Source organism: Hufsiella ginkgonis (genome assembly GCF_009834915.1).
Classification (GTDB): Bacteria; Bacteroidota; Bacteroidia; order Sphingobacteriales; family Sphingobacteriaceae; genus Hufsiella; species Hufsiella ginkgonis.
In genome coordinates this window covers 57,672-173,014 of sequence record NZ_WVHS01000002.1, presented here as the reverse complement: position 1 = coordinate 173,014, position 115,343 = coordinate 57,672, and the positions used below count along the sequence as shown (strand labels likewise).

The 115,343-nt window shown below is 51.0% G+C and carries 108 protein-coding genes (2 of these 108 cut by a window edge); 52 read left to right on the top strand and 56 right to left on the bottom strand.

Annotation, left to right across the window (positions count from 1 at the left end):
• Positions 1-1,496, bottom strand: partial view of a DUF7133 domain-containing protein gene (locus GS398_RS07560; protein WP_160906167.1) — the 5' portion only. The gene continues 1,147 nt to the left of window position 1, outside the view; only the first 1,496 of its 2,643 coding nucleotides appear in the window; it begins with the start codon at positions 1,494-1,496; its stop codon lies beyond the left edge, outside the window.
• 519 nt (positions 1,497-2,015) lie between these two features.
• Here GS398_RS07560 and GS398_RS07555 point away from each other — a divergent pair.
• Entirely contained in the window at positions 2,016-2,285 is a 270-nt protein-coding gene (locus tag GS398_RS07555; RefSeq protein WP_160906166.1) for an SWIM zinc finger family protein, read from the top strand.
• Here the strand turns inward: GS398_RS07555 and GS398_RS07550 are convergent.
• The gene (locus tag GS398_RS07550) at positions 2,282-2,731 is read right to left on the bottom strand and encodes a KTSC domain-containing protein (RefSeq protein WP_160906165.1); all 450 of its coding nucleotides are present in this window, start codon (positions 2,729-2,731) and stop codon (positions 2,282-2,284) included. The genes GS398_RS07555 and GS398_RS07550 overlap by 4 nt on opposite strands.
• A gap of 178 nt (positions 2,732-2,909) precedes the next feature.
• Here GS398_RS07550 and GS398_RS07545 point away from each other — a divergent pair, with 178 nt between their 5' ends.
• Positions 2,910-3,755: an oxidoreductase gene (locus GS398_RS07545; RefSeq protein ID WP_160906164.1), complete on the top strand. Its 846-nt coding sequence runs from the start codon at positions 2,910-2,912 to the stop codon at positions 3,753-3,755.
• A 27-nt stretch (positions 3,756-3,782) separates the two neighbouring features.
• Here the strand turns inward: GS398_RS07545 and GS398_RS07540 are convergent, their stop codons facing one another.
• From GS398_RS07540 to dinB, 3 genes are read right to left on the bottom strand one after another with little or no spacing between them, the layout of a single operon-like run.
• Positions 3,783-4,868: an alginate lyase family protein gene (locus GS398_RS07540; RefSeq protein ID WP_160906163.1), complete on the bottom strand. Its 1,086-nt coding sequence runs from the start codon at positions 4,866-4,868 to the stop codon at positions 3,783-3,785.
• Positions 4,869-4,897: 29 nt separating this feature from the next.
• Positions 4,898-7,828: a DNA polymerase III subunit alpha gene (locus tag GS398_RS07535; protein ID WP_160906162.1), complete on the bottom strand. Its 2,931-nt coding sequence runs from the start codon at positions 7,826-7,828 to the stop codon at positions 4,898-4,900.
• Positions 7,818-9,005, bottom strand: a complete 1,188-nt coding sequence (gene dinB, locus GS398_RS07530) for a DNA polymerase IV (protein WP_160906161.1) — start codon at positions 9,003-9,005, stop codon at positions 7,818-7,820. Before dinB ends, GS398_RS07535 begins: the two co-directional genes overlap by 11 nt.
• Positions 9,006-9,107: 102 nt before the next feature.
• Between dinB and GS398_RS07525 the strand changes: the two genes are divergently transcribed.
• Both GS398_RS07525 and GS398_RS07520 read left to right on the top strand, forming a co-directional pair.
• On the top strand, positions 9,108-10,448 hold the full coding sequence (locus GS398_RS07525; protein WP_160906160.1) for a Gfo/Idh/MocA family protein: 1,341 nt from the start codon (positions 9,108-9,110) through the stop codon (positions 10,446-10,448).
• A gap of 108 nt (positions 10,449-10,556) precedes the next feature.
• The gene (locus GS398_RS07520) at positions 10,557-11,408 is read left to right on the top strand and encodes a sugar phosphate isomerase/epimerase family protein (protein ID WP_160906159.1); all 852 of its coding nucleotides are present in this window, start codon (positions 10,557-10,559) and stop codon (positions 11,406-11,408) included.
• Between the two features lie 50 nt (positions 11,409-11,458).
• Here the strand turns inward: GS398_RS07520 and GS398_RS07515 are convergent, their stop codons facing one another.
• Positions 11,459-12,976 (bottom strand): L,D-transpeptidase family protein, encoded by a 1,518-nt coding sequence (locus GS398_RS07515; protein ID WP_160906158.1) that lies wholly within the window; start codon positions 12,974-12,976, stop codon positions 11,459-11,461.
• Positions 12,977-13,238: 262 nt separating this feature from the next.
• Between GS398_RS07515 and hisG the strand changes: the two genes are divergently transcribed.
• The 10 genes from hisG to GS398_RS07465 all read left to right on the top strand — a co-directional run bounded on the left by hisG (position 13,239) and on the right by GS398_RS07465 (position 22,224).
• Positions 13,239-14,090 (top strand): ATP phosphoribosyltransferase, encoded by an 852-nt coding sequence (gene hisG, locus GS398_RS07510; RefSeq protein WP_160906157.1) that lies wholly within the window; start codon positions 13,239-13,241, stop codon positions 14,088-14,090.
• 80 nt (positions 14,091-14,170) lie between these two features.
• Positions 14,171-15,463 carry a histidinol dehydrogenase gene (gene hisD / locus GS398_RS07505; protein ID WP_160906156.1) on the top strand — a complete coding sequence of 431 codons (1,293 nt, stop codon included), beginning with the start codon at positions 14,171-14,173 and terminating at the stop codon, positions 15,461-15,463.
• Position 15,464: 1 nt separating this feature from the next.
• Positions 15,465-16,151: a hypothetical protein gene (locus GS398_RS07500; protein WP_160906155.1), complete on the top strand. Its 687-nt coding sequence runs from the start codon at positions 15,465-15,467 to the stop codon at positions 16,149-16,151.
• A gap of 10 nt (positions 16,152-16,161) precedes the next feature.
• Positions 16,162-17,217: a histidinol-phosphate transaminase gene (gene hisC, locus GS398_RS07495; protein WP_160906154.1), complete on the top strand. Its 1,056-nt coding sequence runs from the start codon at positions 16,162-16,164 to the stop codon at positions 17,215-17,217.
• Positions 17,210-18,376, top strand: a complete 1,167-nt coding sequence (hisB, locus tag GS398_RS07490; RefSeq protein ID WP_160906153.1) for a bifunctional histidinol-phosphatase/imidazoleglycerol-phosphate dehydratase HisB — start codon at positions 17,210-17,212, stop codon at positions 18,374-18,376. The genes hisC and hisB overlap by 8 nt, the downstream gene beginning before the upstream one ends.
• A gap of 148 nt (positions 18,377-18,524) precedes the next feature.
• A complete protein-coding gene (gene hisH / locus GS398_RS07485) occupies positions 18,525-19,121 on the top strand; it encodes an imidazole glycerol phosphate synthase subunit HisH (RefSeq protein ID WP_160906152.1) in 597 nt (198 codons plus the stop codon).
• Positions 19,122-19,124: 3 nt separating this feature from the next.
• Complete coding sequence (locus GS398_RS07480) at positions 19,125-19,874, top strand: 1-(5-phosphoribosyl)-5-[(5-phosphoribosylamino)methylideneamino]imidazole-4-carboxamide isomerase (RefSeq protein WP_160906151.1); 750 nt, start codon at positions 19,125-19,127, stop codon at positions 19,872-19,874.
• 5 nt (positions 19,875-19,879) lie between these two features.
• A complete protein-coding gene (gene hisF, locus GS398_RS07475; protein WP_160906150.1) occupies positions 19,880-20,635 on the top strand; it encodes an imidazole glycerol phosphate synthase subunit HisF in 756 nt (251 codons plus the stop codon).
• Positions 20,635-21,222: a bifunctional phosphoribosyl-AMP cyclohydrolase/phosphoribosyl-ATP diphosphatase HisIE gene (hisIE, locus tag GS398_RS07470; protein ID WP_160906149.1), complete on the top strand. Its 588-nt coding sequence runs from the start codon at positions 20,635-20,637 to the stop codon at positions 21,220-21,222. Before hisF ends, hisIE begins: the two co-directional genes overlap by 1 nt.
• A gap of 87 nt (positions 21,223-21,309) precedes the next feature.
• Positions 21,310-22,224: a WD40 repeat domain-containing protein gene (locus GS398_RS07465; protein ID WP_160906148.1), complete on the top strand. Its 915-nt coding sequence runs from the start codon at positions 21,310-21,312 to the stop codon at positions 22,222-22,224.
• Positions 22,225-22,354: 130 nt separating this feature from the next.
• Here GS398_RS07465 and GS398_RS07460 read toward each other — a convergent pair whose 3' ends face one another.
• On the bottom strand, positions 22,355-23,143 hold the full coding sequence (locus tag GS398_RS07460; protein WP_160906147.1) for a C40 family peptidase: 789 nt from the start codon (positions 23,141-23,143) through the stop codon (positions 22,355-22,357).
• Positions 23,144-23,204: 61 nt separating this feature from the next.
• Here GS398_RS07460 and GS398_RS07455 point away from each other — a divergent pair, with 61 nt between their 5' ends.
• Positions 23,205-23,672: a universal stress protein gene (locus GS398_RS07455; RefSeq protein WP_160906146.1), complete on the top strand. Its 468-nt coding sequence runs from the start codon at positions 23,205-23,207 to the stop codon at positions 23,670-23,672.
• Between the two features lie 121 nt (positions 23,673-23,793).
• Here GS398_RS07455 and GS398_RS07450 read toward each other — a convergent pair whose 3' ends face one another.
• Positions 23,794-24,144: a 4Fe-4S dicluster domain-containing protein gene (locus GS398_RS07450; protein ID WP_160906145.1), complete on the bottom strand. Its 351-nt coding sequence runs from the start codon at positions 24,142-24,144 to the stop codon at positions 23,794-23,796.
• A 109-nt stretch (positions 24,145-24,253) separates the two neighbouring features.
• On the opposite strand from GS398_RS07450, the gene GS398_RS07445 reads away from it, so the two are divergent.
• From GS398_RS07445 to dnaJ, 5 genes are all read left to right on the top strand, one after another.
• The gene (locus GS398_RS07445) at positions 24,254-25,315 is read left to right on the top strand and encodes an aldehyde dehydrogenase family protein (RefSeq protein WP_202405989.1); all 1,062 of its coding nucleotides are present in this window, start codon (positions 24,254-24,256) and stop codon (positions 25,313-25,315) included.
• A 51-nt stretch (positions 25,316-25,366) separates the two neighbouring features.
• Positions 25,367-25,570, top strand: coding sequence for a fructose-6-phosphate aldolase (locus GS398_RS07440; RefSeq protein ID WP_160906144.1), 204 nt, complete (start codon positions 25,367-25,369; stop codon positions 25,568-25,570).
• A gap of 2 nt (positions 25,571-25,572) precedes the next feature.
• Complete coding sequence (locus GS398_RS07435; protein ID WP_160906143.1) at positions 25,573-26,256, top strand: cell division ATP-binding protein FtsE; 684 nt, start codon at positions 25,573-25,575, stop codon at positions 26,254-26,256.
• 135 nt (positions 26,257-26,391) lie between these two features.
• The gene (locus GS398_RS07430) at positions 26,392-26,940 is read left to right on the top strand and encodes a nucleotide exchange factor GrpE (RefSeq protein WP_160906142.1); all 549 of its coding nucleotides are present in this window, start codon (positions 26,392-26,394) and stop codon (positions 26,938-26,940) included.
• 2 nt (positions 26,941-26,942) lie between these two features.
• Positions 26,943-28,100, top strand: a complete 1,158-nt coding sequence (dnaJ, locus tag GS398_RS07425; protein ID WP_160906141.1) for a molecular chaperone DnaJ — start codon at positions 26,943-26,945, stop codon at positions 28,098-28,100.
• A 32-nt stretch (positions 28,101-28,132) separates the two neighbouring features.
• Here the strand turns inward: dnaJ and GS398_RS07420 are convergent, their stop codons facing one another.
• From GS398_RS07420 to GS398_RS07405, 4 genes are read right to left on the bottom strand one after another with little or no spacing between them, the layout of a single operon-like run.
• Positions 28,133-29,116 carry a long-chain-fatty-acid--protein ligase gene (locus GS398_RS07420; protein ID WP_369410240.1) on the bottom strand — a complete coding sequence of 328 codons (984 nt, stop codon included), beginning with the start codon at positions 29,114-29,116 and terminating at the stop codon, positions 28,133-28,135.
• A 20-nt stretch (positions 29,117-29,136) separates the two neighbouring features.
• Positions 29,137-29,487 carry a hypothetical protein gene (locus tag GS398_RS07415; RefSeq protein WP_160906140.1) on the bottom strand — a complete coding sequence of 117 codons (351 nt, stop codon included), beginning with the start codon at positions 29,485-29,487 and terminating at the stop codon, positions 29,137-29,139.
• A 12-nt stretch (positions 29,488-29,499) separates the two neighbouring features.
• Positions 29,500-31,938, bottom strand: coding sequence for a penicillin acylase family protein (locus GS398_RS07410; RefSeq protein WP_160906139.1), 2,439 nt, complete (start codon positions 31,936-31,938; stop codon positions 29,500-29,502).
• A gap of 58 nt (positions 31,939-31,996) precedes the next feature.
• On the bottom strand, positions 31,997-34,450 hold the full coding sequence (locus GS398_RS07405; RefSeq protein ID WP_160906138.1) for a hypothetical protein: 2,454 nt from the start codon (positions 34,448-34,450) through the stop codon (positions 31,997-31,999).
• A gap of 152 nt (positions 34,451-34,602) precedes the next feature.
• On the opposite strand from GS398_RS07405, the gene GS398_RS07400 reads away from it, so the two are divergent.
• On the top strand, positions 34,603-34,977 hold the full coding sequence (locus GS398_RS07400) for a response regulator (protein ID WP_160906137.1): 375 nt from the start codon (positions 34,603-34,605) through the stop codon (positions 34,975-34,977).
• On the opposite strand, the gene lysA is transcribed toward GS398_RS07400, so the two are convergent.
• Together lysA and GS398_RS07390 are read right to left on the bottom strand one after the other, a co-directional pair.
• Positions 34,974-36,143 (bottom strand): diaminopimelate decarboxylase, encoded by a 1,170-nt coding sequence (gene lysA / locus GS398_RS07395; protein ID WP_160906136.1) that lies wholly within the window; start codon positions 36,141-36,143, stop codon positions 34,974-34,976. The genes GS398_RS07400 and lysA overlap by 4 nt on opposite strands.
• A gap of 99 nt (positions 36,144-36,242) precedes the next feature.
• A complete protein-coding gene (locus GS398_RS07390) occupies positions 36,243-37,553 on the bottom strand; it encodes an aspartate kinase (RefSeq protein ID WP_160906135.1) in 1,311 nt (436 codons plus the stop codon).
• 152 nt (positions 37,554-37,705) lie between these two features.
• Here GS398_RS07390 and GS398_RS07385 point away from each other — a divergent pair, with 152 nt between their 5' ends.
• Positions 37,706-39,451, top strand: a complete 1,746-nt coding sequence (locus GS398_RS07385) for a phospho-sugar mutase (RefSeq protein ID WP_160906134.1) — start codon at positions 37,706-37,708, stop codon at positions 39,449-39,451.
• A 41-nt stretch (positions 39,452-39,492) separates the two neighbouring features.
• Here GS398_RS07385 and GS398_RS07380 read toward each other — a convergent pair whose 3' ends face one another.
• Both GS398_RS07380 and GS398_RS07375 read right to left on the bottom strand, forming a co-directional pair.
• Positions 39,493-40,446 (bottom strand): SGNH/GDSL hydrolase family protein, encoded by a 954-nt coding sequence (locus GS398_RS07380; protein WP_160906133.1) that lies wholly within the window; start codon positions 40,444-40,446, stop codon positions 39,493-39,495.
• Positions 40,428-41,483, bottom strand: coding sequence for an acyltransferase family protein (locus GS398_RS07375; RefSeq protein WP_160906132.1), 1,056 nt, complete (start codon positions 41,481-41,483; stop codon positions 40,428-40,430). Before GS398_RS07375 ends, GS398_RS07380 begins: the two co-directional genes overlap by 19 nt.
• 166 nt (positions 41,484-41,649) lie before the next feature.
• Between GS398_RS07375 and GS398_RS07370 the strand changes: the two genes are divergently transcribed.
• The gene (locus GS398_RS07370) at positions 41,650-41,916 is read left to right on the top strand and encodes a YtxH domain-containing protein (protein WP_160906131.1); all 267 of its coding nucleotides are present in this window, start codon (positions 41,650-41,652) and stop codon (positions 41,914-41,916) included.
• Positions 41,917-41,964: 48 nt separating this feature from the next.
• Here the strand turns inward: GS398_RS07370 and GS398_RS07365 are convergent, their stop codons facing one another.
• The 5 genes from GS398_RS07365 to recQ all read right to left on the bottom strand — a co-directional run bounded on the left by GS398_RS07365 (position 41,965) and on the right by recQ (position 48,472).
• Positions 41,965-42,651, bottom strand: coding sequence for a response regulator transcription factor (locus GS398_RS07365; protein WP_160907066.1), 687 nt, complete (start codon positions 42,649-42,651; stop codon positions 41,965-41,967).
• 108 nt (positions 42,652-42,759) lie between these two features.
• Positions 42,760-43,854: a redoxin domain-containing protein gene (locus GS398_RS07360; protein ID WP_369410239.1), complete on the bottom strand. Its 1,095-nt coding sequence runs from the start codon at positions 43,852-43,854 to the stop codon at positions 42,760-42,762.
• Positions 43,851-45,320: an Asp-tRNA(Asn)/Glu-tRNA(Gln) amidotransferase subunit GatB gene (gatB, locus tag GS398_RS07355; RefSeq protein ID WP_160906130.1), complete on the bottom strand. Its 1,470-nt coding sequence runs from the start codon at positions 45,318-45,320 to the stop codon at positions 43,851-43,853. Before gatB ends, GS398_RS07360 begins: the two co-directional genes overlap by 4 nt.
• A 49-nt stretch (positions 45,321-45,369) precedes the next feature.
• Positions 45,370-46,188 carry a 3-deoxy-8-phosphooctulonate synthase gene (gene kdsA, locus GS398_RS07350; protein WP_160906129.1) on the bottom strand — a complete coding sequence of 273 codons (819 nt, stop codon included), beginning with the start codon at positions 46,186-46,188 and terminating at the stop codon, positions 45,370-45,372.
• Between the two features lie 94 nt (positions 46,189-46,282).
• Complete coding sequence (gene recQ, locus GS398_RS07345; RefSeq protein ID WP_160906128.1) at positions 46,283-48,472, bottom strand: DNA helicase RecQ; 2,190 nt, start codon at positions 48,470-48,472, stop codon at positions 46,283-46,285.
• Between the two features lie 95 nt (positions 48,473-48,567).
• On the opposite strand from recQ, the gene GS398_RS07340 reads away from it, so the two are divergent.
• Both GS398_RS07340 and GS398_RS07335 read left to right on the top strand, forming a co-directional pair.
• On the top strand, positions 48,568-49,533 hold the full coding sequence (locus GS398_RS07340) for a KpsF/GutQ family sugar-phosphate isomerase (protein WP_160906127.1): 966 nt from the start codon (positions 48,568-48,570) through the stop codon (positions 49,531-49,533).
• 29 nt (positions 49,534-49,562) lie between these two features.
• Positions 49,563-50,645, top strand: a complete 1,083-nt coding sequence (locus GS398_RS07335) for a mannose-1-phosphate guanylyltransferase (protein ID WP_160906126.1) — start codon at positions 49,563-49,565, stop codon at positions 50,643-50,645.
• A gap of 59 nt (positions 50,646-50,704) precedes the next feature.
• Here the strand turns inward: GS398_RS07335 and rlmB are convergent, their stop codons facing one another.
• Positions 50,705-51,466 (bottom strand): 23S rRNA (guanosine(2251)-2'-O)-methyltransferase RlmB, encoded by a 762-nt coding sequence (gene rlmB, locus GS398_RS07330; protein ID WP_237488128.1) that lies wholly within the window; start codon positions 51,464-51,466, stop codon positions 50,705-50,707.
• Positions 51,467-51,757: 291 nt separating this feature from the next.
• On the opposite strand from rlmB, the gene dnaB reads away from it, so the two are divergent.
• Complete coding sequence (gene dnaB / locus GS398_RS07325) at positions 51,758-53,323, top strand: replicative DNA helicase (RefSeq protein WP_160906125.1); 1,566 nt, start codon at positions 51,758-51,760, stop codon at positions 53,321-53,323.
• A gap of 9 nt (positions 53,324-53,332) precedes the next feature.
• On the opposite strand, the gene chrA is transcribed toward dnaB, so the two are convergent.
• Genes chrA through GS398_RS07310 form a run of 3 tightly spaced genes read right to left on the bottom strand, consistent with a single transcriptional unit; the run spans position 53,333 to position 55,386 of the window.
• A complete protein-coding gene (gene chrA / locus GS398_RS07320) occupies positions 53,333-54,538 on the bottom strand; it encodes a chromate efflux transporter (RefSeq protein WP_369410238.1) in 1,206 nt (401 codons plus the stop codon).
• The gene (locus tag GS398_RS07315) at positions 54,535-54,870 is read right to left on the bottom strand and encodes a tetratricopeptide repeat protein (protein WP_160906124.1); all 336 of its coding nucleotides are present in this window, start codon (positions 54,868-54,870) and stop codon (positions 54,535-54,537) included. Before GS398_RS07315 ends, chrA begins: the two co-directional genes overlap by 4 nt.
• A 15-nt stretch (positions 54,871-54,885) precedes the next feature.
• Positions 54,886-55,386, bottom strand: coding sequence for a GtrA family protein (locus tag GS398_RS07310; RefSeq protein ID WP_160906123.1), 501 nt, complete (start codon positions 55,384-55,386; stop codon positions 54,886-54,888).
• Positions 55,387-55,459: 73 nt separating this feature from the next.
• Here GS398_RS07310 and GS398_RS07305 point away from each other — a divergent pair, with 73 nt between their 5' ends.
• The 4 genes from GS398_RS07305 to GS398_RS07290 all read left to right on the top strand — a co-directional run bounded on the left by GS398_RS07305 (position 55,460) and on the right by GS398_RS07290 (position 59,125).
• Entirely contained in the window at positions 55,460-56,197 is a 738-nt protein-coding gene (locus GS398_RS07305; RefSeq protein ID WP_160906122.1) for an electron transfer flavoprotein subunit beta/FixA family protein, read from the top strand.
• A 12-nt stretch (positions 56,198-56,209) separates the two neighbouring features.
• Positions 56,210-57,184, top strand: coding sequence for an electron transfer flavoprotein subunit alpha/FixB family protein (locus GS398_RS07300; RefSeq protein WP_160906121.1), 975 nt, complete (start codon positions 56,210-56,212; stop codon positions 57,182-57,184).
• Positions 57,185-57,194: 10 nt separating this feature from the next.
• Positions 57,195-57,803 (top strand): bifunctional nuclease family protein, encoded by a 609-nt coding sequence (locus tag GS398_RS07295; RefSeq protein WP_160906120.1) that lies wholly within the window; start codon positions 57,195-57,197, stop codon positions 57,801-57,803.
• 74 nt (positions 57,804-57,877) lie between these two features.
• Positions 57,878-59,125, top strand: a complete 1,248-nt coding sequence (locus tag GS398_RS07290) for a nucleoside permease (protein ID WP_160906119.1) — start codon at positions 57,878-57,880, stop codon at positions 59,123-59,125.
• 94 nt (positions 59,126-59,219) lie between these two features.
• Here the strand turns inward: GS398_RS07290 and GS398_RS07285 are convergent, their stop codons facing one another.
• From GS398_RS07285 to GS398_RS07265, 5 genes are all read right to left on the bottom strand, one after another.
• Complete coding sequence (locus GS398_RS07285) at positions 59,220-60,506, bottom strand: citrate synthase (RefSeq protein ID WP_160906118.1); 1,287 nt, start codon at positions 60,504-60,506, stop codon at positions 59,220-59,222.
• 183 nt (positions 60,507-60,689) lie between these two features.
• A complete protein-coding gene (locus GS398_RS07280) occupies positions 60,690-62,285 on the bottom strand; it encodes a hybrid sensor histidine kinase/response regulator (RefSeq protein ID WP_160906117.1) in 1,596 nt (531 codons plus the stop codon).
• A complete protein-coding gene (locus GS398_RS07275) occupies positions 62,285-62,896 on the bottom strand; it encodes a chemotaxis protein CheB (RefSeq protein WP_160906116.1) in 612 nt (203 codons plus the stop codon). Before GS398_RS07275 ends, GS398_RS07280 begins: the two co-directional genes overlap by 1 nt.
• Entirely contained in the window at positions 62,889-63,713 is an 825-nt protein-coding gene (locus tag GS398_RS07270; protein WP_160906115.1) for a CheR family methyltransferase, read from the bottom strand. Before GS398_RS07270 ends, GS398_RS07275 begins: the two co-directional genes overlap by 8 nt.
• Before the next feature lies 1 nt (position 63,714).
• Positions 63,715-67,236, bottom strand: coding sequence for a response regulator (locus GS398_RS07265; protein WP_160906114.1), 3,522 nt, complete (start codon positions 67,234-67,236; stop codon positions 63,715-63,717).
• Positions 67,237-67,461: 225 nt separating this feature from the next.
• On the opposite strand from GS398_RS07265, the gene GS398_RS07260 reads away from it, so the two are divergent.
• On the top strand, positions 67,462-67,914 hold the full coding sequence (locus GS398_RS07260) for a ferritin-like domain-containing protein (RefSeq protein WP_160906113.1): 453 nt from the start codon (positions 67,462-67,464) through the stop codon (positions 67,912-67,914).
• Positions 67,915-67,950: 36 nt separating this feature from the next.
• On the opposite strand, the gene GS398_RS07255 is transcribed toward GS398_RS07260, so the two are convergent.
• The 9 genes from GS398_RS07255 to GS398_RS07215 all read right to left on the bottom strand — a co-directional run bounded on the left by GS398_RS07255 (position 67,951) and on the right by GS398_RS07215 (position 75,368).
• The gene (locus GS398_RS07255) at positions 67,951-68,826 is read right to left on the bottom strand and encodes a sugar phosphate isomerase/epimerase family protein (RefSeq protein WP_160906112.1); all 876 of its coding nucleotides are present in this window, start codon (positions 68,824-68,826) and stop codon (positions 67,951-67,953) included.
• A gap of 19 nt (positions 68,827-68,845) precedes the next feature.
• On the bottom strand, positions 68,846-69,046 hold the full coding sequence (locus tag GS398_RS07250; RefSeq protein ID WP_160906111.1) for a hypothetical protein: 201 nt from the start codon (positions 69,044-69,046) through the stop codon (positions 68,846-68,848).
• Positions 69,043-70,095, bottom strand: a complete 1,053-nt coding sequence (locus GS398_RS07245) for a sugar phosphate isomerase/epimerase family protein (protein ID WP_160906110.1) — start codon at positions 70,093-70,095, stop codon at positions 69,043-69,045. The genes GS398_RS07250 and GS398_RS07245 overlap by 4 nt, the downstream gene beginning before the upstream one ends.
• Positions 70,096-70,100: 5 nt before the next feature.
• Complete coding sequence (locus GS398_RS07240; RefSeq protein WP_202405988.1) at positions 70,101-71,261, bottom strand: Gfo/Idh/MocA family protein; 1,161 nt, start codon at positions 71,259-71,261, stop codon at positions 70,101-70,103.
• A gap of 94 nt (positions 71,262-71,355) precedes the next feature.
• Positions 71,356-72,237, bottom strand: a complete 882-nt coding sequence (locus tag GS398_RS07235; RefSeq protein WP_160906109.1) for a hydroxypyruvate isomerase family protein — start codon at positions 72,235-72,237, stop codon at positions 71,356-71,358.
• A 34-nt stretch (positions 72,238-72,271) separates the two neighbouring features.
• Positions 72,272-73,972 carry a GMC oxidoreductase gene (locus GS398_RS07230; protein WP_160906108.1) on the bottom strand — a complete coding sequence of 567 codons (1,701 nt, stop codon included), beginning with the start codon at positions 73,970-73,972 and terminating at the stop codon, positions 72,272-72,274.
• A 31-nt stretch (positions 73,973-74,003) separates the two neighbouring features.
• On the bottom strand, positions 74,004-74,594 hold the full coding sequence (locus GS398_RS07225) for a gluconate 2-dehydrogenase subunit 3 family protein (RefSeq protein WP_160906107.1): 591 nt from the start codon (positions 74,592-74,594) through the stop codon (positions 74,004-74,006).
• Between the two features lie 139 nt (positions 74,595-74,733).
• On the bottom strand, positions 74,734-75,129 hold the full coding sequence (locus GS398_RS07220; protein ID WP_160906106.1) for a VOC family protein: 396 nt from the start codon (positions 75,127-75,129) through the stop codon (positions 74,734-74,736).
• Positions 75,130-75,149: 20 nt separating this feature from the next.
• Positions 75,150-75,368, bottom strand: a complete 219-nt coding sequence (locus GS398_RS07215; RefSeq protein ID WP_160906105.1) for a hypothetical protein — start codon at positions 75,366-75,368, stop codon at positions 75,150-75,152.
• Between the two features lie 250 nt (positions 75,369-75,618).
• Here GS398_RS07215 and GS398_RS07210 point away from each other — a divergent pair, with 250 nt between their 5' ends.
• The 4 genes from GS398_RS07210 to GS398_RS07195 all read left to right on the top strand — a co-directional run bounded on the left by GS398_RS07210 (position 75,619) and on the right by GS398_RS07195 (position 79,941).
• Positions 75,619-76,608, top strand: a complete 990-nt coding sequence (locus tag GS398_RS07210; RefSeq protein ID WP_160906104.1) for a GlxA family transcriptional regulator — start codon at positions 75,619-75,621, stop codon at positions 76,606-76,608.
• 16 nt (positions 76,609-76,624) lie between these two features.
• Positions 76,625-78,091 (top strand): M28 family metallopeptidase, encoded by a 1,467-nt coding sequence (locus tag GS398_RS07205; RefSeq protein ID WP_160906103.1) that lies wholly within the window; start codon positions 76,625-76,627, stop codon positions 78,089-78,091.
• 86 nt (positions 78,092-78,177) lie between these two features.
• Positions 78,178-78,636: a DUF1569 domain-containing protein gene (locus tag GS398_RS07200; RefSeq protein WP_160906102.1), complete on the top strand. Its 459-nt coding sequence runs from the start codon at positions 78,178-78,180 to the stop codon at positions 78,634-78,636.
• A gap of 129 nt (positions 78,637-78,765) precedes the next feature.
• A complete protein-coding gene (locus tag GS398_RS07195; RefSeq protein WP_160906101.1) occupies positions 78,766-79,941 on the top strand; it encodes a chondroitinase-B domain-containing protein in 1,176 nt (391 codons plus the stop codon).
• Between the two features lie 126 nt (positions 79,942-80,067).
• On the opposite strand, the gene GS398_RS07190 is transcribed toward GS398_RS07195, so the two are convergent.
• Positions 80,068-80,619, bottom strand: coding sequence for a hypothetical protein (locus tag GS398_RS07190; RefSeq protein WP_202405987.1), 552 nt, complete (start codon positions 80,617-80,619; stop codon positions 80,068-80,070).
• Positions 80,620-80,818: 199 nt separating this feature from the next.
• Between GS398_RS07190 and GS398_RS07185 the strand changes: the two genes are divergently transcribed.
• Positions 80,819-81,391, top strand: a complete 573-nt coding sequence (locus GS398_RS07185) for a hypothetical protein (protein WP_160906100.1) — start codon at positions 80,819-80,821, stop codon at positions 81,389-81,391.
• A gap of 72 nt (positions 81,392-81,463) precedes the next feature.
• Here the strand turns inward: GS398_RS07185 and GS398_RS07180 are convergent, their stop codons facing one another.
• From GS398_RS07180 to GS398_RS07170, 3 genes are all read right to left on the bottom strand, one after another.
• Entirely contained in the window at positions 81,464-81,694 is a 231-nt protein-coding gene (locus tag GS398_RS07180; protein WP_160906099.1) for a hypothetical protein, read from the bottom strand.
• Between the two features lie 272 nt (positions 81,695-81,966).
• Positions 81,967-82,464, bottom strand: coding sequence for a molybdopterin-dependent oxidoreductase (locus GS398_RS07175; protein WP_160906098.1), 498 nt, complete (start codon positions 82,462-82,464; stop codon positions 81,967-81,969).
• A complete protein-coding gene (locus tag GS398_RS07170) occupies positions 82,464-83,582 on the bottom strand; it encodes a cytochrome-c peroxidase (protein ID WP_160906097.1) in 1,119 nt (372 codons plus the stop codon). The genes GS398_RS07175 and GS398_RS07170 overlap by 1 nt, the downstream gene beginning before the upstream one ends.
• A gap of 53 nt (positions 83,583-83,635) precedes the next feature.
• Between GS398_RS07170 and modA the strand changes: the two genes are divergently transcribed.
• From modA to GS398_RS07110, 12 genes are all read left to right on the top strand, one after another.
• Positions 83,636-84,382, top strand: a complete 747-nt coding sequence (modA, locus tag GS398_RS07165) for a molybdate ABC transporter substrate-binding protein (RefSeq protein ID WP_160906096.1) — start codon at positions 83,636-83,638, stop codon at positions 84,380-84,382.
• An 18-nt stretch (positions 84,383-84,400) separates the two neighbouring features.
• Positions 84,401-85,072 (top strand): molybdate ABC transporter permease subunit, encoded by a 672-nt coding sequence (gene modB / locus GS398_RS07160; protein ID WP_160906095.1) that lies wholly within the window; start codon positions 84,401-84,403, stop codon positions 85,070-85,072.
• Entirely contained in the window at positions 85,069-85,686 is a 618-nt protein-coding gene (locus GS398_RS07155; RefSeq protein ID WP_160906094.1) for an ATP-binding cassette domain-containing protein, read from the top strand. The genes modB and GS398_RS07155 overlap by 4 nt, the downstream gene beginning before the upstream one ends.
• A gap of 100 nt (positions 85,687-85,786) precedes the next feature.
• Entirely contained in the window at positions 85,787-86,332 is a 546-nt protein-coding gene (locus tag GS398_RS07150) for a Crp/Fnr family transcriptional regulator (RefSeq protein ID WP_160906093.1), read from the top strand.
• 60 nt (positions 86,333-86,392) lie between these two features.
• Positions 86,393-87,037 carry a hypothetical protein gene (locus GS398_RS07145; RefSeq protein ID WP_160906092.1) on the top strand — a complete coding sequence of 215 codons (645 nt, stop codon included), beginning with the start codon at positions 86,393-86,395 and terminating at the stop codon, positions 87,035-87,037.
• Between the two features lie 100 nt (positions 87,038-87,137).
• A complete protein-coding gene (locus tag GS398_RS07140; RefSeq protein WP_160906091.1) occupies positions 87,138-88,385 on the top strand; it encodes an efflux RND transporter periplasmic adaptor subunit in 1,248 nt (415 codons plus the stop codon).
• A gap of 4 nt (positions 88,386-88,389) precedes the next feature.
• Entirely contained in the window at positions 88,390-89,844 is a 1,455-nt protein-coding gene (locus GS398_RS07135) for a TolC family protein (RefSeq protein WP_160906090.1), read from the top strand.
• Between the two features lie 18 nt (positions 89,845-89,862).
• Positions 89,863-90,528 (top strand): ABC transporter ATP-binding protein, encoded by a 666-nt coding sequence (locus GS398_RS07130; protein ID WP_160906089.1) that lies wholly within the window; start codon positions 89,863-89,865, stop codon positions 90,526-90,528.
• 22 nt (positions 90,529-90,550) lie between these two features.
• Positions 90,551-91,789 carry an ABC transporter permease gene (locus tag GS398_RS07125; protein ID WP_160906088.1) on the top strand — a complete coding sequence of 413 codons (1,239 nt, stop codon included), beginning with the start codon at positions 90,551-90,553 and terminating at the stop codon, positions 91,787-91,789.
• A gap of 25 nt (positions 91,790-91,814) precedes the next feature.
• Positions 91,815-92,990 carry an ABC transporter permease gene (locus GS398_RS07120; RefSeq protein ID WP_160906087.1) on the top strand — a complete coding sequence of 392 codons (1,176 nt, stop codon included), beginning with the start codon at positions 91,815-91,817 and terminating at the stop codon, positions 92,988-92,990.
• A gap of 20 nt (positions 92,991-93,010) precedes the next feature.
• On the top strand, positions 93,011-94,372 hold the full coding sequence (locus GS398_RS07115; protein WP_160906086.1) for a sigma-54-dependent transcriptional regulator: 1,362 nt from the start codon (positions 93,011-93,013) through the stop codon (positions 94,370-94,372).
• Complete coding sequence (locus GS398_RS07110; RefSeq protein ID WP_160906085.1) at positions 94,356-95,666, top strand: sensor histidine kinase; 1,311 nt, start codon at positions 94,356-94,358, stop codon at positions 95,664-95,666. The genes GS398_RS07115 and GS398_RS07110 overlap by 17 nt, the downstream gene beginning before the upstream one ends.
• Here GS398_RS07110 and GS398_RS07105 read toward each other — a convergent pair.
• On the bottom strand, positions 95,650-97,788 hold the full coding sequence (locus tag GS398_RS07105; protein ID WP_160906084.1) for a hypothetical protein: 2,139 nt from the start codon (positions 97,786-97,788) through the stop codon (positions 95,650-95,652). The two genes, GS398_RS07110 and GS398_RS07105, sit on opposite strands and share 17 nt — an antisense overlap.
• Before the next feature lie 316 nt (positions 97,789-98,104).
• Here GS398_RS07105 and GS398_RS07100 point away from each other — a divergent pair, with 316 nt between their 5' ends.
• A complete protein-coding gene (locus GS398_RS07100; RefSeq protein WP_160906083.1) occupies positions 98,105-99,832 on the top strand; it encodes an FAD/NAD(P)-binding protein in 1,728 nt (575 codons plus the stop codon).
• Here the strand turns inward: GS398_RS07100 and GS398_RS07095 are convergent, their stop codons facing one another.
• The 11 genes from GS398_RS07095 to metE form a co-directional block, all read right to left on the bottom strand.
• Positions 99,833-101,461 (bottom strand): alpha-amylase family protein, encoded by a 1,629-nt coding sequence (locus GS398_RS07095; protein ID WP_160906082.1) that lies wholly within the window; start codon positions 101,459-101,461, stop codon positions 99,833-99,835.
• 65 nt (positions 101,462-101,526) lie between these two features.
• Complete coding sequence (locus tag GS398_RS07090) at positions 101,527-102,741, bottom strand: sensor histidine kinase (protein ID WP_160906081.1); 1,215 nt, start codon at positions 102,739-102,741, stop codon at positions 101,527-101,529.
• 1 nt (position 102,742) lies between these two features.
• Positions 102,743-103,753, bottom strand: coding sequence for an ATP-binding protein (locus GS398_RS07085; protein ID WP_160906080.1), 1,011 nt, complete (start codon positions 103,751-103,753; stop codon positions 102,743-102,745).
• Entirely contained in the window at positions 103,746-104,159 is a 414-nt protein-coding gene (locus GS398_RS07080; RefSeq protein ID WP_160906079.1) for an anti-sigma regulatory factor, read from the bottom strand. The genes GS398_RS07085 and GS398_RS07080 overlap by 8 nt, the downstream gene beginning before the upstream one ends.
• Positions 104,140-104,547: an STAS domain-containing protein gene (locus GS398_RS07075; protein ID WP_160906078.1), complete on the bottom strand. Its 408-nt coding sequence runs from the start codon at positions 104,545-104,547 to the stop codon at positions 104,140-104,142. Before GS398_RS07075 ends, GS398_RS07080 begins: the two co-directional genes overlap by 20 nt.
• Before the next feature lie 8 nt (positions 104,548-104,555).
• A complete protein-coding gene (locus tag GS398_RS07070) occupies positions 104,556-105,419 on the bottom strand; it encodes an STAS domain-containing protein (RefSeq protein ID WP_160906077.1) in 864 nt (287 codons plus the stop codon).
• A gap of 174 nt (positions 105,420-105,593) precedes the next feature.
• Positions 105,594-106,100, bottom strand: coding sequence for a putative periplasmic lipoprotein (locus tag GS398_RS07065; RefSeq protein ID WP_160906076.1), 507 nt, complete (start codon positions 106,098-106,100; stop codon positions 105,594-105,596).
• A 94-nt stretch (positions 106,101-106,194) separates the two neighbouring features.
• Positions 106,195-106,944 carry a hypothetical protein gene (locus GS398_RS07060; RefSeq protein ID WP_160906075.1) on the bottom strand — a complete coding sequence of 250 codons (750 nt, stop codon included), beginning with the start codon at positions 106,942-106,944 and terminating at the stop codon, positions 106,195-106,197.
• An 81-nt stretch (positions 106,945-107,025) separates the two neighbouring features.
• On the bottom strand, positions 107,026-109,401 hold the full coding sequence (locus GS398_RS07055; protein ID WP_160906074.1) for an ABC transporter permease: 2,376 nt from the start codon (positions 109,399-109,401) through the stop codon (positions 107,026-107,028).
• A gap of 91 nt (positions 109,402-109,492) precedes the next feature.
• Complete coding sequence (locus GS398_RS07050) at positions 109,493-110,425, bottom strand: methylenetetrahydrofolate reductase (protein ID WP_160906073.1); 933 nt, start codon at positions 110,423-110,425, stop codon at positions 109,493-109,495.
• A gap of 119 nt (positions 110,426-110,544) precedes the next feature.
• Positions 110,545-112,836 carry a 5-methyltetrahydropteroyltriglutamate--homocysteine S-methyltransferase gene (gene metE, locus GS398_RS07045; RefSeq protein ID WP_160906072.1) on the bottom strand — a complete coding sequence of 764 codons (2,292 nt, stop codon included), beginning with the start codon at positions 112,834-112,836 and terminating at the stop codon, positions 110,545-110,547.
• A 183-nt stretch (positions 112,837-113,019) separates the two neighbouring features.
• On the opposite strand from metE, the gene GS398_RS07040 reads away from it, so the two are divergent.
• On the top strand, positions 113,020-113,481 hold the full coding sequence (locus GS398_RS07040; RefSeq protein WP_160906071.1) for an Lrp/AsnC family transcriptional regulator: 462 nt from the start codon (positions 113,020-113,022) through the stop codon (positions 113,479-113,481).
• A gap of 18 nt (positions 113,482-113,499) precedes the next feature.
• Here GS398_RS07040 and GS398_RS07035 read toward each other — a convergent pair whose 3' ends face one another.
• Positions 113,500-113,679: a DUF6496 domain-containing protein gene (locus GS398_RS07035; RefSeq protein ID WP_160906070.1), complete on the bottom strand. Its 180-nt coding sequence runs from the start codon at positions 113,677-113,679 to the stop codon at positions 113,500-113,502.
• Between the two features lie 225 nt (positions 113,680-113,904).
• Here GS398_RS07035 and GS398_RS07030 point away from each other — a divergent pair, with 225 nt between their 5' ends.
• Together GS398_RS07030 and GS398_RS07025 are read left to right on the top strand one after the other, a co-directional pair.
• Positions 113,905-114,201, top strand: a complete 297-nt coding sequence (locus GS398_RS07030; RefSeq protein ID WP_160906069.1) for a hypothetical protein — start codon at positions 113,905-113,907, stop codon at positions 114,199-114,201.
• 199 nt (positions 114,202-114,400) lie between these two features.
• Positions 114,401-115,343: the 5' portion of an alkaline phosphatase family protein gene (locus tag GS398_RS07025; RefSeq protein ID WP_160906068.1), read on the top strand. It continues 368 nt past the right edge of the window; the window shows 943 of its 1,311 coding nt (coding positions 1-943); the start codon lies at positions 114,401-114,403; its stop codon lies beyond the right edge, outside the window.

The following is a 115,343-nucleotide window of genomic DNA, read 5'->3' as shown; positions in this document are numbered from 1 at the left end:
GAAGCCAAATGCTCTTTACGGTCGGTAAGTGCCCGCAGGGCGAACTCACGGACCATCGCATCTTCGGTTAATTTAACCAGGTTAGCAATGCCGCTTGCGCCGGCTGCCTGGGTATAAGTAAAGATCCCTGCGGCACGTACTTCCAGCGGCAGTTTGCTGTCGGCCGCGATCTTCCAGGTGATCTTTGATACATCAGCTGCATCGCGTGTAAGCATTTCCTGTTGCGCGCTGAGACGGGCTACGGCGCTCGCCGATTTCAGCATTTCTGCCAATTTCTTCACCGAAGCTTTTTTCGGGTCGGCAAAAGGTTTATACTTCCACCCTTTGGGGATCACCCGTACGATAAATCCCTTGCTGGGGCTGCCGGAATAACCCGCACCATCCCAGGCCGACATAAACATCCGGCCTGAACCATCCACGTCAAGATCGGTGATCTGCGGAAGTTTGATAAATGTTTCATCCTTTTGCGTGAAGCTCGCACCATCGGGGGTCACCCGGTGCAGGTACAGGAAGCTGTTGCCCCAGTCGGCCATCATGGGTACATGGTTGTACTTTTCCGGCCAGGTAGGTTCGTTCATGTAAAAAGATCCGGTGCCCGAACCTCCGCCAACATCCACCAGGCCGGGCAGGATCTCTTCCGTAAAATGCTTAAATAACAGCGGGTAACCATATTCCCCCGATTGGATGTGATGACTGAAGCGAATGTTCCAGCCGCCGCCGTCGTTGGTATTGTCGCGGGTAAAAATGTTCATAAAAGGATCGATGGCCACATCGTAAATGTTACGGGTACCGTGGGTGTACAGCTCCATGCCGGTACCGTCAGGCCTCACGCGCACTATCCCGCCACCCAGCATGGTCATCTTCTTCCCGGAGCGGTCGACGGCATTGGAAAAGCCGAAATCGCCGCAGGCAATGTAGATCCAGCCATCGATCCCCATCCGGATACCGTTGGTGGCGTGGTCGGTGCCGCGGCTCTGGATGAACTTCGGCGAGCTGATATTCTGGATCAATGGCTTAGGCTCGCCATCTGCCAGGCCATCGTTGTTCTTATCTTCAAATACCACCAGGTCCATACCGGTAGCGATTCCCGTTTGTTTGGAAAAGGTGGTGTGCAGCACATACACCTTATCGCCTATCGGCAGGATGCCCCGCGGGTTATCTACCATGGCAAAAACGGAACTTTTATCTGCTTTGCCGTCGTTGTCGTTGTCCGTAAGCTTTACGATACTTCCCTTTCCGGGCTTCTTACCGAGTGAGCCGATCTGGTCTACGCCTACAAACACTTCGCCGGTGGGCGATACCGCGATACAGGCAGGACTCGGCGTAAGGCTGGGTCCCGCGAAATAGGTAAGCTGCAGTTCATCCGGCCACTTAACGGCGCTGCTGAGCGAATCTACCCGCGGGGTATTTTCAGCCTGCCCCGTTTCGTGACGTTGTTTATCGGTTCCAACGAAAAAGAGCAGCAAAGAGAACAGGCTAAAAGCGATTTTGTACATATAATTAGGTTTTAAGCATGGCGCCGAAAGGTGGTTTCCGGGCGGCTAAATATAAATCTTTTCGTAAACTTATCGCATGGATGTACAACATCAGGAACAACCCGCCTGGACTTTTTGGGAGAAATTGCTATTCAGGTTTGTTTTCCTGTTTTTTATTCTGGTCGCCGTGCGCTTGCGTTAACATTCTTTGACTCGCCCGCCCGGGTGGCAATTCCATGGATTGCAAAACATATACTGCATCTCTCCCCCGCGAAATCACGACTTTTACCAATGGGAGCGGCGACACCACGTACGATTATGTGTACCTGGCAGTAATCTCTTCGTGACCATAACAGGCTGCGTGGTATTGTCCATTGCCGACAGGAGAAAAAGTCACTACACAACCGGGCATATTTCTCACACACAGGAGCAATGGCAGGATTCGCATCAGTCCATTGCCTGATGATGTGCTCTTTTCAAACCTGGTTAAAGATTATTTTCAAAGAAACGCTATTTTACCCCTAAACCAATATCGCTACCATGAAACTCACCGACTTTGAACAATACCTTACACCGTACCTGCTCGAAAAGGGTTACGATTATTTTACCGGGGGAATGGTGACCTCGCTCCGGGAAACGGACGGGGGAACCTGGCTGGCGGAAGTTACCGGTTCGGCCGCTTACCAGGTCAGGATCCAGCTCACCGCAGGAAGGATCACCGGGGCGATCTGTAATTGCCCGCATAAAGTGGAACATTGCAAACACATCGTTGCAGCCATCTATGCGGTCAGGACAGCCGTGAACGCCTAAGCTGATGCGACGAGTTTATTTACGCTCCTGTAAACAAAGGAGTTGTAAATATGGCGGCGTGCAAAACGCCCCGGGGAGTCGGCATTGATGAACTTGATATACACGGCACGCGGCACGTCGAAATATTCGTATTCACTGCCATCCAGGAACGTAATGGTAAGCACCTGTCCTTTATAATCGTAATCCGCAATGTTTGAAGTAGTGGTGGTAGCGGTATATTCCGCCAGCGACTGGCTGCGTGTTTCGGGCGCAATGCTCACCAGGAAGTGATAAGCTTCGATGATCGTTTTGCTCTTTTCTTCCGCCTCCGTGCGGGCTTCCACACTTTCTGTAAACTTGTCGGGATGCCAGGTTTTCATTAAACTGCGGTACACGGTTTTTAATTCCTGCAACTCCGCCGATTCAGTTACGCCCAACAATTTGCGGTAATCTACTATCTTCTTCATACTTAATACTTTGCGCTATCACCGAAACTTGCTGGCAAGGGGCTGATAATTTCCGGCAAAGGTAAGACTTTTAGAGGGGAATAGCAAGGATACTGATATCATGGTCAGAGTTAAAACTGATCACTGACACCGATAACTCACAACTACCTGCTAACTTTGCAGCAAAGCAACAACTATCATGGCATCAGAACAAGTATGGTTTATTACCGGCTGCTCTACCGGGTTTGGCCGGGAGCTGGCAACAGAAGTGCTCAGCAAGGGCTATAAAGCGGCGGTGGCTGCGCGGAACACCGCGGATATAGCCGACATTATCAGTGCTTACCCGGACACGGCTTTCCCGGTGAAGCTCGACGTGACGAAAGCGGAAGAGATCGTATCTTCGGTAGAAGCTGTTCAAACTAAGTTTGGCCAAATCGACGTGCTCGTGAACAACGCCGGGATCGGCTACTTCGCGTCGCTGGAAGAAAGTGACGAGCACGAGGTCCGCAGGATGTTCGAGGTGAATGTGTTCGGACTGGCAAGTTTAACACAAAAGGTACTCCCTGCCATGCGGGCCCGGCGCAGCGGTCATATCCTGAATGTGGCTTCGATCGGAGGTTTGGTGGCGTTCCCCGGGATCAGCTTCTATAACGCGACCAAATTTGCGGTGGTGGGGCTTTCGGAATCGCTTTCCAAAGAAGTAGCGCCGCTGGGCATCAAGGTAACCGTGATCGCGCCAAGCGGTTTTCGCACCGACTGGGCGGGGCGTTCGGCCAACGAAACGCATAAAGGGATCGAAGACTACGATACCACTGCAGGGGCAAATATCCGTACCATCCGCGGCTATAGCGGCAAACAGCCGGGAGACCCGGTACGCGCGGCAAAAGCGATCATCGCCGCTGTCGAGTCGCCGGAGCCTCCCTTATACCTCCTGCTTGGTGCAAACGCCATGAAAGGAGGAAGGGCGAAATTAGAAGTGCTCAAAAAGGATTTTGATGCGTGGGAGGAAACTACCGTAGGAGCGGATTTTCCACCAGGGGAATAGCCTGCGGTTGCAGCTTCGGGATACGGGTTACCGCTTTACTTTAGCCAAAACGGATTGCCAGTCGGGGTAAGCTTCTTCGTTGGCATATCCTTTTTTGGCGATCGCGAAGAGTGCAGGATCAAAAAATGCGGCTTGTGAAAATACGCGTGCGCCATGATCGGGCTTAAAAAGAGCGCCGATCTTAAAGTTGGGCTCATTGTTGTTGGCCCTGGCGCGGTCGAAATCCGTTTTGCTGTTTACGAATTCTTCATGGGTTTTCTCACCGGTAACAAACGGTTCCAGGAACTTAACCGATCCCCTGATCGACGAGCCTGAGGCAGAGATAAAAGAATAATAGTCGGTTTCGCCGGCACGCTTCAGGGTAGTGACAAGCGAAAGCAGGGGCTCAAGCGAATAGACATGGTAGTGCAGCGCATCCCTGTCGTGGAAATCAAGCCCCGATCCATCCGCATACAGGTTCTTTTCGATATGTTTGGGTAGCTCGGCCAGTGCATATTGCTGGTATCGGCGATCGTTGACGGCATAACCGATCAGGCCGATAACCATTAACCGGTGTGAATTCCAATTGTTGCGGCCTGTTGCTCCCGTGCCGTTAAAGCGGGGATTATTGATCTCCGCATCCGCCATTTTACTGAACCAGGTGCTCACGATCCTGCGGTCGGCAGGCGTCAGCGCGTCTTTTACCAGGTCGAATGCTTCAAATACATGCTCGAACTTGGTATCGTTGATGGGGTTGCCGTTAGGCTGGTTCCGCTTGCCCCACGCAGTAAGAAACAGCGCCGCTTTATGCAGGTACTTTTTATCCCCGGTGATCCGGTACGCAAGTGCCAGGGCGTAGATCTTGTCGAGATCAAGCAGTGAGTAGGCGGTAACGATCTTTTTCGGATCGCTGGCCAGCCTGCCTTCAGAGAACACCGTGTCGGCAGGGTCCGGGGTGTCCGCAAGTGCGGCGTTAGCAGCTTTCTCATAACGGACATAACGGTTTTTAACACCCGGGTCATTTTTTACCAGCCGTTTTAACACGGATATTTCTTTTTTATTAAGGCTGATGACCTGGCCATTCGCAGAAAAGCCGGCAAGCAGAAAAAAAATAAAGAGGCGGATCGTCTTCATAATAATTGGCTTTCGGTCAAATATAAGTGTTAATACACGGCTTTCCGTCCCACTTTGCTCATCTCCGTCACTTCAACCGCATACACGCCAAAATCAGCGATCACCTTCCCCTTCATCCTGTAAAACCCGCTTCCCGAAAAGGGGTATGCGTTGATCGAAGCCGGCCAGTGGACCGTATCCATCCAGTCGCCGTGCGGATCCAGGAAGGTGCCAAAAACCATGTATTCATTCTTGCGGGTCCAGGACTCTTTGGTGATCACCAGCTCGCCGAGGAGGTTCACTTCCTTCCCTTCCAGCAACGGGAGTTCCCGCGCATATGAGAGCCCGGAAAGGTCGTCATCCACCAGGTCGAAGGAATTGCCGATAGTAAAACCGAGCAGCTCCAGCTCGTCCAGCGCATCCTCAAGGGGATATTTTTTGAACTCAGGCAGTGTAAATTCCATTTCAGGTTCATCGAACAACGCGGCCATCGCCGGCTGCGCTTTTAACCTGTGCTGTGTGAAATTGGCTTTCCACAGCAGTTCCTTCTTATGGATCCCGGTGAACCGAAGCGCCCCGGCCCTGATCAGGATATTCAGTAATTCCTGCCCCGGCTGTACACGCCCGATGAAATCCTGCAGCGTAAGATAAGCCCCGTGTGCTTCGCGTTCCTGCACGATCTTTTCCTTGAGCGTATCGGTAAGTTTTTCAATATGAATAAAGCCGGTAAAAACATCTTTACCGTTAATGGTAGTATACAAATGGCTCCGGTTCACGCACGGGCCATGCAGCGTTGCTCCGGTGCGCTTGAGCTCGTGGAAGTAAAAAGGCGTGCGGTAAAACCCTCCGAAGTTATTGATCACCCCTACCATAAACTCCATCGGGTAGTAGGTTTTAAGATAGAGGCTCTGGTAGCTTTCTACGGCAAAGCTCGCCGAATGCGCCTTGCTGAACGAAAAGCCCGCAAAACTTGCCATTTGCCGCCATACCTCGCGGATGGTGTGTTCGGGGTACCCTTGTTTCCGGCAATTGCCAAAGAACTTCAATTCGAGCTTGTCCATTTCCTCGCTGTCGCGGTACTTACCCGACATCGTTCTGCGCAATACGTCCGATTCCGCCATGTTCAATCCGCCGAAGTGGTGGCCCACCTTGATCACATCCTCCTGGTAAACCATGATCCCGTAAGTCTCTTTCAATAACTCTTCCATTTTGGGATGGAGGTACTTCACCTGGTCGCGATGATGGTAGTTATAGATATACTGCTTCATCATTCCAGATTGGGATACGCCCGGGCGGATGATCGAGCTCGCCGCTACCAGCGTGAGATAATCGCTGCATCTTAACTTCGTGAGCAGCTGGCGCATCGCCGGGCTCTCGATATAAAAACAACCGATGGTATTCCCGTTCCGGATATTGAAAGCAACCTTCTCATCCGTCATAAAGTCATCCACACGGGTAATGTCGATGCTGATTCCCCGGTTTTGCTTCACCAGCTGAATGGTATCCTTTATATGCCCCAACCCACGCTGACTTAGGATATCCAGCTTATGCAGCCCCACTTTTTCGGCAAGGAACATATCCACCTGTGAAGTAGCAAATCCCTTTGGCGGCATTTCAAGAGCCGTATACGTATAAATGGGCTCTTCGGATACCAGTATCCCGCCGGCATGAATGCTGTGGTAATTCGGGAAATTCTTCAGCAGCAGGCCGTATTTGAGCACTGCCCGGTGAAGACGGTCGTCGGGCACATTCCCTGGCCGTTGTGCGGCCAGCTGGTCGATCTCCGATTTAGGGAGCCCCACTACTTTACCTAGTTCGCGTATGGTAGCGCGGTACTTGAACTTGCTGTACATCCCCAGTAACGAAACCCGGTCATTGCCGTACCTGGTAAAAATATAGTCGATCACCTCATCCCGGTCCCGGTGACTAAAGTCAATATCAAAGTCCGGCGGGCTTACCCGGAACGTGTTCAGGAAACGTTCGAAATACAGGTCGAAACGGATCGGGTCGACGTCGGTAATGCCCATAAGATAAGCCACGATAGAATTCGCCCCGCTCCCGCGACCCACATAAAAGAAATTACGACTTCGGGCATACTGGATCACGTCGTTTACGATCAGGTAGCAGGCATTAAAATTCATCTTATTGATCACGTCCAGCTCCTTCTCGATGCGGTCTGTGATCTCCTTTGTTCGTTTAGGGTAGCGGCGGGAGATCCCGTCGTACGCCAGTTTCCTCAGTAAGCGCCGGTCATCTTCCGCAGATTCGCTAAACGTTTTTTTATTCTTATCGCTCTTCAGCTCCGTTTCGATGCCGCAGTCTTCGATCAGCCTGTTGGTACGGCAAATCATCGCCGCATATTCCCGGAACCGCGTGATCAGTTCGGTTTCCGGCAGGAAGCACTCTTCCGGTCCGGCTACGTCTTGCGGCATAAGCTTGGAACAGAGCGTATTCAGGTCGATGGCACGAAGCAGGCGATGGAGGTTAAACCGCTGTTTGTCCTGGAACGTAACGGGCTGCCTGATCACATATTTCTCCGGGTGGGCGGCCATCGGCAGGGTGATCAGTTTGTTGACCTCCGAGGGCTTCACCCCGATCAGGTCATTCTCCCCCAACTCGTCCGGCTGAAACCTGCCTAACGGATAGATCACATACACCGACCTATGCCCTTCAAACCGCCCCGGGAATGGCTGCCCGTTTTGTTTATATACGGAAATGAAACGGTTGATCACGGCAAACCCCACGGCGTTCCTGGCCAGCAGCACATAGCAGAGCGTATGGCCATTCCTTATTTCGCATCCAAGAATGGGCTTTACACCGTATTCGCGGCAGAAATCGACAAAATCCCACGCATCCGGCGATCCGTTAATATTTGTCAGCGCCATCGCCCGCACACCAAGTGCTGCCGCCTCTTTTACCAGCTCCTTCGTATCGTACGTTCCGTAGCGGTAGCTAAAATATGTTTTGCAGTTAACGTACATGCTGGTATTTAGGTGAACGTAAATGATCTGCGGTACCCCTGAATACCATATTTTCGCCAAAGCGTGTCCGGATATGGTCCATCGCCTGGTACAGGCGAACACTTTCATCGGTATCTGTAAACAGGTTGATCTGCTGCTGCCCGTAAACAAGATCGCTTACCCTCACGCCAAGCAGCCGTACCAGCAATCGCTTATCGTACAGTTTCCTGAAAAGATCTTTGGCTGCCTGCAGGATGTCGTTATCCGAAGCCGTATAAGGGATGGCTGCCTGGCGCGTATAGGTGTCGAAATTCGAATACCGGAGCTTAACCGTAACACACCCGCATAATTTCCGCTGGCTACGCAGCTGGTACACCACGTTCTCTACCATCCGTACCAACTCGCTATGCAGGTAATGCACATCGATGGTGTCATTGCCAAATGTTTCTTCCTTGCCGATACTTTTCTGTTCGGAATAAGGGATCACGGGCGACGTGTCGATCCCTTTCGCTTTTCTCGAGAGTTCGATGCCGCTTTTGCCGAATTTGCTTTCCATCATCGGCAAAGGGATCTCGCTGAGGATCCGGATCGTTTCTACGCCCATTTGTCTCAGCAAAGTCGATGTCTTCGCCCCGATGCCGGGCATCTTATCGATCTTCAGCGGCGCGAGATACGCACGCTCCATGCCGAAGCCGATGTCGATCTGCCCGTCGGGCTTTGCTTCATTCGTGCCGACCTTCGATATCAGCTTGTTGGAGGCGAGCGCATAGGAGATCGGCAGCCCCGTTTCTTTCATCACCTTTTGCTTCAGCTCAAGGGTGAACCTGCTGCAGCCAAAGAATTTATCCATCCCGGTAAGGTCCATGTAAAACTCGTCGATGCTCGCTTTTTCAAGCACCGGCACCTCTCCTTTTATGATCTCGGTCACCACCCGGGAATATTTGCTGTAGCTATCGTAATCCCCTTTAACGATCCGGGCCTCCGGGCAAAGACGCATCGCCAGCTTCATGGGCATCGCGCTGTGTACGCCGAATTTCCGGGCCTCGTAGCTGCATGCCGCAACCACGCCACGGTCGCTCGATCCTCCTATGAGGATCGGCTTATTTAAAAGATCGCTGTTATCCAACCGGGCAACACTGACAAAGAAACTGTCCAGGTCGAAATGGGCGATATGCCGATGGCTGTTTGAAGTGATCATGTGAGAAGCCGTTACATGGAATAAAATTACTAATAATATTAGCAATTACAACTATTTATTTGATAAAAGTTTCCTACATTTATCGCAACCAATTTAACTTCCATGACCCTTACAATCAATCGCCGCCATTTTCTCCAGCAAGCTGGGATCACGGGCACTACCATGCTGCTTTCGCCATCGCTCTCTTATGCCCATAGCCTTTTTTCCGGTTCGCCGGCCGATAAAGTGGTCCTGGGCGTGATGGGTACGAACAGCCGCGGATCGTTCCTTTCGAAAACGTTCGCCCGCTTGCCGAATGTGGAAGTAGGGTATATCTGCGATGTGGATGCGACGGTGCTTGAAAGGTCCATTGCCGATATAGAGAAGATCACCGGTAAGCGCCCGAAGGGATTCACCGATATCCGAAAAATGCTGGAGGTAAACGACTTCGATGGCCTGGCGGTTTCCGCGCCCGACCATTGGCACACCCCGGCAGCCATTATGGCGCTGCAGGCGGGCAAAAATGTGTATGTTGAAAAACCCTGCAGCCACAATCCCCGCGAGGGCGAGCTGCTGGTGCAGGCATCCTTAAAATATGGCAGGAAGGTCCAGATGGGCAGCCAGCGCCGTACGTTCAGCAATGTAAAGGAAATGATCGGAAAGCTGCACGACGGCGCGATCGGCCGGGTTTATTTCGCCAGGGGCTGGTACGTGAACAACCGGAAGTCGATCGGGAAAGGCAAAACCGTTCCGGCTCCGGCGAACCTGAACTTTGATCTCTGGCAGGGACCTGCCCCGCGCCGCGGGTATCGTGATAACCTGGTGCACTATAACTGGCATTGGTTCTGGAACTGGGGCACCGGTGAGGCCCTCAATAACGGCACACACGAACTAGACGTGATCCGTTGGGGCCTCGGCGTAGATTTCCCCACCGAAGTGGTTTCTGCAGGCGGCCGCTATCATTTCCAGGACGACTGGGAAACCCCGGATACGCAAACCATCACCTACAATTTCCCGGGGAATAAAGGCGCTACCTGGGAAGGACGCAGCTGTAATAATTTCAATTCGGAAGGCAGCGGACGCGGCGTGATCTTTTATGGTGATAAAGGCACGATCGTGTATCCCGGCGCGAACAGTTACCAGGTGGTTGACGCCAATAACAAAGTGATCTATGAAGCTAAAGACAACACGCCCTTCGACCCGGCGAATAAAGTGAGCCCGACAGAACAGTTAGACGGCTTGCATCTCCAGAACTTCTGCGCCGCCATTCGCGGTACGGAACCGATCAACGCACCGATCGCCGAAGGGCATAAATCGACCTTGCTGCCCCAACTCGGAAATATTGCTTACCGGGTGGGAAGGACATTAAAATGCGACCCTTCAAACGGCCGTATCCTTAACGATAAGGAAGCCATGAAGCTCTGGGGCCGCGAGTACGAAAAAGGCTGGGAAATTAAGATCTGATCTTTTTTCAGTCTTTGCGTAACTTGCGTGACCCGTGTTTTTTAGTTCAGCGAAGGGCACGAAGCTTATGCAATGTAACGAAGAATAAATTTTAGAAAACCAACAGAAATGAAATTGAAATATCTCTCCATTGTACTCCTCTTAACGGTTAGCGGGTGTTTTGCCCAGAAAGATAAACCTTTGTTCCCGCAGAAACCCGGTATGGTATCTTATACTTACCGGAACAGTTTCAAGACAAATGTGGCCGCCACGCTGGACACTATCAGGAGCCTCGGCGTTACTGATATGGAATTCTCGAACCTTTTCGGTAAAACCGCCGCCGAGCTGCGAAAACTGCTTGATGAACGCGGTATGATATGCTCGTCGTTCGGTGTGAGCTACCCCGATGCCACTACCAAAACGGATGCCGTAGCCGCAGATGCGAAAGCCCTCGGTGCATCGTATGTACGCATCTCCGGGATACCGCGGAACAATAAAACTCCTTTCACGGTAGAGGAAGCGAAAAAAGCCGCGAATGATTTTAACGCGGCGGGTAAGATCCTGAAAGAAAAATATAATCTTACCCTGGTGTATCATAATCATGGTTTCGAATTCAGGGATTATGAAGACGGAACGCTCTTCGATTATATCGTTAAAAATACCGATCCCGAATACGTGAGCTTTGAAATGGATATCCTTTGGGTGGTACATCCAGGTAAAGACCCCGTTTCCCTACTCGAAAAATACGGCAAGCGTTTTCATTTGATGCACCTCAAAGACCTTAAAAAAGGTGTAGTAGGGGATTTTTCAGGCGGAACACCGGTAGACAATGACGTGGCGCTCGGCACCGGCCAGATGAACATCCCGGCAATACTGAAAGCAGCGAAAAAGGCAGGCATTAAACATTATTATATCGAAGATGAAAGTACGCACATCAGCACGCAGGTGCCGCAGTCGATTGCGTATTTGAAAAGCCTGTAACCGTTTTACGCAGTACGTTCGAGGCAAACGTACTGCGTAAAACGTGCTTACTACTTATACGCAAGCGCCTTCCTGATCCTGCGGTATAACACATCATCCAGCTTATATACGTCCGGGCGGATCTGTACCTGGCCGGCGGCGTCTGCGAAGGCGGTCATGTAATCAAGAAAAACGGGAACAGGCTGCGACAGGGAAATATCTCTCGCTGACGGATTGCTTTCGGTCATTTCTTCTTTTACGAGGTTGTACTTTTCACCATCACCAAACAGGGCGTGTGCCAGCTCAAGCGGCTTCTCCACACGCACACATCCATGGCTCACGGCACGCACGGGTAACGCGAAGGGCTTTTGCGCGGGAGTGTCATGCAGGTATACCGAACTGGAATTTGGGAACTGGAACTTAATTTTTCCCAGTGAGTTATCATCTCCGGGCGCCTGCTTAAAGCTGTAAGGAATGTTATTTTTATCTACATCAGACCAATCGATGTCGTCGGCGTCGACCTGCGAGCCGCTTTTGGTGTATACATTAATGCTGTTGTTCACCAGGTAATACGGGTCTTTCATTACGTGTGCATAGATCTCGTTTTTGGCGATGCTCTCCGGGATGTTCCAGACAGGGTTTACCTGCGCATTGTTGATGGCGCTGCTCAGTTGGGGCGTCGTGTGATTATGCGGACGAACGGATTCTTCCGATTCATCGAAATCTGCGTCAGCCTGCGACTGCTCCGGGCCTTTTCCCACGCATACTTTCATAGTAAGTGCCGGTTTGCCGTTTTCCACGTAAGTAAGCATATAGTCCGGGATATTCACCCATACATAACGGTCGGTGGTGGGTTTGTTTTTCCAGCGAAGGCGCTCGAGGTTAAGGCCGATCACTTTTTTGGTTTCTTCGGCGGTCATGCCAGTATAAATATAATTTGAGGCAAGCGCCGCCTGCAGCTTTTTATATTGGTCGCCGCTGGGCTGAATAGTATCCAGGAACGATTTTATGTCTGTTATAGCAAACACTTTTTGCATAAAAGCACTGTCGGGCTTGGCTGTTTTCATATAGTAGCGCGCAAAGATCTTGCGGGGGTTTACGATACCATACTGCATCGCGGTAGCATACTTTATTAGCGAGTTGGCTGTCAGCAGCTCGGTTCGTGCAATTACTTTATAGGCTTCGTCCACCGTTTTGATATCCTTTTTACCATAGAGCTTTGCTACCAGCGGCGCAAGCTCCGCATGGTTAAACAGCTCAGGACTAAGACCATGTGCAGGCGCCTGGGCATAATGGTCGACCACATTCAGCAGCTGCTTGTCTTTAGTGAAATTCACGATAAAATAGGGCTCATAACCATTGGTGGTATAGAACTCCTGTATAAGGGACGAGTTGCTCAGGTTGTCTTTTTCAGCGGCCAGTAACTCTTTGAAAACTTTGTAATAAGCTACGGAATCCACCTTTTTAAACACCTTGTTTTTGGTTTCCTTGAACAGGATTGCGCCGATATCAGACCGGGGTTTCTTACAGGACCCCAGCGTCAGTCCGACGAGAATTAATAAAATACATGAGTAAGTGATCCTTTTCATTTTGTTTGTTTAATTACCTGCATCCGTGCCCGGGCCTTCCGGCATCGGGCGCGCTTCGCATCATTTATTTTTGTTTTTTCCAGGTGAACCACTATATTTGCGCTCCCCGATTTAATCAGGAGAACCAAATACAATGCCAGTAGTTTTCACCCACCACGTACATTTCCATCATCGCCATTGCGGCGATAGATAAAATAGTACGTTTCTACGTGAAACGCATAGTTGGCAACTGTAACCATTGGTCTGATTAAACAACATAAACTTGAAAACACTCAAAATAGCTATCCAGAAATCGGGCAGATTAAATGAAAAATCTGTAGAACTTCTGAAGAATTGCGGCCTTAGTTTCGACAATTACAAAAGCTCCCTCATCTCTCCTGTTTCTAACTTCCCGCTGGAGATCTTATTTCTCCGCGACGACGACATCCCCGAATATGTACAGGACGGCATCGCCGACCTGGGTATCGTCGGCGAAAACGTGATCAGCGAAACCGGGGCCGACGTAGCGTACCTACAGCGGCTGGGATTTGGAAAATGTTCGCTCAAGATCGCCATTCCCCACACCAGCACCATCCGGTCTATCGGCGACCTCAACGGCAAAGCGATTGCCACCTCCTACCCGGTTATCCTTAAACGGTTTCTTGATGAGCATAAGCTGAAAGCGGACATCCGCACAATTTCGGGCTCCGTGGAGATCTCTCCCGGTCTCGGCATGAGCGACGCCATCTGTGACCTGGTATCTACCGGCGGTACGCTGAAAAGCAATGGCTTGCAATCGTTTACAGATGTGATGGCTTCGGAAGCGGTCCTCATCGGCCGTAAAGGCGATGAAGACAACCTGCTGATCAGCGAACTTATCCAGCGCGTACAATCTGTTTTAAGGGCCCGCGAAACCAAGTACGTGGTGTTGAACATCGAAAAGAAAAACCTCGAACGGGTGAAAGAATTGCTTCCCGGCATTAAAAGCCCTACCGTGGTGCCGCTGGCCGAGGAAGGCTGGATCGCTATTCATACGGTCATCCCGGAGCGCGATTTCTGGGAAAAGATCAGCGAGCTAAAAGCCGCAGGCGCGGAAGGGATCGTGGTATTACCGATTGAGAAGATTATCTTGTAGTAACCAGTGGTCAGGGATCAGTTCTGTTACGACCTTTCAAAGGAACTGATAGCTGCCTGCTGATCACTCAACCGACACTTATGTTAAAAATATACCACTACGACACTCTTACAGACAGTGCAATAAACGAGCTCACCCGGAGAAATACAGACGACGGGAACGAGATCCGCGAGCGGGTGCAGGATATTATAGAGAACGTAAAGTCGCATGGCGATGCGGCGCTTTTCAGCTACGCGGAACGATTTGACGGCGTGCTGCTCCGTGAGCTTTTTATAGGCAAAGAAGAAATCCAGGCACTTGCCGCGACCATCGGTCCGGAACAAAAACAAGCTTTAGAGATCGCTTACCGCAACATCCATGCTTTTCATAAGGGACAGTTGCAGCAGGAGGAACCGGTGGAAACTATGCCTGGCGTTACCTGCTGGCGCGAGATCCGGGCAATAGAACGGGTGGGCTTATACATCCCGGGAGGAACCGCGGTACTCCCCAGTACTTTCCTGATGCTGGGAATTCCGGCAAAACTTGCGGGATGCGGTGAGATCGTCGTTTGTTCGCCACCGCAAAAGAACGGGATGGTCAACGCGTTCCTGGCTTATTGTGCGGTATTGCTTGGCATCGAGCGCGTTTACCTGGCCGGAGGCGCGCAAGCCGTGGCCGCAATGGCTTATGGTACGCAAAGTATCCCGAAGGTGGACAAGATATTTGGCCCTGGCAACCAGTATGTTACCAAAGCAAAGACCATGGTACAGGGCGACACGCAAACAGCGATCGATATGCCCGCCGGCCCGTCTGAAGTACTGATCATCGCCGATGAAACGGCCAACCCGGTTTTTGCAGCCGCAGATCTGCTGGCACAGGCCGAACATGGCGCGGATAGCCAGGCGATATTGGTTTCCGCATCGGCGGATTTTGTGACGGACACGTTAAAAGAGGTCGAAAAACAGCTCCGGGCTTTGCCACGGGCAGAGATCGCCAGGATGGCGTTGAACAATTCCTTCGCAGTTATCGTGTCAAGTGCAGACCAGGCCATGGAATTCAGCAACCGTTATGCGCCGGAGCACCTGATCATTCAAACGAAATACAGCCGCGGGCTTGCAAAAAAAGTAACCAGCGCCGGTTCCGTTTTTATCGGGAGCCTGACACCGGAAAGTGCGGGCGACTATGCGTCAGGAACCAATCACACCTTGCCGACAAGCGGTTATGCGCGTTCATATTCAGGCGTATCGGTTGATTCTTTCGTGAAAAAGATCACTTTCCAGGAAATCTCCGAAAAGGGAATTAAAAACATTGGTCCAGCTGTAGAGATCCTGGCTGAGCTGGAAGGGCTTCAGGCACATAAAAATGCGGTCACCGTACGGTTAAAAAAGGACTAATATGAAAGCTGTAGTCTTTTTATGTTTTGTGGCCGCTGTATGGTCGTGTACACGGGCGCCAAAAATCGACACCGCTGATGCGGCCGAAACCATAAAAGGCGGGGAGCTTGCCGGCAACGGATCGTTCAAGCCTTTTAAACTGCTTACGAGTTTTACCGTGATCGATACGGGTACCTATAGTAATGAGTTGGAAGACGGTACTTACTACGTAATCTCCCGTGATAAAGATTTTGTTGATACCATTAGCGGCTGGTTTGGCCTTCAGCGTTTGGGTAAATACTATGTCTACCAGAAGCCGGACACCTTTGCCGATTCGCTGTGGAACGGAGATACCATGATTGCCAGTCACGGCACCTATTTATTGCTCGATGCACAGAACAAAGCGACGAAGCTCAGCAGCGTTGCGGAGAACCTCAACGATTACTTTTCATCACCGGCAGTGATAAACGACAAACTTTATTACTGGCAGCTGCTTTCCCGCGGTGAGCATGGCCCGTTCGACGTCCACGCAGCGGAATTTGACATCGCTACCCGTAAAACCACCAGCCGGTTCCTGATGAAAAACGATGCAGGCACCGATTACAGCGGCTATTTTAGTACGCCTTACCTGGAGAATAACCAGGTGATTTTCGCATTCGACGAAAAACAAACATGGAAATTTAACAGCGGGTTTAACCCGTTACCCTAATATTTAAACGATGAGCTTCGATCTCAACAACCTCCTACGGGAAAATATAAAAAACCTTGTTCCCTACTCCTCTGCCCGGGACGAATTTAAGGGCGAAGCATCCGTTTACCTAGATGCGAATGAAAACAGCTATGGCTCTCCTCTTCCGGAGCCCTATAACCGCTACCCGGACCCTTTGCAAGCCCTCGTAAAAGAGAAGCTGAGCAAAATAAAAGGTGTTCCTCCCCGGAATATTTTCGTTGGAAATGGTAGCGACGAGGCGATCGATATCCTGTTCCGCGCCTTTTGCCGCCCGGGCACCGATAACGTGATCATCGTGCCGCCGACTTATGGAATGTACGAGGTATCGGCAAATATCAACGACGTCCGCCTGAAACGGGTAAAGCTAACCGAAGATTACCAGCTTGACCTGGAAGGGATCGCCGAAGCGATAGATCCCAATACCAGGCTGATCTTTATCTGCTCGCCGAATAACCCCACCGGCAATTCGATCAACCGGGAAGATATTGAAACGGTCATAGCCAATTTTGACGGCATCGTGGTGATCGACGAAGCCTATATCAATTATTCACGTCAGAAAACTTTCATCCGGGAACTCACGGAATACGCCAACCTGGTAGTTATTCAAACGCTTTCGAAAGCATGGGGACTGGCAGGGCTGCGCGTTGGAATGGCTTTCGCAAGTGAAGAAATTATCGAAGTTTTCAACAAAGTGAAGCCGCCTTATAACATGAATGACGCATCGCAGCGGTTGGCGTCGAAGGCGCTCGACAACATTGAACAGGTGAATCACTGGATCAGGGAGGCGGTAACAGCGCGCGAAAAAGTAGCGAGAGAGTTAACCGCATTTCCTTTCGTGCTGAAAGTATATCCATCAGATGCGAACTTCATTCTCGTAAAAACGACCGATGCGAAAGAGATCTATCAACACCTGGTAAAGAGCGGGATCATTGTCCGCGACCGCTCTAAAATAGCGCTCTGCGAAGGCAGCCTCCGCATCACCATTGGTACGCCCGCAGAAAACGAACAATTAATTAAGGCACTAGCAACATTTAACAATGGATAATACACCGGAAATCAACCCTATACGCAAGGTGCTGTTCGTAGACCGCGACGGTACACTGGTTAAAGAACCGGCCGATGAACAGGTCGATTCGTTTGATAAGCTGATCTTTTACCCGGGCTCCATTCTGTACCTTGCCAGGATCGCTACCGAGCTGGACTACGAGCTCGTGATGGTGACCAACCAGGACGGCTTGGGCACGCCTGCCAATCCCGACGAGAATTTCTGGCCTGTGCACAACTTTATCCTGCAGACGTTCGAAAACGAAGGCGCAAAATTTACGGAGGTTTTTATCGACAAAACTTTTCCACATGAACAGGCCCCTACCCGAAAACCGGGAACGGGAATGTTAACAAAGTTTTTCGACACGGCATCGTATGACCTGGCGGGCTCGTTCGTAATTGGCGACAGGCTGAACGATGTGATCCTGGCGAAGAACCTCGGCGCAAAGGCGATCTGGTTAAACAACCAATCACACCTGGGCGGCAGGGAATTCAGCCGGGAACAGCTGGAGAGCATTAAAGATACGGTGGCCCTGGAAAGTACCGACTGGAAAAAGATCTACGAATTTTTAAAGGTCGGTCACCGTACCGTGTCGCATACACGGAACACCAGGGAAACAAAGATCAGCATCGACCTGAACCTCGACGGAACGGGTGAAGCCGATATCTCCACCGGCATCCATTTCTTCGATCACATGCTCGACCAGATCGCCCGGCATGGCGGTATCGACCTCAGCATTAAAACGCAGGGCGACCTCCACATCGACGAACATCATACCATCGAAGACACCGGGATCGCGCTCGGCGAAGCTTTCGCACTGGCGCTCAGCGATAAACGCGGAATAGAAAGGTACGGTTTTTGCCTTCCTATGGACGATTGCCTGGCGCAGGTAGCGCTTGATTTCGGCGGACGCAACTGGATCGTTTGGGAAGCGGAGTTTAAGCGCGAAAAGATCGGCGAAATGCCTACGGAGATGTTTTACCATTTCTTTAAGTCGTTTTCCGACGCCTCACGCTCAAACCTGAACATCAAAGCGGAAGGCCAGAATGAGCATCATAAAATAGAAGCGATCTTTAAAGCCTTCGCAAAGGCGATGAAGATCGCCGTAAAACGGAACGTAAATAATATGGCGCTCCCCAGTACGAAGGGCGTATTATAGGGAGCGGTCGGTTATGAGTTGTCAGTGATCAGTTGTCAGTCGTCAGTCCCGTGTTACGCCCGCCGAACTGATCCCTGAAAACTAAAAACTGATCACTGAAAACTGACAACTGATCACTGAAAACTGAAAACTGAAAACCCACAACTCCATGATCGGAATAATCAACTACGGTGCCGGCAACATTTTCTCGCTCACAGCGGCGCTGGAACGGTTAAAAATCCCCTATGGCATGATCCATTCTCCGGAGGATATTGACGGATACGACCGGTATATCATTCCCGGGGTGGGGCACGCGGGCGCTGCCATGCACAAGCTGAACGAAACGGGTTTGGTACCGGTGATCCGGAATTTAACTAAGCCGGTACTTGGTATTTGCGTGGGAATGCAATTGCTGACTTCCTTTTCCGAGGAAGGAAACTCGCAGTTAACCGGCATCGTTCCCATCAACACGCTTCATTTTTCGGGCAAAATAAAGCTTAAGGTGCCGCATACCGGCTGGAACAATATCACGATCGAAAAAAGGACGTCTTTATTCGATGGAATTGATGACGGAACGTATTTTTATTTTGTACATTCATATTTTATAGAGTTTAATCCGGAATTTACCTTAGCTTCGGCGGGCTATGAGATCAGGTTCTCAGCGGCGATTCAAAAAGGGTTCTTTTACGGGGTACAGTTCCATCCTGAGAAGTCTGGCGAAGCCGGCGAACACATATTAAAGAATTTTTCACTTTTAGCGACATAGACGATGTACATTATTCCTGCAATTGATATTCTTGACGGAAAAGTAGTCAGGCTGCGTGAAGGCAGCTACGACGATGCGACCTTCTATGATGTTACGCTCGAAGAGATGGTGGAGAAATACCAGTCGAACGGAACGGAGTTCGTTCACATCATCGACCTGAACGGCGCTAAAGGCGATTTCAGCAACCAGAAATACCTGTTCGACATTATCCGCAAAACGGATATGAAAGTACAATACGGCGGCGGAGTGCGCAGTATCGCGAAAGTGAAAGAACTGATCGATTCAGGTGTTCACCGCGTGATCGTGGGTACACAAGCCATTACCAACCCCGAGTTCCTCGACGAACTGAGCGTAGCGGTTTCAGGCAGCTACCGGTATTCCGACCATATCGTGGTAGCCATCGACGTGCTCGACGAGGTGATCAAATACTCCGGCTGGATGGAAAGCTCGCCGATCAAGCTGATGGATTACGTTGATCGTTGCCTTCGCCTGGGTTTCTTCCGCTTTCTATGTACCGATATCAATAAAGACGGGAAGCTTGGCGGCGCAGGAATCGGCCTTTACCGCAAGCTGCTCGACCACTCCCCCTTTATTAAGCTTATCGCCTCAGGCGGCATCAGCTCGATGGACGATATTGAAGGGTTGCAGGATATCAAAGTGGAATCCTGCGTGGTTGGCAAGGCGATCTACGAAGGCAGGATATCTATCGAGGATATCAAAGACTGGAACCTCAAAGCGCTGATCTCTCTCTAAATCCCATGGTTTGCAAACGTATCATTCCCTGTCTCGACGTCAAGGACGGCCGAACAGTGAAGGGCGTGAATTTCGTCGATCTGCGCGATGCCGGCGATCCGGTTGAGCTTGCCTGGCAATATTCGCGGCAGGGGGCCGACGAATTAGTGTTCCTGGACATCACCGCTACCCACGAGCGCCGTAAAACCATGGTGGAGCTGGTGAAAGCCGTCGCCCGCCAGGTGAATATCCCCTTTACCATCGGCGGCGGCATCAACGAGCTGGCTGATGCCGACATCCTGCTGAACGCGGGCGCCGATAAGATCTCCATTAATTCTGCGGCCGTACGCAACCCGGAACTGATCAACCAGCTGGCGGACGCATTTGGCAAGCAGTTCGTGGTGGTAGCGGTCGACACTAAAGCGGCAGGCGAACGTAATCTCGTTCACCTGAACGGCGGTCGCGTAGCTACTCATTTAGAAACGGCGGCCTGGATAAAAGAAGCCGAAGAACGCGGTGCGGGCGAGATCCTTCTTACTTCCATGGACCACGACGGCACCAAGTCAGGTTTCGACAATGTGCTGCTGAAACAAATAAACGATCACATTTCCATACCTTTGATCGCTTCCGGCGGAGCCGGGAATACACAGCATTTTATCGATGTATTCCAGCAATCGGATGCCGATGCGGCGCTGGCGGCTTCTGTTTTTCACTACGGTGAGATCCTGATCCCGGAGCTGAAACAACTACTTAAGAACAACCACATAAATGTAAGGATCTGATGGAAATAGACTTTTCCAAATCGGGCGGCCTCGTGCCGGTGATCATCCAGGACGAACAAACCCTGGAGGTACTGATGCTCGGTTACATGAATGAAGAGGCGCTTGCCATAACTACATCCAACCGGAAGGTTACTTTTTTTTCGCGCACAAAAAACCGGCTGTGGACCAAAGGCGAAGAGAGCGGGAACTTCCTGTTCGTTAAAAGTATCCGTCACGACTGCGACAATGATACGCTGCTGATCCAGGTAAACCCGGTTGGTCCAACCTGCCATACCGGGTCGCGTAGCTGCTTTAATACGGATTATAACCAGAACTTCCTGTTCCAACTGGAAAACATTATCGCCGACAGGTATGAAAACCCGGTGGAAGGCTCATACATCAATAAATTGCGCCACAAGGGGCTGAATAAGATCGCCCAGAAAGTGGGCGAAGAAGGCGTTGAAACCGTAATTGCCGCATTGGCGGAAACGGAACACGACCTCATTAACGAGGCGTCAGACCTGGTATTCCATTTAATGGTGCTGCTCAGGGAGAAAAATCTCGATCTGAAAACAATCGCGGGAAACCTGGAGGCGAGACACCGATAAAAGACGTTATACGTTTGATGTTCCTATCGCTCGTTCTTCACCTGCGCAGCTAAACACCGAAACGCATAACGTTTAACTTTTTCAAGCATGTTAGTTACCAAGATCTCAGAACTTCCCGGCCACCAGAACCCGATTTTTACGATCGAGCCGTCGCAGAAGGCAGGCATCATTTTCACGGCTGGTAACGACAAAGGCGTGGTAGAATGGAGCCTGGCACGAATGGAGTTCATTAAGGTAATGTTCCCGGTAAGGACCTCTGTTTATGCGCTGCATTGTGTGCCCGGGAAACCGTTGATGGCCGTTGGCGAGCGAAGCGGCGAGATCGGTATTTTCGATTTCCTGGAGCAGAAGATCATCGCAAGGCTTCAGCATCACCAGCTCCCGGTGTTCGATCTTAAATCGGCTCCCGAAAAGGATGAACTGCTGGCCGCTTCCGAAGATGGTACGGTATCGGTATGGAGCCTCTCTGACTTTAAGCTTGTTTACCGGTTCCCGGTGGCGGCGGACACGGTGCGGGTGATTGCGGTAGCGCCAACCACGAACCTGGTGGCTTTCGGCTGTAAGGACAGTATGATATCGGTATATAACTTGCTGGATTATACGTTGGTATGCCGGTTACCGGGTCATACGCTTCCGGTCACCTCGCTGCAGTTTTCACCCGATGAGCGCTACCTGCTCTCGGGAAGCCGTGATGCGCAGCTGAAAATATGGAACGTAGCAGGTATGAACCTGCACGAGTCCATCCCCGCTCATTTGTTTACCATTTACGATATCAAGTTCCACCCCACGCTCCCGTTTTTTGCCACGGCAAGCCGCGACAAGTCTATCAAGCTTTGGAGCGCGGAGGATTTTAAACTGCGGAGAACCATCAGCCGGGAAAAAGGGTACGATATCCACCGCTTGTCGATCAACAAAATAGCCTGGGACCCCGCCCGGGGATACCTCGTGTCTGTTGGGGATGATAAACTGGTAATGACCTGGGAGATCGACCCGGAGGAATGATCCTCAACCGGCGATCATTCCGCTATCATTACCTCGTAGCTTTTACTATCATACAAACATCACGGTAAAGCCTTACTCGCCTTTTTGCGGCGCGGGATTGTGCGCCCGTCACCCAGTTTACTTCCATGTCTTATGAAACAAACCGCCTGATGATCCTTAATTTATGCGTATATCGACGCAGTTCATCGCTGTAGATGCCCTGGTCATCTATTGCGTCTATCTTCACCCTCCCTGAGGCGTGGATAAGGGTCGATTGGTCGAGCAGGATCCCTACATGAATGATCTTGCCGTCCTCGTTGTCAAAGAACGCAAGATCGCCCGCCGTGGCCTCCGGCAGGAAATGCACGGTTTCGCCCTGCAGGGCCTGCTGTGCGGCATCGCGTTTAAGCGGAATCCCGAAAAGCTTAAATACCACCTGGCAAAAACCGGAGCAATCGATCCCATACGGGCTTCGGCCACCCCAGAGATAAGGTGCATTGAGGTAAAAACGGGCTGTTTGTGCTATTTCACTCTTAAAATTGGCTTGTCCCGGGACCAACAGGCCGGCGGGAGCCAGGTATTGATCGTTGTTTATCGAAAAGGCGGCGCCCGGGGAAACCGGGATGCTCGATCCCGGAACCAGCGCAAGTTTTTGCCCTGCTGAAGTTTTGTCAAGCGGGAAACTGCCATGGATCCCTGTCACGAAACTATGGTCTTCCCAGTTTATAAACTCCTCGAGGGTTACCGGCGCATACTGCTTAAAATCGATCCAGCCCATGTAATTATCGTACACGCTTTGTACCAGGGTCCAGTTATTTTCCTTGTTTACGACCCTAAGCCGGTCGCCAAATAAAAGCTGGTTAGTAAGCTCGCTCCTGTCCGAAGGTTCCGCCCGCATAGGCACAACCGATAAATTGCATATCCCGAATGAATGTTCCATCCCAGGCAAATAAACAAAAAAGAATTTAAAACACTTTCCGGCCGCACCGGGTTCTGTACAAATGGAAACGAACCTTCAAATAAACAGGATATTGATCGCCGTAGAAGACAGTCCTTATTCTGACAAAGCCAGTGCTTATGGCGTAATGCTGGCCGGTAAAATGAAGTCGGAAGTGGCACTGGTCCATGTAAGCGACGTAGCTATAGCCACCAGTTATGTGGGCGATCCGCTCATTGCCGAGCCCCAGTTACTCATTCCCGATATGATGGAGATCCAGGAGCAGGCGGGCAAAAAACTGCTCGACCGCATCAGCGACCATTTCAGCAGCGAAACCACCATATTTACGTTTAACAAAGTTGGAAATCCCACCGACGAAATACTAGCCACCGCGGAAGAGTGGCGTGCCGACCTGATCATCCTGGGCACGCACGGCAGAACAGGCCTCGACCACTTTATTACCGGCAGCGTAGCCGAGGGCGTATGCCGCAAAGCGAAATGTGCGGTATTGGTGGTACCGAATCCGAAGTAGCGTTTATACGCCCGAAGCTGGACGTCCGGGTGCAAAAAAAAAGCGATTTGAGTGTTCAAATCGCTTTTTTGTTCTATACCCGGCGCTGTGCAGGAACGTGTAACGTTAAACGTCTAACCTCCTACTCTACATGCAGCCATGCTTTTTTCGCCAGCAGCTCTTCCTTAGATTCACGGATATCCTCGTCGTCTACGCAACAATCTACCGGGCATACGGCAGCGCATTGCGGCTCATCGTGGAAGCCTACGCATTCGGTACATTTATCGGGTACGATATAGTAAACTTCATCTGAAATGGCCGCTTGAGCTTCGCTGGCATCCAGGGTGGTGCCGTCACCGAAATCGATCACCCCGCGCAGGGCGGTGCCGTCAGAAAATCTCCAGGCCGCTCCTGCGTCATATATGGCATTATTCGGGCATTCCGGCTCACATGCGCCGCAATTAATACATTCGTCCGTTATTTTTATCGCCATCGCTGTCTGTTATCTGTCTCTAAATAGTAGTTTTGTACGCATTCTTAAGGAACACTATTCTCCTGTAAAAACGACGCAAATATAATAATTTTCGCGCAATTTAAGTTAAATGACCCCAATTTTGACATACAGCCAACGAATTGAAGCCTTTGCCCGTTGGGGCGAATTTATGCGGAGCGACGACGAACGGCTCCAGGCATTCGTACTTTCTGCGCAATATGACAACGCCTGGTTTACCCCCGAAGAAACGGGCAGGGCGTTGCGCGCCATCGCCTCGATGCTGGAAAAAGAGCAGCTGGAAGAATGGTTCTTACGGGACTTCCCTCCCGGTGAAGGGTCGGATCTGCCAGCTCCCAAGAAAGTGGGGCTGATACTTGCGGGCAATATCCCACTCGTGGGTTTTCACGATGTGTTGTCTGTACTTGCCTTCGGGTATAAAGCGCTCATCAAGCTGTCTTCGAATGATAAACGCCTCCTGCCCTTCCTGCTCGAAAAGCTGGTAGGGATCGAGCCTGCATTTTCGGGATCTTTCGTGTTTATCGATCGGCTGGTTGACTTCGACGCAGTGATCGCTACCGGCAGCGGCAATACCTCCCGCTATTTCGATTATTACTTCAGTAAAGTACCGAACATCATCCGGAAAAACCGTACCAGCGTGGCTGTGCTCGACGGTACAGAGAGCCCAGCGCAGCTCTTCGCGCTCGGACATGACGTATTTGATTATTTCGGGCTTGGCTGCCGCAACGTTTCCAAGATCTATGTGCCGGCGGGTTATGACCTGGCCGCTTTTTTCCTGCCCGTAGAACCATTTAACACCATCGGCGATCATCACAAATACCATAACAACTACGAATATAACAAGTCGATCATGCTGGTAAACGGCGACAAGCATTTCGATAACGGGTTTCTCCTGGTGAGGGAGTCGCCCGCACTCAATTCTCCGCTGGCGGTGATCCATTATGAAGAATACGACCACGCGGACGGCCTGGTGCAAAAGCTGGGCGGCATAGCCGGGGAGCTGCAGGTGATCGTAACCAGCCTCCCGCTATCGTTACCTGTTCAAACGGTTACGTTCGGCGAAAGCCAGCAGCCCAGGCTTTGGGACTATGCGGATGGCCGCAACATCATCGAATTCCTCCGCCAGCTCCTGCCGGTGATGAACGACGGGTAATTATAATGAGCGATCAATATGTTCATTATTCATTAATTGCTACCTTTGAACATGTACATCATTAAGGTAAAAGGTGCTGCGAAAATTCCCGATTACGTTCAGTTACGGGATGAAAAATTTACGTTGCTGGCTTACTTCAGGGTGGACCGTCCCGACAAATCGCTCGAGAAAATAGGGCTTGGCGATAAAACGGAATGGATTATGGATAAAATTAAAGATCTTCCCTTCGGGCAGATCCTCAAACTCGAAATCTGATTATGAGTGGTACCAATACCGTTATAAAACTAGAGAACGTAGATATTTACCAGCAAAAGCACCTGGTGCTTTCAAACGTAGTACTTCATATAGACAAAGGCGAATTTGTGTTCCTGATCGGCAGCACCGGGTCGGGAAAAAGCAGCTTGCTTAAGGTGATCTACGGAGATCTTCATATCGCCAGCGGCGAAGGAAGGGCCGCAGATTTCGACCTCAAAAAGCTCAGCGATACGCAAGTCCCTTTCCTGCGCCGCAAACTGGGGATCGTGTTCCAGGATTTCCAGCTGCTAACAGACCGCACCGTAGAACAGAACCTGCAATTTGTGATGCAGGCCACCGGATGGAAGGACAAGGCCCTGATCGCCGAGCGTATCCGCGACGTACTGGATAAAGTAGGCTTACGGTCAAAGATCCGTAAAATGCCGCACGAGCTCTCGGGCGGCGAGCAGCAGCGTATCGTAATTGCACGTGCCCTGTTAAACGACCCGGAGATCATCCTTGCCGACGAACCTACCGGAAACCTCGACCCCGACACTTCGGAAGAGATCGTGATGCTGCTGCGCCAGATTAGCCAGTCGGGCACCGCGGTGCTTATGGCAACCCACGATTATCACATCATTCGCACCTTCCCTTCACGCATTATCAAGTGCGAAAACGGCGTGGTGCACGAAGATGCCACCATCTGACGCTGTCAGCACTTCAGAGAAATTTAGTTTAAATCCGGCCAAAAGAACCATTTTGCCTTCGCATGCCTGTCAGCCTGACGTATTTTTAATCATGGCAATGAATTTGAGCGGCATCGTTGACAATTATTACCAGGTATGTTGAAGAAAAAAAAGAACCAGGAAGAACAAGCACCCATCGAAGGCACCGAACCGGCCGCCGAAACCGTAAACCAGGACGAGCTTAGCAAACTCACTGCTGAACTTGAAAAAGCGAAGGCAGACGCCGCAGACGCCAACGACCGCTACCTGCGCCTGTATGCAGAATTCGATAACTTTAAACGCCGCACCACCAAGGAGCGCGTTGAATTACTTCAAACCGCAGGTAAAGAAGTGATCGTATCCATGCTTCCGGTAGTCGATGATTTTGAGCGCGCCCTGCGTGCCATGGAAAACGCGACCGATATTACACCCGTGGTGGAGGGCGTTAACCTGGTAAATAACAAACTGAAAAACGTGTTGCAGCAAAAAGGGCTGAAAGAAATGGTTTCCAAAGGCGAAACTTTCGATCCCGACCTGCACGAGGCGATCACCAATATTCCTGCCCCTACCGACGACCTGAAGGGCAAAGTAATAGACGAAGTGGAGAAAGGTTATTACCTGAACGACAAAGTGATCCGCTTTGCTAAAGTATTAGTTGGCGCATAATTATGGCAAAAAGAGATTATTACGACGTACTGGGCGTTACCCGGAATTCCACCGCCGATGAAATAAAAAAGGCATACCGCAAGCTGGCCATCAAGTACCACCCCGACAAAAACCAGGGTGACAAAGCGGCGGAGGAGAAGTTCAAAGAGGCTGCGGAAGCCTATGAAGTGCTGAGCAGTCCGGAGAAGAAACAGCGTTACGATCAGTATGGCCACGCGGCCAATGCCGGAAGCGCCGGGGGTTACGGCAGCGGAGGCATGAACATGGAAGATATCTTCAGCCAGTTTGGCGATGTGTTCGGCGGCGGAAGCCCTTTCGAAAGCTTCTTTGGCGGCGGCGGCGGTCAATCCCGCGGCGGCCGGCGTGTAGCACGCGGAAGCAATCTCCGGATTAAAGTGCGGCTCAGCCTCGACGAAGTTGCCAAAGGTGCAGAGAAAAAGATCAAGGTAAATAAACAGGTGATTTGTAAGGTATGCGATGGCACCGGCGCAAAAGATAAATCTTCGTTCCATACCTGCAGCACCTGCGGCGGAAATGGTTCTGTACGCCGGGTAACCAATACCATCCTGGGACAGATGCAAACCACCAGTACCTGCCCTACCTGTAACGGTGAAGGTACCACCATCACCAATAAATGTAATAATTGCCATGGCGACGGCGTGGTACGTGGCGAAGAAACGATCTCGATCAATATCCCGGCAGGTGTTAGCGAAGGAATGCAGCTTTCGATGAGCGGCAAAGGCAACGCGGCGCCGCGCGGAGGCGTTCCGGGAGACCTCATCATCCTTATTGAAGAGATCCCGCACGAAACCCTTAAGCGCGAAGGAAATAACGTAGTGTACGATCTTCACATCAGCTTTATCGAGGCTGCCGTGGGCGCTTCCGTTGAAGTGCCAACCATAGACGGCAAAGCAAAGATCAAGATCGAACCAGGTACACAGGGCGGAAAGATCCTGAGGTTAAAAGGCAAAGGCGTTCCGGAAGTGAACTCGTATCACCGCGGCGACCAGCTGATCTACGTTAACATCTGGACACCTAAAGCGCTATCGGCTGAAGAACGCACCCTGCTCGAAAAATTGCAGGCTTCTCCGAACTTTAAACCGCAACCGGGTAAAAATGAAAAGAGCTTTTTTGAGCGGATGAAAGAATATTTCGAATAATAAAGTTATCGTACCGATGAGTGCCAAAACGCTTACTGTACCAGCAAGTTACAACCCCGGATATCGCTGTTATCGAACCTGCCCAGCACTTCGAAACCGGTATCCGGGTGCATTCTCCCCAGGTCTTGCGTAGCAATGAACGCGCACGAGTGAACGTTGGCCAGGTCGATCACGTTGATTCCGCCGGTTTTACCGTTTTCCAGCAATGTAAGGGGATCGTTAATATCCCGCAGGAGTATCTTCATCCATGGCGGGCACCGGAACAGGCCTCCTCCCGCCGAATACCCTTGTGAAAGCAATTCCGTCATCCCGTATTCCGAATGGATAGCCGGCACCCCAAATCCCCGGCAAAGCCGCTGGTGTAGTTCCTCGCGCACCATTTCTTTCCTGCGGCCTTTCATGCCGCCGGTTTCCATCACGATGAGCCCTGGAAAATCAAGCCGGTAAGCTTCTACGAAATCGAGCAGTGCATACGTTACGCCGATAAGGATAACAGGAACCCGTTGTTGCCGTAATAATTCCAGCTTTTCCGCCAGTGAAGCAGGGTCGCTGAGCACGTACCCGCTGAAAGGATGTCCGCTGCGCGCGATGAGATCGTCGACCATATAGATCAGCGAGGAACCTTCCCGTTCCTGGTAAGCCGGTAGCAGCGCCAGGAATGCATATTCAGCAATATCTCCGTAGAACAACCCGAACGCTTTCCTGAAACTTTGCACATACAGTGAAACGTCGGTCACCAGGTGCCTGCTTTGCACCATTCCCGTGGTTCCGGAACTGGTAAAAGTAATTTCCGGCTGATAGCCAGCGACCGTTACGGGATGCGATTTAAAGAACTCAACCGGCATAAACGGAACCTGCGAGGTGTGCGTTACGCCGGCGGGGTCGACGCCCAGGTAGCTGATAAAATCGCGGTAAACCGGTACGCAGGATGCCTGGTATCGGAACACTTCCAGCGCTACGGTCTCGAAATCCTGTTCGTTACTGATGTCGAAAATGCGTTGCGGATTGATACTCACGCGGCAAAGATAAAGAAAGCTTATTTCTTCTTCAGCGCGGCCCGCCAGTAATATCCCGCCAGGGCGGAAACGGAAGCGGTAAGGCCGCCGATTATCCCTGTGGCCAGCAGCACGATGATCCAGCTGGACGGCGACTGCGGCAACCCAAGCATTACTGCTACTTTGCCGGAAAGCAAGTGTTGGTTCGGGATACTTTTTGAGAGGCTTACTCCGATCCACATTACAAAAATTGCCATGAACGACGAAAAAAAAGCATTACGCGCAGTTCCGCCAACCAGGGCAGCCAGGACGGCCGAAACCGGCGCAATGATCCACCACGGTAAAAAAAACTGCAGCAGGAGGCTAAAAACGGCAATCAGGATAAATAACATGAGCGTGGGCGGTTAATGGTTAGTTAGCAGGATGCGTTTAATGATGCGTTTATTGGTTTCGGTGGGCGACTGCAGGAACAGCAGCTCGTTCAGTTTGCCTCCCGCCCAGGTCTCGATCATGTTATCGTAGTAAAAGCTCCCCGGGTTACCCGATTCGCCGCCCGGGAAAACGCCGTACCCTTTATTGGGTTTTCCCAGGGCTACGATCATCCGCCATGAAGGACCGTTACTTTCAGAAAGCGCATTAACAATGTTCTTCCCGCCGCCGGCAAACAGCGTGGCGGAGCCAAATCCCGGAATGGCCGCGAGATGCGGTACATGGCTGCCTTTTACCCGTCCCCACTCCCACTTGTCGCCGATAGGCCCGAGCTTACGTGCCAGGCTGTCGATCGTAAACGCGAAGGATTTACGAATGATCTTCCGGCTGGTTTCTTTCGCCGGCGTGTTTTTATCGTCGAACCAGGGAGATAGCGGCTCATCACGCAGCATCCTCACCAGCCTTTCGCGGGGAGGAAAACGCATGGGGTGCTCCGCGTCGAGAAACTCATCCCAGGTCATCCTGGCCAGGGTATTATGCCAGAGCTCAAATATCGATGCGCCTTTCTCGCCGGCATCATATTGTTTATTCCAGCCCGCCATGATGGAGTAGGCCGCTTTGGCTTCTCCTGACAGCCTGCCGGGTTCCAGCGATTTGAGTAGTACGGGGAGAATATTTTCTGCCAGAATGCTGTAGGTGTCGTTTTGCAGGGCACGGATACTGTCTACGGTAGCATGTTCCATCACCGCTAAACGGGAATTGATGCGTCGTGCCCTGTCGTAAGAATGAAATTCCCAGCTCAGGTAATAAGGATACGATTGATCTGCCGGCGACTGGTTGGCGGAGCTGATAAATCCCCGGGGCGGATTTTTTACCGTTGGGTTCTGTTCGGTCGGGATCCACCCCTGCCAATCGTTTTCCGGTTTACTGCCGTCCATCAGGAACTTACCCTGCTCCCGCCATTTTAACGGGAAACGGCCGTTCGGCGTGATGGCTATGTCGTTGGTTGCGCTCGCGAAGGCGAAGTTCTGCGCAGGAGCTGCGAACCAGGTGATCGCTTTTCGGTAATCGTCGTAATTTTTAGCGCGGTTAAGCAGGTAAAATGCCCAGATATCCGCAGAAGGCTCGTGGGCGATCCAGCGTAACGCATGTCCTGAAGGAATATTCGCCGCCTTCGCGAACGCCGGCTTCTGGTTATCGAGGTAAACCACCGGGCCCTGGTGCGTATAGATCACCGTATCGTCCAGTTGTTTTCCGCCGCGAATCGCGATGTGTTCGATACGCCGCCGCGTGGGTTTCCAGGCGTTATCGTAAAAGTAGGCGTCCTTTTTAGTATCGCGGAAATTCACTTGATACCAGTCCAGCACGTCAGAGCCCACGTTGGTTACTCCCCAGGCTACGTCTTTATTGTAGCCGATCACCACGCATGGCGAACCGGGAATAGACACGCCGTATACATTTAACCCCGGCGCCGAGAGCTGCAGCTGGTACCAGATAGCGGGAAGTGTGAGGTCGAGATGCGGATCGTTGGCCAGGATGGGGTAACCGCTCGCCGACTTTTTTCCTGATATCGCCCAATTATTGCTGCCTATGCCCTCTTCCAGCTCTTTGGTACGGATGCCTGCCGTGGCGATGGCCGAGTAACTTTTGGGAACCTGCGGAATGCTGACCGGTTTGAAGTTCCAGGGCGTCCCTTTGGGAATGATGGGATCTTCGAGCCCGGGATAATCCGGGAAAAGGTCGCGGGTAATATCCGGCCCGAACTTAGCCAGGATATTGCTCATATAAAACTCGTTTGAGCCGCCTGCCAGGGTAGCCGACATCAGCTTAAGCAGCAGCCCGGTGTTAAGCACCTGCCAATCCTCCGGTTTATAGTCCAGGATCTTAAATTCGATGGGGTAATCGCCCGGCTTAAGCGAATGGATGTAGGCGTTGATCCCATCGCGGTAAGCCTCCATTACCGCTTTTAACCGGGGGTATTTAGCTACTTCTTTTATCATCTGCTCCGCGCCGTAGGTCATGCCCATGCGCCGCTGGAACCGGTCGAGCTCGACGGCCTTATTGCCCACCACTTCAGATAATCTTCCCGAGGCAAATCTCGTCTGGAAATCCATCTGCCAGAGCCGGTCTTTAGCGGTGATGTAACCCTGGGCGAAATACACGTCGTGATCATTACCGGCGAAAATATGAGGGATCATCTTATCGTCGAACACCACGGTGACCTTCCCGGTAAGGCCCGGCACGTCGAGCCCCGTTTCCTTATCGCCGGGTGAGGCGCTCTCGGCATTCGCCCAAAAACCATGAAAGGGATCGAGGAACTTGCCCAACGGAGGCGCCTGCCCCAGCTTCATATTCAATAGCAGGACCAGGGACAGGCCAAGTACGGTAAACAAAACGGCCAGGAAGACTTTCATTCAGGTTAATTGAGAAAAATAAAGATGGGAATATAAATCAATCTTTCAAACGCGGGTATTATTTTACCGTGAAGGCCGCCGTGCCATAAAGCGGTGCAAGTGTATTTACGTCGAGCCCCTGCGCTACTACGATAAAATCGCCCCTGATGTCTGACGTAAAAAAACTGAAAGCGTTCACTCCTGCCCGGGTAGTGCCCGAATTAGGGTTCCAGTAGATCGTGGTACGGAGCTCGGGCTCGTAAGAGGGCTGTTTTTCATAATCCGGCAGGAAAAATTGTTTGGGAATACTGATGTTCTTGATCACCGAGGTATTGCCGGTCCTTCCGCAACCCCGGTAAACCACGTGTTCCGTAGGGGTACCTGAACCGAATGCACTCCTTCTATAACTGTAGATGGCCCCCTCCCTTGGCAAAAAATTGCCATAGGCATTGATATGGTTGCTGCAGTTAAGGATGTTATTCGCGCAAACATAGTCGTTACAGGTAGTGGAACGGAAGATCTTTAGTCCGCCCGATTCCGCACCGGCATTGATCCGGATCTCGGCCAGCTGGATTCCTTTACTAAGCGACGACCTGAGTGCGGGCGGCAGCTTATTCCGGGCCAGTGAGCTAAATGCCTGCGGTACCCGCAGCGTAGCGCCTTCGAGGATCTTTTTGTCATAGGCGAGGTCGTAATCGTCGAAATGCACCTTGTACTTAGAGAGAAATTCCTCACCCTGGACCATGGTGAACTCGTTACCCCGGTACGAAAGCAGGCTCTGGGCGGAAATAGAGAATGTATAATCGCCGTTTACCGGTACGGTACCAATTCTCCCTTTTGAGTAGATCACCAGGTCCTTCAGTTTCTCCTTCTTTTTACGGCGGGTAAGCGGCTCGAGGTAACCGTTAATGCCGCCGGTATTCCTGAGCAGGGTGGCCGGTTCGCCCGGCACGAAGGAGGTGATGTCGTTCCAGCTGTTTCGCTGCCAGCTTTTCGCGATGAGTAATTCGTCCCTGGTTTTGTCGCTCATGGCAGCCAATACGCCGAAAGGTACTTCTTTATCGAGGAACCGGGAATCGTAGTAATCGAGAATGGTGCGGTAAGCGGCCTGGTCGAGCCGCCCGCGCTCGATCACCGCAATAGAGACGTTACCGGCCACGGGCTCTTTCTCCCGGTTGGTAATGTTTAATGATACCGTCACTTTTTTACGGACGCCGTAGGAGGGCTGATCGGTCTTCATCACCACATGATAGTCATCCTCGTTCCGTTTATTCATAAACAGGCGTTCGGCCACTGCCCTCCCGGAGCCGTCAAAAATGGCCAGGCTCAGCATCCCCTTCGGGAGATCCTCCAGCGGCATATTTACCTTTAAGGCCTTCCCGGGAGGAATTGTAACGGGCATTTTCCAGGCCAGGCTGTCATACGTGCGTATCACGAGCAAGGCCTCCGCCTGCGCCCCCCGGTTATAGATCATAGCGTCGGTGGCGTCTTCGTCCTGCTGCATCACCAGGGCATAGCCCGAGGGTTCTACCGGGATGGAAACGGGTGTGATCAACTTATGCGGATCTTCGGATAAACTATAAACCGCGTTCAGCGCAGGCACCAGGTCGATGCTGCCGAGCCCGTATTTATCCGTTGTTACGGCAGCCATTTCCTGTCCGTTGTTCATAAGCTTTACGGTAGTGCTTACCGGGACCCGGTTAATATCCATGGCGGTTACCACCAGGCGATTATGGGCACCCGCTATTAAATGGCCGCCTTCCGGGAAAGCCTGTAACTTCACAGGGTTGGATTCGTGACGCAGGTTCAGGTCGAGATTCGCCTGTTCACCTTCGCGGTCGAAGCGGATCCTGACCTGGAGGCTTTTATCGTCGGGCAACGGCGGGTAAACAAACGAGATGGTAGCTTCACCGAGGTCATTCGTGGTGATGCGCCCGTTTTTAATCTCCTTATCACCATTCATAAGATAATATTGGCCACGCACCTTCCGCTGGAGCTCTTCTCCCTGGCGTACTTTCACGAGGATATCGATCTTTTCGCCGCGCTGCATCCTGGTAGTATCGATCACTGACGCCTCGGCTTCCAGGCGACCGTAACTGTTCCGTGTTACGGTGATGGGCTGCATAAACACGTCTTCCTCGCTGAAGTTGATCATCCGGTCTGTATACGCAAACAGGTAGTAATTACCGTCTTTCAGCGTGTCGGGCAGCAAAATATCCCCATGCGCGCGGATATCATACACCGGGAACTGCTCCGTGAGAATGATCCGGCGGTGCTGGTCGGTAAGGCGAACGTACAGCACCTCGTTATCGATCACGTTACCGGATAAAATATAGGCCTTAAACCACACGTCTTCGTTGGGTGCATACCGGTTTTTGTCGGTATGCAAGAACAGGCAGGTAGTGGGATTTTGCTTTTGGTAAGCAAGAAGCTGCCGCTTTAGCTTTTCGTATGGATTCTCCGGAATTACAAATGCCGTAACGGTAAATGCCGCCATTAACAAGAGCCAATACAGGGGTCGAAAAACGCGCATAAGAAATATCTGATGCAATATCATTAATTATGACCTGTTAACAAAGCTCGTTGTATTGATTTACAGACAACCAGTAGCCTGCGTTACGGAAATCACCTATTGAGAGTATATGGCATAACTATTGGTTAACCATAAGCGAAAGAAGAACTGTGATGGAAGACAAATCTAAAACGATACTCGCTGTAGACGATAACCTCATGATCCTGGAGGTACTGAACGAAATACTGGCGCTCGAGGGCTACCATGTGGTAACGCTTTCTGATGGCGGCGATATCTTCCAGATCATCGAAGACATCCACCCTGACCTGATCCTGCTGGACGTGATGCTGGCGGACCTGGACGGCCGGGTGATCTGTAAATCCATCAAAGAATACTGGAAAACCCGCAACATACCGGTGATCCTTATCTCTGCCTCCCATAACCTCGAGGAATCGCTCAACAAACCCGGCGCTCCCGACGATTTCATCGCCAAACCTTTTGATATCTATTACCTGCTGGAGAAGATCGACAAACAGCTTGCCGCTTAGGATTCGCTATAAACGGAGGTCACTCTATCCCGAAGATTGTAGCCCGACGCCATTACTTCGCCATAAGCCCCGGCGCTCCTGATAACGATCAGGTCGTTGCGTCTCGCTACCGGCATCTCCACTTCCTTACCAAAACAATCCGTCGACTCGCAGATCGGCCCCACCACGTCGTACCGCGTAGTGTTCCGCTCGTTGCCGGCTAATTTAAGCACCGATAAATTCTCCATCTGGTGATACGCCTGGTATAGCATAGGCCTGATCAGCTCCGTCATGCCGGCATCCAGTACGAGGAAATTCTTTTTCTGCCCGTTTTTAACGTATAATACCCGGCTTACCAGGTTCCCGCATTGCGCTACCAGCGCTCTGCCGAGCTCGAAATGAACCTCCTGGCCATGCCTGCGCTCCAGGAATTGGTCGAAAACCTTAAAATAAGCTTCAAAATCTACGATGGCCTTTTCGTCTGGGTGGTGATAATCGATGCCAAGGCCGCCACCTACATTAAGCACACGTATGTGCAGCTGGTGATCTTCGAACCAGTTGCGGATGTCGTTTACCCGAAGGCAAAGGCTTTTAAATACTTCCAGGTCCGTTACCTGCGAACCTATATGAAAGTGAATACCGATAAACTCGAGATTAGGTGATTGTTTAAGTTCTTTTACACATTCAGCTAATTCCCAGGTATTTATACCGAACTTATTTTCTTCCAGCCCCGTTGTGATGTTGTGGTGGGTATGCGCATCCACGTTGGGATTAATGCGAATGGCCACCCGCGCAATCTTATTTCTTGCAGCGGCGAGCCCGTTAAGGACTCCCAGCTCCTGGATGGATTCTACATTAAAGGAAAATATATCGAGACCGAGCGCATCGTTGATCTCCCTGTCTGACTTACCTACACCGGCAAATACGATATTACCCGGGTCGAACCCAATTTCGGCAGCCTTCTTTACTTCATTGCCGCTTACGCAGTCGGCCCCGATTCCCGAGTTCCTGACTGCGTCGAGCACGCGTGGGTTAAAGTTCGCCTTCATGGCATAGTGCACATGAAAGCCGTACTGATCGGCCGCCATTTTGCACGCTGCGAGCGTCCGCCTAAGCAGGTCAAGATCGTAATAATAGAACGGGGTTTCGATGGATTCGAAACGGGAAATATCCTGATGGTTGAACATGTGATGCTGTAGTTAGGGGCTATACGTTTGATGTTCTGTTATATACGTCCATATGGCACAATGCCGGAACCGTACGACGCGGAACGTCAAACGTCCAACCTAAAAGATCCTGTTGTGCAAACTCCTTAACGCTTCCGTTTTTTCTTCGTTGCTTACCAACAGGGAGATATTATAATTACTTCCTCCGTAGGAGATCATCCTCAGCGGGATGTGTTTCACCGCTTCAAGTACGCGTGCGGCATACCCGTGTTTCTCGGCGCCAAAATCGCCTACTACGCAGATGATGGTCTGGTCGTAGTCGATCTCCACCGACCCGAAGTCATTCAGTTCTTTAACGATCTCGTCGAGGTTACGGGTATCATCGATGGTTACCGATACCGCCACTTCCGAAGTGGTGATCATATCGATCGGTGTTTTATACCGCTCAAAGATCTCGAATACGCGGCGCAGGAACCCGTAGGCAAGCAGCATCCGGCTCGACTGGACCTTAATGGCGGTGATACCGTCTTTTGCGGCAATTGACTTGATGCTGCCTTTATCGCTCTCCGCAGTGATCAGCGTACCGGCGGCCGAGGGCTCCATGGTGTTGAGCAGCCTGACGGGGATCTTATATTTATGAGCAGGGAACACGCTCTGCGGATGCAAGATCTTGGCCCCGAAATAGGCCAGCTCCGCCGCCTCGTCAAAAGACAGCCGGGCGATGGGTTTTGTGCCTTTCACGATGCGGGGATCATTGTTATGCATACCGTCGATGTCGGTCCAGATCTGTACCTCTTCCGCGAGAATGGCGGCGCCGATGAGCGAAGCCGTATAATCGCTGCCGCCCCGGCGAAGGTTGTCGATCTCGCCAAAAGCATTGCGGCAGATATATCCCTGGGTAATGAACAGCATCTTACCGGGATATTTGTCAATCAACGGCTGCAGGTGCTGCCCGATATAAGGTATTACCGGTTCGTTATCCTCGTCGATCTTCATAAAATCGAGCGCGGGCAGCAAAACAGACGGTACGCCGATCTCCGCAAGATAGAAATGATATAAGGTGGTCGACAGCAACTCGCCCTGCGCGAGAATGATCTTCTCCTCTATCGGCGTGAACAGTTCGTTGGCAAAAGACGTAACCAGGTTAAAATGGTAGTCTACGAGGTCTTTCCCGTGGTTATATCCCTGGTCTGTAGCGAAGAGCTCGCGGATAAAAACCAGGTACTTATCGTGAAGTGATTTGGCCAGTTCCTTCGCCTTTCGCTTATCCCCGTTTAAATACGCCTGTGAAATCTCCACCAGGCTATTGGTTGTACCTGCTACGGCAGATAATACGACGATCTGTTGCTCCCCGGGACGGATGATGTCGAGTAACTTTTTCATCCGCTCAGGACTTCCGACTGAAGTCCCGCCAAATTTTAGAATCTTCATTAACGTTTTTTGTAAAACTTTTGATGTTTAAATAGCCGCCTAAATTAGGTAAAAAGCAGGCGATCTTAGCGGGCGATTTTCAATTTTTTAGTTTTGAATTAACTTTACTGCTGTTTCTTTGTTGTATTTTGCGATCCTTAAAAATTCAGCAAATGGCTATATCACCCGAACTTGAACCTTCCGTTTTACAGAAAATTAACCAATGGCTTGATGGCGGTTATGACGCCGATACCAAAGCACAGATACAGCAATTACTTGACAGCGGCGCTTCAACGGAGCTGACCGATTCTTTTTACCGCGACCTGGAGTTCGGTACCGGAGGACTTCGGGGTATCATGGGACCCGGCTCGAACCGTATCAATAAGTACACTATCGGCGCAGCCACGCAGGGGCTCGCCAATTTCCTGAAGAACACCTACCCCGGTGAAAAAATTAAGGTAGCCGTGGCGCACGACAGCCGCAACAATTCGGATCTTTTTGCCCGCATCACTGCGGAAGTATTTTCGGCCAACGATATTCACGTTTACTTCTTCAGCGAGCTGAGGCCTACGCCGGAGCTTTCTTTCGCCATTCGCCACCTGGGCTGCCGGAGCGGGGTAATGCTCACCGCCTCGCATAATCCCAAAGAATATAACGGGTATAAGGCTTACGGGACCGATGGCGGCCAGTTTGTATCGCCTTACGACAAACACGTAATGGAAGAAGTGACCCGGATCACCCGTGTGGAAGAGGTGAAATTTACCCGCAAGGACGAAAACATCGAAGAGATCGGCGAAGAAATCGACCGGCTGTACCTGGATAAGATCACGGCGCTTTCTGTGTCGCCCGATGCCATCAGCCGTCAGAAAGACCTGAAGATCGTTTACTCGCCCATTCACGGAACCGGGATCACGCTGGTACCCAAAGCGTTGAAACAGTTCGGCTTCGAAAACGTGATCCTGGTTGACGAGCAGACCACTCCCGACGGGAATTTTCCTACAGTGGTGTATCCAAACCCCGAAGAAAAGGAAGCGCTGACCCTTGCCCTTGTCAGGGCGAAAGAAACAGATGCCGACCTGGTGCTGGCTACCGACCCGGATGCCGACCGCGTAGGGATCGCTATTAAGAACGATAAAGGCGAATTCGTACTGCTGAACGGTAACCAGACCGGCAGCCTGCTGATTAACTATCTCCTCACTTCGTGGGAAGAAAAAGGTAAGCTCACCGGCAATGAGTACATCGTAAAAACGATCGTTACCACTTACCTGATCGACGCCATCGCCGCCGCCAAAAATGTAACCTGCTACAATACGCTTACCGGCTTTAAATACATCGGCGAACTAATGACCCGGTTCGAAGGCAAGAGCACCTTTATCGGCGGCGGTGAGGAAAGCTACGGCTACCTGATCGGCGAACTGGTACGGGATAAAGATGCGGTGGTTTCGGCAGCGTTCATCGCCGAGATGACCGCTTATTATAAAGATAAGGGCAGCAGCCTGTTCGAAGCCATGCTGACCATGTACACCCGGTATGGTCACTATAAAGAGAAACTCGTTTCCATCACCAAGAAAGGTAAAACTGGCGCAGAAGAGATCAAAGCGATGATGGAGCGTTTCCGCTCGGCACCGCCTGCCGCACTCGGCGGATCGAAAGTAGTTACCCTGAAAGATTATGCACTCGGCAAGGAAACCGACCTGCTGACCGGCAAATCCACCACGCTTGATTTCCCGCCCTCGGACGTACTGCAGTTCTTTACCGCCGACGGCTGTATTATTTCAGCACGTCCATCGGGTACGGAACCCAAGATCAAGTTCTATTGCAGCGTTAAAAAGGAATTGAATGACGCCGGCGCTTTCTACGAAAGCGAGCGGGAGCTGGATGCGAAGGTCGACACGATCATGCAGGACCTGGAAGTGTAAAAACGACCCGCAAAAACGATCACCGGCTTGTCCGTAAGACGCTACCTCCCAACGAGCATCTTGCGGACAATTCTTTTTCCACCCGTCTGGTAGCTATACACATAGATGCCGGGAGAAAGTTCGTTAAAGAAAAACTCCCGCTGGTAAACCCCCGAGCTTAAGTATTCTTTCAGCAGGTATTTCACCGGTCGCCCGTTCAGGTCGTAGATCGTGAGCGTAACCTCCCCTGCCGCAGGTACCGTGTACAGGAACGAGGCGGAACCTATCGCCGGGTTGGGAAAGTTCTGGCTGATGTACATCTCGAGAAAATGTTTCTCGATGGCATTGTTCAGCGCATCAAACCACACATAGCTGATCACCATATAACCGCGGTTATTGGGATGTATATCGTCGTGGTATAACCTGAAATCCCGCCGCAAGGTATTGTTGATATCCGCGATATCGAGCTTATATTCTGCGGCCAGTCTGCGGTAGATGCCATTGATCCTGATCACGTTGGCATTCGCCCGCTTATAATATTCAGATTTGGTATCGTTAAAGTTCTGTATGGTACCGAGCACTACGGTAAGATTTGAAGCAAGGCATTTTTGGATGATCTTGCGCATGCTCGATTCGGTTTCGGCCAGCTTCATTTTCCCGTCGGTGATCCGAAGTGCATCGTTGGCCCCCATGAGGATAAAAAAGAAACCAGAATGACCTGCGATGGCCGCATCGATGCGGGAAAGCCCCTGGACCGTAGTTTCGCCGGGGACGGCAAAGTTATCGATCTGGATAGTCTTGCCGGTGTAACAATACGCTATTTGTTTCTGGAGGTATCCCTGGAAACCTGCACCACCGACACCTGCCACTGTACTGGCGCCAAAGGTGACGATCGAAATGCTGTCTTTCGTATAGAACTGGGAAGCCTGGCTGCAGTTAGGCTGCTGGGCAACCAGTGACAAGGGGAAAAGAAAGAAGAAAATTACGACGTTTAACGCTACCTTCCAATCAGCCATTTATACCGAGAATCGTTAATAATTTTTACCAGCCATAAGGTAGTAAAATAAACGATTGCAAATCTAATCAATTGATAACCAATTAATGGTAAAAGTGTTAAATTTTCCGGGTTTACCTTTAGCGGTCTGAAGATCAGCGGGAGGCCGCTATAAACCAGGATAAAATGGATCAGGTAGATACCAAAGGTCGTTTCACGCGGTTTCAGCTTGTCGATAAAGCTGATGCTCCTAAGCCTTACCAGGAAGAAAAACATCACCATAGAAAAAAGGATGCTGGTCACCCTAAGCGAATTATAGGGGTCGGTACTCGCCATGTCCCTGAGATGATTGATCTCGAAGAGACAGCCTGTAAGCGAAAGCGCTATAGCGGCGAGGTAAACCGGGATCGCGATGCTTCTGGCCCGGGCCTCCGCTTTCTCCCAATGATTAAAGAGCTGCGCGCCCAGCCACAGGAAAAAAACGAAACCAAATAACGCTACGCTGTGCTGCGGCGGAACCCATTCATAATACACATTTACACAGTAAAACACGGTGAGCAGGAACAGGAACAGCCCAAGCCTGATGTTATAGAGGTGTTTTTTAAACAATAGCAGGATCCCGATACAAATAATAAAATTAAGGATGAACCAATAGCTTGAAAAGAAGTAGATCAGCTTCAGGTGGCCGGCCATGGTTTCGGTAAAATGCGCGGTCATGCGATCGGAATGAAACCTGAAGTAACGGGGAATTTCATCAAGCAGGAGCACGAAAAGGAAAATGAGTGTCCATATGAACCAGGGCTTGGCTACGGTCGACACGCGTCTTTTAAAATATTGCGCCGGTGTATAAGTGAACATCTTATCCCCGATTAGAAACCCCGCCAGCAGGAAAAAACAGATCGTGCCAAATTTACTGAACTGGATAAGCAGGGAATATACGGTTAGCACAGACTGACTGGCCTGGGGCAATTCCCCGCACCAACTGCTGTGTTCAAAAACGATAAAAAACATTGATATCCCGCGGATCCGGTCGACAAAGGCGTAGTTCTTCTTCTCCATTTATAAATTTCATCACAGTACAATTAAATGGGAGACGAGTTTTCCAATAACAGGATAATTTCACAATTGTTACGAATGCCATTATTTCTTTTTTTCTGAAACAATTACTGCTATCCGGACCTTTAATAAGTAATTAATTGAACTTTAATAAAATATAATAGCAGATATGGACGGTAAAACAAAAGTAGCAACCGCGGTGCTGGCAGGGCTGGCAGTGGGTGCAGCAGCATGGTATTTTTTTACGACAGACAAAGGCAAAGAAACTGCTGATAAATGGGTAGACTCCCTGAAAAACGCCGGGGATTCGTTAAAAGACCTTAAATCCAAAGCCGCCGATACAATCGCGCAACTTGCCGGCAAGGCCGATAAATATGCAAGCCAGGCAAATACTTATGCAGGAAATGTAAAGTCTGAAGTAAACGAAGCTTATTAAGCTTTTCGTGCTAAAAAAAGATCCCGGTAGTTTTGCTACCGGGATTTTTTATGCTTCGAACTTATAACCTACCCCTTTTACGGTGCTTACGTAGGTGTCGCCCAGCTTCTCACGAAGCTTGCGGATGTGCACATCGATGGTGCGATTGGTTACCACTACGGAATCTTCCCATATATTCTTCAGGATCACCTCACGTGTGTACACTTTGCCCGGTTTGGAGGCCAGCAGGTAGAGCAGTTCAAATTCCTTTTTAGCCAGTACGATCTTTTCACCGGCACGGTAAACCAGGAAACGTTCGCGGTCGATCACCAGGTCTGAGATCTCCAGCTTATTATCGGTAATCTCTTCCGCCTGGCTGTTTCTCCTCAGTATGGCGTTAATACGACTTACCAGCGCACGCGGTTTAATAGGCTTAGCGATATAGTCGTCGGCCCCAACGTTAAAGCCCGCAATCTCCGAGTACTCTTCGCTCCTGGCGGTGAGGAATACCATGAAGGTATTTTTAAACTCAGGCATTCCGCGCATGATCCGGCAGGCCTCGATGCCATCCATTTTAGGCATCATAATGTCGAGGATGATCAGCTCAGGATGTGAACGCTTGGCTTCTGCAACGGCTTCCTGTCCGTTACGTGCCGTGAAAACATGATATCCCTCTTTCTTAAGATTGTACTCAATAAGCTCTAGGATATCTGGTTCGTCATCAACAATTAGGATCTTTTGCCTGGCATTACTCATAGTGTTCTTCAAATTATACCGCTAAAGTAAGATGCCCCGCTGCATCATAAGGTTAAGCACATATTAATAAATTGTTAATCCGGGTAATTCCTTAACAATTAGGTCAGTTTATTTCAACGTTTTCTTTAAAAATTCTTCCAATTGCTCCCCGCGAAGGTTTTTAGCGACGATCACTCCCTCAGGGTTAAGTACGAACGAAGCGGGGATTCCGCTTACCTTATATAACGCGGCAGGCGCGCTTTTCCAGCCCTTGAGGTCAGAAGCATGGGTCCACGTTAGCTGATCGTCGCTGATGGCTTTTTGCCACGCTGCTTTATCTTCATCGAGCGATACGCCAAATACGGTAAATCCCTTGTCCTTATACAGGTTATACGTTTTTACCACGTTAGGATTCTCCTGCCTGCACGGAACGCACCAGGAAGCCCAGAAATCCACCAATACGTATTTGCCTTTAAAGTCACTAAGCTTAACAGGTTTCCCGTTAACGCCGGGGATCTCGAATGCCGGTGCATGCTGACCAACGGATACAGACTTTACCTCCAGCATTTTTTCCACGAAACTTTGTACCGCTTTATTACCGGGGAACAATGGCTTGATCTCCTCCGCATAGCGGATCATTTCCTGCTCGTAAACCTCCGCATTCAGGCTGCCCACCGCGTAAAAACCGGCGAGGTTATTCTTATTTTTATCACCAAATGCCAGCGCCTCTTTAGCAAACGCATCCATGTTGGCCTGGAATTCCGGCATTAAGGCATTATAAACTGAATCTTTGGCTGCGGGATTTGCGGTAACCACACGCTCAAACTCCTTTTGGAGGCGTGTATAAACTTTCCCGTATTTAACACTCAGCTGGTTGAATTCCCTGATCTGTGCGGAGGCTTCCGATCCTTCTATCGAATAATTGCCGGTGGTGTCGGTCATATTGGTTTTGAAATCGATCACATCGCCGTTCTGGGCGATTACCTGGAAGTTCTTCTCGCCAATGGAGATCACGTAAAAGTCGGGTTCAGGTTCGTTGCGCGTAAACCTGAATTCCTGTTTTTCGTTAAGGATGGCCGAGTCGATCACCTGGTCGGCTTTCATCAGCATCACTTTGTTTAAGCCGGTGCCATTTTCGATCTTGCCGTTAATGGTGAATTGATTTTTATTTTTACAGGAAGCGATAACCAATACGGCCATCACTGCAATTACGATCTTCTTCACTTGAGTGCTTCTAGTTTTTGTATAATTAATTTGTTTGTCTTGCCTGGGTCTATCTTACCGCCGCTAAGCCGCATTACGTCACCCATAAAGAGCCCTAACACACCTTTTTTACCTTTATGGTATTCTGACACTTTGTCGGGATAGCGGGCGAGCACAGTAGCGATATAGTGGTCAAGGTCGTCGGTGCAGGTATCTATCAGGAGGTCGAGCCCGGCCACCAGCTCGATGATGTTCTTGCGGGGATCGGCCAGCATCGCCGGGAACAGCTGTTTAACGGCCGCAGTGTGGTTGATCTTCCCCGAATCTACGAGCTCGATAATGTCGCCAAAAATATTCGCCGGAAGCGGTAATTCCGCTATTTCGAGGTTGTTTTCGTTGAGGTAGGATTGGATGGGACCGTTGATCCAGTTTGCCGCCGACTTATAATTCCCGGTAAATTTTACCAGCTCTTCAAAAAAATCGGCTACGGCCCGCTCAGCGGTAAGCAGGCTTGCATCATAGCCAGAGAGTGAGAATTGCCTGGTGTAACGGTTCGCGCGGTCCTCTGGCAGTTCCGGCAGGCTGTGATGTATCTCCTCCACCCATTCCTGGCTCAGCTCAAGCGGCTGCAGGTCGGGCTCGGGAAAATAGCGGTAATCATAGGCCATCTCTTTTGAGCGTAATACCGACGTTTCGCCGGTTCCCGCATCAAAGTTCAGTGTATTCTGGCCAATGGTCTCTCCTTTCTCGAGCAGCGCTACCTGTCTCTTAAATTCGTAATTAATGGCCCGCTGCAGGTTGCGGATCGAATTGAGATTTTTCACCTCGCACCGGTTACCATAAGTTTCCGCGCCACGGAGACGGACCGAGATATTAGCGTCGCACCGCAGGCTGCCCTCTTCCATATTGCCGTCGCAAACGCCCAGGTACCGGGCGATCTTGCGGATCTCGGAAAGATACGCAGCGGCTTCTTCCGCGGAGCGGATATCGGGTTCCGACACGATCTCCACGAGCGGAACACCGGCACGGTTGAGGTCGATCAGCGAATAGCGATTGTCTTTGTCGTGCATGCTTTTGCCTGCATCCTCTTCCATATGGATCCGGTTGATGCGAACGGTGCGCTGTGCCTGGCCCTTCAGCTTCAGGTGCACATATCCCTGCTGGCAAACCGGCAGCGCATCCTGGGTAACCTGGTAACCCTTCGGCAGATCGGCATAAAAATAATTCTTGCGGTCGAACCGGTTGGCGAGGTTTATCCGGCAATTGGTTGCCAGGCCCATTTTTACGGCCGACGCCACCACTTGCCGGTTGATGCGCGGCAATGTACCGGGCAGCCCCAGGGAAACCGGGCTTGTATGTTCATTCGGACCTGCTCCAAAAGCCGCTGAATCTGAGGAGAATATCTTCGAATTTGTGGATAACTGTGCGTGGATCTCGAGGCCCACCACCAGCTCGTACTTTTCAAAAGGAGTATCAGGAGTACTCATTATCAAGGAAAATCAATTTGTCGGTTGCCTCAAATATACTATTAAGTTACTAGAGTATGGCTTCTCTTATCCTTACCAGTTTAACCAGCAACTCCTCCAATAAGTCGAGGTGCAGCATGTTTGCCCCATCGGATCTTGCATGTGCCGGATCTGGGTGGGTTTCGATAAACAAGCCGTCGGCGCCAACGGCGATCGCCGCTTTCGCGATCGTTTCGATCAGCGCAGGCTTGCCGCCGGTAACGCCGCCGCTCTGGTTGGGCTGCTGCAGCGAGTGGGTGCAATCCATTACCACCGGTACGCCGAAGGACCGCATTTCGGGAATTCCGCGATAGTCTACGATCAGGTCCTGGTAACCGAAGGTATTCCCCCTGTCTGTTAATATCACTTTATCATTCCCGGATTCAACGATCTTATCTACCGCATATTTCATCGATCCCGCAGAAAGGAACTGGCCTTTTTTTACGTTCACCACTTTCCCGGTTTTTGCTGCCGCGATGAGCAGGTCAGTTTGGCGGCAAAGAAATGCGGGGATTTGTAACACATCAGCATAAGCGGCTGCCATAGCAGCTTCGTCGCTTTCGTGGATATCCGTTACCGTAGGAACGCCAAAAGTTTTATTCACTTTCTCAAGTATCTTCAGGGCTTTTTCGTCGCCGATGCCGGTAAAAGAATCCAGGCGCGAGCGATTGGCTTTCCGGTACGATCCTTTAAAGATGTAAGGGATCTCCAGTTTATCCGTAATGGTGACGATCTTTTCGGCTATGCGAAGGGCGATCTCCTCTCCTTCAATGGCACAGGGACCGGCCATCAGGAAGAAGTTTTTGCCAGGGGTATACTTTAAGTTGAAAAGACCCGGTAGTGAACTCATTTTTACGATAAATTAAACTAATTGAAAGCGCTGCTGCACCTGGTACAGCAGATAAAAATATTAACAGGCTCGCCTGTAGGCTTGTTACGAAACATCAGTTTCCTAATTCCGATAAAAACTTAATACGCATCAGCTGTACTTCTTCCCGGGTATAATCATCGCTTCCCAACTCACGCAATGCATCGTCCACCGAGTCGATCTCGCTTCCGCGGAAATAATCGAACACTTCATCCTGGCGGTCTTCGTCGATCATTTCGTCGATATAGTAATTCAGGTTCAGCTTAGTGCCCGAGTTCACAATAGATTCCACCTCGCGCAGGATGTCTTCGTAAGTGATCCCCTTGGCTGATGCGATGTCCTCGAGGGCGATGTGCCGGTCGATGTTCTGGATGATCGATACTTTCAATGCCGACTTATTGGCAGCGCTTTTGATCACAAGGTCGACCGGGCGGTCGATGTCGTTTTCTTCCACGTATTTTGAGATCAGCTGAACGAACGGGCCACCAAATTTAAGCGCCTTCCCCGAGCCTACGCCATGGATCTGCTTCAGTTCTTCCACGTTCACCGGGTAATGCGTACACATTTCCTCTAATGAAGGGTCCTGGAAAATAACGAACGGCGGCAAATTCTTTTGCTTAGCGATCTTTTTACGCAGCTCCTTCAACATCTGGAGCAACTGGGTATCCAAAGCGGTACCCCCCTGCGATGGTCCGTCATCGGCCTCATCGTCGCCCGCCTCGATCGGCTTGTTCATAATGAAGCGGATATTATGCGGGTTTTCCACAAAGTTTTTGCCAGAGCGGGTAAGCTTCAGTAAACCGTAATTATCAGTGTCTTTGGCGATATAATTGTTAAGAAGTGCCTGCCTCATCAATGATTTCCACAGGTCGATACCATCCTGTTTCCCACTTCCAAACTCCCGCAGCTTATCGTGCTCGTACGAAGAGATCTGCTGGTTGTCTACCCCTATCAAGATGTTGATAAAGTAGTGATCGTCGAATTTCTCTCCCAGAACATCGATCAGCGACAAGGTAGTGCGAAGCTTTTCCGTGGCATCAAAATATGTTTTCGGATGCGAACAATTGTCGCACATGCTGTTGCAGCCTGCTTCGTTAAAGTTTTCGCCAAAATAATGCAGGATCTGTTTTCTCCGGCAAACGGACGACTCGGCGTAGTCGATCACTTCTTTCAGGATCTGCGTACCGATCTCGCGTTCAGAGACCGGTTTGTCCTTCATAAATTTCGTCAGCTTTTCAATGTCTTTTTCAGAGTAGAACGCCAGGCAAATACCTTCGCCGCCGTCCCTGCCGGCGCGACCGGTTTCCTGGTAATAGCCTTCCATGCTTTTGGGGATATCGTGGTGGATCACGTAACGGACATCCGGCTTGTCGATGCCCATTCCGAAGGCGATGGTGGCAACGATCACTTCCACATCCTCCATCAGGAAAGCGTCCTGCGTATCGGCGCGCACTTTTGCGTCCAACCCGGCGTGGTAAGGCAGGGCCTTGATGCCGTTCAGGTTCAGCGCTTCTGCTACTTCTTCTACCTTTTTCCGGCTGAGGCAATACACGATCCCGGATTTGCCCATATTCCCTTTAATGAACTTAATGATCTCCTTCAGCACGTTCCGCTTGGGACGTACTTCGTAATATAAGTTCGGGCGGTTAAAGGAAGATTTAAACAAGGTGGCATTGTTCATTTGCAGGTTCTTCTGGATATCCTGCTGAACTTTCGGCGTTGCGGTTGCGGTGAGGGCAATGATCGGGATGTTATCCCCGATGTTATTGATCACCTGCCGGATCTTCCGGTACTCGGGCCTGAAATCATGGCCCCACTCCGAAATACAATGCGCTTCGTCTACCGCTACAAATGAAACTTTGATGAGCCTTAAAAAATCTACGTTTTCGGTTTTCGTCAGTGATTCGGGCGCTACGTACAGAAGCTTGGTTTCTCCGCTCAGTACATCTTGCCTGACTTTTGTTATCTCTGCCTTATTTAGCGAAGAGTTAAGAAAATGTGCGATGCTTTCCGTACCACCAAATGCTCTTAACTGGTCTACCTGGTTTTTCATTAAAGCGATAAGCGGAGAAATGACGATGGCGGTGCCGTCGCTCATCAACGCGGGAAGCTGGTAACAAATGGATTTGCCCCCTCCCGTGGGCATTATAACGAACGTATCTTTTTTCTGTAATATGCTGGTGATGATAGCTTCCTGTTCTCCTTTGAAGTTATCGAACCCAAAGAAATTTTGTAAGTTATCGAATAAGGACTTTTTAATCTCCATGTGTGTAACTGGAAAAATTGTAGAAAAAGGGTAAATAAAGTTTCAAAATAACATATTTTTGCCGTGATTTAGTATGAATCTTAAAAAAAATCTGGTTGAAGAGCTCCTTTGAAATTCTAGCGATCGCCCATAATACGCTTCGTATAGAGGCCGACGGAATTTCCGGCCTTATTCCCCTCTTAAAAAATGACTTTGCAGTGATCGTTGAAACGATCCTGGATCTTAAAGGAAGGGTGATCATTACCGGTGTCGGCAAAAGTGCCATCATCGCCCAAAAGATCGTCGCTACCTTAAATTCCACTGGCACACCTTCCGTTTACATGCATGCCGGAGATGCCATTCATGGCGATTTAGGCATTATCCAGCGGGACGACCTGGTAATCTGCATTTCCAATAGCGGCAACACCCCTGAAATTAAGGTACTTATTCCCTTCTTAAGACAGTCCGGCAATACGCTGGTGGCGATGGTGGGCGACCTGGAATCGACCCTCGCCAAACAAGCCGACTTTATCATGAATACCACCATCCAGAGCGAGGCATGTCCCAACAACCTTGCCCCTACCACCAGCACTACGGCGCAGCTTGCGTTAGGTGACGCCCTGGCGGTTTGCCTGCTGGAATGCCGTGAATTTAGCAGCGCCGATTTTGCGAGGTTTCACCCGGGCGGTTCGTTAGGCAAACGCTTATACCTGAAAGTTGCCGACCTGGCGGTAAATAACGAAAAGCCGAAAGTTCTCCCCACCGCTTCGATCAGGAGCGTGCTGGTGGAAATTACCCGGAACCGGTTGGGTGCGGTAGCTGTATTGGAAGAAGATAAGGTGACCGGCATTATCACTGATGGCGATATCCGCAGAATGCTGGAAAAATATGATTCGCTGGAAGGAATTACTGCCCATGACGTTATGGGGAAAAACCCACGCACCATCGCGAAAGATGAGCTGGCGGTGAACGCCCTGGAGCTGATGCGTGCAAACAATATCACCCAGTTGCCAGTTACAGACTCTGGCCGTTATTTCGGGATCGTCCACCTGCACGATCTGTTAAAAGAGGGTATAATTTAACACAAAACTTACAAGATCAACAAGAATAAATGAAAAACGTATTCGCAGTAATTATGGCCGGCGGCATCGGAAGCCGGTTCTGGCCAATTAGCCGCACCTCCCATCCTAAACAGTTTATCGACATCCTTGGAACAGGACGAACATTGATCCAAAGCACGTATGATCGTTTTAAAAAGTTGATCCCGGAAGAGAATATCTATATCGTTACCAACGAGATCTATACCGGTATTATTAAAGAACAGCTGCCGGGCATTACCGATCAGCAGATCCTGGCGGAACCGGTGATGCGCAATACAGCGCCCTGTATCGCCTACGCCTGCCATAAGATCTACGTGAGTAACCCGGATGCGGCTATCGTGGTTGCCCCCTCCGACCACCTGATCACCGATCCGGAAGAATTCCTTAAAAACATCAGCGCTTCGCTTGAAGCAGCGATTGAGCATAATTGCCTCATCACATTGGGAATCAAGCCTTCACGTCCAGACACCGGCTACGGTTACATTCAATATGCCAGCAAAACATTAAATGAAAACTTCCATAAAGTAAAGACCTTTACAGAGAAACCGGGTATCGAGCTGGCTAAAACGTTTATCCAAAGCGGCGACTTTCTTTGGAACGCAGGTATTTTCGTATGGTCGGTAAAAGCGATCCTGAAGGCTTTCGAAAATTACCTGCCGGAGATGAACGATATCTTTAAAGAAGGCGAAGGCTCTTATAACACTCCTAACGAGCAAACCTTTATACAAAACGCTTATTACCAGTGTACTAATATCTCTATCGATTATGGTATCATGGAGAAAGCAGACAATGTATATGTACTCCCGACCGATTTCGGCTGGTCTGACCTGGGCACCTGGGCATCGGTATATGAACTCACAGAAAAAGATTATGTGGGCAATGCCGTGATCCCGTCAGATAAGGTGATCATGTACGATTCATCGAACTGCATGGTGAATGTCCCTTCTAATAAATTGGTGATCCTGAAAGGATTGCATGACTACATCGTGGTAGAAGCCAACAACACGCTGATGATCTGCCCTAAAGACCAGGAACAAAACGTGAAGCAGGTAGTTGCAGACGTTAAGTCGAAATTCGGTGTAGAGTTTATCTGATAACGGTTCATTCAAAAGAGGCTGGACGTGCGGGATTCCCCTGAACGTCCGGCCTCTTATTATTCAGCGACCAAACGCTGCCGCACCGCCTCGTACAGGATCACGCCGGCCGATACCGAAACGTTGAGCGACTCTATTTCCCCGCTCATCGGGATTTTCGCCAGGTGATCGGAAATGCGGATCAGTTCGTTGGAAATCCCGCTCTCTTCCGAGCCCAGGATGATCGCCGTGGGCGCAGTATAATCAGGCTGGTATAGAAAGTCATTGGTTTTTTCGGTGCAGGCTACCAGCTGTAAGCCTGATTCCTGGAGGAAACGGCAGACTTTTAACAGGCTTTCGTGCCGGCAAACCGGCAACTTGTACAGGGCGCCGGCCGATGTTTTAATGGCATCGGGATTGACCTGGGCCGAGCCTTTCAGGGGCACAATCACCGCCTGCACGCCGGCACATTCTGCTGTACGTACGATAGCGCCCATGTTACGTACATCCGTAATTCCGTCGAGCACCAGGATCAGCGGCACCTTACCTTCTTCGTAAACCTGGGGAATGATATTTTCGATCTTCTGGTAAATGATCGGTGATATGAAAGCCACCACACCCTGATGGTTCCTGGCGGTCATTCGGTTAAGTTTTTCTACCGGCACTATTTGGAAACCGATATTACCCTCTTTCAGTAACACGCGCAGTTCAGAGAAAATGCTCCCGGTAAGTCCGCGCTGAATGTACACCGACTCCATCTCCTTGCCGCTTTTTATGGCTTCTATCACCGCACGGATCCCAAATACCATCACATTTTTTTCAGCAAAAGAGTTAGTGTTCATCACCCGATTATTTTTTGCCGCAAGGTAGGGATTATTTCATGTTTCAGGCTCACTAACACACATGCCGATTATTTGTTTATTTGCGTTATTAACAGCGGGAAAAGTTATTAACACCATGTTATAAGCTTGCTAAGGGCATTTTTTTTGCTAACTAACAAGATATTAACATGAGATGTTAGTGGATAAATTGCCTGATTTCCACGAAATCAATTAGTGTATTTTACTAAAATTTTACGCTGTTAACAACTTCGCCAAAGGTTAGGGGCATATTTTACCTATTTTTGTCGGACTATGAATTCAGAGAACGAACCAGATTATAGCCGAACCAAACCAGCCGCTTTTGAGAAACGGACCCGCCTGAACAACCTGGTTACCGGTCTTGGAAAACTACCTCCGCAGGCTATCGATCTTGAAGAAGCCGTGCTTGGTGCCCTGATGCTCGAGAAGGATGCGCTCTCTGCCGTGATCGATATCCTTAAACCGGAGGTCTTTTATAAAGACAGCCACCAGAAAATATTTGAAGCGATTGCGCTGCTATTCCAGAAGTCGAGCCCGATCGATATACTTACCGTTACGGCGCAGCTGCGTCAGCAAGGCGATCTTGAAATGATCGGTGGCGCCTATTATATCACCGAGCTAACCAACCGCGTCGCTTCGGCCGCCAATATCGAGTACCATGCACGCATCATTTCCCAAAAGTTTATCCAGCGGGAACTGATCCGGATCTCCACGGAGATCATCAGCAATGCATATGAAGATACCACCGATATCTTCGATTTGCTCGATCATGCAGAGAAAAACCTGTTCGATATTGCCCAAAACAACCTGCGCCGGGATTCGCGGAAAATGGACGACATTATCCGGGAGTCGCTGGAAACGCTCGAAGCCCTTAAAGACAAGGTAGATGGCCTTACCGGGGTTCCCTCCGGCTTTACGGCGCTCGACCGGATGACCTCCGGGTGGCAACCTTCCGACCTGGTGATCATTGCGGCACGACCAGCGATGGGAAAAACCGCCTTCGTGTTAAGCTGCGCCCGCAATGCCGCGGTACAATTTAATAAACCGGTGGTGGTGTTCTCGCTCGAGATGTCGTCTGTTCAGCTTGTAAACCGCCTTATTTCCGGCGAAACCGAGATCGAACAGGAAAAGATCCGTAAAGGGAGCCTCGCGGAATGGGAATGGGCGCAGCTGCATTCCAAGATCGGGAAACTTACCGAAGCTCCCTTGTTTATCGACGATACGCCTGCCCTTAATATTTTCGAGTTCCGCGCTAAATGCCGGCGGCTCAAATCACAATACGATATCCAGATGGTAATTGTAGATTACCTGCAGCTGATGCACGGCAAAGGCGAAGGCAAGGGTGGCAACCGCGAGCAGGAAATCGGCAGCATCTCACGTGCATTGAAATCCGTGGCCAAGGAGCTGAACGTGCCGGTACTGGCGCTTTCACAGCTGAGCCGGGCAGTTGAGAACAGGCCCGGCGGCTCGAAAAAGCCGATGCTCTCGGATTTGAGGGAATCAGGCTCCATCGAGCAGGATGCCGATATGGTATTGTTCCTCTACCGACCGGAATATTACGGGCTCACAGAGGATGAGGAAGGCCGCTCGACCATCGGGATCGGCGAGGTGATCATCGCCAAGCACCGTAACGGTGAAACGGGCACCGTACCGCTACGGTTCATCGGTAAATACGTGAAGTTCGCCGACCTGGAAGAGGATTTCTCGGCCGGGCCGGGAGCAGGCAGCAGCAACCCGTTTGCGGGAATGGCCCCGTCCGCTGATTTCGAAAAGCCTAATAACTTCATCATCCGTCCGTCGAGAATGGACGATATGGACGACGAACCGCCACCGTTCTAAAGCATTATGTTAAAAAAAATATCCGGCGGCAATTCCCGCCAGGATCAGCAACGGCGTCCTTATCTTCGTAAAGTTCAGGAGCAGGAAAGTGGCCGCAAAAATGCAAAGCGGGAGCAGGTGAAAACCGATCGGCCTGGCCAGGAATAGGAGCGCCGCGATAATAAAGCCTACCGCCACCGCGTTGATGCCAAGCAACGAGTTTTTAATACGGGTGATCTTTTTGAGATCGTTCCAGAAAGGGACGATAAACAGCACCAGGATCAATCCCGGGAGGTTAATGCCGAGCGTGGCGACCACACTCCCTGCAATCTGCCCGCCGATGTTGGCATGGTCGTTCTTGAGCGCCATCGCCCCTACAAAGGAAGTGAACGAAAATGTAGGGCCCGGAATCGCTTGCTGTAAAGCGTAGCCGGCCATAAATTCAGAAGCCGTCAGATAGTGCTTCATCTCCACGAACTCGGTCGACATTAAGGGCACCAGCACCTGCCCGCCACCAAAAATGATGATCCCGTTACGGTAAAAATTTTCAAATAACCGCACAGGCAAACTAAACGGTGAGGTGCGGTTGATGATCGCGCCAAGTACCGCGAAAAACAGCAGGATGCCGATGAAATACAGCACCTTACTCCTGTTAATATTAGAGAAGAGGTTGAACTTAAGCCTGTTCTCCTCTTCCGGTGTGTCTAAGGCCGACGTAATGATCCCGCCCAATAAGATCAGGATGGGAAATACGTAGGCGTTACGGAGGATCATCGTCACGATTACCGCCGCAAAGGCCAGCCACATGCTGGTTTTTGTCACCAATATCCGCCGCGCCAGGCTATAACCGGCGTACGCTACAATTCCCAGCGCTATAGGCTGTACAAATTGCATGATCTGGCCGAACTGCTTTATCTTATCGAGCTCTTCATAGCTGATCGCGAAGAACGACATCAGCGCCGCGGAAGGCAGGATCCACAATAAAAACGTGATCAGCGACAGCGGAATCCCTCCTACTTTATAGGCGACGCCCACCAGGGTTTGGGTAGACGAAGGTCCCGGCAGCACCTGTGCGAGCGCGCTCAGTTCAAGCAGCTCTTCTTCGGTGATATAGCGCCGTTTGTGCACGAAATCGCGCAGCATAATACCCATATGCGCCTGGGCGCCGCCAAACGACGTAAGGGTGAACCATAAGGTGTCCCTCAGGAAAAGGACCTGTTTGGCTTTCAAGCTCAATCGTCCTCGTAATTAAGGCCGATGGCCGACTGGTAAACAGCACGCAACTCAGAAAGCGCATGATTATCTCCGGCATCACGGGCCGCAGCCATGCCATTTTCATAGGTCCTTATCGCATCCGCTTTGCGTTCCATCGCCTCGTACAACTTACCCAGGTGGTAATAAGTGCCTACGTAAGCGGGATGGTTATTCACCAGGTCTTCGTAATAAGTAAGCGCGGTATCCGCTTCGTTTAAACGCAGGTATTCGGTGGCGAGGGCGTATTTAAGGAAAGGATCGCTGGGTTCCTGTTCGAGGAATTCGAGTAATTTCTGCAATCGGTTTCTCTGCATGCGTCAAAAATAACCTTAATTTTTTATTCCCGGTTTAAAGGTGATAAATCGCTGGGTGAGGTAGCTAAAGATGACCACAAAAATAGTAATGAACATCCGCGACGGCGTGGGGTACCAGCCCCATTGATCGACGAACAGCTTCAGGAACGCGTAATTAATGAGGATACAGCATAAAACCACCGTCATGTACATAATAAACTGCTGCCTCATTTGCTTTGCGGTTTCCTGGAACACCACGTACCGGCTCAGGTAGAACCCGATGGGTGTACAAACAGACATGCTGATAAACAAGGCAGCGATATGCGGGCTCAGCGTAAAAAAAGGCAGTACAAGGTTCCGCTTCACCAAAACAAAGTTGTAAAGAATAAAGTATAAGGTGTTATCTAGCGCGACGTTAAAGCTGCCGCATGCCGCATAACGAAAGGTTTGCAAGGGCATGACCTTACGAAAAAGAGGGTAGAAAAAGTCGATGATCCGGAGCGCCGTGCGCCGTGTGTACTCGTGCTGTTTTCGCATAAGGGTGCGAAGGTAATAGCTTTTTTATCTATTTTTGTAAACGAACCCGAAACCGTTACTAAAACCTATGCCGATGAAGATCCTGGTGTGTATGAGCAATGTCCCTGATACCACAACCAAAATAACCTTTACCAGCGATCATAAACAGTTTAACGCTGCCGGCGTTCAGTTCATCCTGAACCCGTATGACGAGCTGGCGCTGGCCAGGGCCATAGAGCTTACTGAAGGCGGAAAAGGTACGGTAACGGTGATCCACGTGGGTGAAGCATCCAGCGACCCCACGATCCGCAAAGCCCTGGCCATAGGTGCAGATGATGCCGTGCGGATAGACTCCCCCGCGATCGACGCGTTCTTTACCGCTTCACAGGTAGCCGCTTATGCTAAAGACAAGGGTTTCGACCTGGTTCTTACGGGCAGGGAATCCATCGACCATAATGGCGCACAGGTACCGGCGATGATCGGAGAGCTGCTCGGGATCCCTTCCGTTTCGATCATCAAAAAGCTGGTGATCGACGGTACTACCGGTATCCTCGAGCGGGAGATTGAAGGCGGGAAAGAGATCGTGCATGTTCCGCTGCCGTTCATAGCCAGCTGTGCGGAAGGAGTGGCAGAGCCAAAGATCCCCAACATGCGCGGAATTATGTCGGCCCGCACCAAACCGCTTAGCGTAGTTACCGTTACGGAAGCCCCGGTGCTTACTTCCATAGAAAAATATGAAACACCCGTACCCCGCGGTGCGGTTAAAATGGTAGCTGCAGACGACGTTGCTAAACTGGTCGGCCTGCTGCATACTGAAGCAAAAGTTATTTAGACGAAATCAAATATGTCGGTACTAGTATATGTTGAGCACGCTGAAGGTAAGTTCAGGAAATCTGCTTTTGAAGTAGTTTCCTATGCCAAAGCGATAGCAGACCAGTTATCCACCGGCCTCACGGCAGTGGTGATCGGGAACGGCGATAAAGCGGAGCTCGAAAAGCTTGGAACTTATGGTGCTTCTACGGTCCTGTTCACCGGCAATACACAGCTTAGCAGCTTTGTAAACCAGGCTTATGCCTCACTCCTGGCCGAAGCGGCAGCAAAAGCGGACGCCGCAATCGTGGTGATGACGAACTCTTTCAGCGGAAAAGGGCTCGCTCCCCGCCTTGCCGCCAGGCTTGGCGCCGGGCTGGTTGCGGGCGCGGTTGCGCTCCCAGAAACCGGGGATAGAAAATTTACCGTAAAGCGGAGCGCATTTTCAGGAAAAGCGTTTTCTTTCGTCACCCTGCTTTCCGACAAAAAGGTGATCACGCTAAACCCGAATGCTTATCCCGCCACGGAAAACGCGGTAACGCCGGCTATCGAAGAATTCAGCCCGGCGGTAAAAGAATCAGATCTGGGTACGCTTGTAAAAGAGATCATCCGCGCTTCGGGGAAGGTCTCCCTGCCGGAAGCGGAGCTGGTGGTATCTGCCGGGCGCGGTTTAAAAGGTCCCGAAAACTGGGGAATGATCGAGGATCTCGCCAACGCTTTGGGAGCGGCCACAGCGTGCTCTAAACCGGTGTCTGATGCCGGCTGGCGCCCGCACGAAGAACACGTTGGGCAGACGGGCATCGCCGTAAGCCCTAACCTGTACATCGCCATCGGCATATCTGGGGCTATCCAGCACCTGGCAGGCGTTAGCTCATCGAAAACCATCGTGGTGATCAACAAAGACCCGGAGGCGCCGTTCTTTAAAGTAGCCGACTATGGCATCGTAGGTGATGCCTTCGAAATCGTACCCAAATTAACTGAAGCGATTAAAGCATACAAAGGGATTTAATAGCAGCAGCGTGAAAAAGATAAAATTAGATATCGTAGGGCTGTCTTATAGCCAGACACAATCCGGCGCGTACGCCCTGGTGCTTGGCGAGGTAAGCGGACGCAGGAGACTCCCGATCATTATCGGCGGGTTCGAGGCGCAGGCAATTGCCATCGAGATCGAGAAAATGACGCCGAGCAGGCCGCTTACGCACGATCTTTTTAAGTCATTCGCGCAAAACTATCACATCGATGTACAGGAAGTGATCATCTATAACCTCGTCGATGGTATCTTTTATGCCAAGCTGATGTGCAGCGACGGCAAAAAAACCACGGAGATCGACGCACGCACTTCCGATGCGATCGCGCTCGCCGTGCGCTTCGAATGTCCCATCTACACCTACGAATTCATCCTCGCCAGCGCAGGCATCGTGATCGAAGGGAACGACTTTGTATTCCTGGAAAACATCGACGCACCTGCCGCGGAGGAGAAAACGCCCCCGGCCGCTCCCGTAACCGAAAGCTATACCTCACTTACCATCGATGAGCTTCGCGATAAGCTCGTCCACGCCATCGCCGAAGAAGCTTATGAAAAAGCCGCCCGCATCCGCGATGAGCTTTCACGCCGCAAATCGTCCTAAAAAAATAGCCGCTAAATCTAAGTTGTTATAAAAATCCATATATTAACTGCTGAACAGTTAAATCAGGTTTGTATATGAATATTAAGCTTCGTTTAGTGGCGATGAATTTCCTGCAGTTCTTTATCTGGGGCTCGTGGCTCATTTCCCTGGGCGGTTACATGATCGTTACGCTAAAGTTCACCGGGGTTGAAGTGGGAAGCATCTTCGCAACGATGGGTATCGCCTCGCTGTTTATGCCCGCGGTGATGGGGATCATTTCAGACAGGTTCGTGAATGCGGAGAAGGTGCTGGGCATCAGTCACATCGTGGGCGGGCTGCTGCTGTTTACCGCTTCGGGGATAAAGGACTACCCCTCGCTATACATCATCATGCTGTTTAACTCGATGGCTTATATGCCAACCATTGCGCTGGCCAACACGGTGTCTTATAACGCGCTCGAAAAAAGCGGCCTCGATATTATGAAGTCCTTCCCCCCCATTCGCGTGTGGGGCACCATCGGTTTTATTTGCGCCATGTGGATGGTCGATTTCATGGGCGCTACCAAAAGCCCCGTACAGCTTTATATCGCCGGCGGCTCGGCAATCTTACTGGGGCTGTATTCATTCACCATGCCCAAGCGCCCGCCGCTCAAACCCGGCGACGCCAGGAGTTTCGCCACTACGCTCGGACTGGATGCGTTTATCCTGTTCAGGTCTAAAAAGATGGCGGTATTTTTTATCTTCTCCATGTTCCTTGGCGCAGCCCTGCAGGTAACTAACCTGTTCGGCGGTTCCTTTCTCGACGACTTTAAAGGCCGCTTCCCCGATTCATTCGGCGTGCAACACCCAAACCTCCTGCTCTCTATCTCGCAGATCTCCGAGACCCTGTTTATCCTTACCATTCCTTTTTTCCTGCAGAAATTCGGCATCAAGAAAGTGATGCTTTTCAGTATCGTAGCCTGGGTGTTCCGGTTCGGCCTGTTTGGGATCGGCGATCCGGATAAAGGATTGTTCCTGCTGGTTCTTTCGATGATCATTTACGGGATGGCTTTCGATTTCTTTAATATTTCCGGGTCGCTCTTCGTAGAAAAGGAAGCCGACATTAAAATGAGGGCCAGCGCACAAGGTCTTTTCATGCTTATGACGAACGGTTTAGGGGCCTTTTTCGGCGGGATCCTGAGCGGCTGGGTCGTCGATTTCTTTACCAGCCCCAATGGCATAAGGAACTGGCAAAATATCTGGTTCACTTTTGCCGGGTACGCCCTGGTGCTGGCCATCGCTTTCCCGCTGATATTTAAGTACAAGCATGACAGGAACGCGGTAAGGGGCCCGGTAGCGCATTAAGGTTGAGAAGGTTCAGGTCGAAGGTTTAAATAAAAAGGTTGGGAACCCTGTAAGCTCCCAACCCTAAACTTTTAACTTCGAATCTTAAACCCGTTTAGCGATCCCCGATCCCGACAAACGCCCTGTCAGTTTCCCCGATATAGATCTGTCTCGGTCGGCCGATCGGCTCTTTGTTCTCTCTCATTTCTTTCCACTGGGCAATCCATCCCGGCAGGCGGCCGAGCGCGAACAGTACGGTAAACATATCAGTCGGGAAGCCCAGCGCACGGTAGATGATACCGGAATAGAAATCTACGTTCGGGTATAATTTGCGTTCCACAAAATATGGATCGCTTAAGGCCACCTCTTCCAGCTTCTTGGCGATATCGAGAACCGGGTCGTCGATGCCCAGTTTATCTAGAATATCGTCGCAAGCCTTTTTGATGATCTTGGCACGCGGATCGAAATTCTTGTACACCCGGTGACCAAACCCCATCAGGCGGAACGGATCATTTTTATCTTTTGCTTTGGCGATCCATTTTTCGGTATCGCCGCCGTCATTCTTGATCTTCTCAAGCATCTCGATCACCGCCTGGTTAGCGCCTCCGTGAAGAGGCCCCCAAAGGGCGGAGATCCCTGCGGAAATGGAAGCATACAGGTTACATTCCGAAGATCCTACAATTCTCACGGTGGAGGTAGAGCAATTCTGCTCGTGGTCTGCATGCAGGATCAGTAAGGTATTCATGGCACTTACCACTACCGGGTCGATCTCTACTTCCTCGGTACGCTGACCGAAAGTCATATTCAGGTAGTTACTCACATAATCGAGCTTATTCTGCGGGTACACGATGGGATGCCCCAGTGATTTTTTATAGATCCATGATACGATCGTCGGCATCTTAGCCAGCAGCTTGATAATAGTCAGGTTCTGCTCTTCTTTAGTGGGATGTGGCGACAGGCTCTCAGGGTAAAACGCCGAAAGGGAGCATACCAGCGAGCACAATTGGCCCATGGGATGTGATTTTGACGGGAACCCGTCAAAAAATTTCTTCATATCCTCGTGCACCAGCGTATGGCGGCTTATCTGGAACTGGAAATCTTTCAGCTGATCGGCAGTAGGCAGCGAACCGTATATGAGCAGGTAAGCCACTTCAATAAATGAAGACTTCTCAGCCAGTTCCTCAATGCCGTAACCCCTGTATTTTAAGATGCCTTTCTCTCCATCGAGAAAGGTGATGGCGCTTTTAGTGCAGCCTGTATTCTTGTACCCGGTATCCAATGTCACAAACCCGCTCAGATCACGTAGTTTTGAAATATCCACGGCTTGTTCGTCTTCCGTGCCCGTTATTATTGGCAGTTCGTACGTTTTTTCACCTAATTTTAAAGAAGCTGTTTCCGACATATAATTGATCTTATCCAACAAAAATAACTAAATCTGCCTTTTATGGAAGGGATTTTTGGATTCCTGATGCAATAGTTACAAAAACCTAACAGTAGGTACCGTTATCACGCTGAACAGCAGGAGTTTTTTTAAAATCGGTAATAAAATCTTAACGAACGGTTGATACCTGCAGGAAAGGATGCTTTACTTCCTAACCAGCTTCTCAATTTTATAGTACAACGTCACCGGATCAAACGGCTTGCTCAGTACATCGTTCACGCCTGCTGCAAGTGCTGCTTTTTGTTCTTCTTCGAGCACGGCGGCAGAAAGGGAAATGATCGGGATATCACGTTTAAAGCCAAACATCTCCGAGCGGATGCGGCGGGTAGCTTCGAAACCGCTCATTACCGGCATGTGCGTATCCATCAGGATGAGGTCGTAATCATTTTCGTTCACCTTGTCGAGCACCTTAGTGCCGTCATCTGCCGAGTCCACCTGTATATTCCACTGGTTGAGGATCTTTTTGATCATAAACAGGTTCACCGCATTATCTTCCGCTACCAGGATCGAGAGCTTTTCGAACTTAGGGAGCTCGGCAGCGGTCTTTTTAACCTCCTGGTCGTCGTTTATCTGGAGAATGATCTGGTACCAGTTCGTAAAGGTAAAGGTGCTGCCCTTGCCCATTTCGCTGGTTACGGATAGTAATCCGCCTTTCAGCTCTGACAATTTCTTCACGATAGACAACCCGAGACCGGTCCCGCCGAATCGCTGCGCCGTGGTATCTTCGGCCTGCTCGAACGAATCGAACACCAGGCGGATCTTATCTTCGGCGATGCCTATCCCCGAATCGCTTACCGTAAACGCGATCTGTGCGTTATTGCCTTTCCAGGCAAGTACTTTCAATTCAAGTTTTACATACCCCTCTTCGGTGAATTTTATCCCGTTACTGATGAGGTTCATCAGGATCTGGTTAAGCCGCAAGGAATCTGCTAAAACTAAATAAGGAAGTTCCGGAGCGACCTCTAATTTTAATTCTATATTTTTTTCCTTCGCCTTAAACTGTAGAAGAGAAATCACAGATTGGGAAAGATGGGCAATATTTGTCTCAGATCTCACGATCTTAAATTTCCCCGCTTCGATCTTCGAAATATCCAAAATGTCGTTGATCACGCCGAGTAGCGACTGCGACGAGCTGTCGAGCATCTCCAATATTCCCTGCTGGTAATCGTCCAGTTCCGTACTTTTCAGCAGGTGGGCCAGGCCGATAATGCCGTTGATAGGGGTACGGATCTCGTGGCTCATGTTGGCCAGGAAGTTTTCCTTAATGCGTTTCGCCTGCTCAGCCTGGTTCTTGGCCTTGATCAGGTCTTTCTGGTAGTTCTCCAGCTCGATGTTCTTTCTTTTCAGGTCGCGCTGCGTTCTCACCAGCTGGATAAAGGAATCTACCTTCGCGGAGGTTACATACGGATCGAGCGGTTTATATAAATAATCTACCGCGCCGGTTGAATATCCCTTCACGGCGAACTTGGTTTCCTTGGAAATCGCTGTAACGAAGATGATAAGCATGTCGCAGGTACGCGGGTTGCTTTTGAGGATCTCTACCAGTTCAAAGCCGTCCATTTCAGGCATTTGCACGTCGATCAGCGCAACGGCGATGTCTTTTTCCCAGCAAATGCGCAACGCTTCATTTGGGGAGGTAGTAGATACGAGGTTGATATCCGGACGGCGAAGCAACGCCTCCAACGCGATAATATTCTCCTCCTTGTCGTCTACTATTAAAAGATTAATTTGGTTATCCATTATTTAACATGTAAAAGAGCCACCTGGTTCACAAACTGAAATAGATGCTCATTCGATAAAACCATACACCGCCTGCATTTATTGATCGCAGCCTGCGGCATAGTTTTAACCTCTGCATCTACCGGATCCTGTGCAATTACAAGGCCATGATTATTTTCGATGTACGCCAGTCCCTCTGCACCATCCTCGTTCGCCCCCGAAAGCAGGATGCCAATAGCATTACGGGCGTACACATCCGAGGCACTTTCAAAGGTCACATCAATGGATGGACGGCAATACCATACCGGCTCAGAATAGTCGAGCGAGAGCGTGCCGTCGGGTTCGATTAGCAAGTGGTAGTCGGGCGGTGCGAAATACACGCAGCCGGGGTTGAGCGTATCCTTCTCGGCCGCCATTTTTACGCGCACAGCGGCCTTCTGGTCGAGCAGTTCTTCGATAGCCGACTGGTAGCGCCGGTTGCGGTGAATGATCACGATTACCGGGACCGGGAAGGTGGCGGGCAGCGAAAGCACCAGGTCGAAAATCAGGTTGAACCCTCCTGCCGAAGCACCGATGACCATGATGCCCGCCCCGCGCACTTTTGCGGCCGTATGAAGCGGGAGATTAAGCAATTTTCTGGTAAATATTTTCAAACTGGTCCACTACCCTGAAACGGCTCGCAAGTTCGTCACCACGCAGCGTTTCCTTTGAGCCCAGGCAGAGAAAGCCCAGCGGGCATAAACTGTCATAAAAGAGCCTGATCACCTTCCGCTGCAGTTCCGCGTTGAAATAGATCAGCACGTTGCGGCAGGAAATCAGCTGGAATTCGTTAAAAACGCCGTCGGAAACAAGGTTATGCACCGAAAACAAGGTGTTTTGTTTCAGCCGGTGCTGTATGGAAGCAGCATCGTATACCGCGGTATAGTAATCAGACAGCGAGCTGGAGGCGCCGGCCTGCTGGTAGTTCTCCGAGTTCTGTTTCATCTTACGCAGATCGTAGATGCCTTTTTTGGCGAAATCAAGCACCTTTGAATTGATATCCGTACCATATAGGAACGACCGGCTGTAAAGATCTTCCTCCTCGAGCATGATGGCGAAAGAATACAGCTCCTCCCCGCTCGAGCAGCCCGCATTCCAGATCTTAATGCGCTGGTAAGAAGCAAGATAGGGAAATACTTTTTTCCGCACAGCCGAGAAAAAATGCGGATCACGGAACATCTCGGTTACGTTGACGGTAATCTCAGTAAGAAATTCTTCGAAGAAATCCTGTTTATTGATCAGCAGCGCTTTCAGGTCGAAGAACGAAAGGTTGTAAAGCTGCATGATCCGCGTGATCCTGCGTTTCAGCGAGGCGCGCGTATACCCGTTAAAGCTGAAGCCATGTACCTGGTTCACCAGGCCGATCAGCTCCTCGAGTTGCTCAAATGAAATGGCAAAATTGTTCGACATCTTAACTCACCCACACCCTCATTAACGATAAGAGCTTATCTACGTCTACGGGTTTCGAAATATAATCATTTGCACCGGCCTCGATGCATTTTTCGCGGTCGGCTTTCATTGCTTTGGCCGTTAATGCCAGGATGGGAAGCTTAGCGAAACGTTTCTGCAGCCTGATTTCGCGCATGGCCTCATAACCGTCCATCTCCGGCATCATGATATCCATCAGCACAATATCAGTGTCGGGTTTTTCATCGAGCTTTTTAAGCGCTTCCCTGCCATCATTGGCGATATCTATTTTCAGGTTATATGGCTGCAGTACGCTGGTGATCGCAAACACGTTACGCATATCATCGTCGACGATAAGCACCGATTTATCTTTCAGCGCTTTCTCCAGCGTCGCCGCCTTTTTAAGCGAGCCGCCCGGTGAATTCTGCCGCATGGCGGGCCGGATCCCGTCTTCTTCCTGGATCTTGTTCATGAACAGGTTCACCTCGTCAAGCAGCCTGTCGTTCGATTTGTTGTTCTTAAGCACCATGGCGTGTGTGTGCTTCATTACCCTGGAAACGTTCTCCTGGGTAAGTTCCATGGCTGTGTTGATCACCACCGGGATATGAGCGACCCCGGGGTTATCCTTGATCTTATCAAGCAGGTCGAGACCCGAAATATCCGGCAGGTTCAGGTCGAGAATAATGCAGTCGAACTGTTCATCTTCCTCCAGCACGCTGAGCGCCTGTGCGCCGTCAAACGCCTGCTTAACCTCTATGCCGCTTTCTATCAGTTGTTTACGCAGGTTCTCGCTCTGGATCTCGTGGTCTTCGATGATCAGCACTTTGTTCAGCTCGAAGCTGTTCGTTTTAATCAGCAGGTCGAACGCCTCATCCAGCTTTTCCTTCACAACTGGTTTCTTCAGGAAGCCGATGGCGCCGTTCAGCCTCGCTTCCATTGGCCGTTCGTCGCCGGCCGACATCATGTGAACCGGGATATCGTGCGTAAGGGCATTATCTTTCAGTTTTTTAAGCACTTGCCATCCGTCCATTACCGGCAGCATAATGTCAAGAATGATGGCGTCCGGGTGGTGTTTCAGGGCCATTTCCAGGCCGGTATCGCCCTGGTAAGCCACCAACGGGTCGAAACCCCGCTCAAAAGCGTAGTCGCTTAGCACGCTCGCGAAGTTCTCATCGTCCTCAACGATCAGCAGCACGTGTTTGCCGTTCTTTTTTTTCGGCAGCTTAACAGGCTGAACATTAGCTGCCGGTGTATTTTCCGGTATAGAAATATCTTCCACCGTTACCACCTCCGCCGGTGCTGGCGACTCAGTTAACGGGATGGCTCCCTCGCCCACGTACGTTTCAGGGATGTAGAGCGTAAACGAGCTTCCCGATCCCGGCTCGCTCGAAATGCCGATCTGCCCGCCAAGGATATTAGACAGCTCCCGGCTGATGGAAAGACCGAGCCCGGTGCCGCCGTATTTGCGGCTGGTAGAACCATCGGCTTGCTGGAACGCCTCGAAGATGGCTTTTTGCTTATCCTGCGGGATGCCGATGCCGGTATCCTTTACGGTGAACGCGATCACGGCATGACCTGCTTCCTTAAGCCGCTCGTGCTGGAATTCCTGGTCAAGCTGCGACCTGCTGATCGAAACCGATACGGATCCTTTTTCCGGAGTGAACTTAAACGCATTGGAAAGCAGGTTTTTGAGGATCTGCTCCAGCCGCAGGCGGTCTGTCACTATGTTCCTGGGAACGTTGTCGTCGACGCTGATGTTGTAGCTGATCCGTTTGTTAACGGCAACTTCCCGGAAGAGCAGGTCGAGGTCGTACTGGATCTCTTGGATTTTCACGGTCTCGATGCTTAGCTCCAGCTTACCCGATTCGATCTTCGAAAGGTCGAGAATGTCGTTGATCAGTGTAAGCAGGTCGCTGCCCGCGTTGTGGATCACCGAAGCGTACTTGATCTGCTCTGCCGTAAGATTATCCGTTTTGTTTTCCTTCAGGATCCTGGCCAGGATGAGGATACTATTAAGCGGCGTACGCAGCTCGTGGCTCATATTGGCCAGGAACTCCGACTTATATTTGCTGATCTGTTCCAATTCCTGCGCTTTGTTCGTAATGGCTTCGCGCGCCTGTACTACTGCCTTGTTACGCTCTTCGAGGAGCGCGGCTTTCTCTTCCAGCTCGAAATTGATCTGCCTGAGCTCTTCCTGCTGTACATGCAGCTCTTCTTCCGAGGCCTGGAGCGCTTCCGTTTTGCGGACCAGCTCCTCGTTGGTGGTCTTCAGCTCTTCCTGCTGGCTTTCGAGCTCTTCCGCCTGCTGCTGGGTTTTATGGAACAATTGCTGCAGCTTCGTTCTCGCTTCGGATGTTTCCAGGGCGATTGCGATGTTATCCATTACCGTGGTAATGAACTGGATCTTCATCTCGTTCAGGTCGGATAAATAGGCCAGCTCGATCACGCCTTTTAACTCGTTCTCATGGATCAGCGGCTGTACCAGGATACTTTTAGGGGTGCTCTCGCCTATGGCCGACCGTACTTTCACATAATTGTCCGGCACATCATAAAAGATCAGTCGTTTTTTATCCCTTGCGGCCTGTCCTACCAACCCCTCGCCGATCTGGATCGTTTGTTTTACATTGGCCGGGGATTCGAATGCGTAACTTCCTGAGAGGTGCAGGCGCCGTTCACTCACCAGGTAAATCGCGCCCAGTTGTGCGCCCGTGTAAATGGCCAGCTCCTGGATGATGTTCTGCGCCAGGTCTTTGATATCCTGTACGCCGCGCATCGCACTGTCCATGGTTGACGTACCGGTAAGGAACCAGTTCTTGATCTGGTTCTGTTCCGACACTTCCTCCAGCTTCAGGTTGATGGTCCGTACGTTGTCTTCCGTTTGCTTTTGCTGTTGAAAGGTACGGAGGATATAAAGCAGCAGCACCAATACCAGGCATAAAATGATGGCCGAGCCCGATAGTACCACCATCAGTGTACGGTCGCTTCCATCGGCGTTCCCGGCCGCATTGATCTTCGCCGTAAGGAATACATACCTCGCTTCTTTCACCACGCCGAGATACCGCACCACATCAGCCTTTGCTTTGGCCACCGCGTTGGTTTCGATGATCGACTTTGCCGCCTCAAACCCGCCGAGATCGAATGCAGATTTTACCCGCTGCATCTCAGTCAGGTAGTTGGTGTTGTAAATGCTCAGCGAGTCCATCGTCGTCTCTTTGCCCAGCAGCTTCTCCAACCGTCCGAACTCGATCTGTACATTGGTGATCGCCAGGTTATAAGGTTTTACAAACTCCCGGTTATTGGTAATGATGTACGATTGAAGGTTTGTTTCTGCATCGCGCAGGTGATTCTGGATCGAATTGATGTCGTCCTGAACGTGCTGCGTGTGGTAAACCCACCCGTTAGCCTCCTGCAGGTTAATGATCCTGTTGCGGATGCTGAGGTACGAAACACCCGCTAACGCGAAAATAAATATCAGTGTAGTGGCAAAGCCCGCAAGGACCTGCTGTTGAAACGAAAACTTCTTCATATTAATCGACCAATATAGCTCAAATCAATTTAGTTAGTACTACTCTTGTCGTAGTACCAGTCTTGTCGGACGTTTGGCGTTATACGTTTCCGGCACGTCGCCCGGGCGCTACCTCGAACGTCCAATCCCCACCGCTCCCTGCAAATATCAGACCCATTCCAAAAAACATTCCTCTTCCGATTCAGTTATAGATACGAACGAACAATCAACCAGGAGGAACATATCATGGAAACGAACGAAAATCTCATTCCTTCATTAAAGCATTTGCTGTCGATCTGTAATGACGGCAAGGAAGGATATCGCAATGCGGCCGAAAATGTGGATGCACCGGAGCTAAAGGTCTTACTAACTACTTACTCGCTGCAGCGAGCCGAATACGCGGACGCGCTGAAGACCAGCATCCGGCAGGCAGGCGGCGACCCTGACAACAGTGACGGCGGGCCTCTTGGCGCTTTACACCGCGCGTGGATCGATATTAAAACCGCTTTTACGATCAATGACAATAAAGCGGTGCTTGATGCCTGCGTTACCGGCGAAAAAGCGGCAATTGAAGCTTATGATAAAGCGCTGGACAACGACCAGTTGAGTTCGGTCCAGAGGCAGCTGCTGGTTAGCCAGCGATCGGGTATTACCCAGTCTCTGCAAAATGTGGAAAACCTGGAACATCAATATGCCTAAACAGGAAAGGGAGCGACCTAATCGCTCCCTTTCCTGTTAAAATAAGCTCTTCTTCACGTACTGCGCGCTCTTCGTAATACTCACGTAAGGGTCGATGTCTGTAAAGTTCTCCTGTTCTACGAAAAAGTGCTTTACACCGGCATGTTTCGCATGCGCAAAGATCTTTTTAAAGTCTACCTGCCCATTTCCCACCTCGGTATTTCGTGAATTATTGGTTTTATCCATGTCCTTGATGTGCCACATCACATACCTTCCGGGATTTGCGGAGAACAATGCAAGCGGATCTTTCCCTGCACGGACCACCCAGTAGAGGTCAGCTTCCATTTTGAGTAGCGAAGCGTCGGTTTCTTTCAGCAGGATGTCGTAACCATTCACATCACCGAACTGTTTAAATTCGAAATCATGGTTGTGGTAGGCCATTTGCAGTCCTGATTTTTTACAAAGCTCCGCTGCCTTGCTGAACATGGCCGCGGCTTTTTTGAAACCATCGGCGCTTTTGGTCAGCTCTCCGCCAAACCAGGGAATGGTTACATACGGGCTGCCGAGGATGTGCGCAGCCTCGATGTAGGCTTTGATGGTTGAATCGTCCGTTCCGTTCGATGCCAGGTAAGGCCCCATATCGTAATGGCCGCTTGGCGATTTCAAACCGTTATCTTTCAACACCTTGGCGAATTCCTTGGCGGGAAGCCCCCAGAAACCGCCTTTTGCGGAATAGCCATAAGTCTCTACTTCGCGGTAGCCGGCCGCCGCAACTTTGGCCAACACGCCTTTTACGTCTTTACCGATATACTCACGCAGTGAATAGAGCTGGAGGCCAACCGCCTTGTCTGCCCTGAAAGCAAGTTGCGGAAGTACGAGGGCGCTTGCGGATGCAATGCCCGCCTGTTTTAAAAAGTCTCTCCTGGTTGTCATTCTTTGTTTTTTAGTATAACTACTTTTTTTGATTAATCGTATCTGTGGCCGCGCTGTCCGCAGACGCAGCGTTGGTTCCCAGCGTATCGGCCATGTTTCGGTTGTCGTTCCCTGTTTGCTCCAGGTTGGTGGTGGTATCCTGGTTTTCCCTGGCTTTATCGCCGCTGCCGCAGGCGCCCAGGCCCAGCAGCAATCCAATCACAATAATTATATTTCTCATATTCCCAATATCCTCCTGTTCATTACTTCATCGGCACCGGAGCTGGCGAAATCGTCGAATGTTTTTTCCGTTACACGGATAATATGGTCGCGGATAAAGGCTGCACCTTCTTTCGCGCCGTCTTCCGGGTGCTTGAGGGCGCATTCCCATTCCAACACTGCCCATCCGGGGAAGTCGTACGCGGTTAATTTGCTGAAAATCGCTTTAAAGTCTACCTGCCCGTCGCCCAGGGAGCGGAAACGGCCTGCCCTGTCTACCCAACCCTGGTAACCGCCATAAACACCCTGCTTCCCGGTAGGGTTAAATTCCGCATCCTTTACATGGAACATCCTGATCCGCTCATGGTAATGATCTATATACGCCAGGTAATCAAGGCATTGAAGCACAAAGTGCGAAGGATCATACAGCAGGCATGCCCGGGAATGGTTATTTACCTTTTCCAGGAACATCTCGTAGGTCACCCCATCGTGCAGGTCTTCGCCGGGATGGATCTCGTAGCAAACGTCCACGCCGCAGCTGTCGAACACGTCCAGGATCGGGGTCCAGCGTTTCGCCAGTTCGGTAAAACCGGCTTCCACTAAACCTGCCGGGCGCTGCGGCCACGGGTAAACGGTCTGCCACAGCAGCGCACCGCTAAACGTGGCATGCGCGGTGAGGCCGAGGTTTTGAGAGGCTTTAGCGGCATATTTGAGCTGCTGAACGGCCCATTCGGTCCTTGCGGCAGGGTTATTTCGGTAAGCTTCCGGCGCAAAGCCGTCAAAAAGCTCGTTATATGCCGGGTTTACCGCTACCAGTTGTCCCTGCAAATGGGTAGAAAGTTCGGTAATTTGGATACCATGGCTCGCCGCTATGCCTTTCAGCTCGTCGGCATAGGTCTGGCTTTCGGCCGCCTGTTTGAGGTCTATCAGCCGGGTATCCCAGGTTGGGACCTGTATACCTTCGTAGCCGAGGCTTTTTGCCCATTTACAGCAATTTTCTAACGTATTGAACGGCGGTTCGTCGCCCGCAAACTGTGCCAGGAAGATCGCCGGGCCTTTAATTGTTACCATTGTGATTATTCGATTTTTAGATCAATCCATTTATTATCTGATTTTCCCGACTCGATTACGCGCTCGATGAACGCCATACCGCGGATTCCCTCTTCAATACCCGGGAAATCCAGGCATTCGGGGGCGGGCCGTTCGTGGTCCAGGTCGGCGCGCACGGTGAGTGCGAAGTTCCGGTAAATATTCGCGAATGCCTCAAGGTAGCCTTCCGGGTGGCCCCCGGGGGTGCGGGTATTGTGCGTGGCAAAAGAGCCCAGGTATTTTCCGCCGGTGCGGTAGATCTCGGCAGGTCCCGTCAGCGATTTCACCACGAGTGTGTTCGCATCAGATTGCTGCCACTCCAGCCCTCCCTTTTCGCCGTATACCCGGATCTTTACGTTGTTCTCCTCTCCTGCAGCCACCTGGGTGGCGAAAAGCACGCCCGAAGCCCCGTTATTAAATTTCAGCATGGCCGTACCGTCGTCGTCCAGTTTCCGGCCGGCTACTACGATGTTAATATCCGCGCATAACCTGGCCACCTGCAAACCGGTTACATATTCCGCCAGGTTAAAGGCATGCGTACCGATATCGCCCATGGCGCCGGCAATACCGCTCTGCGACGGGTCCGTACGCCAGCTCGCCTGTTTATTGGTACCGCCCTCCTCAAAAGTGCTCAGCCAGCCCTGCGGGTATTCCGCATACACCTTCCTGATCTCGCCCAGCTTGCCGGAAGCGACCAATTGCCTGGCTTCTTTTACCATCGGGTAACCGGTATAAGTATGGGTCAATGCCAGCCGCTTTCCGGTATGCCCGCTGATCTTTTTCAGCTCCAGGGCTTCGGCCAGCGAAAACGCGATCGGCTTATCGAGGATCACGCTGAAACCGCTTTCCATGGCCATCTTAGCCGGCCCGAAATGCACGTGGTTAGGCGTTACGATACTGATCACCTGCACACGTTCTGCTTCGGGAAGCAGCAGCTCGTTCTCGTACATCTCCTGGTAGGAACCATAAGTCCTTGATGCAGGGATGCCCAGTTGGGCGCCACTTAATTTCGATTTCTCCGGATCACTGCTAAATGCGCCGCATACCAATTCGTATTCATCATCGATGCGGGCGGCAATGCGGTGTACAGCGCCGATAAATGCGCCCTGCCCGCCTCCAACCATTCCCAGTCTTAATTTCGTACTCATGAGTTTTGAGTTATCGGTGATCAGTCTTGAGCTACCAGCTATCAGGCGATATACCGTAACTGATTACTGACAACTGATCACTGTTTACCGCTCACTACACATCACAAATCTTAATCGCCTCCCGCAGCGAAGCGATTTTATCCGGTTTGGCCGGGATAAACTCCTGGGCCACGTAACCTTTAAAGCCGGTGGCGATGATGGCTTTCATGATGGCCGGGTAATAAAGCTCCTGGCTTTCGTCTATTTCATGCCTTCCGGGTACGCCGGCGGTATGGTAATGTGCAATGTACTGGTTAAAATCGCGGATATTGTGAATCACGTCACCTTCGTCGATCTGCATGTGGTAGATATCATAGAGCAGCTTAAAATTCTGCGAACCGAGGCGTTTGCAAAGCTCGGCGCCCCACCAGGTGCGGTCGCACATATAATCTTTGTGGTTCACTTTGCTGTTAAGCAGTTCCATTACGATCACCACGCCGTGTTTTTCAGCAAGCGGCATGACCTGCTTTAAGCCGTCTACGCAATTCTTAAACCCGGTTTCGTCGTCCATGCCACGCCTGTTCCCACTAAAGCAGATCAGGTTCCTGTAACCGGCCTCAGCTACTTTCGGGATCATTTCCGAATACTGCTTAACCAGCCTGGCGTGGTTCTCTACCTTATTCCAGCCTTCGGGGATGCTGATCTCGGCGCCGTTACACATGGTAGACAACAACCCGTATTTCTTTAAAGTTGGCCAATCTGCGGGGCCTACGAGGTCGATGCCGATCAAACCGATCTCTTTGGCGGCTATACAAAGCTCTTCTACCGACATCCCGCTAAAACACCAGCGGCAAACCGAGTGGTTAATGTTGCCTTTCAGCGCCGCAGGCTGCAAGCCTTCGCCGGCCATGGCCGGAATTGAGGACGAAACGCCCAATGCAGCTGTACCAGCCACAATATTTTTTAATGCAGTTCTCCTGCTCAATCCTTGTTTCATGTGCTTTACTGTTTTTATATTCCTGGTCTTATGATCAGATATTCATTTTCTTCAGTTCGGATACGGCGTAATCGCAGGCCCGGGCGGTTAGCGCCATGTAGGTGAGCGACGGGTTCTGGCATGCCGCAGACGTCATACAAGAACCATCGGTAATGAATACGTTCTTCACATCATGCATCTGGTTCCACTTGTTCAGCACCGAAGTCTTCGGGTCGTTGCCCATGCGTGCGGTACCCATCTCGTGGATGGCCATACCGGGGAAGCAACCTTTATCAAAGGTGGTGATGTTTTTCATGCCCGCTACCTCAAGCATTTCGGCGGCGTCGTTCATCATGTCTACGCGCATTTTCCGTTCGTTGTCCTTAAACTCGCAATCGATAGAAATTACGGGCTGGCCCCATTTATCTTTTTGCGACCTGTCCAGCGTTACTTTATTTTCGAAATACGGCAATGTTTCGCCAAAACCGCCAAGTCCCATACTCCATGGACCCGGGGCTGACACCTCTTCTTTAAAGTCGGCGCCGAAAGCCATTTCTGCCACGCCGCGTGCCCATCCGGAGCGGCTCGCACTGCCCTGGTAGCCAAAGCCACGGATATAATCGCGTTTATCGCCGTTCAGGTTTCGGTAGCGGGGAATATAGATCCCGTTTGCGCGGCGTCCGTAATAGTATTTATCTCCATAATCTTCGCTTTCGCCGGAAGCGCCGGTGCGGAAATGATGGTCCATCAGGTTATGGCCGAGCTGGCCGCTGCTGTTACCCAATCCGTCGGGGAAGGTGTCTGACGTAGAATTGAGCAATACAAAGGTCGAGCCGAGCGTAGAGCCGTTCAGGAAGATGATCTTTGAATGGAACTCTACCACCTCGTTCGTTTCGGCGTCGATCACCCGTACGCCGCTTGCACGCTTTTTGTCTTTATCGTAAAGAATGGCATTCACGATAGAAAACGGACGCATGGTAAGGTTTCCTGTAGCCATCGCCGCCGGCAACGTGGCCGATTGCGTACTAAAATAGGCGCCAAACGGGCAACCGCGGCTGCAAAGGTTACGGTACTGGCAATTCCCCCTGCCGTTATGCGGCTGGGTAAGGTTGGCTACACGTCCGATGGTCATGCGCCGGTTATTTTTATAATGCGCCTCGATGCGTTTCTTAACGTCTTTTTCCACGCAATTCATGTCCATGGGGGGCAGGAATTCGCCATCAGGCAAATTAGGGATCCCTTCGCGCTGGCCGCTGATACCGGCAAATTTCTCCGCATAGCTGTACCAGGGCGCAATATCTTTGTAACGGATCGGCCAGTCGATGGCAATGCCGTCCTTAACGTTCGCTTCAAAATCCAGGTCACTCAGGCGATAGCTCTGGCGTCCCCACATAAGCGATTTACCGCCCACGTGGAAACCGCGGTACCAGTCGAACCGCTTCACTTCCGTGTACGGGCATTCTTTATCGTTCACCCAGTATGACGCGTTAAATTCTGAATACGGGTAATCGCGTACCTGTACCGGGTGGCTCAATACCTGTTCCTGGGTAAGCCTGCCGCGGTGCTTAAACTCCCAGGGAGCCTTCAGCGCGGTATCATAACCCTTCACATGTTCTATATTGCGGCCTCTTTCCAGGAGCAACACTTTTAATCCTTTTTCTGTGAGCTCTTTGGCTGCCCAACCGCCGCTGATCCCCGAGCCTACCACAATCGCGTCGTAGGTATTCTGTTTGTCAGCTTCTGTATTCAGGTACATATCTGGTTTATATTTTGGTTAGCGGTGGGGCTTACAACGCCCAGGCTTTTTCACCAGGCTTAATGGTGATGCAGGCATCGTACCTTCCGGGAATAGCTACGTAGTTTAACGCTTTGGTGGCGCCTGCCTCGGAGGTGAAGTATCCCAACATCGTGAGCTCTTTAACTTGTTTAAAGAAAGGAACCTTTTTCGATTGCTCTTCCGGCTTCAGGTCTTTTTCCTTGTCGGTAAATTCCTTCGTTTCTTCCGCCAGCTGCTGTATCACTGCGATGCGCTGTTTACCGTCGGCCTCCAGGAAAGTCTTGCTAAATTTACCCTTAGTGATCTTGTCGGCATAATCAAGACCGCCGATAAAATCCTGCTGTGCCTCTTCCGGGTAGCATTCATTGATCATCATCACGATAAATGCACCCACTCCCGCCTCTTTTGCACCGGGAGTACTGGTTTTAGGAATAATGATCTCTGCAATTTCGGCAACCATGTTTTCCTGGCCAGGGGTAAACGTGGTGGAAGTAGCTTTCGGGCCGTTATTACAACCATCCAGTATGAAACCAAGGGTGGTTGCAGAAATAGCGCTCCCCATTAAAAGGGCCATATTCTTCACCGCTGCTCTTCTGTCCATTATCAATTCAGATTAGTTGGTTTAGTGCGGTAATACTACTAAATATTCTTAAGAATACCAGCCGCGCACAGCCGAATGAATGTACAGGAATAGCGTTTTATAGTAGTTATGTTACAATCAGCTAACTGCCGACGGCCTATCACAACTTAAAGATCCAATGTATCCCGTACCGGTCTGTAAGCGACCCGATGGTTCCCGAAAAAAACTTGTGAAGCGGGTGACTTACCGTGGCGCCTTCTGAAAGACGGGAGAACGCGCTGGTAATTTCGTCTTCGGTGGTACACATAAACGAGAGGGTGATGGCGCTCCCCCAGCCGGCGTCGTCGCCGGCCATGTCTGAGGCGAGCAGCGTAAAGTCATCGCTGATCAGCCCGGCATGGAGGATGTCGTTCTGCACCTTTTTTGGCCACTTACGGGCATCAGGCGAGTCTTTAACAGCCACCATTTCAAGCGTTCCGCCAAAACATCGCTGGTAAAAAGTCATCGCCTCGCGGCAGTTCCCGTTAAAGTTAAGATAGGCGACAATTTGTATCATGCACTCCTCATCCTAAGGTACTAATCGGCCAGCACTTCGGCATTAAACCCGCATTCGTTCAGCAGGCTGATAAGACAGCCGGCGCGTACGAAACCGTTCGCGCTTTTTACGCGCAATATCCTGTCGCAATCATCCAGGTCGAAATTGGCGCAGTAACCATCAAACTCCCCGTGGATACGGTCGAGCAGCCTCGCAGCTTCTTTGAGGCAATGCACGTTGGTTTTAAATACTTCGATCATATTTTAGCTGTCAGTGCTCAGCCGTCAGTAGTCAGCTTCTTCGTAAAACCCTAATTCACCCGCCACGAAATCCTTTAGCCACGGTTAACAGAAACTGACTACTGATAACTGACTACTGACTACTGACCACCGATAACTGGCTACAAATTTACCCGTCCCCGTGTCCCGCACATGGGGGTAATTCCGGCATTATAAGGGTGATTTGCGACAATGTATTGCTCGTATGAACGATTAGTTTTACATTCGAAATATGAAGCATATATCGATCCTGGTTCCTAAGGGAGCTATTTTAGGCAGTCTGGAAGGCACACGGCAGCTATTTACGCAGGTGAACACCTTCTTCAAAATGAAAGATATGGCGCCTATATTTAAGGTTCAGTTGGTAGGGCTGATGCCCGAAACCCCCTTATCCGGCGGCTCATTCACGGCACATTCAGATGTGCTGATCGACGACGTTATAAAAACCGACCTGGTCATTATCCCGGCGGTAGATGGCGATCTGCAGGAAGCGCTGGAGAAAAACAGTGCGTTTTTGCCATGGATCACGAAACATTACCACAGCGGCGCAGAAGTGGCAAGCTTATGCCTGGGGGCTTTTATACTGGCTTCCACCGGCCTGGCCAACGGGCGCAAGCTGGCTACACATTGGATGGCGACCAATGCCTTCCGTAAAATGTTCCCGGAGGTGGAGCTCGTTACCGAAAAGATCATTACCGACGAACACGGCCTGTACTCGAGCGGCGGCGCTTTTTCTTACCTGAACCTGATCTTATACCTCATAGAAAAATACGCCGGCCGCGAGATGGCGGTACTGGCGGCTAAGGTGTTCGCCATCGAGATCGAGCGAGACAACCAGCTTTCGTTCACTATATTCCAGGGACAGAAGGAGCATGAAGACGAACCGATCAAGAAAGCGCAGGTGTTTATTGAAAAGAATTTCCCCGAAAAGATCACCGTAGATCAGCTGGCATCGATGTTTTCGCTCGGGCGCCGCAACCTGGAGCGGCGGTTTAAAAAGGCAACCTCCAATACCGTGGTCGAATACATCCAGCGCGTAAAGATCGAGGCCGCAAAAATATCACTGGAATCTTCCCGCGAGAATGTGAACGAAGTAATGTATAAGGTCGGGTATACCGATACAAAAGCCTTCAGGACAACGTTTAAACGGATCACCGGGATGTCGCCGCTAAAATACCGGAACAAATACAACCCGGAATACCAGGAACTGGCTTCCGCTTAATCTCAATCATCACATTATGAAGCTGATCTTAACCCTGTTTTTCACAACCGCTTTCGCGGGAAGCGTTTATGCCCAGGCCAACCAACCTCCTGCCCTCCTGTCTATTAAAGATGCTGATCTTAAAAGAGATATTTTTGAGCTCGCCGGCGATGCTTTCCGCGGACGAAGAGCGGGCACAGCGGATGAAATGCGCGCCGCGGTCTGGGTGGCGCAAAAAGCACAGGAAGCCGGGCTAAAACCTGCAGGGGAAGATGGCACTTATTTCCAGTTTTTTAACATCAACCGTACGCGTACCGCCAACCGGGGCACTTTTGTTATTAACGGCCAACCACTTGCGCTTTGGAAGCAGGTCTTCCCTACACAGGCGTTGGATACACATCTCGATGGTGCGGTCACCTGGCTCAGCACGGCCGCTGATACTGCAACAGACCTCCAGGGCAAGATCGTAGCCATGAAGATCGTGGCGCCCAAGCCATTACCGGCGGCAGGGATGAGCTTATGGGGCTTTCGCTATACATCTTCCGCCATACGCCAGCAAAGTGCACTGCTGGCACGCAGGGGGGCGCTGGCCGTGATCCTGGTTGCCGATGAAACCGTCGAGTCTGCCATCGCCTTTACCGGGCATAATTATGAAGAAGGATCATACCAGTTGGAAGGCGCGATCAGGGGTAACGGCGGCAGCCGGCAACGTACCGCGCCGGTTATTTTAGTGCGGTCGGCGTTTGAAGCGGTCTTAAAGACCGCGGGGGCCAGGGTTAAAGCTGATTTCCAGGCGGAAACATTCCAGTACCCCTCGGTAAACGTAGTGGCCAAAGCTCCGGGCACCGACCCGAAACTAAAGGAGGAATACGTGCTTTACAGCGGCCACCACGATCATGACGGCGACGGTAACCCGGTGGAAGGCGACTCGATATGGAACGGCGCCGATGACAATGCTTCGGTTACCGTGGGCATGCTCGCCATTGCACGCGCATGGACCACAAAACCCGGAAAACGGTCGGCCCTGTTCGTTTGGCACGGCGCAGAAGAACGCGGCCTGCTCGGCTCCAAATGGTTCGTAGCTCACCCTACCGTTCCAAAACAGGCCATCGCGGCAGTGCTCAACGGCGACATGATTGGCCGCAACTCCGTTGATTCGGCGGCGCTGCTGGGCACTACCTCGCATAAAAATTCGTCGGCACTGGTCGGCCTGGCGATGACAGCCAACCAGCAGGTAACAAAATTTAAGGTCGATTTCTCCTGGGACGACGCCCGACACCCGGAAGGCTGGTATTTCCGGAGCGATCACGCGCCCTATGCACAGGCCGGGATCCCGGCGATCTTTTTCACCTCGCTGCTGCACCCGGATTATCATACTCCCAAAGACGAACCCGCCAGGATCAACATCGCCAAGCTGGCGAAGATGACAAAATGGATGTATGCCACAGGTTGGCTTATCTCGCAGGCTGCCGCAAAACCGGCACTGGACAACCCCGGGCCTTAAGCGATGGCACTTCCGGTGAAAGTTAACACAGGTAAAACAGGTAATTTAAGGCACATATCCTAAATTGCAGCCCTAAACCCAAAATAATGGCCCTCCCCGACATTTTCTCCGCACCGGTTACCAACGACCTCATCGAACGGATCAACAAACTTACTCCTGCTTCTGCACCCGGATGGGGCAAAATGAGCGTGGCACAAATGCTCGCACACGTAAATGTAGCTTACGAAATGACCTTTGAAAACAAGCACCCCAAACCGGGGGCATTCATGAAATTTATCCTGAAGCTGTTGGTAAAGAACACCGTGGTAAGCGAAACACCTTATAAAAAGCATAGCAAGACCGCCCCGGCGTTCATTATCACCGATGCGCGGGATTTGGAAACAGAGAAAGCCCGGCTTATTGCCTACCTGCTAAAAACACAGGAATTGGGGGCCGCGGCTTTTGACGGCCGCGAATCGCATTCCTTTGGGCCGCTTTCTGTAACTGAATGGAACAACATGTTTTATAAACACTTAAACCACCACTTAATACAGTTCGGGGTTTAACTGTTACCCCACATTTGGTAACTGCCAGGCACCTGGTGGCACCTGGTTTTCTTAACGCTTATTTTATGAAACCGGTTTATCAGTGACGGCGGGGATGGCCTAATCAAATTTATCCTAATTTTGATCCTCATGAAAAAACTCATCCTGTCCATCCTGTTCGTTATGCTATATGCGGATCCTGCGTTTGCGACCATTTACCAGGTCGGCAATGAGCAGGAGCTTAAAAACGTACTGCCTAAACTTGCCGCGGGCGATGAAGTGGTGATCGCCGACGGGAATTACGGTAACTGGTCGGTGGAGATCGCCGCCGTGGGTACCGCCCAAAAACCGGTGGTCATCAGGGGGGCATCCACCGGCGGCGTGATCTTCTCGGGTGAAGTAAACAAACCCCTCTTCGTATTAACCGGCAAATACACGGTACTGAGCGGCATTACTTTTAAAGAATGTGTGCTGGGTAAGGCCGATGGGAAGAGCGGCGTGCTGGCAGAGCTTAAAAACAGCAGCTATTGCCGGATCACGCAATGCGTTTTTACACATAACGTGGCAAAAGTTCAATTTATGCCGTTGATAATCGTTTCCGGAAACGGCACCTCCAACAAGATCGATCACTGCACGGTAACAGCGAATACCGACAGCCAGGATTTCCAGGTAAAGATCACCGGCGACAGTAACCCTCAGTTCACGCTTATCGAAAGCAACGTTTTTAAAGACAAAGCCAAGGTTAGCTGGAGCAATAACAACGGCGGCGAATGCATCCAGGTGGGCCAGGACCCTGTGCTGCTGGGTACCAGGGAGTCGAACACCACGGTAAAGAATAACCGCTTTACGCATTGTGATGGCGAGCCCGAAGTGATCAGCAATAAAAGCAGCAGGAACAGTTATATCGATAACTACTTTGGCGATAACGACGGCGAGCTGGTGATGCGCGGCGGCCACGACTGCATTATTTCAGGCAATACCTTTGAGGGAGGCAGCGGCGGCATCCGTGTTAACGGGAGCGGTCATACCATCACCAACAACAAGATCACCGGTGTTAAGACCGCCATCAGGCTGATGTACGGCATGACGAAAGGAAAAATAGAAACCGGTTTTTACGTAGCTCCCGGCAACTGCACCATTACCGGCAACCAGATCACCCATGCCACTATTGGTATCCTGGTAGGCGACCAGAAAGACGCGGACTGGACGGGCAAATTCGACACGAAACGATATCCGTCGCCGGTAATACAAAGTGTAGCGCCGTACGACAATAAGATAGAAAATAACCAGTTTAAAGAGGTAAAAACAAATACAGTTACCCAATAAACAACCGGATATTTCGCGCAAGTTGGCGTAAAGGTCCATTGATGATGGCCGGTAATCACTTATAAAAAAGCCGGGATCTCTCCCGGCTTTTCACTAAACCCAACCACTTATCTTCATGCACGTTATTTACCAGTTTCCTCTCTGTGGTCTTGACTGGCCGTTGTTTTTGTCATTTCCTTCGTAGCGGTGATCGTCGTTCTGGTTATCGCCGCGATGATCGTCCCTGCGGTCGTCGCGATCATCCCGGCGATCGTTTCGGTAGTCGCGCCTCTCGTTATTCCGTGCATAAACCTGGCCGTAACGGTAATCGCGGATATTGCGCTGATCGTACCGGTTCCTGTAGTTTGCATACTTGTTACGGTAATCATTCCCGCTCAACCAGGGGTTCCGGTCGTTAACCACCACTTTATAGCCACGGTAGAGATCATAGTTGCGGTATCTCACCGGGAGGTAATTACGGCTTACCCATGCCCGGCCATCCAGGTAGGTATACATCCGGCTCGGCACGTGGTAATAAACGTCAATGTCGGGCAGGTAATAATATTCCGCACGGTCATACCCGTAAGGACCCCACTCAGGCTGGTTGCCAATGTTTACGTTAACCCTTACCTGTGCATCTGCTGCTTTGTATACAAAGCTGGTGATCACCAACGCAGACAGTATCAATAATCGTTTCATTTTCTTTCAAATTAGGTGTTTTAATGTTCAACAAGTCCGGGTTAACATTCCTTGTGTCGGCGGCCTGTCCACCCGGTTTCCGCTTACATTTTGATTATTCGACATGGCAGGCCAACCATTAGTTTAATGCTTCTTTTGTTAAAAAGTGTTAAAACGATCGTTTGCTGAAAGTGCCGTTTAAAACCGATAACTTGCGGGAGTGTTTAACATCCCTATAGATCATATCCTGCAACCCCTGGCGGGGGCCATCGGGCTTGCAGCCTATACGCTTTTACTTATCGGCATCCTGCGGTCGCATGTGGAGCAAAGCTTCGCGGCGTTCCTGCTTTGGGCGATGCTTGACGGGATTGCGGCGGTGGCCACCCTGATCGAGGGCGGCAACTTTTGGCTGGCTTTTTCGAACATGCTGGGCTCGGGCACCATTACGGCGATACTGGTTATAAAGAAGCAGGTTTCGTGGTCGAAGATCGAAACCGCCACGTCCGTGCTGGTGGTGATCTGTCTCGTTACCTGGTACGCGGCCGGCGGCCAGGCGGGTATTATCGCCAGCAGCCTCGCCGTGTTTACCGCGAGTATTCCCCAAATGGCCGATACCTGGAAAAAGCCCGCCACCACACCGGTAACTCCTTACCTGGTTTTCCTGGCTGCCAATCTGCTTTCGCTGTTCGCCGGGCGCTCGTGGACTATTGAGGAGCGGTTCTATCCCGCCTGCTCGGTGGCGCTTACGGTGATCATCGTGGCGTTCGCCATGCGGAAGAAACGGGCCAGGTAACACCCGTGGGGCGCTCTTTAGCATGATGCGGTAGCCCCGGATCTTCGGGCCCCGTGCTTTATACCGTCAAACTTAATGAAAATGAACCAACAGGCTCTTCAGTTCCTCGTTGTTCACCTCTTCGGGCTGGTGAATTAGCTTGTGGATAAAAGAGTGATAAAGAAAAAGGCTTCCACCGGGAGTTTTTAATGTGATACCTTTCGTGGTACTGGTATGGCCGCAATATGGTCCAACACGTTTGTCAAATGCGGCCAGTAGTTCCGGGAGCTTTGTGAGCGCTCCCAACAAAGTATTATTTTCCATGGCTGATCATTTAGAGCTGTAAAAGTATCGACTCCCCTGACATTCACACTACCTTAAACCACAATTAACAATTTGTTAATATTGAGTTAGCCTGTACTTAAGATTATGTTAACACTGCGTATAGCGCAGAATGACCAGGTTCCCCTGTAATATTAACGCTCTATCGCATAACCCGTATTAAGCCACATGTATAGGCGAGGCTACGGCCTTTGGAGTAACCACGATATCACATTTTTCCTCCGGTGAAGAAATCATGAGCTTCTCCCTCCCCCTTACCTGGCGAAGAGGATCCTGATCCCTGTGACCTGTTTTACACAACGGGCCGGCTTTTTCTCATCCTGAACGATGATGCGAAACGGACCGTCGCCTGCCGGTAACGGCTTTCCATCCATTTCGTCGGCCAGGATAATGGCGCGGTCTGTGAACTCCTTATCCAGTTCTGCCAGCGCGAAGATCACCTGGTACCCGTCGCTGGCTTCCACCATTACATACTTGGTAAGGTTTTCTCCTTTCAGGTCCTTGCCAAGGGTTACACCAGCCTTCAGCAACAGGTCAGAAACGATTATGCCGCCATACCGGTGATCTTTTCCGTCACGGTCTTTACGGATAACCGTGGTGTGTGGCAACAGCCCGGCTTCAGGATATTTAAGCTCGAACGGCGCGGTGGCCTCGCCGCTGATCTTTACAGAAGCCGGTTTTTCGGTAGTTTGCGCAACGGCGTTTGCCAGGCCGGCAAATACGAGACAGAGCGCGAAGAAGTACTTTTTCATTATTTAGCTGCTTTCGGTTTTCGGGGAATGGTACGCGGATCCGAAAAACGCGGATCCGTTGTAAAAGTAGAATCTGTAAGCATATGTAAGAAGGCGATCACCTGTTTTTTTTCTTCCGGCCGCAAAGCGAGATTCCTGCCCGCTGGCTCGTTGGATGCATCGCGGAAAACCGGGCTGAGCGACGGCGATTGCTTAACATGTTCGCTGTAGTGATCGAGCACCTCATCCAGGGTGTTAAACCGGCCGTCGTGCATATATGGAGCTGTAAGCGCAATATTCCGCAGGGTAGGCGCCTTAAAACGACCACGATCGCCGGGAAGCCCGGTAAGCTTTTCTATCCCCGCATCGCCGGGAAGGCTGTCTAGCCCGTTGTTGTGAAAAAGTTCCATATAGGTTTTAACACCGCCATGACATCGGGCGCAGTTCGCACCGCGTATCGCCCGGGTCGGTTCGGGCGCCGCATTAAAAAGCAGCAACCCTTTTTGTTCTTCCGCGGTTGGCCGGTAACGTCCGTCAAGATAGCGGTCGTAGGGAGAGTTGGCGGAGATCAGCGTGCGCTCGAATTGGGCGATCGCCTTTACGATCCGTTCACCGGTAACCCGAACGTCACCATAAGCCTGTTTAAACAGGAGCGCGTAACGCGGCATCATGCTGATCTTACGGGCAGATATCGCTAACGATTGCCCCATTTCATGCGGATCGGTCAACGGGAATACAGCCTGCTGCTCGAGCCCGGCAGCCCGGCCGTCCCAAAAAAACCTGCGGCTCCACAACAGGTTGGCCAGCGACATGCTGTTTCGTGCTACGGGCGTGCCGCCTACTCCGGTACTGAACGCCAGTCCATCGCTAAACGCTTTTTCCTGGACGTGGCAAGAACCGCAGGAAACCCGGTTGTTAACCGAAAGCGCTTTCTCATAAAACAACCATCGTCCAACGAGCACCCCTGCCTGCGTGGTCGGATTATTTGCCGGGATATTAATACGGTTGCCGAAACCCGGCGGGTAATCCAGGCGGTATGGTGCAGGCGGCCGGGTACCGTCGACAAAACCGGCAGCGCATACGGCCAGGCAAAGGATGGCCGGCACCACCCGCACGTTGCTTTTTTTCCGGTCCCTCATGCGTTTCCTGCCTATATTTGCATTTGTTATATGTGGCAATTTCGATATTATCTATGAAAAAACTAACCGTTCTCCTGATTTGCCTGCTTACCCTGCCCTGTTTCGCACAACCTTTGCGTATCGCGGTAGCGGCCAACGCCCAATTCGTGATCAAAATCCTGCAGGCCGATTTTAAGAAGAAGACTGGCATCGAGACTGAAGCCATCGTCGGTTCCTCCGGCAAGCTCGCCGCACAAATCCGGAACGGTGCACCATATGACCTGTTCCTCTCTGCCGACATGGAGTTCCCAACAGCTCTTTTCAAAGAAGGATTTGGCGTTACCAGGCCGGTTGAATATGCATCGGGAAGCCTCATCTTATGCGGCGCCGGCACCGTCGATCTCAGGGACTGGCAGGCTTACCTGCTGGATCCCAGGGTAAAAAACATCGCCATAGCCAATCCCGTACTTGCGCCATATGGCAAAGCTGCAGAACAGGCGCTGCGTAACTACCAGTTATGGGATAAGGTAAGCGCCAAGATAGTGCCCGGCGAAAGTATTTCGCAGGTGAACACCTATATTACTACAGGTTCCGTTCCCATCGGATTTACTACCGAATCGCTTATTTACGAATACACCGATAAAACGAAGCTTACCTGGATACGCATCGATCCGAAAGTATACGACCGGATCAGCCAGGGAATGATCGTATTAAGCCATTCGCGGAAGAGAAATTATACCCGTGCAATAAGATTTTTAAAGTATCTTTCCTCCACCTCCGCTAAGCAGATCTTAAAGAAAAATGGCTACCAGGTTCCCTAATCCTTATTCCGGCAGCTGATGGACTGGACCCCGGTTTGGCTCAGCCTGAAGCTTTCCGCTATTACCACGCTTATCCTGCTGGTAACGGGCGTGCCGCTGGCATGGTGGTTATCGAGAAAAAACTCGGTACCGCGGCTCCTCCTGGAGGCGCTTATCACTATGCCGCTGGTGCTTCCTCCTTCGGTACTCGGGTTTTACCTGTTGCTCGCTTTTAGCCCGCAAAACGCTTTCGGTAAATGGCTCCACGAAAAGCTCGACCTTCACTTTGTATTCTCCTTCGGTGGCCTCATCCTCGCTTCTATTATTTATAGTTTACCTTTTATGGTAAGCCCCGTAAAATCGGCGTTCGTGCACCTGCCGCCCTCGATGGCCGAAGCCTCGTACACCATGGGTAAGTCGGTACGCGAAACCTTATGGAAGGTGCTGCTGCCAGCGATCAGGCCTGCCATTCTCACCGCAGTTGTCCTTACATTCGCGCATACCCTGGGCGAGTTCGGGGTGGTGCTTATGATCGGCGGCAGCATCCCTGGGGTTACCAAAGTGGCTTCTATCGCTATTTACGATTCCGTGGAGAGCATGAACTATGCCCACGCGAATAACTACTCGCTGGTGTTGTTCGCCATCACCTTCGTGATCGTAACGGCGGTCTTTATCATCAACCGAAAACCTGCTAAAAGCCCGCTCGGATGATCGAAGTCGCTATAAAAAAAAGCCTGAACCGCTACGATGGACCCGGTTTCCTGGAAGTAAACCATTCGTTTACCGACCACCGGGTCACGGCACTGTCCGGGCCGTCAGGGGTAGGAAAAACCACTTTCCTGCGCATCCTGGCGGGCCTGGCAACTCCTGATGAAGGAACCGTGCGCGTACAGGGCGCGACGTGGCTGGATACCCGTGCATCGCTCTCCTTATCACCGCAGCAACGCCGTACGGGCTTTGTGTTCCAGGACTACGCGCTGTTTCAAACCATGAACGTAACGAAGCACCTGGAATATGCCGGTGCAGACGGGCCTTACCTGGAGCAGCTGCTTTCCATCGGGAAAATGGAAGCTTTCAGGAAACATTTGCCGCGCCAGTTATCCGGCGGGCAACAACAACGACTCGCAATCCTGCGTGCCCTGGCGCTTAAACCCAGGCTGCTGTTAATGGACGAACCATTTTCGGCGATGGATAACAAGCTAAAAATGAGCTTAATGGCCGACTTAAAGAAACTAATCACCGATAGGAAGATCACCTGCCTGATCGCCACGCATTACCCGTTCGAAACGGAGGGGTTCGCCGATGAGCTGTTTGAGCTTACCTGAACCTTTAAAACCGGTAACCACCTCCGTAGTTTCACATCATGATAACCCTTCCGGGCGAAAATCGTTAAATTGCCCCATGTTGTTACCGCTGCAGCCAGTCTTGGATTCTATCCGGCCGTTCGGTCAGTTCACCGACGAAGACCTGGCACTCTTCGGGAGCCGGCTAAAGTTCCGCTCGCTCAAAAAAAATGACGTGTTGCTGAAACCCGGCGCCACCTGCCAGGCAATATGGTTCCTGCAAAGCGGAAGTTTACGGCACTTTTCGGTAGACAATAACAATGCGGAAACCATCGCCAATTTATACCTCGAACACGATTGGTTCACAGAATTCAACAGTTTCACTTTACAAAAACCTTCCGCTTATTTTATCCAGGCTTTTGAAGACTGCGAGATCGCGGAGCTGGGCATTTTGGAGCTGCATCACCTCATCCTTCAAAAACAGCAATTTTTTGTGCTCGGAAAACTCCTGGGCGTGATGAATTATCCCGATTTCGCGGGCACGGATCTTTCTCCCGCCGGTAAGTACGAGCAGCTGATGCGTAATAAGCCCCGCTTGCTGTTAAAATTTCCGTTGAAAACATTGGCATCGTACCTGAAAATCGCACCCGAAACACTGAGCCGGGTGCGTGCCAAAGTGATTTCTTGATTTAAGTCAAGCGCCGCAACTGCGCCCCCTCCCTACTTTCGTGCTTCTAAACAAAGCAGCATGAACAAAACAACCAATTTCTACTACGGCACCGCAATAATCGCCGGTTCTTTTTTAATGATCATTACCATGGCCCTTCACCCCGCCGGCGGCACGTTTGAACACCTGTTACGCATGTCGCGCATGATCAGTATCGCGCACGTCATCGCTATCATCTCGCTGCCCGTTACCGCTTTTGGCTTTTACGGGCTCAATGAATTATTAAAAAAGCATACGCTGTTCTCACAATTCGCTTTTATCACGTTCCTGTTTGCCATGATAGCCGCTTTATTTGCTGCTTCAGCGAATGGGCTGGTGCTGCCTATGTTTATCAACAACTACAGTGATGCCGATCCCGAAACGATTAAGATCGTTAAACTGATACTTAACTATAACACCACGTTTAACCATGCCTGCGATTTTATACTCATAGCTGGCATCTGCGTGGCTATGTCGCTTTGGTCCGTAGCGATCGTTAAAACAGGTGCGCTTCCGAAATGGCTCGGAAATTTTGGCTTCCTGTTAAGTGCAATTGCATGTGTATCGCTATTTTCGGTCACGGCAATCATTCACCTTACCGGGTTTCGTCTTTTCGTGGCCGGCTATGCCTGCTGGAGCCTTCTTGCCGGGCGTTATTTGTCCGTTATCGGGGAGCTTGTCCGATAACGGACACTTTCATGACCACATTTTTTAAGTAACTATCTTATTACCAATAATATATCTTTGGCATTTCGCTTGTAAACCCTGGTCTGTAACCTTAACAGGAATGGATCAGATCATAGAAGCAGAAGTAACCGCCCGCAAAAGAAAAAAGGGCGTCGTGATAGGGATCATCGCCCTGGTTGTGCTGGTAAGCGCTACCTGGTGGTTCAGAAGTATCTTTAAGCCAACAATTAACAGGGCGGATATCATTACCGCCGTAGTCGAAAAAGGCAGCGTAGAGAACACCCTTACCGCTACCGGCGAGGTGTTGCCTGAGTTCGAAGAGATCCTGACCAGCCCCATCACCGCATCGATCAAAAACGTGGTGATGGATGCAGGTAACCCGGTAAGACCCGGCCAGTCGATCCTCACGCTGGATAAGTCGGCGGTGGAAACGGAATTCGGGAAGCTGAACTTCCAGCTGCAATCAAAACGCAACGAGATCAGTAAGCTGAGGCTCGACCTCGACAAGAGCTTTTACGACATCAAGTCTAACAACGAAATCAAGCAGCTGCGCATCAGCAGCCTGGCGGACGCGGTGGAGAACGCCAAACGTCTCTTTAAAGCCGGAGGCGGCACCCGCGAAGGCATCGAGCAGGCCGAACTAAACCTGAGGGTGGCGCAGCTCGAAAAAAAACAGCTCGAAAACGAGATCAGGAGCAAACAGCAAACCATGCAGATCGAGATCAGGGAAGCCCAGATCTCGCTGGCCATCCAGCAAAACGATTTCCACGAGCTCGGACGTAAGCTGCGCCTTGCGAGCATTGTGGCCACCCGCAGCGGGGTGGTTACGTGGGTGAACAAAAACATTGGTGCCGCCATCTCGGAGGGCGAACCGCTGGCGCGTATTGCCGATCTCGGCAGTTTTAAAGTACACGGAAGCATTTCTGACAATTACCTCGAACAGCTTCGCAACGGCATGCCCGTCATCGTACGCATTAACGAACACCCGGTAAAAGGACGCGTGGTAAACGTTTATCCCTCGGTACAGAACGGTATCGCTACGTTTGACGTGCAGCTAGATGAGCGCAACAACAAACAGCTCCGGCCAAACATGAAGGTCGACGTGTTCCTGGTGACCGACGTACACGACAATGTAACGCGTGTGGCCGACGGGGCTGCATTTAAGGGCCCTTCAGAACAGGATGTATTCGTTCTCCGGTCCGGCAAAGCCGAAAGACGCACCGTACATACCGGTCTTTCCAACTTCGATTTCGTGGAGATCAAGGACGGCCTGAAACCTGGTGACGTGGTGATCACCTCAGACATGAGCGAGTTTAAACATGCCAAGGAGCTAACGGTAAAAAACTAAGACCATGAAACTCCGTCCCCTGTTCATCCTGCTACTTATAGCAAAACCCGGCTTTGGTAAAGAGGCTGCCGATACGTTAAAGCTGTCGTTACAGCAGGTGGTAGACCTTGCCAAAAGTAACTCTATCGCAGCTAAACAGGCTGCCACCGTGCGCGAAACCAAGTATTGGGAATACCGTACCTTTAAGTCGAACTACCAGCCCCAGCTCTCGCTGAACGGGATCCTGCCGGGTTACAGCAAAACCTTTACACAGGTGCTGCAGCCAGACGGTACCATTCGTTTCCAGCCCATCCATTACGACAATTCCTCGCTCGAGCTTAATTTCAGTCAAAGCATTACCGCCACCGGGGGATCGATCTATGGCACCACACAGCTGCAGCGGTTCAGCGATTTCGACCGGCACAACGTGTTGTACAACGGCATTCCCTACGGGATCGGCTACACGCAGCCGCTTTTCCAGTACAACGGTCTTAAATGGGACAAGCGGATAGAACCGCTTAAGTACAACGAAAGCAGGCAGGCATTTATCGAGTCGCAGGAAAAGATCGCCGTAACCGTTGAAGGCTTTTTCTTCGACCTGCTGCTGGCGCAGGTAAACCTCCAGATCGCGGAAACCAACCTTGCCAACACCCAAAAGATCATGGACATTGCCAATGTGAAATTCGAGCTGGGCAAAATTTCAAAAAACGAGATCCTGCAGCTCCAGCTGGAACAGATCAACGCGAAAAAAGCCGTAGGCACGGCAAAGCGGGATATGGAGATCGCTACGCTGAACCTGCGCAGCTATACGGGTCAGGAGGGTGAGGGAAAGATCGTGCTGCTGGTTCCGTCGGCTATCAGCCAGATGGAAGTATCTCCAGACAAGGTACTCACCGAAGCCTTCGCCAACCGTTCGGACGCGATCGCTTTTTCGCGCCGCCTGGCAGAAGCGCAACGCGACGTGGCCCGTGCAAAAGGACAGAATGGGTTAACAGCCACGTTGAATGCCAACCTGGGCTCCTCCAATTCGGCCGGCAGTATCCCGGGCGTGTACCGCAGCCCGCAGAACCAGCAACTGCTGCAGGTGCAGTTATCCATCCCGCTGATGGACTGGGGCCGGTCAAAGTCGCGCGCCAAAACGGCCGAAGCCAATAAACAGTTCACCGAATACGCGGTAGAACAGGACAAGCAGACGTTTAAACAGCAGATCATTACGCAGGTATCGCTGTTCACCGTGATGAAAGAACAACTCGTTTATACCAAAGAGGCAGACAGCATCGCCTCGGAGAAGTACCAGATCGCGCGCGAGCGCTACGTGCTTGGCGACCTGAGCATTACCGACCTTGGCATCGCTTTCCGCGAGAACGACCAGGCAAAGCGCGATTACGTGTCTTCGCTCCGCGACTTCTGGGCGGCCTACTACCAGCTGCGCTACCTGTCGCTATATGATTTCGAGCTCAACCGTAAAATAGTTTATTAACAATATAAAATTAACCAGATGATCAGTTTACAAAACATCGAAAAGGTATACCGTACCGACACCATCCAGACACTGGCGCTCAACCGCATCAACCTCGAAGTAGAAAAAGGCGAATTCCTCTCCATTATGGGTCCTTCAGGCTGCGGGAAAAGCACGCTGCTTAATATCATCGGCCTGCTGGACCTTCCTTCAAAGGGCAGCATAAACATCGACGCACAACCTACCGGCAACCTTTCCGATAAACAGCTTGCCCGGCTGCGCAACCAAAAGCTAGGGTTTATTTTCCAGAGCTATCACCTGATCAACGACTTACAGGTGCTGGATAATGTAGAGCTTCCGCTGCTTTATCGTGATACCACCGCCAAAGAACGTAGGCAGCTTGCCACGGCTGCGCTCGAAAAAGTAGGGCTCTCGAACCGGGTAAAACATTTTCCCAGCCAGCTCTCGGGCGGGCAGCGACAGCGTGTGGCCATTGCGCGGGCCATCGTGGGCAAACCCGAGATCATCCTCGCCGACGAGCCTACCGGCAACCTCGACAGTGCCATGGGAAACGAAATCATGGACATCCTGCTGCAATTGAACCGGGAAGATGGCACCACCATCGTCATGGTAACGCACGATCCCAACATGGCCGAGAAGACCCATCGCCTGGTACGCCTTTTCGACGGGTCGCAGGTGCAGTAATCACTCTCTAAAACAAGTAAACATGCTTAAGAATTACTTTAAGATCGCCATAGCCGTGCTCAGGCGGAGGAAGTTCTTCACCTTCATCAGCTTATTCGGCATCAGCTTTACCCTGACCATATTAATGGTACTTACCGCTTTTATAGATAAAGTGGGCAATTCAAAATATCCCGATAAGAACCGCGACCGTTCGCTGTACATCGTGCAGCTCGAAGAAAGGGGCGAAAAGAACGGCTACACCAGCCGCGGGCCGTCTTCCTATTATTTCCTGAACAAATATGCCGGCAGTTTAAAGACGCCCGTAAAGGTGGGGATCTCGTCTATGTTCAATTTTTCGAGTGCATATGTAAACGATAAAAAGATCGCCATCAACTTCAAGTATACCAATGCAGATTACTGGGATATCGCCGAATACGACTTTCTTGAAGGGAAACCGTTCAGTAAAGTACAGGTAGACCAGGCGGCGAAAGTCGCCGTCATCTCCGAGGACACACGCACGGCCTATTTTGGTGCCAACCAGCACGCCCTGGGTAAATACGTGGAGGTAGATAACATCAGGTACAAAGTAGTGGGAGTGGTAAAGAATGTCCCCATTACTATGTTCACTTTTTATGGCGACATGTACCTTCCCTACACCTTGTCAAAAGAAGATTACCGCAGCAAGGCCTTAGGCGGAAGTTACACCGCCGTATTAATGGCGGCCTCGGCTAGCGATGTGCCTAAAATGGCGGCAGAATATGCCACCGCGGTATCCAAGATCAAGGTCGAAAGCAAAGACTACGATAAGCTTTACAGCTTTGCAGATCCGTATTTTACCGGCTTCGTACGGATTGTGCTGGGCAGGGGCTCTGATTCGGGGATCACTACCTTTTACCTCGGTCTGTTCATCTTTGTCGTGCTCTTCCTGATGCTTCCGGCCATTAACCTGGTGAACGTAAATATCACACGCATTATGGAACGCTCGTCGGAGATCGGGGTACGTAAAGCTTTTGGCGCCTCTTCCAAAACGCTGGTGTACCAATTCGTGGTCGAAAATATTATTCTCACCCTACTGGGGGGCGTAATCGGCATCGGCTTTTCGCTCCTGGCGATCGCGTTCGTTAACGCGTCTAACGTGATACCCAACCTGGAACTCACTTTAAATTATCTCGTGCTGCTGTACAGCCTGGTGGTGTGCCTGTTCTTCGGGCTGCTTTCGGGGGTGTATCCCGCATGGCGGATGTCGCGGCTAAACGTAGTCACCGCGTTAAAAGCACGCTAATTAACAACCTATTAAAATCATCGACATGCTTAAGCACCTGTTTAAACTGATCTGGAATAAAAAACGGCAGAATTTCCTGCTGATGACAGAGATCCTGGTATCGTTCATGGTCATCTTTGCCGTGTTCTCGCTTCTTGTAAATTACTATATGAACTATCGAAAACCCATGGGATTCGAATACGACCGGGTTTGGTCTGTAGAGTACCGGCCCGGCGTAAGCTTTAAAACGAAAGATTCGCTCGTGGTTTTTTATGACAACCTGCGAAACAAATTAAACGGCATGCCCGAGATCGAGGGCATTACCTTCGTTAGCGACAACTCTCCGTTTACCGCTAACACCCGGCAAAGTAACGTCGACTACAAAAAACAGCACGCCCGCTCGGTAAACTGGTATGATGCCGACTCCGGCTACCCGAATACCATGAAAGTAAAGGTGCTGGAAGGGCGCTGGTTTGGCAAGCAGGACGATGCCGCCACCGTAAAGCCCGTAGTGATCAACCAGCAGCTCCGCAACGAGCTGTTCGGCGCCGGCAAGGCGCTCGGCGAGCGGATCGGCGAAGAGCAACGGTTCCGGGTGGTAGGCGTGGTGAACGATATAAAAGATAAAGGCGACTTCAGCTCTCCCGGCAACGGGATGTACCAGCGGTTAGATACCAGCAACTTAGGCTGGGTGAACAAGCTGCTGGTGCGGGTCTCCGCCAAGGCCGACCCCGCGTTCGAGTCGCGCCTGTACCGCGCCATGAGCAACTCGTTCAAAAACTCGAACATCGACATCAACCATCTCACGGCAAAACTGGAGGACATTAACAAGCAAACGCTTATTCCTATGATCATTTTGCTCATAGTAGCCGGGTTTCTCATCATTAATGTGGCCCTGGGCCTTTTCGGTGTGCTCTGGTACAATATAAACAGCCGCAGGAGCGAGATCGGTTTACGCAGGGCGATCGGCGCAACGGGTAAAAACGTGTCGGCACAACTGGTTACCGAGTCGGTTATCCTGGCGACCATTTCGCTGGTCATCGGCTCGTTCTTTGCGGCACAGTTTCCGTTGCTCAACGTATTCGACCTGCAATCGGGCGTATATGTTACCGCTATCCTGCTCTCGGTAGTGTTCATTTATTTGCTGATATTGGCTTGTTCCCTGTATCCCGGCAAGCAGGCCGCCGCAATTTACCCGGCCATTGCCCTGCACGAGGAATAAACTGCGATATTGACCCGCTTATGATACTGGTTATTGACGATGATATAGCTGTGCGCACTTCCCTGTTGCTGCTGCTCCGGGACGCGGGCCTGGCGGCCACGGGCGCCGAAACGCCGGAAGAAGCATTGGCGACCATAGAAAAAGACCGTCCAGCACTAATTTTGCTCGACCTTAATTTCTCGATAGAAACCTCTGGCGGCGAAGGCATGGAAGTGCTGCAGCATATTAAGCGGATTGATCCGGCCGTGCCCGTGGTCCTTATTACCGGCTGGGGCAGCATCGAGCTGGCCGTACAGGGAATGAAACTTGGCGCCAGCGATTTTATCAACAAGCCATGGAATAACGCGCACCTCCTGCAGTCGGTAAACACGCTGCTCGACCTTCAGGGAAAGTCCTCTGCACAACGCTCACGTAAACAGCTTGATAAGGCGTACAACTTCACCAACATCGTCGGCGAAGACCCGCAGGTGCTCAATATCCTCGAAACCATCGGTCGCGTGGCTGCCACCGAGGCGTCCATCCTGATCATGGGCGAAAGCGGTACCGGCAAGGAACTGATCGCGGAAGCGGTGCATCAAAACAGCTTACGGCGAAATAAGCCGTTCATCAAAGTTAACCTGGGGGGTATTTCCACGTCGCTCTTTGAAAGTGAGATGTTCGGTCATGTACGGGGCGCATTTACCGATGCCCGGTTCGATCGCGCGGGACGTTTTGAATCGGCCAATAAAGGTACTATTTTCCTCGACGAGATCGGCGACCTCGACGCAGGCAGCCAGGTAAAACTGCTGCGTGTATTACAGGACCGTACATACGAAGTGCTGGGAAGCAGCCGTACCAAAACCGTTGACGTACGCGTGGTTTGCGCCACCAACAAGGACCTAGCCGCCATGGTGCGCAACGGCACCTTCCGCGAAGACCTGCTTTACCGCATCAACCTCATTACCATTACGCTGCCGGCCCTGCGTAACCGTCAAAAAGACATTCCGCTGCTGGTGGATTTTTTTATCAGGAACCTGAAGAACGTATATAACCGCCCGGAACTCGCCGTTTCCAAAAGCGCGGCCAGGTGGCTTCAGCAACTTCCCCTGCCGGGAAATATCCGTCAGCTCAAGAACCTGGTGGAGCGCTCTATTCTGGTAAGCAGTAAGAATGTGCTCGAAATTTCCGACTTTGAGTCGCAGCTCGATCTATCGCCCGGGAGGGCCAGGGAGGGTTATAACAACGTTACCCTGGAGGAAATGGAGATCGAAATGATTAAAAGAGCCCTGGCGAACCACAAGAATAATATCGCCAAGGCCGCCGCAGCCCTTGGCCTTACCCGCAGCGCGCTGTACCGGAGGCTGGAAAAATTCACCATTCCATACGATGAAGCTGAGGACTAAGTACCTGTTGCTGATCGGCATCCTGCACCTTTTGACGCTGGGGCTAACGTTCTTTATCTTCCGGGAAAACAGGATCTATTTCATCGGAGCCGAGATCCTGGTAATTATTTCCGCTATACTCTCGGTGCAGCTTTACCGGCAGCTCATTCACCCCATCAAAATGCTGCTGCAGGGTATCGAGGCCATAAAAGACAAGGACTTTAACGTAAAGTTCCTGCCCACGGGCAAGTATGAAGTGGATGAGCTGATCGGTGTGTACAACCGCATGATCGATGAATTGAAAGACGAGCGCACCCGCCAGGAAGAACAGCATTTTTTCCTGGAAAAGCTCATCAGCACCTCTCCTACCGGCATCCTGGTGCTGGATTATGACAACCGCGTCCACCAGCTTAATCCATCGGCCGCCCGGATCCTGGGCATGAGCGGAAAGACGCTTTCGGGTGTCGAAATAGAAACATTCGCCCACCCCATCCTGCAGCAGGCGGTAAACCTGAAAGCCGGCGAATCTGTTACCGTGAAGCTGAATGGCGTGAACACGTATAAGCTGCAGAAATCACATTTTATCGACCGCGGTTTCCAGCGTAATTTTTTGATGATCGAGGAACTTACGGCCGAGATCCTTTCAGCCGAAAAGAACGCTTATGGTAAAGTGATCCGCATGATGGCCCACGAGGTGAACAATACGATCGGGCCGGTAAACTCCATTCTCGAATCTACGCTGAGCTCAGAAGCGCTCTGGCAGCACCAGCCCGGGCACCCCCTGTACCATGCGCTTCGGGTAGCCTTCGACCGCAACCAGAACCTGAACCACTTTATGCGGAATTTCGCCGACCTGGTAAAACTGCCCGCGGCGAACAGGAAACCGGTCGACCTGCACGCATTGCTCGGGTCGGTGGTGGCGCTGATGCAGATCCGGGCCGCCGAACGCCGGGTAAAGCTTCATTATGGAACCGGCGGGGCGCCGTTAATCATCCAGGCGGATGTTCAGCAACTGGAACAGGCATTGATCAACCTGGTAAAAAACGGCATCGAAGCGATTGAAGGCAGCGGGGTTGTATCACTCACCGCGGATGCGGAAAAACAGGAGCTGGTAATCGCCGACAACGGAAAGGGGATCACCGACGCCGAGGCAAACCTGCTATTCACTCCTTTTTACAGCACCAAAAAAGACGGCCAGGGAATCGGGCTTACGCTGGTACGCGAGATTATGCTGAACCATGGTTACGCATTCTCCTTAAAAACGGGCGGGGACGGCATTACCCGGTTCACCATTAAGCTTACGGCATCGGTTTAAGCCCTTCCCATTTCACCTTCCATTTCCCGTTCTTCGGGAATCCCGGGGTACGTGTTTTATTATCGTCGGAACCTGCGCACATCAGGGCGATCGCCGAGAGCAGCCCTCCATTTCCCGGGAGGTAGATGGTGAGCCGGTCCGTCTGGTAATTATGCCCGTTGGGTAAATAGGTATTGGTGGTTACGTTTTTAAAGAGACCGTCGATGGCTTTTTCGGGCAGGTTAAGGCGCGTAGCCGTCATCGCGATAAGCGGAAAATCCCAGCCCCAGGTATGGTCCCAATGCCAGGTCATGTCCACAGTTTCGTACGTGCTCCGCATGATCAACGGATCGACCATGTTATTAGCCGGCAGTGATGCAAAAGCCGCAAGCACGGCAGGGTGATCGATAGTGAATTTACTGTCGGGCGAATATGAATCTTCCACGCTTTCCGCCGCCCGGTAGAGGCCGTCTTTAACGGATAGCTTAGCCAGCTTATCGATCACCTTTTGCCAGGCCGGCTCCTTTGCAAGACCCAGGCGCGTTCTCCATTTCTGAGCCGCCTGCAGGGCCCATTTCCAATAGGCCAGTTCGTACGGAGAGTTGAAGGTTTCCCCGGGGTTATAGCATTCCTGGGCGGGAATAATGCCTTTACCGAGGTTGTAGCGATCGTTTGCTTTATCGTAGGTGGGGAACGATGCCATAAAATCGGCCGTTGCAAATACCAGTTTACGGTATTTCTCAAGCACAGTTTTCGACGGGTTGTTGCGATACACCAGCTCTGCCTGGTAAATTACGTGCGGTTGCTGCCAGATCAGGAAAGAGCCGACCGAGGACGGCGCCTCTCCTCCCTGGTGATCGGTCATTTTCTGCCACCTTACGCCTTTATACCCTTGTCGCTTTGCAATGGCGAGCGCTCCGTCATACGCTTTAAAATACCATTGCATACCTTTTTCGAGAAGGGCGGTACGTCCCCAAAGGGCATAATGCGCCGCATGCCACCAATACATTTCCATATGCGGTTTGCCGTACCAGGAATTGTAGGTGAGACCGGTTTCCTGCGGGGGAAAGCTGCCGGCGCATTGCACCCGGGTAAGGTACTCCGAGAGGACGATGCGACGCTCGAGCTCATTGGCGCGCGGATCGGTGCTTCCTGCCAGGTCGATGGCGCCGCCCGATTGCCAGAATTGCCGCCACCCGGCGTTACTGCTCAGCTTTACCTGTGCAAAAACCGGTGTCTTTGCGACTGGCTTTACGGGCGAAAACCCAAAGGAGAAGTCGAGCTCGCTGCCGTTGGAGGCTGTAAACACGAACTCGTGCGGTGCGGGACTGGCTGCGGTAACCGGCTGACCCCAGTTCCCGGAAACATAATAGTGGTCCTGGTCGAGCGTCCTTTCAAAAAGCGCCCGGGTGGCCGAAATCATGTTTAGTTTAGTCCGGTGGTCTGCCGCACGTGCATAGTTGGTGCCCATGTCGGCAAATTGGTCGGTAGGATACGGGAACCGGAACCGAACTTTCAGCCTTTTCAACCCAATTAACGCTGAAACGACCTTTACACCGACCACATCCTGGCCGGCGTGACCGCAGGTAACCACTTTTACGGAGATGCCTTCCACGGTAAAGATGCTGGTGATCTCGCCGGTCCAGGGGTCAAGCTCCTGGTGAATTTCCCGGAGGTCGCCGGGAGCGGCCACCGATCCGTCCTGTTTAGTGATTAAGAAACCTACATTGCCGAGCTGCAGGCGGTGCGGGTTCTGGCGGTAGTAATTTACCGCCTGCTGGTTGCGCCCGTTTTCTTTAAACTGGACCGCGTACCCGGCCGGGCCGAGGTTATTAAAATCATAATCCTTTAAGGTTTCGCTAACCAGGTAATTGTTTTTATTGGGGAAGCTGTGCCAGCCCCATTCGGATTGCGTGCCCAGCGGAACCCCATGGGTATAATATTCTGGGAAGGTTTGCAGGCCTGTAACATCTACGGTAAAGGCGAATTTGCCATTCCCTACCGTGAGCGAGGCCAGGGTATCGGGCCGGGAAAGGATCACCTTGTGACGCAGCACCACCGCCCGGCGATCTATTTTTTGAGCGGACGAGCTGTTGACGAATAAGATAGAAAGGATGAAAGTGTATAAAAAACGACAGGTCATATATTGGCTTAAAGGCGGTTAATATAATGATACGGGATGATAGTTACCTGTGCTGGGCTGTGCTGACCGGTTAGATGAAGAATAGCGGGAGCTATATTCATTATCATTCGTAATTTGCACCTATAATTGGAATCGCTCATTATCTTCGAATCGTTTTCAGGTACCGGTACGCCGGCGGAACCGCCAACCGGCAAGTTAGGCGGAAGACAATTCGGGCGGCGGTGCGGGCAACGATTTTTAACCCATCGTGGTAACTACCGCGCATGCGCAATCGGGTGCCGTAATTTCCCCGTAAGTATAACAGATTATAGTTTTCATGAACAAAAACCAGGACAAACATACCCGGATCGCAATTGTAGGAGCTGGCCCGGGCGCCCTTTTCCTATATAAACGGCTTATCGAATCGGGCATAACGGGTCTGTCTGTAGATATCTTTGAAAAGAAGCCGCAACCGGGCGCCGGCATGCCTTACAGCAGCGAGGGCGCCAATACCGAACATGTTACTAATGTTTCCGGTAACGAGATCCCCGGGCTGGTAACTACTGTCGCCGAATGGGTCAAAATCGCCCCGGCGGAACTACTTGCACAATTCAATCTCGATCCGCATCAATTTAACGACTACCAGGTATTGCCCAGGCTGTTATTCGGCGAGTACCTTTCGGCGCAGTTCGCCCTGCTGCGCGACAGGGCCGATAAAGCCGGGATCGTTACCCGGGTGCACCTGTGTACCTATGTAACAGACATTGCCGACAACCGGGTTACCCGCCAGGCAGAAGTTCACCTGTTGGGAAAAGACCCGGTTAACTTTGACCGCGTGATCATCGCCACCGGGCATTTCTGGCCGTTAACACATGAAGGGAAGGTTCCGGGGTACTATGATTCGCCCTACCCGCCGGCTAAGCTCGCACAGCAGCTGGACCATCCCGTCGCCATCAGGGGCGCATCGCTTACGGCGTTCGACGCCCTGCGTACCCTGGCGAGAAATAACGGGGTATTTGAAGAAGACGAAAACGGAAACATATCCTTTAAATTATCTCCAAAAAGCGCTGGATTTAAATTAGTTATGCACTCTACAGGCGCCTTGTTACCCGCCATTAGGCTTCATATGGCCGATTCGCATCTTAACTACCAATGCTTGCTCACTCCCGAAGAGATCGATGCTAACATTGCAAAAAACGATGGCTTTCTGTCGCTCGATTTCCTCTTTGAAAAGGACTTTAAAGAGTCGCTGCGCAACAAAGACCCGGAATTTTACCAGCACATACGCCATATGTCGCTGGAAACCTTCGTTAATGAAATGATGGAGCCCCGCCGGCAGCTCGACCCGTTCCAGCTGTTCAGGGCTGAATTTGCCGAAGCGGAACTGTCCATAGCTTACAAACGCCCCGTCCATTGGAAAGAGATGCTTGCGGTACTCAGCTTTGCGATGAACTACCCCGCCAAACATTTCCCGGCCGAAGACATGGTCCGTCTGCAGAAGGTGCTGATGCCGCTGATCTCGATCGTGATCGCATTTGCCCCGCAAAGCTCGGCTAAAGAATTGCTTGCGCTCCGCGATGCGGGGGTACTGGACCTTATCCCGGTAGGGTCCGGCAGTCACGTCGACCCGCAGGACAAAGGAGGAATTGTGTACCATTTCCAGGATAGACAGGGTCAGCCGCAAGCAGTTCACTATCAAACCTTTGTTGACTGCATCGGGCAACCGCACCTTTCGTGCGAAGACTTTCCCTTTAAAAGTCTCGTGGAAAGCGGCACGGTAAGCCAGGCACGGATCAGCTTCCGCTCAGACAACGAAGGGCGGAAAGCCATGGTGGGCGGCAATAAAAAGGTCAAGATCGATCGCACCGGCCGCTACTACCTCGAGGTACCGGGGATCACCATCAGCGATCAATTCCAGGTGGTCGACGCGCAGGGAGACGCCAGCGACCGCATCTTTATCATGGCAGTACCTTACATCGGCGGCTATAACCCCGACTATTCCGGTCTCGACTTCTGCGAAGAAGCGTCGGGAAGAATAGTTGCCGCCTTGCTTGGAAACCGATAATTACCAGTTAAACGTTACCACGCGCTTATTAAGCTTCCACTTGGCAGGCCATTGGCTGGTCATCCAATCCAGCGGCTCGCCGGTGGGCTGCACCCTGGCGGCATGGGCAAAAGCCTGTTTTAATGCCGCCCGCTGGTCGGCGCCGAGAAAATCCAGCTGCGCCGACACGAATAACGGCGAACCGCTTTCTGCCAGCAGCTGCAGCCATTGTTTATTTTTCTCCCAGGGCACGTCTTTGGTGAGGCCAACGCAATCGCCGTCGGCAGCGTAGAAGGTGTTGTGGTGCGGCAAACGAAACCCGAGCGTGTTCACCCCCATTTTGCGGGTACGGTCCCATTCTTTACCGCTGGTATCGTCACCGGTACGGTTCAGTTCAAACAAACCCGCCGACAAATGGCTCAGCGTATTGCAGCCAATGATGTACATGCTGCCGGCCGACTCCCTGATCGACCGGTACAAGTGGCCGATAATCTCTGCATTCGTTTCAGATTGGTCGTTAAACTTCCAGCCGGGCACGGTCATACCGTCGGTCATCTGGAAGCCCCAGCGGCCAAAAATATCGTAGGTGCTATAATCATGCTTCACCATCTCGTAACCCCATTGCTGGTATACTTTCATATTGTTTTGTACCCGCTCGATGGTTTCGGGGATGGTGGGATCGAGGATGGTGGCGCGCCGCTCGTTGCGGCCTTTGATCTTCGGCGCTATCATGCCGGGGTGATCGCCATTACGCGCGATGAGCGGCCTGGTCCACAAGCCCGGGCGCATGCCAAGCCCCTTTATCACCTCTCCCATTTTATGCATGTCTTTAAACTTGTCGTTGGCGATGGCAAAATCATCCGGCTGCTGCCAGCCATCATCGATCACGGAGAAAGGGCGGTTGCCGTTATCCGGCATAAATTCCGCCATCAGGGTGGTTTGGTCTTTTATAGTTTCGAACGAGTTTTTACCATACACAACGTACCAGTCGTTTATGCCATATACCGGTTTTTTGGGTAAACGCGGCCTGGGGCACATCATCCGGCAAAAACGGGTATGAGCGGCGTACGCGGTTTCACCGTTCTTACTGAGCATGGTAACCACGTCTGCGGCATGCAATTTCCGTTGCCCGAGCTTCACACCTGATCCGCCGGAGCGGGTGTCCAGGGTAACTTCGAGGCCGTCGGCGGTCACTGCCCACCAGCATATAGATGCCGCGCCGGTCTTTACGCCGAAACAGGCCGTATCCTTCCCATCGTTTAACAGCACATACCATGGGTTTTTAGTCGCAGGGTCGGGCGCTTTCCAGCCGAGATCGCCATAGGTGCGTTCCCAATGGTCGCCCAGCACTTTGGTATAAGAAGCGGTATCGTATTTCCATTTCAGCCGGACGGCCTGGAGGTCGGCGGCCGGCGACGAAACATATACCGACTGTGCATCCCCGCCGGAACGCACTTCCACACGCACATCCCGGTAGGTGAACAGTGCGCCGCTGCCGGTAAGTTTTGTCCATTGATCGTTCAGCTGCGCCCAAACCTCATCGGGCTGGTTAATCAAGGCCGGTGCGAAAGGCGCCGCATAGGTAAGGCGGCTATACATTGCCGCAGCAAAAGCAGCGGCGGAGAGTTTAACAAAATTGCGTCTGTGCATGTTTAAGCGTATAACAGGTCCGGCCCTAATATACAGCTTTATCGATTTACTGAATTATAAAGACACTATTCGCTTCGCACAACGGCCTGCTTTGCCAGCGGAATGGTAAAGAAAAACTTCGAACCCACGCTCTCTTCGCTCTCTGCCCAGATACTGCCGCCATGGTCCGTCACGATCTTTGAAGCGATGTACAAGCCCATTCCCAGGCCGGCGTGCGTTTTCACCACATCTTTGTCGCGGTAAAACTTCTTAAAGATAGAGGCGATGCTGGTGGGAGACATCCCGATTCCCTGGTCGGCGATACAGATCTCCACGTAGCCGTCCGTTAGCACAGAGCTGATGGTGATCGTAGAATTCGGGGCCGAGTACTTAGCCCCATTGCCAAGCAGGTTCGAAAACACCTGCTCCATACGGATCTTATCGATATTCACCTGTACATTCTCACCAAGGTTAGTGATCACGGTATAGCCGGGCAAGATGTTCTTCATTACCGAAACCATGTCGGTAATGAACGGATTAAGCGCCGTCTCTTCCATATCATATAGCAGGTTGCCATTCTCCATTTTAGAAACGTCGAGCAATTGCTGTACGAGCAATAACAGCTTGGTCGATTGCTGGTCGACCTTTTCCAGGATGCTTTTCACGTTATCGCTGCATTGATCGGCGGAAGCTTTTTTCACCATCTGGGTATATGCCTTGATAATTGTAATGGGTGTCTTGATCTCGTGGCTGGCGATGGAGATGAACTCCGTTTTCTGTTCGTCAACGATCTTGGAGCGGCGGATCTCCTCTTCCCGCTCTTCCGCCAGCTTATTTAGCGACAGGTTTCGTTGCTTAATTTCTTCGTACGCATTAAGAGGTGGCTCGCTTACGAAGTATTCCTTCAGCGCGTTTATTTTTGAGGGGTCGAGGCGCAGCGACCGTGGGAGCCCGATCTTCATTTCGATAAAGGTCGTCCCGGCGTTCTCGGTCATACTGAATTCCGGGACAAGCTTTTGTGCATAATAATAACCTTCGTCCGCTTTGGTGAACCGTACGCTGCTCCCGAAGGAAATGAAAGCCTTTAAACTATAGCGAAGCTTATGCTGCTCCAGGCCGACAACCAGGTTGCCGTTATCGGTATGCTCTATCACTGTCCGTGCGATCTCGGAAACGGCCGTAGCGAACGTGGTTTGGGTTGCGGTGGTCAGCCCCAGTTTCTCCGCCACCCTCATCGACCTTTTATGCGCAAGCACCAGGTCCATTTCATTCTCCAGGGATATAGCGACCACCTCTATCATGTTACTTTATTTTGGCAACTACAACTGACATGTCATCCGTTTTACGCGCATGGTCTTTATAAATGGCAGCGCTTAATATGGTAAGATCATGTTTAAATATCATCGGGTATTTTGTAAGGTCCCAGCGTGTTTTAATTCCGTCTGAGCACAGGATCACCTGGTTGAACTGGTCGGCAGGATAATGCTGATCGCTCATCGATCCGGGAATGTTATGACCTACAATACCGTTGTACGACATCTGGTTGCGAAAAGATGCGGCCCCCACAATTCTCGCGGCGATATTCCCGATACCCGCAGACGCCCATGTTTTCGTTTCAAAATCGTAACAGATCACGGCAGCTACCGCTCCCCTTGTTTTGCGTATGTTGCTGTGGATAAAACGAAGCGTTTCTGTCGGGCTATAATCAGGAAATACCTTAAAACAGGCGGCAGCCTCATTAATTGCCTTGTTAGCTTCCGGACCATGACCCAGCCCGTCAGCCAGCATCAGCTTAATGTATTTATCTGTCTGCTTGATCATTAGTCCGTCGCCGCTCACCGTTTCCCCGGGTTTGGATACCACGATCGGCCTGACAATCAATTTACGCTCTCTCTTAATGTCTTTCGGATCATCGTAAACGCGACTCAGCACGATGGTTCCCCACCCCGGTAGCGTGTACAGCTCAAAAACATCCGACAAACGCTTGATGCTGCCTAATCCATGTCCCATGGTATTGCTGGTAGACACACCGTCCTGCATCATTCTTGCCGGATTCGCCATGCCCGGGCCATGGTCGATACTAATGATCTCGATGTAGGGTGACCCGCCATTGGCAAATACGCCCATGAGCACCTCTCCGCTATCGCCGTATTTAAACAGGTTCGACGTCATTTCTGCTACGATCAGGTCGATCTCGTTCAGGCGGGTCGCGTTTATCCCGGCATCCTGGGCTCTCCGGTGGATCTCCTTTTTTAACAGGGAAAAGTAGCTCCTGTCTGTAGCGGCGAAGCTGATGTGTGTAGCGTCAACCATTGGCCCATTTTATGATGGTCACGGTCGTGCCCTCTCCTACTTTACTTTTAATGTCGAACTCGTTAACGAGGCGCTTGGTTCCGGGTAACCCAAGCCCGAGGCTTTTCCCCGTAGAATAGCCGTCTTTCATTGCCAGGGCGATATCAGGGATACCTGGCCCTTTGTCGGTAAACGTAAGTCGCACGCCGTTGTTCCGACCGCTCGATACGATCTCTACCACGCAATGACCGCCATTCCCGTAACGCAGCATATTTCTTAAGAGCTCGCTGGCTGCCGTGATTAGCCTGGTTTGGTTTACCAGGCCCATTTTTATCTTTACAGCCACCTCTTTAATGCGGTTCCGTAAAAGAACCACATCCTGTTCTCTTACTACCTGTATGGTGTCTTTACTCAGCGAGAGAACCATCCGGATCTTCTTCTATATCCTCATCATCGAAATCATCGATCATAGACTTTAGTAAATTCATACCTCTTTCTACGTCGAGCGCTGTATGAACGCCTTTCAGCGGAAGACCAAGCTCAATTAACGTGATGGCCACTGCCGGCTGCATACCCACGACCACCGTTTCCGAATCGAGGATTTTTGACATGCTGGCAATATTGCCGATAATACGTCCCATAAAGGAATCGACGATGGTAACCGCGGAAATATCGATCAGGACGCCTTTCGCGCTGGTCTTTTTCACCATCTGGACAAGGTCTGCTTCAAGCGTAAGTGCCAACCTGTCATATAGGTCGACCTGTATAGTAACCAGCAGAAAGTTCCCCATCCGCAGAATAGGAATTCTATCCATTTCTTGTATTAAAATTTCTGTACAGCATTAATCTTTCTCACTTCCAGCCTCATTGCCTTAAACGCATAGGCCAATGCGCTCGCCAGGCTTGACTTGGTAATGATGTTCGACAGGTCGATCCCCAGGTGCACCACGGTTTGTGCGATCTCCGGGCGGATGCCGCTGATGATACATTCTGCACCCATCAGCCGGGTGGCGCTTACCGTTTTTATCAGGTGCTGTGCCACCAGCGAATCTACGGCGGGCACACCCGAAATATCCAGGATGGCAATGCTTGAACCGGTTTCCACAATCTCCTGGAGCAGGTTCTCCATTACCACCTGGGTACGCGCGCTGTCGAGCGTACCGATAATGGGAAGTGCCAGGATACCGTCCCACACGCGGATCACCGGTGTAGAGATCTCGGTGATCTCGTCCGTCTGCCGTAAGATCACTTCTTCCCTGCCTTTAATAAAGGTCTCGAAGGTAACCACGGTCAGGTTATCTATTATACGGTTTACCTTAAGTGATTCTGCGAACAACGATTGCAGGTCGCCCTGCAATTCCTGCTGGAGCACTTCGATCAGCGCTTCTTTTAACGAAAACACGAAATTACCCGTTTCGCGGGGGGTGAAGCCCTGCCGCGCACGCGTGATGGCAATACCTCCCAGGATCTCGATCACCGGGCTCCATTGATCGGAGTTAAAGTCATCAATGCTATCTGAGCTGAGGTTGCCAATTAAAGCTGAGACCAGCTCCTCCGACTGGCTTCGCAGTTCATCATTACTGATAAGATCTTCACGAAGTCCCTCATCTGCGAGCTGATTTTTCATCCAAAGCTCCAGGATGGCCTTTTTCTTCTTTTGTAGCAATTTGTAAGTATTAGGTAACATGTGGAAAATGTGTAGGTTAACTAACTATAGTCTTAATAGATAATCAGGAAGGAAAGGTAGGTAATGGATATTATATTTCGAAATATTTATTACTCGCTGCATGGAAGCGTGGGGAATAGCGAAATAAACAGGTAAATACACCTGTTGTATGCGGTAGAGAGTGCCGAAATCCGCTTATTGTCCCAGGTAAACAAACCATGCACGTTTGGGGACCGAAAGTCCGCTTAAGCCTTGCCCGGTATAGGTGATGGTATATTTCCCCGGATCTGTTATGGAATAACCCCGCAGCAGCTCCACGGTAACGGACAGGCTGTCATTCGCATTTACGCTTACATAGCTTTCGTCCGGCGGCGGCATCATGCGTTTTGCCATAGGGCCTTTGTAAACGGCTTCTTCTCCTTTTTCATTCTTTACTTCCAGGTACTTGCTCATCAGCGGCTCAAATGGGGTATGCCACTTACAAAACTTCCGTAAGCTGTCGGTTTTGTTATACACGGTGAACTTTAGCAACAGCGGTTGGCCACTATGCACGGTATCGGGCATATAAAGCGCGGCCGATAACGAATCGGCGGATAAGTTTTGAGAAACTTGGGAGGTATCAACCGAATCGTTCTGGGTTGAGCCGGTGCTGCAGGAAGAAAACACTGCCAGTGTAAGCAGTACCAGGAAACTATTTTTCATGAAATGAGCCCGGGGCTTTAAGTAACGACGGCGGACTTTGATTCCTAAACAGTATTTTCGCCGTTTTGTTGCTACCGGGGATGACTGTATGTTATTACTTCCCTTTACCATTGGCCCGATCGATCACCTCCTGCAGCTCTTTTCGCTTCTTTAGGTTTTTGATCAGCTGGCATTTTGCACCCGCTTCCTGCATCAGCCTTTCAAAGTCCGCGTGGTTGTCGAAGTCTTTCTCCAGCCCCGCCCATAACACGAAGGTCTGCGCCAGGTAAGCCAGCTCATCGTCGCGCCCCTCGAAGTTCGCCGCCAGTGATTGTTCAAACATTCGCCTGGCTTCTTCCGCCTGGTTCTTTTTAAAGAGAAAGGCCGCGTAATCGCGTTGCTGCTTATGGTTTTGGGCGGGCGTAGACGCGCGTTTCACCGCTTCGCACCAGTATTGGTTGGCCTTGCCGGTATCACCGAGCTGGTCGTAAGTCCTTGCCATCAGCGCAAGGTCTACGTCGCTGGCGAGCCTGCTGTTTTGCTCCATCAGGAAATCGGCCGCCGATACCAGCGTACCTCGCTGCGCATTATAGTTGTTGATGACCTCCACGAGTTCAGGCGTTTTTTCTTCTTCCTCCCGCCGGAGCGTAAACACTTTTACATTAATACCGGCAATCTCGCTGAGCGTGGTGCTCAATGTCTGGCGAATATTCCGTTTCCGTTCCCTGAGCTGGATAAACACCGAAAATATAAAGGCGGCGCACGACAGGATCAGCGCCAGGGCGCTCATGATAGGGGTAATAATGGTTGCGAGGTCTTTGCCTTCGGGAGCGGCCCGGAGCAGAACAAGGAGGAGGTCATTCATTTCTCATAACACAATTACCGTCCCCCCTGGGTTTTTGGTGGCTGCAAAACGGGTATTTACCACAGTACCTGCAGCTACCCACTACACCTTCAACTTAACCGCCGCCTTAAACCTCACCGCCCTGGCGATCTGCAAACACACCGTAACAGCCACCATAAGCAGCGAGATTGCCAGTGCAAACACAAAAGGTGCAAATGAAAGGGTCGCCCGGTAAGCAAATGTCTCCAGCCACTTAGTGGCAACCACAAAAGAGAACGGCCAGGCGATGGCATTGGCAATAATTACGCAATAAAAGAACGGCTTGCTTAAGGTAACGGTTAACTGCTTGCTGCTGGCCCCCAGTACTTTCCGGATCACAATTTCTTTCATACGAAGGCGGATCGTGTTTGCCGCCGAAGCAAAAAAGCCCAGCGAGGAAATAAAGATCGCCAATAGCGAAAAACAGAGCAATACCGACCGTAATTGCGCCTGCTTGATAAAGAGACGCCCGTACAATTCGTCGAGGAAATGATAACTGAAACTGTCCCCATCCAGCTTATTGATGCTGCCCCATTGCGCGTTCAGCGTTTGCAGCATGCCGGGTATGGCCTTTGCGTCGGCACTGACCATGATCTGCGTTTTCAACAAACCGCAGGCGCCTCCCATTAAGTAGATCGTAGGCTGAATCTGCGTTTCAAATCCATTCGCTTTCACGTCTTTCGTTACCCCGATCACCTGGTAAGTACCTCCGCAACCGGTTATCTGCGACCCGATGGCATTCTTTAAGCCCATTTGCCTGGCCGCCGTCTCATTAATTACCGCATTTGCGGTATCCGACGCGCCGGGCGAAGAAAAAGAACGGCCTTCTTTCAGCGCGATGTTCAGCATCTCGAAATAACCATGATCAACCGCGATGGTATGCATAGGATACGCTTTATTCCTCGTGGTATATTCAGATGATCCCGGAATAATACCTCCCGGGATATGAGAGGTCACCGTCACCTGCTTTACACCTGGAATGGCTTGTATACGCCGGCGGACAGGTTCGAACTTCAACGGATCGTTATAGATCCCGAGGTTATCAATGTAAATCACCTGTTTGGCGCTAAACCCCGGGTCTCCAGACCGCATATAGTCCACCTGCCGGTTGATCACTACGAGCACAATCACAAATCCGGCCGCAAAGGCGAACTGGAGGGTGGTGATGGAGCCGCTGATCCACGAAAACTTTCCGCCGTTGGCCAGCGGCTCTCCCCTTAATACGGTGACGGGCCGGAAACCCGCCATCACGATGGCGGGATAAACACCTGCCAATAAGGTTAGCGTCACCAGGCTGACTACCAGCTGTAATATGATCTTGAGGTTTATCCCCGCAACCAGGAGGTCGGCTCCCAGCAAACGGTTAAAATACGGCAGCCCGACGACCACGATCACGAAAGCAAACGCCAGCGCGAGCAGGCACTGGAAAAAGATCTCCAGCAGGAATTGGGTGATGACTTGCCGCTTGAGGATGCCGTTCACTTTCTTTATTCCAACCTCTTTGGAACGCCTGTTAGCTTGCGCAACGTAAAGGTTCGTAAAGTTGATACCGGTAACCACCAGGACAATGACCGCAAGTATGGTAAGCCCTTTTACGACCTGGTTGTTTGCCGGCGAACCGTAATGCGGTTTCAGGTGCAGGTTGGCCAACGGATCTAAATAAATGGCCGGCGCAGCAGAGCTTAACGATTCGCGGTCAACCCGGCTGCCGTCGGCTAACGCTGCCTCCTTATATACCTGGTCGATCTTTTTGGAAAGTAACGCAATGTCAGCGCCGGGCTTTACCAATAAAAAGGTTTGGTAGATCTGGTTGGCATAGCCCTGGTCTTTTCCCTCCGTGATGTCATCGCTGAAGCCGATACAGTCGAAGCTAAAATTGGTATTGCCCGGTGCCGCGGCTGCCACGCCTGCGACGGTCATGGGCATACCTGACCGGCTGAGCATGTTCACCGTCTTATCCCGGATATCGCGTTCCCCGGGAAAAAGTACGCCGGCGGTTTTCCGCGACAGTAAAATGGCAGGCGCGGTGCCCGGCGTTAATTTAAACCCTTCGGGTTTGATACCCAGCATGCCGGCGATCGAATAATCGGCCCCCACCCATTTCGTTACCAGGAACCTTCCTGCTGAAGTGTAAAAGGGAAGCTGGAATAATGCGGTATTCATCCGCCCGGTCTCTTCTACTTCCGGGCACTGACTTTTGACGGCCGCCGCAAGCTTACCGGGAGTATATGGCGAAGGCCCGTTTGGCGTTTCCCTTTCTACCAGGAAAATACGGTCGACGTTTCGGTTCCATTCATCGTAGCCGGTCTCGTGGTCGACATACAGCGCTACAAACATAAATGCCGCAAAGCCCAGGGCAAGCCCTGATAGGTTTAAAAAGTTATACCATTTACCGTTCAGAAAAGTGCGAATTGCTATTTTTAAGTCGAGTTTATTCATATTATGCTTTTATACCGCATAATAAGGATAACTAACCGGCGTAATTTCCATACGGCGGGCGTAAAAATCGGCTTAAGGGCATCTGCCGCCGCTATTTTCTCACGCCCCGGGTCTTCAGCATCTGGCCGATCTCATTGGCCATGTGAACGGAAGCTTCGATCTCTTCTTTGCGGATAGCAACACTTTCTATGTTGAAGCCAAAGGGGATGGAACGCTCCGTACAGAAGGCCGTAAGTTCCGATGCAATTCCGAGACAAACATTGACTGACTTCTGAAGAATATTATCGGATGTTTTCAGGTCTTCTTTCAGCTCATCGGGTACATGGATGCCCAGCCACTCCATAAAATGCAGCGTCTTCGCCGATCCGCAGGCGGTCAGGGTAAAAATCACTGTCGGGAATTTTTTGTCGTGCGCCTGGCAGCTGTTGGCCAAAGCCTCGATCACCTCCTTTGCATACCCGACATTAAACACGCATTGTGAAATAAAGTAGGATACGCCACAGCTCATTTTGTCGAGCATCCGTACATCTTCGTCTTTGAGCACAGCATGCCGTTCCGGGATGGTTACCGCCCCGATCACGGAGGTATCCCGGTGGCTGCTCCAGATCTTGTAAGCCTCTGCCAGGCTGGTTTTTACCGGGAAATCGGGTGCCGGTATGCCTACAAAAACAGGGTAGAAATTATGCTGATGCAGCCCTTCCAGCCATGCGGTGAGCTCTTCCGGCGAGAATTTGCCTGCAGGACGGTAAATGATCTTGGGAACATTTAAAGTACCGAGATATCGGGAAGCAAAATCGAACGGGTCGTGCGCTTTTAAAAACGGGAAAGGCCGTTCCTCTTGCGTCCGGGCAGACTCGTCCTGCACATCATATACTACCAGGGCATCAATGTCTAAGGCGGCCAGGCGCTCAATTGTTTTCCTTGCGATCTCTGCAACGCGCTCTGGAGCAGTTTCCTCTTTTGGCGGGGTAATGCCGTAAAGCAACACGCCTGATTCCCCGGATTTTATCTTTTCTAAAAACATGTTAATACTTGAACTACTTATAAACAGCTATTCGTCAATAGTTTATCGGCGCCCCGACATCGGGGCCGCCGGCCGTTCTTCGAGGTTCCTAAGATATTATTTATATCATGGATTTCCTGCTACCCGATCAGTTCTCTTATTTGTTTCGCCGCCGCCACCATATTTACTATCGCAGCTTTGGTTTCCGGCCATTTACGCGTTTTGAGGCCACAGTCAGGGTTCACCCATAAGTTGCGTGCAGGCAGCAGGCCGGCCGCCCTGGCCAGGAGCGATACCATTTCGCCGGTGCCGGGCACACGCGGCGAGTGGATGTCGTACACGCCCGGCCCGATCTCGTTCGGGTACTCGAAATGAGCGAACGCCTGTAATAGCTCCATCTGCGAGCGCGAGGTCTCGATCGTGATCACATCCGCGTCCATGGCTGCGATGTGTTCGATGATATCATTAAATTCACTGTAGCACATGTGCGTGTGGATCTGTGTCTCGTCCCTGACCCCGCCCGCAGTGATCCTGAACGCCCGTACCGCCCAATCCAGGTAATGCGGGCGTTTGGCTTTACGCAACGGTAACCCTTCGCGGATAGCGGCTTCATCGATCTGTATGATGCTGATACCTGCCTCTTCCAGGGCCATCACTTCATCACGGATCGCCAGGGCGATCTGGTTGGCGGTTATTTCACGGGGCTGGTCGTCGCGCACGAACGACCACTGCAGGATAGTTACCGGGCCCGTTAGCATGCCTTTCATTTCCCTGGTGGTTTGCGCGGCGGCAAATTTGGTCCAGCGTACGGTCATGTCTTGCGGACGACTCACATCTCCGTAAATAACAGGTGGCTTCACACAGCGGCTGCCGTAGCTCTGTACCCAGCCGTTCTTTGTGAACAGGAACCCGTCGAGCTGCTCGCCGAAATATTCCACCATATCATTCCGCTCAAATTCGCCGTGCACCAGCACATCGATCCCGATCTCTTCCTGCCAGCGGATGGCATCGATGGTAGCCTCTTCAATAGCTTTCTCATATTGTTCGATGGTGAGGTCGCCTTTTTTTAACCTGGCACGTAACTGCCGGATATCTTCCGTTTGAGGAAAAGACCCGATCGTAGTGGTTGGAAAGAGCGGAAAATTAAAACGTTCATGCTGTAGTTCCTGGCGTACCGGGAAAGCGCTTTTACGGGCGGTATCGGTTTCAGAGATGGCGGCAACACGGCTTTTTACCGCTTGTTTGTGCACTTTCTGCGACGAACGCCTGCTTTCCATCGCCCGCCTGTTAGCGTCGAGCAGCGCAGTGTTACCGCGGGTAATTTGCCCGAGTTCCGCTATTTCATCCAGCTTCTGCCTGGCAAAAGCCACCCAGTTCCTGATCTCCGGGTCTATCCCGGTTTCCAGCTCCAGGTCTATCGGGCAGTGCAGCAATGAGCAGGAAGGCGCAATGATCACCCGGTCGGCGCCAAGCTTTTCAACCGCTTTATTAACCAGGTTCAAAGATCTTACGTAATCGTTCTTCCAGACATTACGTCCGTCTACCACACCTACCGAAAGCCGGAGGTTAGGCGGAATTAAGGCCAGCACTTCATCCAGTTGTTCGGGCGCGCGTACGAGATCTATGTGCAGGGCTTTTACCGGGAGGTTAACGGCAAGCTGCGTATTGTCCAGCAAGGCGTCGAAATAAGTGGCCACCAGCAGCTTCACCCCGCTTACCCCGTTAGCAATGCAGTGGTAGGCATAATTAAACGCATCCTTTTCTTTTGCGGAAAGGTCAAGCACCAGGCAAGGCTCATCCAGTTGGACCCATTCGGCGCCCAAGCGTTTAAGACGGTTAATGATGTCGACATAAATCGGCACCAGCTTCTTAATGAGATCTATACGCTCAAATCCCTGCTCCTTTTCTTTGCCGAGCAACAGGTAACTTACGGGGCCAAGCAGTACCGGTTTGGCTCTTTGCCCGAGCAGTTTATTAGCCGCCTGGTATTCACCGAATACTTTTTCAGAAGAAATGGCGAACTCCTGGCCTGCCTTAAACTCCGGTACGATATAATGATAGTTGGTATCCAGCCACTTGGTCATTTCCATCGCGGTGATGTCCAGCCCGTCTTTCTGGTAGCCACGAGCCATCGCAAAATAAAGATCGATCTCCGAGTTGCCCGGCACCTGCGTCAATACAGGCGAATAGCGCTGCGGGATAACGCCCAGCAACAGGCTCATATCCAGGGTTTGGTCATAGAAGCTAAAATCGTTACACGGGATCAGGCCGATACCGGTATCCAGTTGTGTTTGCCAGTTTTCTTCCTTGATGGTACGGGCGACCCGGTTTAATTCGTCCTGCCCGATTTTGCCCGCCCAATATTGTTCGCAGGCTTTTTTAAGTTGTCTTTGGCTACCAATTCGCGGGTAGCCCAGGTTTTGCGTCAGCATTTCTTCAGTTTTAGGTACCTAATCCATTGAAATGGAAAGATTAAAATACCCTGCAAAGCTATAATATAAGATCATATCGCCTTTTTAACTAAAAAAATCAGCATAAAAGTCTAAGAAATCTTTCTCTGAAGAATTTTATACCTTTGTAAACAGATTGAGATCACTTTAAAAGAAAATTATTCCATGGAAGGACCTGATGAAACAGATCTGCAGCTGCTGAGGTTGCTGGGCGCAGACTCAAATCTCACCATTAAAGAGCTCGCCGGCAGGGTAAACCTTTCGCCATCTCCCGTATTCGAACGGGTAAAAAGGCTGGAAGCGAACGGCTACATCAAAAAGTACATCGCATTAATTAACGCGGAAAAGCTCAACTACGGGCTGATCGTCTTTTGTAATATCCGGCTTAAACAGCACGATAAAAGTATCGGGCACCAGTTCGTGACCGATATCCTGCACCTCGCCGAAGTGGTGGAATGCTACAATATCTCCGGCGATTACGACTTCCTGCTGAAAGTGTATGCCAAAGACATGAAACATTACCAGGACTTTGTATTTAATAAGCTAGGTTCTGTAAAAAGCATAGGAAGCACACACAGTACGTTTGTGATGTGCGAGAACAAGAATTCGTATAATATTAATATCTGAAATAAACCAGGCGGATATTTAATCCCCCTTCTTTTTAGGCACTTTCGCTCCCTCTTTACGGGCTTCAGATAAGCCGATCGCTATCGCCTGCTTTTTTGAGGTGACCTTCTTGCCGCTCCCCGTTTTCAATTTGCCTTCCTTTTCTTCGTGGACGGCTTTTTCCACTTTCTCGCCGGCCTTTTTCGAATATTTTGCCATGGTAGTAAATGATTTAAGTACGTATCAACAATAAAACCACGTTCGCAAATCCTGGTTTCACTTTTTTTGTTTTTATGTATGTCCGGGCAAGGGCGTCACGCCGTTAATACACCGTGGATGACGAATAGATCAGGATCCGGGGGATGACGTGAGCTGCAGTCTTTCTGGCATCCTGTTTGCATTTATAACCGGCGTTCCCATAAAGGAATTAGCTTAACTAAACTCATGAAGATAACATTCAAAGAAACCAGCACCCGCGGAACCTGCACGATGTACTCCGATAAGAACGAAATCGCCCGCATTTCATTCACTTTTTGCGGGATAAGCGCAATTATGATCGACCAGGTTCAAGTATCAGATGCTAACCAAGGAAACAATGCGATATCACTGCTCTCCCTGCACGTTAGGAAATTTGCCTTTGAGAATGGCTTATTTGTATACATCAAGTGTCCGGAAATCCAATCACTTTTAGAAACAGGCTCCGAAACTATAGACACTGGCATGGAGAGAGCGGTGGCATAAGTACGTGCATTCTCAGCGGAGAACAGCGACGTGACAACGCCCGAATATAAGATCAATAACGAAAGAGCCTCGTCGATGACGGGGCTCTTTCGTTATTGAAATATCACAAAAAGTTAACAAAAACACAAACACATTACCCCGTTCTTTATCCCGGTTTACGGATCGAACCCAAACTCCCGCAAACCAGTATGGAAGAAGCATGAAAAAACAACTATCGATCGCATTGCTTGCCTTGTTTATCACAACAGGGCAACTCCTGGCACAGCCCGCCAAACACGTTATTTTTTTGACCATCGACGGATTTCGTCCTGATTTTTACCTTGATAGCGGATGGCAAACGCCAAACCTGCATGCGTTGATGAAAGACGGGGCATATGCCAAAGGAGTGAACAGTGTATTTCCTTCTATGACCTACCCTTCGCATACCACGATCATTACCGGCGTACAGCCAGCCAGGCATGGCATATTTTATAACAACCTGTTCACACCCGATGGAGCTCCCCAACAGCCTTACTGGCAGGATAGTTCCATCCATGTACCTACCATCTGGAAAGCAGCGAAAGAAAAAGGCATGACCGTTGCTTCGCTCTACTGGCCAGTATCCGCCAATGCTCCTGTAGACTATAATATCCCTGACATAGGCGGACTGGGCGACGCTGTCCGCGAGCAGTATACTTTACCGCAAGGGTTCTATGCCGTCGTAAAAAAAGAAGTGTTCGGCGGCGTTGACAAAATAGATCACGGAAAAAATCAGAACATCGCTAAGATCGCCGCTTATGTAATAAAAAAAAGCAAACCTGAACTGATGACCATTCACGTATTCTCCGTCGACGGCGCGGCACATGCTGTGGGGCGTTACGGAGCCCGGGTACAGGAAGCGGTAGCTGATGCGGATGCGGCCGCGGGCATTATCATGGATGCGTTGAAAGAAGCAGGCATCTGGGAAAGCACGGTACTCCTCATCGGCGGCGACCATGGGTTCTATGATGTGAAAAAGACGATCTCACCTAATGTATGGCTGAAAGAAGCCGGCTTGATCAATGACCTGAAAACAGGCGACTGGAAAGCCCAGTTCAATTCAGTGGGCGGATCTGCTTACCTGTACCTCAAAGATCCTTCCGACAAAACTACCGCCAATAAGG

Excerpts from the sequence above, each read along its gene's own strand:
- GS398_RS07555 (WP_160906166.1), top strand. The coding sequence starts at position 2,016 with ATGAAACTCACCGACTTTGAACAATACCTTACACCGTACCTGCTCGAA.
- GS398_RS07550 (WP_160906165.1), bottom strand. The coding sequence starts at position 2,731 with ATGAAGAAGATAGTAGATTACCGCAAATTGTTGGGCGTAACTGAATCG.
- GS398_RS07545 (WP_160906164.1), top strand. The coding sequence starts at position 2,910 with ATGGCATCAGAACAAGTATGGTTTATTACCGGCTGCTCTACCGGGTTT.
- GS398_RS07540 (WP_160906163.1), bottom strand. The coding sequence starts at position 4,868 with ATGAAGACGATCCGCCTCTTTATTTTTTTTCTGCTTGCCGGCTTTTCT.
- GS398_RS07535 (WP_160906162.1), bottom strand. The coding sequence starts at position 7,828 with ATGTACGTTAACTGCAAAACATATTTTAGCTACCGCTACGGAACGTAC.
- dinB (WP_160906161.1), bottom strand. The coding sequence starts at position 9,005 with ATGATCACTTCAAACAGCCATCGGCATATCGCCCATTTCGACCTGGAC.
- GS398_RS07525 (WP_160906160.1), top strand. The coding sequence starts at position 9,108 with ATGACCCTTACAATCAATCGCCGCCATTTTCTCCAGCAAGCTGGGATC.
- GS398_RS07520 (WP_160906159.1), top strand. The coding sequence starts at position 10,557 with ATGAAATTGAAATATCTCTCCATTGTACTCCTCTTAACGGTTAGCGGG.
- GS398_RS07515 (WP_160906158.1), bottom strand. The coding sequence starts at position 12,976 with ATGAAAAGGATCACTTACTCATGTATTTTATTAATTCTCGTCGGACTG.
- hisD (WP_160906156.1), top strand. The coding sequence starts at position 14,171 with ATGTTAAAAATATACCACTACGACACTCTTACAGACAGTGCAATAAAC.
- GS398_RS07500 (WP_160906155.1), top strand. The coding sequence starts at position 15,465 with ATGAAAGCTGTAGTCTTTTTATGTTTTGTGGCCGCTGTATGGTCGTGT.
- hisC (WP_160906154.1), top strand. The coding sequence starts at position 16,162 with ATGAGCTTCGATCTCAACAACCTCCTACGGGAAAATATAAAAAACCTT.
- hisB (WP_160906153.1), top strand. The coding sequence starts at position 17,210 with ATGGATAATACACCGGAAATCAACCCTATACGCAAGGTGCTGTTCGTA.
- hisH (WP_160906152.1), top strand. The coding sequence starts at position 18,525 with ATGATCGGAATAATCAACTACGGTGCCGGCAACATTTTCTCGCTCACA.
- GS398_RS07480 (WP_160906151.1), top strand. The coding sequence starts at position 19,125 with ATGTACATTATTCCTGCAATTGATATTCTTGACGGAAAAGTAGTCAGG.
- hisF (WP_160906150.1), top strand. The coding sequence starts at position 19,880 with ATGGTTTGCAAACGTATCATTCCCTGTCTCGACGTCAAGGACGGCCGA.
- hisIE (WP_160906149.1), top strand. The coding sequence starts at position 20,635 with ATGGAAATAGACTTTTCCAAATCGGGCGGCCTCGTGCCGGTGATCATC.
- GS398_RS07465 (WP_160906148.1), top strand. The coding sequence starts at position 21,310 with ATGTTAGTTACCAAGATCTCAGAACTTCCCGGCCACCAGAACCCGATT.
- GS398_RS07460 (WP_160906147.1), bottom strand. The coding sequence starts at position 23,143 with ATGGAACATTCATTCGGGATATGCAATTTATCGGTTGTGCCTATGCGG.
- GS398_RS07455 (WP_160906146.1), top strand. The coding sequence starts at position 23,205 with ATGGAAACGAACCTTCAAATAAACAGGATATTGATCGCCGTAGAAGAC.
- GS398_RS07450 (WP_160906145.1), bottom strand. The coding sequence starts at position 24,144 with ATGGCGATAAAAATAACGGACGAATGTATTAATTGCGGCGCATGTGAG.
- GS398_RS07445 (WP_202405989.1), top strand. The coding sequence starts at position 24,254 with ATGACCCCAATTTTGACATACAGCCAACGAATTGAAGCCTTTGCCCGT.
- GS398_RS07440 (WP_160906144.1), top strand. The coding sequence starts at position 25,367 with ATGTACATCATTAAGGTAAAAGGTGCTGCGAAAATTCCCGATTACGTT.
- GS398_RS07435 (WP_160906143.1), top strand. The coding sequence starts at position 25,573 with ATGAGTGGTACCAATACCGTTATAAAACTAGAGAACGTAGATATTTAC.
- GS398_RS07430 (WP_160906142.1), top strand. The coding sequence starts at position 26,392 with ATGTTGAAGAAAAAAAAGAACCAGGAAGAACAAGCACCCATCGAAGGC.
- dnaJ (WP_160906141.1), top strand. The coding sequence starts at position 26,943 with ATGGCAAAAAGAGATTATTACGACGTACTGGGCGTTACCCGGAATTCC.
- GS398_RS07415 (WP_160906140.1), bottom strand. The coding sequence starts at position 29,487 with ATGTTATTTATCCTGATTGCCGTTTTTAGCCTCCTGCTGCAGTTTTTT.
- GS398_RS07410 (WP_160906139.1), bottom strand. The coding sequence starts at position 31,938 with ATGAAAGTCTTCCTGGCCGTTTTGTTTACCGTACTTGGCCTGTCCCTG.
- GS398_RS07405 (WP_160906138.1), bottom strand. The coding sequence starts at position 34,450 with ATGCGCGTTTTTCGACCCCTGTATTGGCTCTTGTTAATGGCGGCATTT.
- GS398_RS07400 (WP_160906137.1), top strand. The coding sequence starts at position 34,603 with ATGGAAGACAAATCTAAAACGATACTCGCTGTAGACGATAACCTCATG.
- lysA (WP_160906136.1), bottom strand. The coding sequence starts at position 36,143 with ATGTTCAACCATCAGGATATTTCCCGTTTCGAATCCATCGAAACCCCG.
- GS398_RS07390 (WP_160906135.1), bottom strand. The coding sequence starts at position 37,553 with ATGAAGATTCTAAAATTTGGCGGGACTTCAGTCGGAAGTCCTGAGCGG.
- GS398_RS07385 (WP_160906134.1), top strand. The coding sequence starts at position 37,706 with ATGGCTATATCACCCGAACTTGAACCTTCCGTTTTACAGAAAATTAAC.
- GS398_RS07380 (WP_160906133.1), bottom strand. The coding sequence starts at position 40,446 with ATGGCTGATTGGAAGGTAGCGTTAAACGTCGTAATTTTCTTCTTTCTT.
- GS398_RS07375 (WP_160906132.1), bottom strand. The coding sequence starts at position 41,483 with ATGGAGAAGAAGAACTACGCCTTTGTCGACCGGATCCGCGGGATATCA.
- GS398_RS07370 (WP_160906131.1), top strand. The coding sequence starts at position 41,650 with ATGGACGGTAAAACAAAAGTAGCAACCGCGGTGCTGGCAGGGCTGGCA.
- GS398_RS07365 (WP_160907066.1), bottom strand. The coding sequence starts at position 42,651 with ATGAGTAATGCCAGGCAAAAGATCCTAATTGTTGATGACGAACCAGAT.
- gatB (WP_160906130.1), bottom strand. The coding sequence starts at position 45,320 with ATGAGTACTCCTGATACTCCTTTTGAAAAGTACGAGCTGGTGGTGGGC.
- kdsA (WP_160906129.1), bottom strand. The coding sequence starts at position 46,188 with ATGAGTTCACTACCGGGTCTTTTCAACTTAAAGTATACCCCTGGCAAA.
- recQ (WP_160906128.1), bottom strand. The coding sequence starts at position 48,472 with ATGGAGATTAAAAAGTCCTTATTCGATAACTTACAAAATTTCTTTGGG.
- GS398_RS07335 (WP_160906126.1), top strand. The coding sequence starts at position 49,563 with ATGAAAAACGTATTCGCAGTAATTATGGCCGGCGGCATCGGAAGCCGG.
- rlmB (WP_237488128.1), bottom strand. The coding sequence starts at position 51,466 with ATGAACACTAACTCTTTTGCTGAAAAAAATGTGATGGTATTTGGGATC.
- dnaB (WP_160906125.1), top strand. The coding sequence starts at position 51,758 with ATGAATTCAGAGAACGAACCAGATTATAGCCGAACCAAACCAGCCGCT.
- GS398_RS07315 (WP_160906124.1), bottom strand. The coding sequence starts at position 54,870 with ATGCAGAGAAACCGATTGCAGAAATTACTCGAATTCCTCGAACAGGAA.
- GS398_RS07310 (WP_160906123.1), bottom strand. The coding sequence starts at position 55,386 with ATGCGAAAACAGCACGAGTACACACGGCGCACGGCGCTCCGGATCATC.
- GS398_RS07305 (WP_160906122.1), top strand. The coding sequence starts at position 55,460 with ATGAAGATCCTGGTGTGTATGAGCAATGTCCCTGATACCACAACCAAA.
- GS398_RS07300 (WP_160906121.1), top strand. The coding sequence starts at position 56,210 with ATGTCGGTACTAGTATATGTTGAGCACGCTGAAGGTAAGTTCAGGAAA.
- GS398_RS07290 (WP_160906119.1), top strand. The coding sequence starts at position 57,878 with ATGAATATTAAGCTTCGTTTAGTGGCGATGAATTTCCTGCAGTTCTTT.
- GS398_RS07285 (WP_160906118.1), bottom strand. The coding sequence starts at position 60,506 with ATGTCGGAAACAGCTTCTTTAAAATTAGGTGAAAAAACGTACGAACTG.
- GS398_RS07280 (WP_160906117.1), bottom strand. The coding sequence starts at position 62,285 with ATGGATAACCAAATTAATCTTTTAATAGTAGACGACAAGGAGGAGAAT.
- GS398_RS07270 (WP_160906115.1), bottom strand. The coding sequence starts at position 63,713 with ATGTCGAACAATTTTGCCATTTCATTTGAGCAACTCGAGGAGCTGATC.
- GS398_RS07265 (WP_160906114.1), bottom strand. The coding sequence starts at position 67,236 with ATGAAGAAGTTTTCGTTTCAACAGCAGGTCCTTGCGGGCTTTGCCACT.
- GS398_RS07260 (WP_160906113.1), top strand. The coding sequence starts at position 67,462 with ATGGAAACGAACGAAAATCTCATTCCTTCATTAAAGCATTTGCTGTCG.
- GS398_RS07255 (WP_160906112.1), bottom strand. The coding sequence starts at position 68,826 with ATGACAACCAGGAGAGACTTTTTAAAACAGGCGGGCATTGCATCCGCA.
- GS398_RS07250 (WP_160906111.1), bottom strand. The coding sequence starts at position 69,046 with ATGAGAAATATAATTATTGTGATTGGATTGCTGCTGGGCCTGGGCGCC.
- GS398_RS07245 (WP_160906110.1), bottom strand. The coding sequence starts at position 70,095 with ATGGTAACAATTAAAGGCCCGGCGATCTTCCTGGCACAGTTTGCGGGC.
- GS398_RS07240 (WP_202405988.1), bottom strand. The coding sequence starts at position 71,261 with ATGAGTACGAAATTAAGACTGGGAATGGTTGGAGGCGGGCAGGGCGCA.
- GS398_RS07235 (WP_160906109.1), bottom strand. The coding sequence starts at position 72,237 with ATGAAACAAGGATTGAGCAGGAGAACTGCATTAAAAAATATTGTGGCT.
- GS398_RS07230 (WP_160906108.1), bottom strand. The coding sequence starts at position 73,972 with ATGTACCTGAATACAGAAGCTGACAAACAGAATACCTACGACGCGATT.
- GS398_RS07225 (WP_160906107.1), bottom strand. The coding sequence starts at position 74,594 with ATGGACAGAAGAGCAGCGGTGAAGAATATGGCCCTTTTAATGGGGAGC.
- GS398_RS07220 (WP_160906106.1), bottom strand. The coding sequence starts at position 75,129 with ATGATACAAATTGTCGCCTATCTTAACTTTAACGGGAACTGCCGCGAG.
- GS398_RS07215 (WP_160906105.1), bottom strand. The coding sequence starts at position 75,368 with ATGATCGAAGTATTTAAAACCAACGTGCATTGCCTCAAAGAAGCTGCG.
- GS398_RS07210 (WP_160906104.1), top strand. The coding sequence starts at position 75,619 with ATGAAGCATATATCGATCCTGGTTCCTAAGGGAGCTATTTTAGGCAGT.
- GS398_RS07205 (WP_160906103.1), top strand. The coding sequence starts at position 76,625 with ATGAAGCTGATCTTAACCCTGTTTTTCACAACCGCTTTCGCGGGAAGC.
- GS398_RS07200 (WP_160906102.1), top strand. The coding sequence starts at position 78,178 with ATGGCCCTCCCCGACATTTTCTCCGCACCGGTTACCAACGACCTCATC.
- GS398_RS07195 (WP_160906101.1), top strand. The coding sequence starts at position 78,766 with ATGAAAAAACTCATCCTGTCCATCCTGTTCGTTATGCTATATGCGGAT.
- GS398_RS07190 (WP_202405987.1), bottom strand. The coding sequence starts at position 80,619 with ATGAAACGATTATTGATACTGTCTGCGTTGGTGATCACCAGCTTTGTA.
- GS398_RS07180 (WP_160906099.1), bottom strand. The coding sequence starts at position 81,694 with ATGGAAAATAATACTTTGTTGGGAGCGCTCACAAAGCTCCCGGAACTA.
- GS398_RS07175 (WP_160906098.1), bottom strand. The coding sequence starts at position 82,464 with ATGAAAAAGTACTTCTTCGCGCTCTGTCTCGTATTTGCCGGCCTGGCA.
- GS398_RS07170 (WP_160906097.1), bottom strand. The coding sequence starts at position 83,582 with ATGAGGGACCGGAAAAAAAGCAACGTGCGGGTGGTGCCGGCCATCCTT.
- modA (WP_160906096.1), top strand. The coding sequence starts at position 83,636 with ATGAAAAAACTAACCGTTCTCCTGATTTGCCTGCTTACCCTGCCCTGT.
- modB (WP_160906095.1), top strand. The coding sequence starts at position 84,401 with ATGGACTGGACCCCGGTTTGGCTCAGCCTGAAGCTTTCCGCTATTACC.
- GS398_RS07155 (WP_160906094.1), top strand. The coding sequence starts at position 85,069 with ATGATCGAAGTCGCTATAAAAAAAAGCCTGAACCGCTACGATGGACCC.
- GS398_RS07145 (WP_160906092.1), top strand. The coding sequence starts at position 86,393 with ATGAACAAAACAACCAATTTCTACTACGGCACCGCAATAATCGCCGGT.
- GS398_RS07140 (WP_160906091.1), top strand. The coding sequence starts at position 87,138 with ATGGATCAGATCATAGAAGCAGAAGTAACCGCCCGCAAAAGAAAAAAG.
- GS398_RS07135 (WP_160906090.1), top strand. The coding sequence starts at position 88,390 with ATGAAACTCCGTCCCCTGTTCATCCTGCTACTTATAGCAAAACCCGGC.
- GS398_RS07130 (WP_160906089.1), top strand. The coding sequence starts at position 89,863 with ATGATCAGTTTACAAAACATCGAAAAGGTATACCGTACCGACACCATC.
- GS398_RS07125 (WP_160906088.1), top strand. The coding sequence starts at position 90,551 with ATGCTTAAGAATTACTTTAAGATCGCCATAGCCGTGCTCAGGCGGAGG.
- GS398_RS07120 (WP_160906087.1), top strand. The coding sequence starts at position 91,815 with ATGCTTAAGCACCTGTTTAAACTGATCTGGAATAAAAAACGGCAGAAT.
- GS398_RS07115 (WP_160906086.1), top strand. The coding sequence starts at position 93,011 with ATGATACTGGTTATTGACGATGATATAGCTGTGCGCACTTCCCTGTTG.
- GS398_RS07110 (WP_160906085.1), top strand. The coding sequence starts at position 94,356 with ATGAAGCTGAGGACTAAGTACCTGTTGCTGATCGGCATCCTGCACCTT.
- GS398_RS07105 (WP_160906084.1), bottom strand. The coding sequence starts at position 97,788 with ATGACCTGTCGTTTTTTATACACTTTCATCCTTTCTATCTTATTCGTC.
- GS398_RS07100 (WP_160906083.1), top strand. The coding sequence starts at position 98,105 with ATGAACAAAAACCAGGACAAACATACCCGGATCGCAATTGTAGGAGCT.
- GS398_RS07095 (WP_160906082.1), bottom strand. The coding sequence starts at position 101,461 with ATGCACAGACGCAATTTTGTTAAACTCTCCGCCGCTGCTTTTGCTGCG.
- GS398_RS07090 (WP_160906081.1), bottom strand. The coding sequence starts at position 102,741 with ATGATAGAGGTGGTCGCTATATCCCTGGAGAATGAAATGGACCTGGTG.
- GS398_RS07085 (WP_160906080.1), bottom strand. The coding sequence starts at position 103,753 with ATGGTTGACGCTACACACATCAGCTTCGCCGCTACAGACAGGAGCTAC.
- GS398_RS07080 (WP_160906079.1), bottom strand. The coding sequence starts at position 104,159 with ATGGTTCTCTCGCTGAGTAAAGACACCATACAGGTAGTAAGAGAACAG.
- GS398_RS07075 (WP_160906078.1), bottom strand. The coding sequence starts at position 104,547 with ATGGATAGAATTCCTATTCTGCGGATGGGGAACTTTCTGCTGGTTACT.
- GS398_RS07070 (WP_160906077.1), bottom strand. The coding sequence starts at position 105,419 with ATGTTACCTAATACTTACAAATTGCTACAAAAGAAGAAAAAGGCCATC.
- GS398_RS07065 (WP_160906076.1), bottom strand. The coding sequence starts at position 106,100 with ATGAAAAATAGTTTCCTGGTACTGCTTACACTGGCAGTGTTTTCTTCC.
- GS398_RS07060 (WP_160906075.1), bottom strand. The coding sequence starts at position 106,944 with ATGAATGACCTCCTCCTTGTTCTGCTCCGGGCCGCTCCCGAAGGCAAA.
- GS398_RS07055 (WP_160906074.1), bottom strand. The coding sequence starts at position 109,401 with ATGAATAAACTCGACTTAAAAATAGCAATTCGCACTTTTCTGAACGGT.
- GS398_RS07050 (WP_160906073.1), bottom strand. The coding sequence starts at position 110,425 with ATGTTTTTAGAAAAGATAAAATCCGGGGAATCAGGCGTGTTGCTTTAC.
- metE (WP_160906072.1), bottom strand. The coding sequence starts at position 112,836 with ATGCTGACGCAAAACCTGGGCTACCCGCGAATTGGTAGCCAAAGACAA.
- GS398_RS07040 (WP_160906071.1), top strand. The coding sequence starts at position 113,020 with ATGGAAGGACCTGATGAAACAGATCTGCAGCTGCTGAGGTTGCTGGGC.
- GS398_RS07035 (WP_160906070.1), bottom strand. The coding sequence starts at position 113,679 with ATGGCAAAATATTCGAAAAAGGCCGGCGAGAAAGTGGAAAAAGCCGTC.
- GS398_RS07030 (WP_160906069.1), top strand. The coding sequence starts at position 113,905 with ATGAAGATAACATTCAAAGAAACCAGCACCCGCGGAACCTGCACGATG.